A 91,985-nucleotide genomic window follows, 5' to 3' on the forward strand; every position below is an offset into this window, starting at 1 on the left:
AATAAATTAGCACGAATGGCATGGAGTATTCTAAGACACAAAACGGCGTTTGACGCGCCAAGAGACGAGGTTGCTATCGGCGTCTGATAGACCCGCAGCAATCCAAAGGAGTTCGCGATAGATAGCAAAGCATGGAACGGAAATATTACGCCCCCAGAATCTGACGGCCCAAATGGTCATAATCGACCTTGCAGCTAATGAGATCACGGCGCGTGCGTAACCCCAACAAGGCCACGACCCGCGTGTCGATAAACAGGCCGGATACATATGAGCGACTTCCGAGAACATGCCAGAAATCATTTGCGAACAGCAGCCGGTACATACAAATGGGCCGTTCACGACGTTTGACATGTCGGGCGAATACTGCCGTTGGATGCGCAAGTGTATTATCGTTCGATCTTAATCTCACTCAGGCTTTTGAAATAGTGTTCAAGCCGAGCTCTCCCAACCAATACTAATTCATACACTACAATGACATAGCGCCCTCGGGGCGCTTTTTTGCGTTATGGCGGTTTGAGACTGGTGCTACGACAGTGCTGCTTTTTAGTGCCGAATGAACAACGCCAATATGATAAACGCCCGTGGAGGCATTGTGGAAGCAAACGCAACGCTATCCCAAACCGAACCGACGCACAAAGAATAGCTTACGTTCAACCGACAGTGCTGCCAGTACTGTCAGACAAAATCCAAAAACATATCCATGAAATCGTAAATGAGACCAAAGTTCAGCTAACGATTACACGACAGCCGCAAACTTGAGGGTGTTGCCTTGGGCGAAGATGTTGTCTTTAATTGCCAAGCATAGCTGAGAGCGGTACGAAAATGCCATGATACTCATGGTTTGCTCTCTCATTGCTGTCGTAGATGGCGATAGCGTCAAGTGCGACGGTCAAAATATTCGCTTAATTGGCGATGGTGCCCCCTTCAAATCTGGATTTGATACGCCGAAAACCTATCGGCCAAAGTGTCAGCAAGAGTTAGAGTTGGGGCGTGCTGCGACTACGCGTACACGTGAGCTTGTTCGTGATGCTGTTGGCATTGAAGATACTGGTAAACATGACCATTACGGGCGCGCTCTTGGCCGTCTCATTCTAAAGAATGGGAAAACAGCTGGTGAAGTTCTCATAGAAGAGGGCTACGCGAAGCCGTGGAAGCCCAAATCCAAGATCGATTGGTGCAGGTAGGGGACTTTAGGGCCGGCTATAAGTCCTTTGCTTACCTTACGTCATAGGTTAACGTTTTCTTCGGTTAGTTATCCGTGTGATTTTAGGGGTGAGATTATGAGAAAACTTTATATTACGATTTTTATACTGCTGATTGGTGCAACGTCAGTATTTGCTGACTCCCCACGCACTATAACTCCGATTGCCACTATTGGAGACATTGGGCTAGCTGAAGCCAATGAAAGCGTTAGTGCTTTCTGGGAGCGGACATTCCACTCTACGCAGCAAGATGTAAAAGTTTGGTCTGCTGCGTGCTGCAAGGTTTGCAAAAAGGGCAAAGCCTGCGGCGACTCTTGTATTAGCCGATCCTATACGTGCCACAAAGGCGTTGGTTGTGCTTGTGACGGGGGGTAAAACGGGGAAAGAGACTTTCGCTGCGAGTGCATAGAGTTATGCATTGCGGACCAAAACGTCGTTTGCTGCGCGTTGCATCACCGTCCGCAGTGTCGGGCAGAATGGAAAAGCACAGTTATCGCCTTTGCCGATCGATCCACGGCCCTTTTGGTATCAGACGAGGCCGTGCTTTAAGGCGATGGCAACTGCCTCCGCGATGGTTCGCGCTCCCAGCTTTCTTCGTAGGTTCGCACTGTGCAAATCAATCGTCGGCATCGCCAGATTGAGGTCGTGGCCCAACTGATCGCGCCTGAGGCCCCGGATGAAACCATGCAGGACATCGCGCTCACGAAGCGTAAGCATTATTTTTTCTTGCGGAGAGTCAAAAAAATTCTGCATTCCATCGGCGCATTCGGTAGTCGCAATAACCAGCACCTTACGCCCGCCATCGGTTCGTGGCAGGAAATTGAGCCGCAGTTTCGGTATGATGCGCCCGTCAGTCGCGCGCGTCTGGGCAAGGTCCATAGCGCGGGCCTCGCTTTTGCGGGCCCCCGTGGCTTTTGCTGCCGCAAAGTGAAAGGCGTTTTTTCCGGCGCCACGAACCCTGAGCGTGCGCTTGGAATCGATGGCAAGAAGCGGATGCAGCCTGAAGAGACGTTCAGCTTTCCCATTCATCTGAAGAAGGCGGCCCTGCTGATCAAGTTCGAAGATCGGTGCATCATCAAGCAAGCTGCGATCCGCGGCTGCGATTTTACGGATGCTGGCACGGTGCAATTCGCGCCGGATCACGTGGAGACGTCCCAGATCTTCGACATGGCGATTTATCAAGCCGAGTTCTGTATCCGTGAAATCCCCGGCAGTCTTGCCTTTGTGAAAGGCCGTCGCGACCCGACCGTCGCGCGTGCTTTGCATCAGGCCCAGGCACCAATACCGATCAAGCCGGTTCTTCTTAATGAACTCGCTATACATCTCGCTTTTTTCGAGTTCTTGCGGGGTGACATAGTTCGACAGCCGAAACGCGCCCATTCCGATCTTGTCATCCGTGCCATGCGCTAACCAGGGATCATGCCCTTCAAATGAATTGTAATCGAGATTGGCTTCCGCCTGTGTTCCGGCGGAGATTTCGCGGTAATCCCCCGGATGGAGCCATATGAATATCGTCGAGGGCACGTCGATTTCGCGCGCCAATCGATTGGGCAGAGTGTTGAACAACTCGTCATCCAGAGCGGCTTCGTAAATGTCGTGATGTGATAGGGATTCAAGCACTGGATGAATCTACTCTGTTGCGCGGTTTCTGGCTGAGCGCGGGCTCGGGAAATCGCCTTGTTCCGATAGGAAGACCGTTTCGAAACCAAAGCCAAATCTTCTAGCCGGTCGATTAATACGTCCGACAGTGGATCGTCGGGGATGCGGTGAAACTGGACAAATGAAACTTGTTAAGTTGATGCCAAAATGCCCGATTCTTCTCAAAAATCAAGCTTTAGTGACAGAGCGCAATCGATGGAATTGGTTGTATAAAGCGCGATATTCGAGCGGGTGCGTCGCACGGTGCAACTGATTTTTGGCGATTGCCCCAATACTTTCATCTTTCGCAACGCCACACTCAAGCCGAAGCTCGCTGAACGTTCATGACGGAGTTCACCAACGATCGGGAATCGGTATCGTTGCATCGTTCTCCAGAGCTGAGAGTGACCCTTGCGGAGCCCTTCAAACAAAGGTCGCTCATATCCGATTCGAAATTCGGCACTGCTGTAAAGATAATAATCGAAGGCATTTCAGCCGCCTTCGACAAGCCGCGCGACAGCATTCATCTGATGCCTAGTGAGCGGAATATTCTGCATGGGCTGATACGTGTCCGCAGATGTGATCAACTGGCCTATATTCTTGGCATCACAGTGCCGACCGTTTATTTACAAAGTGGTAATCTGCGCCGCAAGAACGGCGCAAACACGATGTTAGAAGTGATTTCGACCGCCTACAGGGCTTGTCTGAAGTTTGCGTCTCTAGGTGGCGTAGCAGGACTTAACATTTGCTCGAGACGCGATCGATGACCCATTTGACGCTGTGGTCATAAGACCGCAGGGAGTTAGGCGTCTGGAAAAATTCGCAGCGTCCTATGCGCCCGACGTAATAAGGATCTCCGAGTGCGTCGGGCGTCACAAGATCTGCCACTCGTTCATCGGTGTCCTCCGCGACCTGCAGGCATTGAACTGGGCCGCAGCCCAGCCAGTTGCCGCTGCGTGCCTTATAAAGCACAACCACACCCTTGCTGTGGTCCAAAGTGAAAGCCGAGGCCTCAGTTGCCATTAAGCATGCCGAAAGAGAAATCATAATTAAAAATCGCATTGCGGTGCATCTCCTGAAAGTTTTGCCTCTATATCCTGATGAGGCGGGTGCGGGTCCGCAACCTATGATTTCCTATAGGTTCGCACGCCCGTGTAGTCAGTCAATCACCTATCAAAAAGTCCTTGTGACATGTAACATTCTTTGAAATGGGAATAAGGCGCTGTTTTCGAAGATTTGTAACTTCGAACCGCTACTACGCTAGACTTAAGTGCTAAAAAATTCTGGGAAAACCAACAATGTCTGCTTTCGGGAATCTGCATTGCAGCTTTAACTCGGCCAGCCAATGTCCGGAGTGGGCCGAGAACCGCGCGGTCCTCTCATCGACGCTTTATAACACGCGTTGTGAATGGGCATTTTGGGTGACATCCTCCACGCGCTTGATCAGCGGCTCCACACATCGCGCACTTCATCCGAGTGGAGATATGAAACGCGGCATGAGCATAAATCAGGTACATTTTAGCCCAACCGCAAAGCCGCCCTACAAAGTAGGACGACTTCGAGTTGAACTGACAATCAAATAGCCGAATAGCTTTAGATGTTGTCAGGGCCGTCCGTTTTTTTATTTTTTGCCCGCTTGTTGCGATACGTTGGTAAGAGAATGAGACAAACTGCGATGACCAAAAGTCCTAGGGTCATTGGGCGTTCCCAAATGAAAGCAACACCATCGTAAAGCTGCATGGAGCGTGCAAAGTTATCTTCAAGCATACCTCCCAAGATGAAGCCAATCAGCAGAGGCGCTAATGGGTAATTGGCAAAGCGTAATGCCGTTGCGCAAACCCCAAACCCTACGAGCATCAAGAGTTCAGTTGCGTTGTTCTGTCCAATGTATGCCCCCATCAACGTGAAGAATAAGATGAATGGGATCAGGTAATTGCGTGGCACCGAGAGGACTTTGGCGATGTAAGGAATGAGCGGAAGGTTTAAGACCAGAAGCACGAGGTTCCCGATGAACATGGACATGATCACAGCCCAGAAAACTTGTGGCTCATCGATCATCAAACGCGGTCCCGGCGTGACATTGAGCGCAAGCAGCGCACCAAGCAAAATCGCAGTGGTACCTGAACCTGGAATGCCCAGCGTGAGCAGCGGTACAAATGACCCCGTGCAGGCTGCATTGTTGGCTGTTTCAGGGGCAGCAAGGCCTTTGATGGAGCCTTTGCCGAAATCATCTTGCTCTTCTTTGGTAGCGATATTGCGCTCCACTGCGTAGCCTAAGAAGCTTGCGACTGTCGCGCCCGCACCGGGTAAGACGCCGATGAAGAACCCTTGCAAGGATTGACGCCCGATCACTGGTGCGATCGCTTTGGCTTCTTTTTTGGTGATGCGCAGATCTTTGATCTCACCGCCGCCGTCGGTCATTTCTTTGGGTTTAAGCACCAATAAAAGAGCCTCTGGCAAAGCGAACATGGCCATGGCAAGGGTAATGAAGCCAAAGCCTGTTTGAAGGTCCATGATGCCCATGGTGAAGCGCGGAAGACTAAACAATGTGCCTTCACCCACTGTGGCCATGATCAAGCCAAACACAGTCATGAGTAAGGCTTTGGCCACTTGGCCTGTGCCTGTAAAAGCTGCAATCGCGCAAAGGCCGACGACCATTAGGGCGAAATACTCTGAGGAATGGAAGAGCAATGCAACAGACGAAAGTGCAGGTGCGAAGATCATCAAAAGGAGCGCGCCGATTGTGCCGCCAGCGAAAGATGAGACGGCTGCAATCGTTAGGGCTTTGCCGGCTTTGCCTTGCTTGGCCATAGGATAGCCATCGAAAGCGCTGGCAACAGTGCCCGCAACACCCGGTGCGTTTAATAAGATTGACGACGTAGATCCGCCAAAAATCGCACCGTAGTAAACGCCAGCGAGCAAGATCAGTGCGCCAGATGGATCGCCCATCGAAATAGCGACGGGGATCATGATCGAGATGATCGACATCGGGCCAAGGCCCGGAAGCATGCCGATGAATGTTCCGATCAAACAGCCGCCAATGACCAAGAGAATGTTTTGGAATGAAAGGGCCGTTTGTAGGCCAATGAGAAGTCCTTCGAGCATATCAACCTCCCAACATGTTAGAAATGAATGCGGGCCAAGGGCGCATGTAGATGCCAAGCACCTCAGAGACCAGGTACCAAATCGTGAAGGCGGCAATGAATGCGACCAGAACCATGACGGGCCACTTTCGTTCGCCCAATAGGAAAGACCCTAAGATCAAGAAACCCATAGTAGAGCTGATGAACCCAATCGGTCTAAGGCTGAGCGCGTAGATCACCATTAAGCCTAAAAGCATCAAAGCTTGTCCTAGTTTGTACTCGTGCAAGCGGCGGTAATCGATGTCGCCGATAACCTCATCGCTCTTCTCAAAACTGAACAAAATGATGAAGGCTGAGATCAGTCCGAGAATGGACAAGATCTTCGGAAATGTGCTGGGCCAAATCGGATTTCGCTGCATGAACGGTGCTAAATTCGCGTCCATCGTAAACCAAGCCGTATATCCGTAGGCGAGACAAATCCCCGCCAAAATGAGTGCGATCCAACGATCGAGTGCCATGCGTCCATCCCCCGTCATAGGCAAAAAATGGCGGAGCAGTTTCCCACTCCGCCTTATATTGTGTTTAGAGTGATTTAGAGAAAGCCGAGTTTCTTCATGAGATCGCCGATGACCTGTTCTTGGCCTTCGAGGAACGCTTTGAAGTCGTCACCAGAGTTGTGGATGTTGACCCAACCGTTGCGTGCCCGCACAGCTTCCCACTCAGGCGTGTCATACATTTTTTCGATCACTTCTTGGTACGCGTGGACTTCTGCCTCTGGTAGGCCGGGAGCGCCGAAGAAACCGCGCCAGTTGACGAATGTCGTGTCGATGCCTTGCTCAATCATTGTCTTGGCATCGGCTGCTGCTTCAACCCGTTCAGGGGCCGTCGTACCGATGATTTTAATCTCGCCAGCATTCGCTAAATCTACGGCCTCGGAAAAGCCTGTGGACAAAGCAGATATCTCACCAGAGAGCAAAGCTGCCATCGCTTTGCCGCCAGCATCGTAAGGGATGTACTTCATCGCAAGCGCGTCTTTACCGGCCGCTTCCATCACCATGGCTGCCACGAGGTGGTCCATGCCGCCCGGAACAGATCCGCCGCCAATTGCTGTGCCGGATGCATTTGCATCGAAGGCTGCGAGCAAGTCATCCATGGAGTTGATTGGGCTATCTTTGCCCACAACTATGGCTGCGTAATCGCCGATTGTGCCTGCAACCAATGTAAGATCGCGGAAGTTATGTGGGAAAACGCCCGTGAGAGAACGGATCACGATAGGCGTCGAGTTCACCATCAATGTGCCATGACTGCTGTCTGCGTTTTCAATCATGTAACCGATGGCTTTGCCGCCACCGCCGCCAGACATGTTCTCATATGAAGCGGTGCCAACAAGGCCTGCGCCCGTCAGAGCTTCGCCCGTTCCGCGAGCCGTTCCGTCCCAACCGCCACCAGCTCCGCCGGGGATCAAGAAGTGAATGCTGTCGAGTTTTTCGTGGCCATCAGCCATAGCGGATGTTGCAAAACTTAGGGCTGCGGCAGCACCAAGCATCAGGGCGCGGCGGCCCAGTTTCAAAGATGTCATAATATTCCTCCCATTTGACAACCGGCCGCATTGCGGCTCAGTTAAGCAACCAAACCACGCCAAGCTGACACAAACCTGTCACGGACTTCAGAAAGTGTTAACCTCGATGAAATTCCTCTTGATTGAAGACAACATTCAACTGGCTCACGCGATTTGTTCGCGCATGGGGTTGGATGGTCATGTCATTGATCACGCTGAAACAATCACGGATGCTTGCGCCTACTCTGAGACCAATGATTACGACCTTATCTTGCTAGACATCATGCTGCCTGATGGGGATGGACGTGACTTTCTCACGGCTCACCGTGATGGGCATAAGAGCACGCCAGTCATCGTTTTGACCGCGCGATCGCAGGTCTCAGATAGAATCAGTATTTTGGATTTGGGGGCGGATGACTACATGACTAAGCCTTTTGATCACGCTGAGCTCGAAGCGCGCTGTCGTGCCGTTCTGCGGCGTAGAGGCGGACCGCTGCAGACGGTAAAGCGTATTGGAAATGTTGCTTTTGATCCTGTGGCTGGCACACTCATCGTTGCGGATGAAACTGTTCAATTGCGGAATCGGGAGTTGCGGCTTTTGGAGGTTTTGATCAACGCGCCGGGACAAATATTTGCAAAGCAAAAGCTTGTGGACCGCCTCTTTTCTTATGACGATAATGTGTCGGAAAACGCGGTGGAAGTCTACATAGCTCGCCTACGCAAACACCTCCTTGGTTCCACCGTTCAAATCACAACGTTACGCGGCCTTGGATATCGGTTGGATTATGACTGACACCACACGCATCTCAGGATCACTGCGCAACAGATTGGCTACGACCTTAATTGGCGGCGCGGCTGTTCTGGCCGTTTTGCTGTTTGTCGTTGTGCGTGGGTATGCGGCCCAGATTGCTCAGCAGGGACAAGACAGCATTCTAGCCGCATCGGCTTCCTCTATCTTGGATGCTGCAATTATCCGCGATGGCAGTGTCGAAGTCGACTTTCCTTATTCAGCGCTTTCCATTTTAAGCACACCTTCAGACGACCGCATTTTCTATGCGATCTACCGTGATGATACTTTGTTGTCCGGATATGAAAGTCTACCGCGTGCCCCTTTTGACGGAAGCGCCACGACCGCGTTTACCACCACAGATTTTCAAGACGACGCGGTTCGGTTCATATCAGCGCGCCGCATCTTGGTTGGGGAAAACCTACGCACTCACGTCTCCGTCGTGGTTGGTCAAACTCAAGATGGCCTCACGCTGACGCTGAATCGTATCTCGCGCAACGTGGCTGTTTTCGGCATTGGCTTCTTCATCCTCGCGGCTTTGCTATCTTATTGGGCCACGTCGATTACGATTGAGCGGTTAACGCGATTGACGATCTCTGTGACGCGGCGCGGACCTCAGGATCTATCGCCAGTGATTGCGCCTATGCCTGTTGAAATGGCGCCATTGGTCGCGTCCCTCAACACGCTCATGGACAGGCTTGATCAATCACTAAACCGTTCAGAAGAGTTCATTGCAGAGGCCGCGCATCGTGTTCGTACACCGCTAGCGACCGTGCGCTCGTATGCCGAGGCAACGCTACAACGGGTCAGCAAGGAAGAGAACCGCCAAGCCTTGCGTTCCATGGTGCGTGCAATCGATGAAAGCTCGCGCGCGGCTGGGCAGTTGCTAGATCACGCAATGATCACGTTTCGCGCCGACCATTTAGAATATCAAGACATTGATTTGGTCGAACTTGTCACAGAATTTGTCCGCAGTTTTAGTCCCTTGGCCGAGATGAAAGATATCGAATTTAGCCTGCATATGTCACCGCCGGTTCACATCGCTGGAGATCCGATTTTGATGCAAAATGCAGTGCGCAATGTGATCGACAATGCCTTGAAGTATTCACCGTGTGAAAGCATTATTTCAATTACCGTTTCAGCGCACCCAAATCCGCGTGTCATCATTACAGATCAAGGTCCAGGCTTTCCGCCCGAACAATTGAATACATTGACTGAGCGCTTCACCAGAGGCGACAACGCCGAAGGGACCGTTGGCTCGGGTCTGGGGTTGACCATCGCGCAAGACGTGGCATTGGCACATGAAGGCCATCTCGAACTTTCAAACCTTCCAAAGGGGGGCGCATGCGTTACTTTTATCTTATCGGCATGATGCTGTGCTTCGTGATGTCTGGGGCTGTTTTTGCCAAAGACTGGGAAGAACAACATCTTTTTCAAGCACCAAATCATACGCTAACTTTGCGAGTTCTCTCGAGCACGGATACGTCGCTTTTTGCACCGATCATCGATCAGTTCGTGCAGCAAAACCCGAATATTTCTGTTGAGTATCTGGTGACTGGTACGGTGGATCTCTACGACACTTTCCGTCAAAACGCCTCAGACTTTGACGTTGTGATTTCAAGTGCTATGGATTTGCAACTGAAACTGACCAATGATGGGCATGCCTTAAAGATAAGCGGCGTGTCGCATCCTGACTGGGCGCAGTGGGGTCAAGGCCTGTTTGCGTTCACAGCCGAACCTGCGGCGATTGTGATCAACCGTGCGGCCTTTGCGGGGCGGCGCAAGCCACAGACACGGCAGGATTTGATACTCGCTTTAAGAGCGCGGCCTGAGGTGTTTCGGGGTAAAATTGGTACCTATGATGTGCGCGCATCGGGACTTGGGTATTTGTTTGCGACACAAGACGCCCGCGCGTCAGAAACGTATTGGCGCCTGATGGAGGTGATGGGGAGCTTGGATGCACAGCTTTATTGTTGTTCGGGCGAAATGCTCGACGATGTGGCAAATGGCACATTGGCGATCGCATATAATGTCCTTGGTAGCTACGCGCACGCACGCCCAGATGCTCTCAAAAAAATCGAGGTCATTTTTCCGTCAGATTTCCCTACAACAATGATGCGCACAGTGTTCGTGCCTAAAGAAACATCACAACGCTCAGCCGCGGTCAGTTTTTTAAAACATCTCATATTGCCTTCAACAGATGTCAGCGATTTGGGTCTTTTTCGAGTTCCATTTCTCACGAGTGAACCAAATGATATGGGGCAATCCATGATTGCTCTGGAACCAGCACTGCTCACGTATCTCGATGTCTTGAAACGCCGAAAGTTCATACAAGCTTGGGAAGATGCCATTATTCAACCGAGTTTCTAGGCTCAGGACTCATAACCGAAATAGAACTGTTGCAGCGAGTGCAATTGCGGGCATGAATACGTTTGGGCAGCGATCATAGCGAGTTGAGACTCTCTTCCAATTTTTGAACTTTCCAAACATGGACCTGTCGCGGTTTGATGCCGCTTGTCTTATGAATATTCCAGCTTTTGTGCGAAACAAGAGCCAGAGCTCAACATTCAAAAATATTGAGCTCTGGTGGTGGTTGGATCGTCTGCCGCTTGGTCTTTGAGGACCGTAAAGGAGTAAGATCAACCATCACCTTCGCCAAAGGCCTGAACGGATACAGAGCGGCAAGAAGCCCTCTAGGACAAGCTACAGTAGCAACGTAAGTGTCCCGCGGGTCTGTCCAGATTACAGTGGTTACGATACTTTAATAGTTCTATAGGATATATAACGGTAGCCAGAGCAGGGCTCACTAAACTTATCAACTTACTGGAAAAAAATATAAATAAAATAAACCTCGATGAATTTCATCGAGGTTTATTTTGGTGCAAATTTTTAATCTTAAACTCAAGTGAGTTAATTTTGTTTTTGAAGTCGCTACGGCTGATCCCCATTAAAAATGGGCATTACACTAATACCGAAGATATAACCTCAAAAATAGTACCCTGATAATCCGCTCAGCCAATGGGGGAAATCCAAGTACAAAGAAATCCTCATGAAGGGCTAGGCCACTGATAAGCTGCCCCACACATCTTCGTGTAAGTGCTGGGTATGTAAACTTTAGTTGTTAAAATGCACCTAAACAACACACAAAATTCCACATAATTTAAATACAAAATTTCATTAAGAAGCCGCAGCCCAATCCCCTAAATTTTCCTGACGTTAACATGTTTACGGCCATGCTCGTACTTGGGATTGGGAATAATGATGCGCAGGTTTTGCCGTAGCAAAATTGTATCATAGCAGAGTGGTGATGCAGTTGGGTGTTTCTATATCGAGCAATAATGACTTTTCGGAAATTATTTCCGAGGATCTATTTGGTGGCAATTTTTTAGCTCACAAATATACAGATATCGACGCGCAAAACATAGGTGAGTTGGTACGTGACCTGGGTGTTACCTCTTTAAGATATCCTGGAGGCACAATTACTGAACTATATTTTGATATCAGTGATCCGGACAACGACGCGAATAATGAGATGCCTGAAAATTGGTTAGGTCTTTCAGATTTTCAAAATTTTGCAGCGGAGCAAGGTCTTTCAATTAACATAGTCCTTCCAACTATGAACTTTCTATCCAGCTCCACGGATTTTGAAGGAAATAGATATGAGGAAGTAGACGAAAACCTTCTTCGTGAGTTTGTCGAAGCCACCGTTGCGGGGTACTACGGTGATGCTCAAATTAATTCGTTTGAAATCGGGAATGAGTATTGGCTTGCGCCAGGAATGACCTCCATTGAATATGGGCGCGTTGCGTCTCGCATGGCAAAAGTTCTTGATGAAGAATTAGAAAGGCTCTCAGATCAATACCCAGATGCCAATAACATAGATATTGTTGCCCAAATTGGATACAATTTTGGAAGTGCTAACTTTAGCGACGACTATGATGATAGCTACAACGGGACTGATATCCTTGATGACCTAAATTCAAAATACAATTTGGAATTAGGTCAAGAAGCCTTATTTCAATCTGGTGAGGTGAACTGGACTTATGTTCAGAACCTCCTTGTATTAAGTGAATTCAATGCGCACGAGCTATCATCAATTGATGGAGCTTCTCTGCACATATATAATGCTGATACTGTAGATGAAGATAGTTCAGAATTTCTCTTGTCTACTTACGAAAGAACATGGCTGGAAACTACTCCAAATCTTGAAACTTATGTGACGGAATGGAATCAAGAAACATCAAGTGAGTTTTTAGATAAATTCAATGATTATGGTTTATTTCAAGCGCAGGAAATATTGGAAACAATTGATGAGTTTGCAGACCATGGCGTGGATTATGCCGAAATATGGCCACTTTTACACAATACTCCAAATGCATTATCTCAAACATTAACCTATGAAGGTGATTTGACTCCTTCTGGCTTATTATTTTCGTATCTATCAGATGAACTTCCCGGAAAAAGTGCCATAGAACTTGTAAATTCCGAAGACGATCAGTCTTCGGATATCTTTTTATTTTACGGCGATGGTTCCGCAACCGTATTTGTTTCTGCAACTACTGAGGGGCAAAGTCAGATCGAAATAGACTTATCGAATATATTTGAATCTGTAAGCGAAGTTGAGGCTAAAGTCTTAACTTCTGCCATCATGGATGAGGCTGGGTCTCGATATGCTACTGGCCAATTCGATCAAGTGGATACAGATTCCCTTTTATCTGCAGCAAATATTTCAACGACACTCGACCACGGCGAAATTCTAGTCATAGAATTCAACGGTTATCAGCCAACTGATGAATTTTCATCTGTAATGGCGGAAATCGATAGTGAAATACAAGATGTGGCTGAAGTCTCACCAAGTACTGACTTAGAGGACATCATTCCAATTATTGAATCAGAATATGATGTGAATGACAGCGACAATGGCGAGGAAGATGATGACGATACTGATTTTGATATTGGTTTGTTGCTGATGCCGCTTTTACTGTTGGCAACTCTTGCTGGTATATAGAAGGAATTTAACGTGCTTGGATTATTAGCAATCTGTGTTTTAGGCCTCTGCGTAAGTGCAGTCTTTGATGACGGATTTGATGAGGACGAAGGGGCTAGTGACGCACTAGAAGATTCACCAATTAGCACAGAGGCCGACGGTGATGTTGACGCTGTGACCGAGGGTGACGTTGACGCTGTGACCGAGGGTGACGTTGGCGCTGAGACCGATGATTTTTCTGATACTGGCGCAAGCGCTGAGGCGGATCAGTATTATTTTGATGAATCTACGTCAACACATATAGTAAATATCTCGGAAGTTGAACTGGAGGGAAAAGACGTCGACCCGATATTTATAAACTTAAATCAGTCTACTGATTTACTAGACCTGCATCTTCCAGATTCTGCAGAAGGTAGTGTTACATTGAATATTGATTGGGCCGAGAACAGTTTAAATGATTCATGGACAAAGCTAAATTTTAACATTTCATACGCAGAAAATGGTTCTGAAGCTACATTGATTCAATTCGCGCCGATACTTTTAGAAAATATTTCAATAGGAGATGATGAAGTTTCTTTTGAAGAGTTTTTATTAGACGCAAATGATCATATTCTTTCAATAATAGAAGCCAACGTTGCAATTTATTGACGGGTCTGATGTTAATTCTATCTGTGGTTTCTGAGGGCTTTCGCTCGCTTGTTTTGCCCATTCAAATGATGGTTTTTTAACTATTAAGTGACTCAATATATTCTCTCTTACGATGCTGACGGACAGCCAATAAATTTTTCCAATGAACAGTTTAGAACTTCCGCGTTATTCGAGACTAAGAGTGGAAACCATAGTATAGCTATGGAGTTTGCAAAAATCTGCAACGCGCTCGTTGGCAGCGTTTGTCACGAAAACCTGCTTCAACTGACCCAATGCAGATTCTGTCAAACGGCCTTCCACTCTCACTTCAAGGGTTGTGCTCTAAAACATGGTATTATTTTCAATTTTATCACGGCTGTTTTTACGATTTAACTTTGTAGCATGAAATCCTACCACAGGCCTATTTCGCAAGAGTGCGCAACGTAAAAGTAAAAGCGCAGATAAAAGTTTAATAACTCTGCCCTCCCCAAAGAAGTTTGCAGGAGGGCAGCAGATTTTCAGGCAGAAATTAGCTCCTGTTGTGCAAAGAGCGATGAGTTAGCCAGCGCAAGTTCACACTCATGTGGATCAAGTGACCCTCGTCGCATTTGGTCATTTAGCTTTCTCTGATTAAATTGCCAACGTCCTGCTAAAATAAGTGATCCTGCGTTACGTCCCTCACCTAAAACCTCGGGCATCACACCAGAGAGCCGATATTTACGCAGCATAAACTTATCGAAAACAGCGACGAGCGTAGTAATTTCAAACTCTTGCAACAAACGTGCCGCACTCGCAATGAGCATAGGAGCGGTCCGAGGGTTTGCCGAAGGCGACAAACAAAAGCGAGTACATTCCCATGTTGTGGAGCTAATGATAGGGCCTCCCTCTAGCGCATTGGAAAAGTATTCGTTGATCATTGTTCTCCCCGTCGTTGGAAGAAGCCTTAGTGATCCAGCATGTTGTCCTTCATCATTTTCGACGATCACATATATCGGGTTTAGCGTGTCATATTGATCTCGTTCGTAGCCTCTCTTGTCAACGGCCACATCCCACTTAAGACGTTCAGAAAACTGGCTCGCGCGGTCTCTAAACATGGATTGGGCGAGGGTTGGTTGGAGCCAAAGGTCCGTACCAGAAATATATCTTATCATAGAGGCTCTCTTCGGTTAATGAGAAATCAAGCCTACAAATTCATAGTTAATAATATTAAAATGGTGAGTTTTGTGCATTTAAGATTTTTTTACCAATTTGTGTATTTTCCCCTGAAGATTGAACTGTTTTACGTTAGAGACACCGACCACTTCTGTTTGATTTAACATGTTGCCGCCACTCTAAGAGCGGCGGCATTTTCGGTTAGTCGAACAGAGGAAGCGCGACTTCAGCTGACAAACAGATAGTCACGCGATGCGATAATTTTGTCGCGTAATACTGGGGTGTCCTGTCCGACCGGCGCGCCTTTCCACTTTTTTTATTTAGCCAACGACCAGAACCGATTCCACATTGGATCGATCCATCAACGTCACGACAGCACTGGCTACATTGTTGAGCGGTGCGACGTTCTACGCATTAGAATCTAGAAGGATGATGTCAGTGTCTTTGTCTGGTGTTAGTGAACGCGGCGACGGCTGGAAGAGGCTAGGGAGCGGAAGTTATTCAGCGATCACATGTGATGGTTTCTTGTCCCGACCAAGATTGAGTGTATCTCAATGTACTCATACCCTGACCAAGCCCTGTATAAAAAGCGAACGTGGAATGAACAAATGGGCTATCTCTGCCCTCCGAAGGCAATGCTTTATCGCCGTAACTCAATCACATCGGCGCTAGATGCGGTCACATGCGCGGCCCAGCGATCCATGACAATTCGGCGGCGGTCTAGTAGGTCAGAGCGTGCATAGGCTCGTTCAACCCGCCCTTTGATCTGGTGCCCGAGAACTGTTTCGGCAACGTCCCAAGGCTGGTCTGTATCTTCTGCCCATGTTCGAAACGATGTGCGAAATCCGTGAGGCCGCCCAGCTTCATTCAAGGCGGCCAATTCCTTGCGCAACGCGGCCTCAGTGATGTGCCCCCCGCGCTTGCGGTAGGACGGGAAGAGAAACGAGTCATCGACTGAACGTGCGACCTCGGCAATGCGCAGCGCTTCGTCGCAAAGAGGCACGCGAAAATCCTGCACCGCATTGCGCATTCCCTTGATTCGATCGGCTGGAACAGTCCATACACTACCCTCGATTTCATCAAATCGCGCACCAAGACAGCCTGCCGACCTCACGCACGTCAACATCATCCACCGCAAGCACAGCTTAGGTGACGATACGCCTGCGATCGATCGATATAGGGCAGGGATGGCTTGCCATGGTGTTGCGGTCACGTTCTCCGTTTTGTGATCCACCTTTCCAAGCATCACACGTGCCGCATCCGCTACGAACGGCTTGCAGTCGTAACCCATGTATTCGGCTTGCTGAATTATGAATCGCGTCCGTTGCCACGCCTTGTTCGCAGTCGGGTGCTTGGTTTTCCAGATCGGGCGCAGCGTGTCAGCAATGTCTGTCTGGTGTATCTCGGATATTCTGTGCTGCCCCAACTTGGGTATGACGTGGACCCGTAATGGGCTGAACCACTTCCCCCGATCGCCATCGCCCCTCAAGCTGGCCTTGTGCGATTCAAAGACGATTTCCGCAATATCGGAAAACGTGGGGGCTTCCTTATTCAGGGCTGCCTGTTCGGCCTCTCGCTGGCGCTCTCTTTCGCTTATGGGGTCTTTGCCCGTAGCAAGAACCGCAGCCCATCCGTCACGCGCTGCACGCGCCGCTGACAGGCTCACGGCATCGAACGGACCTAACCCCATTTCGCGCACCCGCTTTAGGTAGCTGTAGCGCCATATCCAGTTGCCCCCTGACTTCGTTTTAATTAGGAAAAGGCCTCCTCCATCAAAGTGGCGACCGGGCTTCGCGTTCCGCACGTTTAGGGAAGTGAGTTTATTTTTCATTCTAACCCCCGAATTGACCCCCGAAGTGACTTGCGCCGCATAGGTCATCACTAACACACACTGCGACAAGAAAGTGGAGTAATCTCTATATTTTTAAGGGACTTTGCATCAAGCTGTGCACCATTGCAACGACCTGCGACTGGGACGCGATTTCTCTCGACCGCACCATTTACTTTCCAGTAAACTCCCTTTGCCCTTATAAATTAGCGGTTTAACAAAGGTTTAGGCATAGCCTTACACCCCCATTTCCCCCTAAGTTGACCAAGCATTACGAATAAATTACGAATAAGCGTATTCGTTTTTTATTTAGGTAGTGTTTCGTGGCGACATTTCCGAAGCTCGCAAATGGCAAGCATCAAGCTCAGATTTATGTGAACGGCACGCGCAAGTCGAGAACCTTTCGCCTGAAATCCGACGCCAAGGCTTGGGCTGATGATGAAGAGCATGCGCTGCGCCATGGGGCGAAGGCTGTCAGTAACTTCAAACTCTACGATGTGTTCGACAAATATGCCCGTGAGCATTCGCACAAAAAGCGTGGGGCACGGTGGGAAATCGTGCGGCTGGAAAAGCTAAAACGCGATCCAATTGCGCAGATCAAGCTCTCCGATTTAAAGCCGGTCCACTTTGCCGATTGGCGAGACGCGCAATTGCGCACCTTGGCCGCTGGTAGCGTTATCCGCGAAATGCAAATCATGAGTGTGGCCCTGAGCGTGGCGCGGCGTGAATGGGGCTGGATCGATGCCAATCCTTTGTCAGAGGTGCGCAAACCACCAAAGGCCCCCGCACGCGATCGCTTGGTTTCTCGCGATGAGATCAGCAAGCTTTTGGAGGTTGGCGGCACAGATCTGAGCAAAACGGCTGGCCGCACCATTCATGCCTTCGTTTTTGCGATCGAGACAGGCATGCGGGCAGGGGAGATCATTGGGCTGCATTGGGATGACATCAACCTCGATGGCCGTTTTTTGACGCTGCAAATGACCAAGAACGGAACCCGTCGCGATGTGCCGCTGTCTTCACATGCGATCGCGCTTTTGGAAGCGCTTCCCAAAGCTGATCCCGTCTTCGATCTCAAAAGCAGCGTCCTAGACACAACCTTCCGCCGCATCCGCGATCGCGCCAAAATCACAAACCTCACGTTCCACGATAGTCGCCACGAAGCAATCACGCGCCTTGCGAAAAAGCTAGACGTCCTCGCCCTGGCGCGGACTGTGGGTCATACCGATATTCGACAATTGCAGACCTATTATAACGAAACAGCGTCTGATTTGGCTAAGTTGTTGGATTGAGGCTGTGCGTTGGCGTGTTCGGCGGGTTGCAGACATTAGCTGCATTGTGCGTAAATTGCTGCAATGCGGGATTTGCCGCAGATCGCCGCTCTTCGTAGTTGGGGCAAACTCTGCTTTGATAGAAACATAGTTAGATCCGCCCGGAAAAATTGGAGTATGGAGCATGGAACTCGAATGGACGAAATCTGATTCGGAAAAGTTAGCGCAGCACTATCAGTCATTTATCTCAGGTCTTGAAGCAGAAACGCTCAAGGCGTTTACGCTGAAAGGTCTGGAACAATTTGCAACTTTTTCGAGTGTTTGTCGTGAAGCAACTGACGCCGCTATAGGTGTTTCAGATGCGTTAATAGAGAAGTTTGGGAATCCCATACTGCAGGAGAAATTGCTTTCCTTGATCGATGGTGAATTGCGTGATGGTCCGGCAGACATGATAGCGTCCTTCGAGAAGACAATCGAGCTGCAGAAACGAGTTGATGAAATGACGGTCCAAAGGGACGAGTTTATCAAGCAATACATGAGCTTGTTTGATGGTGTGCTATACGAAACTATCCGTGCAGCAAAAGCGCTCAACGCTAAGATAGAAGGCGACGGGGTGTTAATCGGTTTGGCAGAGTCAGCATTATTGGATGCTGCCGGGGGATTGATGCCGGGGTTGGGGACCGTGGATTTCATTAGACGCCGAGTTCTTAACCGGGCAAAGCACCTTCACGCGCAGTTGCAGAAAAGCGCGACTGTGGCTGACAGTTTCATGATTTTTTCTGAGTTTATGGAGCAGATTACAGAGCAAATGAAGACCGCAGCGATCACTGTTGTTGAAGACGCCGCCATTTTAGGAAATTTTGTGGAATTTGAGCTGCCAGCAAAGATCGCAGAACTGGATGCACTTAATAAATAGTAGAGCTTACTTAGTCGCGGACATTCTTTCTTGCTGCGGCATCGAGGAAATGGGCTCAAAGTTGCCGTTCGCCGCGCTTAGCACGAATGACCGGAATGGGCCGTTGATGTCGATCGACACAACGGGCGGGAAAGAGACTTTCGCTGCGGTAGCGAAACAATCAATAGCAACGAAAAAGCAGTCATTCAGTCGAAATGTTAAAACGCCCTTCCTTCCAGCGGTTTTGGTGGGCGACACCTGAATATCCGGCGCTGACCCGCGCCGTGAAAACATTTCTATCGGTGACTAAGGCCAGCTTTATGAAATAAAGCACCAAATCGCGTCGTGATCGGACAGAGGCTTTCCGTCTTTTGCCACTGCAGGGATAAGCGCTTTGTCTACGAATGAAACCCCACGCAGAGCGAACCAATCGAGCTTCATTTGGCGTGTGGGATGAGGCGTGATCAAACTGGGGCGGGTGGTGATACCGGCGGGTGTCGCATCCCAATCATAATCGCGCGCCTCTGCATTGGCGAAAAGGGTTTCATTACGCCAGTCAAAATCCGGCGGCAGATGGTTGCCGGTGTTGAGATCGCCGCCAATGATGACCGGCAATCCCGGTGCAAAGGCATCGATCGCATCCATCAAGCGATCAAACTGGCCCGCGCGGTGATCTGCGTCAGCATTGCTTTCCAAATGGGTCGAGACCACACAGACCGCCCCCGTTTGACGCGGCACAATCGCTGCCAGCGCCATGCGTCCACCCACACGGGGTTGGCTTAGATCCGCGTCCAGCTCATCAGTCGAAAACCAGTGGCCATGATCATCAAGCCGGATCATTGTCACGGCATCGAACGCCACAGTGCTCAGAATGGCATTGCCATGCCAGCCACGGGCGTTGCAATCATCGGTGCAAAAGGCGCGCTCTGTCGCCCCGCCGAGATCAAGTTCCAGAAATTCAACACCAAAAGCATAGGTCATGTTGAGCGCCTCCGCCATGTCAGCGGTGGTGTGGTTTTGGCTGGTGCGCGCCATGCCGTGATCAACCTCGGACAGCAAAACAACATCCGGCGCAAACGGCGCCAGCAAGGCGGCGTTCTCATCAGGAAACAGCCCGCGTTCAACGTTCCACGCCACGACGGACAGTTCAGCAGGAAGCACTGATCCAGACGCCGCGCCGCCGGTTTGAACTGCATTCATTGCTGGCAACGACTCAAGCAAATCGCGGTGCGCAACTGCTGTGCGGGGCGCAGCAAGAATTCGAGCTTTGTCTGCCTTAGTGACGAGCGGAAGCTCGGACAGGGATGTCATGACAGTCGTGCCCCTGTGTCTTTTCCGAACAAAGACACAGCATTTTGCTTCAGCGACACATGCAACACACCGGGACGTACCTCATTGTCTTTGCTGACATAAACGCTCAACGGATGACCACCCAAAGTGCCGTGCAACAACCGATGCGCGCCGAGTTCTTCCACAAGGCTTACCTCGATTTTCATCTGCCCTGCGGCATCGGGAATGATGTCTTCGGGCCGAATGCCAACGGTGACAGGGCCTGCGGGATGATCAAGGTTTTGCGCCACGACCAAATCGCCGATACGCACTTGGCCATCCGTAATGGTGCCCTCCATCAGGTTCATCGGTGGCGCGCCCATGAAAGAGGCCACGAATGTGGTCGCAGGCCTGTTGTAGACCTCGAAAGGCGTGCCGATTTGTTCAATATTGCCCGCATTCATCACGATAATACGATCGGCCATGGTCATGGCTTCGACCTGATCGTGGGTCACGTACACTGCTGTTACGCCCAAGCGACGTTGCAGGGCTTTGATCTCGATCCGCATCTGATTGCGCAGTTTGGCGTCAAGGTTGGACAAAGGTTCGTCGAACAAAAACAGTTCAGGATCACGCACAATCGCGCGCCCCATAGCAACACGTTGACGTTGGCCGCCAGACAGTTGGCTGGGCTTGCGATCAAGATAGTCGTCAAGGTTCAATAAAGCGGATGCTTCGGCCACTTTGCGGTTGATTTCAGCCTTGGCAATCTTGCGGTTTTGCAAGCCGTAACCGATGTTTTTACGCACTGTCATATGAGGATAGAGCGCGTAGTTTTGAAACACCATCGCGATATCGCGATCGGCAGGATCAAGATCGTTCACCCTTCGCTCGCCGATGTGTAAATCACCGGTTGAGATGTCTTCCAAGCCTGCGATCATTCGCAGCATCGAAGATTTGCCGCAGCCAGAGGGGCCGACAAGCACCACAAATTCGCCATCGGGGATATCGAAACTTGCAGGTTTCACGGCCTTAGCGCCGTTTGGGTAGACCTTAGAGATCTGGGACAGAGTGACCTGAGCCATAAAAATTTCCTTATTTATCCGATTCCGTCAAACCTTTGACGAACCAGCTTTGGAAGAAGACAACGACGAGAACGGGGGGCAAAATCGCGATGAGCGCCAACATATTGGACCGCCCGTATTCCGGCAGTGTGGTGCCTTCTTGTGACTGAGCGATTTGTTTGATCCCACGCACAAGCGTGAACATATCTTCATCGGTGGTGATCATGGTGGGCCACAAATATTGGTTCCAGCCATAGACGAACATGATGATGAACATTGCGGCGATCATTGTCTGGGACAAAGGCACCAAAATATCGATGAAAAACTTGACCGGCCCTGCCCCGTCTATGCGCGCTGCTTCGACGAGCTCTTCAGGGATTGAGCGGAAAAACTGACGAAAAAAGAACGTCGCAGTAGCAGAGGCAATCAGCGGCACTATCAAGCCGTGAAAGGTGTTGAGCATGCCAAGCTTTTGCACGATCTCGTAAGACGGCAAGATCCGCACTTCGAGCGGCAAAAGCAGCGTGGTGAAAATGATCCAAAACGCCAAAGTGGCAAAGCGCATGCGAAAATACACGATCGCATAGGCGGCCATCATGCCCAGCACGATTTTACCTGCAGCAAAGCCAAGCCCAAGGATCAACGAGTTGATCAACATACGCAGGCCAGTGTTGTCACCCGCAAAACCATCGGCCTTGAACATGGCTTTCATAAAGTTGTCGTCAAGCTGATCACCGATCATCAGACTTGGGCCGGTTTTCATGTTGATCAGATCGGCCACGGTGGTCATTTGCAGTAACATCAAAACCGGCACGATCATAAAGGCGGCCCCAATGATCAAGACACTATGGTCAAGCACCACAGACAGCTTGAGGCGGCGACGGGGGGAAGTGTTGGTCGTCATAATCTGCCCTTACGTATAATGGATGCGGCGTTCAACGAGCCGGAATTGCACAACAGTCATCGCCAAAACGAGCACCATCAAAATGACCGATTGCGCAGACGATCCACCAAGGTCATTGCCACGGAACCCATCAACGTAGATTTTATAAACAAGGGTCATCGGGTTATTGCCCGGCTCGCCTTTAACCACGGTGTCGATAATGCCAAAGGTGTCGAACAGCGAATAGGTGATGTTGGTGATCAGCAAAAAGAACCCTGTTGGTGCCAGCAAAGGAAATGTCACATCCCAAAAGCGGCCAGAGGCGGATCTGTTGTCGATCATCGCAGCTTCGCGCACGGATTTGGGGATGGATTGCAGACCTGACAGGAAAAAGATGAAGTTGACCGGAATTTGCTTCCAAACCGCGATCAGAACCATCGCAAAGGCGGTGTCATAGTAGTTGACCCCCAACGCGAAGTCCCAGCCAAAAAACTTAAACAGATCCGTAAGCGGCCCCCAGCTTTGGTTGAACAAAATGATGCCGATCACACCGGCCACAGGCGGGGCCACGGCGTAGACCCACATCAAAAGCGTGCGGTATGTTTTGGCGCCGCGCAGCACTTTGTCCGCTTTCACAGCAAACAACAAAGCGATGCTGAGAGACAAAATTGTGACCAGCAACGTGAATGAAACGGTGAACATCGCAGCACGACCATAGGCCGGCAAATGGAACAACGATGTGTAGTTTTCGATCCCGACAAATGTTTCCCCAAAACCAAATGGGTCTTGCAGGAAAAACGATGACCTGAGCGCGTGAATGGCAGGCCAGTAAAAGAAAATACCGATGATGACGACCTGCGGCACAAGCAACAAAATCGGCAACCAACGATTGGCAAAAACGGCGCGTTTCATGGGGATCCTTCCGAAAACGCTGATGGCCGCGAAAGGCGGCCATCAGGTTGATATGTGCGATGTTTAGTTCGCTTGTGTTTTTGCAAAGCGTGCAAGCAAGGCGTTTGCTTCTGTTTCGATGGTTGCAAAACCGTCGTCTACAGAGGTTTCATCACCCAAGATGCGACCGAATTCACGGTTCATCACGTCACGGATTTGAACGTAGAAGCCCATGCGGTAGCCTTTGGTGTATTCGCCAGCAGGCAAAGACAACTGCTTGATGCCAACTTCGGCAGCAGGTTTACGGTCGTAGTAACCGTCTTCTTTTGCCATGTCGTAGGCTGCAACTGTGACTGGCACATAGCCTGTTTCACGGTGCCACATGTACTGAACTTCAGGCGATGTAAGGTATTGAAAGAACGCAGCTGTCGCTTTGTTTTCTTCAGCAGATTTACCAGACATCGCGAACAAAGCAGCGCCACCGATGAATGTTTGCTTAGGCTCCGTTGTGACAGATTTCCAGTAAGGCAGGTAGGTCGCAGAGAATTCAAATGGCAGGTCCAATTGGGACAGGCCGCCGAATGAGCCAGAAGAACCAAGCCAGATCGCGACTTTACCTTCTTCGAAAGGTTTTTGGTTGTCGTTCCAGCCAGCGCCGAACCATGCGTAATAGCCTTCGTCAAGCCATTCTTTCACATGTGTCCAGTGCATCTTGATCTCAGGGGCGTTGATTAAGATTTCGGTGTCTGTGCCAGTGTAGCCATTGTCGTTTGTGGCGTATGGCAGGTTGTGGCGAGACATGAAGTTCTCGGCAAAGATCCAAGGTGAGTGCGACTGTGCCAAAGGTGTGTAGCCGGCTTTAACAAGCGCAGGCGCTGTCACAGTTTCAAACTCTTCCCATGTTTTTGGCGCTTCAACACCAGCAGCTTCCATCGCTTGCATGTTGTAGTACATGATAGGGGAAGATGAATTGAACGGCATGCCGATCATTTTGTCATCGCTGTCCGCGTAAAAGTAACGCACACCAGAAATGTAGTCGTTGATGTCGAAATCAACGCCATTCTCAGTCAGCAAATCTTGCACAGGAACAGTCGCCCCTTTTGCGCCGATCACAGTGGCCGCACCAGCATCGAACACTTGCAAGATGTTTGGCTGTTCGCCTGCGCGGAAGGCTGCGATTCCCGCGGTCAGGGCTTCTTCATATGTGCCTTTGAAAGCAGGTGTGATTTTGTATTCAGATTGGCTGGCGTTAAAGTCAGTTGCGATCTGGTTTACAGTTTCACCCAGGGCGCCGCCCATAGCGTGCCACCAAGAAATTTCTGTTTGTGCGAATGCGCCATTTGCCACAACGGACAGGGCAGCAGCGCCAAGGATTGATAGGCGGGTCATAGAATAGCTCCAGTTTGATCGATACCCTGATGGGCATAGAAAATTAGCGGCACGGCCAAAAGAAAGGCACGCGCCTACAGCAGGCAGGACCAGTCGGCCCCGCCGTTTTGGTTCTCAACTAATGAAGCAGATTGCTTTCTGCTCGTGCGGCGATACGCATAAGCGGTGTTTATGGGGGCTATGTAACGGCGATATGAATGTTATGTAACGGTTGTGTTCTTTCGTGATTTTTGGATTAGATGACAATCCACCCCATGACAAAGAGTAGATCGTCAACACGATCGAGCGTGAGGCGGCATCAAATCAGAATGGGAAATTGCTCACCAAATACCAATACACTCTCGTCGCAAATCACCCAATTTGGATCCAGAGGCGCTGACGTCAGACACAGTCGCCAATCGAGCAGGTTTGCGCTCAAGAAGACCGATGGCCCATGGGTCGACCCGATCAGGGTTCACTTTCATTTGCCGCAATCGCGCTGTCATGCCGGTCACTAAAAGACGCCGAATGTAGCGGTCGCCCATTTTTGTAATCCGCCCTAATCTTTCCTTTCCGCCGCTGGACAAATTCAATGGTGTCAAACCTAACCATGCCGCGAATTGCCGACCATTCTTGAACTGCTTAGCGTCGCCAACTGTGGCAACAATGGCTGACGCGGTGACGGGCCCAACGCCTGGGATCGTGCGCAACAGCATAACGCGTTTGTCCAGTTTCGAATGAAGCCGCATGCGTATCTCGTACCAAGGGAACCTTAGATGCATCGCGATAAGTTGGTGGCTGAGTTGTCTCAGAACATCGACTGAGATCTGTGGTAGGGCGGGTTTCTCTCCTTCGAGAACACCTTTCGCGTATTTGACCGCTGCTCCAGTTCCTTGTGGAATGATGACACCAAACTCGGCCAGCAGGCTGCGAAGCATGTTGCTCAGTTGCGTTCGCTGCCTGACGATCAAATCGCGCGCGATGCGGGAATAATACGGCTTGCTGTTCCTCAGACTTGGGCGCAACAAGCCGCATCGTCGGGCGTGTTACCGCTTCACAGATAGCTTCAGCATCATTGGCGTCAGACTTGCCGCGTTTGACATAAGGCTTCACATAATTGGCCGGGATCAACCTAACATCGTGCCCAAGCTTGGTGAGTTCTCGCGCCCAATAGTGGCTGGACCCGCATGCCTCCATGCCGATCAGACAGGGTTCCAATTTGGTGAAGAACTGCATGAGTCGCGAACTCTGCTGCCGTTCGATTTCGTTGTGCGAATGTCTGGCTCGATGGTTGGTTTCTGGTTAAATATCCATGTTGCATCTGTATCATGCAGAAAGGCCGTCTTTGAAAACCTGTTAATGCTGTGAACAAGCTTAGTTTGGTTATTTATCCGATCCGTCCCAAAATAAGATCGGCACATCGATCTCCCAGCATCATAGCAGGTGCGTTCGTGTTGCCGGCGTTGATGTTTGGCACTGCTGACATGTCGCAAACCCGCAAACCGTCGATACCACGCACACGCATTTGCGCATCCAACACTGCCATCTTGTCGCCATCGGCACCCATTTTTGCTGTGCCGGCAGGGTGGTAGTTGGTTTTCACAAAGCGTTTGCAGTGGGCAGTCAGTGCCCTGTCTGAGGTGTCATTTGGGGTCGGCACAACAACCTTCTTTATGTGCTCCGCGAGTGGCTCAGCCTCCATTGCTCTCAAGAAAAAACGTTGCCCAGCAACCATCGCCGCCATATCAGTCGGATCTTTAAGTAAATTTGGAGAGACTAAGGGCATATCGTTTGGATGAGATGACGCCAGCCGCACTTCGCCACGTGACTTGGGTTTTACAACAACGGTCGTGATCGTAACGCCGTAACCGTCCTTCATTTCTACTTTCGCATCCCGGTCGAGATACACAATTGGCACGAAGAACGCTTGGATCGAGGGAGGTTCCTTTGGGTTGTCAGGGTTCACAAAAGCCCCTGCCTCGACACCCGCAGACGTGACAGGACCAGACCCAAACATTTTGAATTGCAGGCCGTTGCGGATCATCCGCCAACCAACACCCTGCTTGTAATAGCCGTAGCGCCCATTGGCATAAGCCGTGATCGGTACCTCCGGATGATCGATCAAATTCTGTCCTACGCCAGCAAGATCCGCCTTCACCTCAATGCCGTGTTCCGTAAGATGTGCCCCTGGACCAATCCCTGAAAGCATCAACAGCTTAGGCGTCACCAACGCACCCGCAGCCAAAACAATCTCACGCCTCGCGCGAACTTCGTGGGTGCCCGACACATCACGGTATGTCGCGCCAACCGCGCGGCCGTCCTCAATAATAATCTGGTCTACCTGTGCTCCCAACTTCAAAGTCAGTCGCGGGTTCTTTAGCTGCGGCGAGATAAACGCATATGCCGCCGAGCTGCGTTTCCCTTTGCGATTAGTGAACTGGTAAAAGCCAACACCACGCTGGGTCGACCCGTTAAAGTCAGGGTTAAGCGGCTCGCCCAAGGACTGCACAGCCTGCACAAACCAACGTGACGTATCATCAATATGACCAGGATCTGAAACCTGCAAAGGCCCATCAACACCGTGCAAGTCATTGGCCAACCGATTGTTGCTCTCCACGCGTATGAAATGTGGCAGTACATCTTTCCACCCCCAGCCGACCCCGTCGTTATTCCCACGCAAAATCTCGTTCCATTGGTCATAGTCATCAGGACGCCCACGCATATAAACCTGCGCATTCACCGACGACCCACCACCCAGAACATTGCCTTGGGGGATGTCATGTACGCGTCCGTCCAAATGCGCCTGCGGTGTTGTGCGATGATAGCGCATGAACTTAGAGCCATTGATCATCTTGAAAATACCCGGCGGCATGTCGAGCAACGGGTGACGGTTCGAGTGACCAGCCTCAAGCAACAACACCGTGCCGCCACTATCAGCAACCAATCGCGCAGCAGCCACACAGCCCGCAGAACCTCCACCTATGACGATATAATCGTACTCGGTCATCGCTCTTATCCTATGATGTAAATGTGGTGCGCACATGCTCCCATGCGGCATCAAGGTGGGACTTGAGCACCGCTTCTGCGGCATCGGGATCACGCTCCATAATGGCGCCTAAAATCGCTTCATGGGCGTGAAAATTCAGCTCATTACGCTCGGGCGATCGCAGCATTTTATCCCAATGCGGGGCGAGCCACGCGGTGTATCCCATATGTATCGCAGGAAAGATGGGGTTGTTGGGGATACGGTAAAGCACTCCGTGAAACGCAACATCAGTCTCGTAAAATGCCACAGAATTCGAGATCGCAGCTTCGTTGGCCGCGATCGCCGCTTTCAAATCAGCAATGTTATCCTTGGTTGCTGTAAGTGCGGCCTCGCGCACCAAACCCCGCTCAATAAACACGCGGCTGTCATATAGATTTTTGACATCGCCCGTTTCGGTCAACAGGTTCTGAACGATCTTGCCAGTGGCATTTAGCACCGTTTCATAGTCTGGCTTGCGTACAATCGGGCGATATCGCGGTTTACTCTCGATCAAGCCCCGGTTCGACAGCGCAATTATAGCTTCGCGGATAACCGTGCGACTCGCACCAAAGTCTTCCATCAAATCCCGCTCAGCTGGCAGAGGCGCACCATTCACCAACTTGCCAGAGAGAATTTGTTGCTCAAGTTGCGCGATCACTGGATCTGCAGCACGCGACTTGGCGCTATCGAGGTGAATATCAGTCAATTTCAAAACCCTTGGCGCTACTGCCCTTACATGGGCACTTAAATACAGTTTGAGCAGACCAAAAAAATCTGACGAACGCAAGATAAATCGAAATAGTGCCAAAAAATGGCTATTTTTTGCGATTTTAAGATTCTTGTTGACATGAAAATTGTCATGATCTTAGTTTGGTCCTACCAAAAATGGAGATTCTCATGTTCGACTTTCGCGCTATCAGTAAGAGCCATATCGATGGGCAGATGTTCATCGATGGGGCATGGCTGCCGAATGATCAGCGTGAAGTGATTGCCGTCGAAAACCCCGCAACCGAAGAAATCCTAGGCACTATTGTTGAGGGTACATCCCAAGACGCACTTGCCGCAGTCGCGGCTGCACATCGCGCACAACCTCGCTGGGCCGCACGTCCCGCCATTGAGCGAGCCGCTTTGATCACCAAACTCGCCGATGCTGTTATCGCCCAAAGCGAAGCTCTCGCGCGCCTCGTCACGCTCGAGCAGGGCAAGCCGTTGACTCAGGCACGCGGCGAAATCGGGGCTGTCGTGACCTTCCTCAAATACGCCGCGGGCAACGCCCGCCGTATCGAAGGCGACATCATTACCTCCGACAATGCCAATGAGGAAATCCACATTCGCAGGCATCCTTATGGTGTCGTAGTTGGGCTGACGTCCTGGAATTACCCCGCCGCATTGGCCGCTCGCAAGATGGGACCGGCATTGATCGCGGGCAACACGTTCGTCTTGCTCGCCCATGAAATCACTCCGTTTTCCGGCCTTGCACTTGCGCAATTGGCGTCAGAGGTCGGCTTCCCTGCTGGCGTTCTCAACGTCGTCACGGGACGCGGGCGCGTGGTCGGTCAAACTATGGTCGAAAGCCCGCTGACTGGGCTTGTCACAATGACAGGCAGCACCCGCGCAGGCCGTGAAATCTATCGCGCTGGTGCAGACGCGATCAAGGTTCTGCGGCTTGAACTTGGCGGTAAGGCACCCTTCATCGTAATGCAAGATGCCGATATTGATGCCGCAGTAAAGGCCGCTGTGACGGCACGTTTTACCAACAGTGGCCAGATTTGCACCTGCAATGAGCGCATGTATCTACACCGTGATATCGCGGATGAATTCCTTGCGAAATTTACCGCCTCCACCATGGCCCTCACAATTGGCGACCCACTCACGGATGTCGATATGGGACCAAAGGTCAGCGGACTTGAGGTCACCAAAGTTGCCGAGATCGTTGCGCGGGGCGTCGCTGACGGTGCAGAAATCTTGCTCGAAGGCGGTCCGCTTACGACTGGAAACTACGCCAAAGGTCACTGGTATGCGCCGACGGTTATCGAGGTGAAAAACAACACCTCGCCGTTGATGCATGAAGAGGTCTTTGGCCCCGTCGCAACAGCTTTGCGTGTGGACAGTCTCGACGAAGCCTTTGCCCATGCCAATGACACACAGCTTGGTCTGTCAGCATACCTTTTCACCAATTCGCTCAAAGACATTGCACGAGCGCCTTACGCGCTGAAGTGCGGCGAAATCTATATGAATCGCACGAATGGCGAAGCGATTCAGGGCTTTCACACTGGATGGGGTCAATCCGGCCTTGGCGGTGAGGACGGCAAATACGGGTTCGACGGATATTTGCGCAAGCAAACGACATATCTGAACTGGGGGTAACCCTATCAATCGCGCGAGGGGAGGAGCCCGAGTGCAACTTTGTGGAGGAACACAAACATGAAACGTAGAAATATCCTACTCGGTGCTACAGTGATTAGCCTTGGTCTATCATCCATGGCATTTGCCGAGGGTCTGCCCCCATTGGCGCAGCAAGACACCTATAAGGTCGGTTTTGCGCAGATGGAATCTAACAACCCTTGGCGCATCGCGGAATCCAAATCATTCGTTGATACCGCTGAAAGCTGTGGCTGGGAGCTCATTTCAACAGACGCTGCCGGCTCTGCCGCAAAGCAAGTTGCCGACGTTGAAAGTATGATCGCACAGGGCATCGACGTATTGTTCCTGCCTCCGCGCGAAGAAAAGCCACTGATCCCAGCCGTAAAACGCGCCCAAGCTGCGGGCATCCCAACATTCCTCGTGGATCGTTCGGTTGATCCAGCCGCGGCTGTGGCTGGTGTTGACTTCGTGGCCTTCCTTGGCTCCGATTTCATCAAGCAAGGACAGCAGGTCGCTGAATGGACTATCGCGAACTTCCAAGGCGAAAAAGGCGTGATCGTTGAGCTGGAAGGCACGACTGGCTCTTCACCAGCCAATGATCGCCGCACAGGTTTTGATGATGCAATCGCTGCTGATCCGCGTTTCGAAATTGTGGCCAGCCAAACTGGCGACTTTGCGCGCGATATGGGCCGTCAGGTCATGGAAACATTGTTGCAAGCGCACCCAAACGTGAACATCGTTTACGCCCACAATGACGAAATGGCGATCGGTGCGATCAAAGCACTTGAGCTTGCAGGTCGCAAGCCGGGCGAAGACGTTCTCGTCGTTTCTATCGACGGTACACGTGACGCGCTTCAGGCGATCCTCGACGGTAAAATGGGTGTGACAGTTGAAAGTTCGCCGTTCTTTGGTCCGCTCGCGTGTGACACCATGAAGCGTTACGCCGCCGGCGAAACGATTGAGCCTTGGGTTCAGGTCAGTGACCGAATTTTCACAATCGATAATGCAGCCGACAACATCGACGCAGCATATTAAGCACCTGTTTTCTGCCGAAAGGGCGCGCCGTCTCTGACGCGCTCTTTCACTATCCCTTTTCACCCAAAGGATCGACGACCATGACTGTCCTGCTAGAAATGAACGCGATTCAAAAAGCGTTTAACGGTGTACCCGCCCTTTCTGGGGCATCCGTAGAAATTGAACGCGGCGAAGTCCACGCATTGATCGGTCAAAATGGCGCTGGAAAATCAACCATGATCAAGGTGCTGACAGGCGTTTACCGCCGCGACGACGGCAAGATTACCTTTAACGGACACGACAGCGTTTTGACGAACCCGCGCGAGGCCCAAGCCGCGGGGATTGCGACGATCTATCAAGAACTCACGTTGGTTCCGCTTCGTTCTGTCACGGAAAACGTGATGATGGGATACGAGCCGAAACGGTTCGGCGCTTTCATTGATTGGCCCGCGGCTCACGCCCGCACCCGCGAAATTCTGACCCGCTTTGGCATTGATATTGATGTGAAAATGCCGCTCGGAAGCTATTCCACCGCCATCCAACAACTGGTCGCCATCGCCCGTGCAGTCTCGCTGGATGCCAAGTTGGTTATCATGGACGAGCCGACATCTTCGCTCGATTCCTCTGAAGTGAAAACACTGTTTGGCGTCGTACGCAGCCTTCGTGAGGCAGGCGTTTCCGTTCTTTACGTGTCGCACTTCCTTGATGAGCTCTTCGAGATTTGCGATCGCGTCACCACCATGCGCGACGGCAAAACCGTTGGTTGCGCAAGGCTCGCAGAAACCACAAAGCTTGATCTTATCGCAGGTATGTTAGGCCGCGACACCAGCGAAATCACCGAGGCTGGCATGACCGAATTTGGCGGCGGCACTGCGAAAAAAGGCGATATATTGCTTGAGGCGAAAGACGTTGCCACTGGCCCACGTCTGACGAAATTCAACATGACTTTACACCGTGGGGAAATCGTCGGGTTGGGCGGCCTGCTCGGCGCTGGACGGACAGAAGCCGCGCGCGCGCTCTTTGGCGTTGATCCTTTGCGGCGCGGAACCATTTCCCTCAAAGGAGCTCCCGCGCCCTCACAACCCGCCAATGCAATCACCGCAGGACTTGGGTATTTGACTGAAGACCGCAAGGCAGAGGGTATAATCCCCGACATGTCCGTGCGCGAAAATATGACGCTTGCGCTGCTCCCGCGCATGACCAAAGGCGGCCAGATCGACCGCGCCCGCGAACGTAAAATCGTCCAACATTATATTGACGCGCTAGGCATCAAAACCGCCGATATGGAACAACCCATCCGCGAACTCTCTGGCGGTAATCAGCAAAAGGTTTTGCTCGCGCGTTGGCTCGCGATTGAACCCGATATCCTGATCCTCGACGAGCCTACTCGCGGCGTCGACGTTGGTGCCAAACGTGAAATTCAGCTTATCATCCGCAACTTCGTGGATCGCGGCTATAGCGTGGTCCTGATCAGTTCGGAATTCGAAGAATTGGTCGAAGGCGCCGACCGTATCGTCGTCCTTAACGAAGGACGCTGCATAACTGAACTCACCAATCCAGGGGTTACAGAACATAAATTGGTACAGGCTTTGGCCCAAACAAGCGAGGCTTCCGCATGAGCACGACCATTACTGAAACGCGGCGCAAAAGCGTTCGACAGCTGGTGCATGGCCACGGCGGCATCGTTGCCCTTTTAGCGATCCTGCTGTTCAACATGGCCTTCACGCCAAATTTCTTGCAACTGCAAACACTCTTCGTAAACATCAGCCAGGTCGCGACCATCGCCATCGTCGCGATGGGTATGACGCTTGTCATCGCAACAGGAGGGATTGATCTCTCGGTCGGGGCGATCATGGCGCTTGCAGGAGCATTGGCGCCACTCATTTTCCTGTCAGAGTTTGGCGCGGCAAACCCTGCACTGGGCGTAACCTTGGCTATCGCATTGCCGATGCTCGTCGCCATTGCATGCGGGCTATTCAACGGCATCATGGTGGCGAAACTCAACGTGCAACCGATTATCGCCACGCTGATCCTCTTCATTTCGGGACGTGGCATCGCGCAGGTGTTGACCAACGGCAATCTACAAACCTTCACCAATCCGCACTTTAGCTATCTCGGCACAGGTAAAGTTCTTGGTCTACCATTCCAAGGCTGGCTCGCCATTGGTATCGCAATCTTCCTTTACTTCATCATTTCACGCACCACATTTGGCCGCTACGTACTTGCCATCGGCGGCAACGAACGCGCGGCACAACTTTCTGGTGGCCCCGTAGCCCTCGTGAAAATCGGTGTGTATATGATTTGCGGCGCACTTGCAGGCCTTGCAGGGTTGATCGTAGTGGCCATTAATTCGGCCTCGGATGCGGCCCGCAACGGCAGTTTGATGGAACTCGATGCCATCGCAGCAGCCGTGGTTGGTGGCGCTCTTTTGCAAGGCGGGCGTGCCCCGATTTTCGGCGCAATCCTTGGCGCGGTCATCATTCAATTAGTGAAATATACATTGCTCGCAAATGGCGTTCAAGACGAGGTCGCACTTATCGCCAAGGCAGGCATCATCCTTGTCGCCGTCTATGTGCAGCAAGCCCGGAAGGAATAACCATGTTGAATTCTGACGCCTTTGATCTGCGCAAATATGTACAGCGTAATTCTCAATCGGTCGCCGTTTGGATCGCCCTTCTTGCCCTCATCGTATTTGGCATTCTGCGCTATGACAACTTCGGTGGATCTTACAATTTCGGTTCCTTCCTGAACTACAATTCAATGTTCATCGTCATTGCACTTGGCATGTGCTTTGTCATTATCACTGGTGGCATTGACCTCTCGGTAGGCTCTGTCGCTGCGTTCTCATCGGTCATCGCCGCCTATCTTTCGCCCTATGGCTTAGAGGTCGCTTTACCGTTAGCGCTTCTTGTCGGTATGACTTTCGGGGCCTTCAACGCCTTTTGTATCATTGCCTTGCGCATCCCGCCCTTCATCGCGACCTTGGCAACAATGCTCGGCGCGAAAGGGGCTGCTCTGGTTATTTCTGGCGCATCCACAGTCGCGGTCGATTGGGGGTCAAACTTTACGAACATGGGCATGAACAAAGCCTTCGACCTCTTCCCTTGGTCCATTATCATCGTCACAATCGTCGGTATAGCGCTTTGGATTGTGCTCGAAATGACATCTCTTGGTCGCACCATTCTGGCCATCGGGGGCGGTGAAGATGCTTCCAAACTCATGGGCCTCAAGGTCAATCGCGCCAAGGCATTTGTCTATATAATCTCTGGCGGTTGTGCAGGACTCGCGGGTGTGATCCTTGCCTCTGGTTTCGGGGCAGGCCAACCCCTTGAAGGCGTGGCATGGGAACTCTCTGCCATCGCTGCCGTCGTCGTTGGCGGCACACTGTTGACGGGTGGTCTTGGCTCAATCCCTGCCACAGTCGCAGGCGCGCTTCTTCTTGGCCTCGTCTTCAATATCCTCAACTTCGAGAACGGTCGCGGCACAATCAGTTTTAGCGCTTATTGGCAAATGGTGATCCGGGGCGCGTTCCTCTTTGCAGTCATCCTATTTCAAACCCGTATGACCAAAGGCCGCAAATCCAAAGGAGCTTCAGCATGAGCCAGATCGTATCAATCGACGTGCGCCTGTTCCACATCCCTCTGGTAGAGGTTTTGGTCGACGCAAAACACGGCGACCACCATTTCTTCGAATTGATCACAGCGACTGTGCATCTTAAGGACGGCACGTCTGGCACTGGCTACACCTATACGGGCGGCAAAGGTGGGCATGCAATTGCAGCCATGATCACCCATGACCTAACCCCGTTCCTGATCGGTCAGTCAGCGGACGATATCGGCGCGCTTTACGACGGGATGCAATGGCATGTGCATTACGTCGCACGCGGTGGCATCGCCTCCTTTGCTATCTCTGCAATCGATATTGCGCTCTGGGATCTGCGCGGCAAACGTACGGGCCAACCGCTTTGGAAAATGGCGGGTGGGGCTGCTAAAACCTGTAAGGCTTACTGCGGCGGCATCGACCTTGGCTTTCCATTGCCCAAGCTTCTGGACAGTATCAAGTCCTACCTTGATCGCGGTTTTAACGGTGTAAAAATCAAGATCGGCCAACCGACGCTCGAAGAAGACATCGCGCGGATCAAAGCAGTGCGCGACCTTATCGGCCCTGACATCACATTCATGGTAGACGCGAACTATTCCATGAGCGTCGAGCAGGCAATTACAGCCGCAAATGCCTTTAAACCCTTTAACCTCACTTGGTTCGAAGAACCAACGATTCCAGATGAATACGCAGGATACGCAAAGATCAGCGCGGCCACAGGTATGCCCCTCGCAATGGGCGAAAACCTTCATACGATCCACGAATTTGAATACGCTTTCGCGCAGTCAAACCTCAGCTTCATCCAACCTGACGCTTCCAATTGCGGTGGCATAACAGGCTTCCTTCAGGTCGCCGAACGTGCGGAAAAGGCGGGAGTGCCAATCTGTAGCCATGGCATGCAAGAGTTACACGTCAGCCTCGTAGCAGGTCAGAAAAATGCAGGCTGGATCGAGGTTCATTCCTTCCCAATCGACGCATACACCACGCGGCCTTTATTGGTGGAAAACCACCTTGCCGTGGCCCCCGATGTGGCTGGCATTGGTGTCACATTCAACTGGCAGAAACTCGACGCTGCCAACATATTAGAATCCTAAAAGGACACGCCCATGACCACCCAAGCAGCCGTCTATCGCGGCAATAAAACATTCACAGTTGAACACGTGACGACGCCGCCCCCTGCCAAAGGTGAGGTCCAAATTGATGTTGCATATTGTGGTATCTGCGGCACCGACCTGCACATTTATTTGGGCCATATGGATGGTCGCGTGGGCTTAGAACGCACCATCGGGCATGAAATGTCGGGCGTAATTGCGGCTGTTGGCGGCGGCGTAACAGGTCTTAAGCCGGGCCAACATATCGTGGTCCGCCCTCTCGATCATTGCGGCGATTGCCCTGCTTGCAGGGCAGGTCACGAGCATATCTGCCACAAACTCAAGTTCATCGGCATTGATAGTACTGGTGCCTTCCAGCAAAAATGGAACGTCCCTGCCCATACGATCCACGTGTTGCCAGATGATCTCGACTTGTCACACGCCGCCCTCATCGAGCCACTCGCCGTTGCCTGTCACGATGTGTCGCGCGGCAAGGTCCAAACTGGCGAAGACATCCTTGTCATCGGCGGCGGCCCCATCGGTATGCTAGTCGCCATGGTCGCCCGTGACGCGGGTGCAAATGTTACGATCTCCGAGATCAACGAGAACCGTCTGAAATACGCACGCGGCATTGGCTTCAACGTGATGAACCCAAAAGAGCTCGATGTGGCCAAAGCCATACATGACGCGACAGGCGGCAAAGGCGCGGATGTTGTGTTTGAGGTTTCCGGAACCCAGCCAGGCGTCGATCTTATGACTGCCGCCGCGGCCACGCGCGGCCGCATCGTTATGGTCGCAATACACGCAAGCAAACCGACAATTGATATGTTCCAATTTTTCTGGCGCGAACTTGATCTGATCGGCGCGCGTGTCTACCGCCCCGAGGATTACGACGCGGCGATGGCCCTGCTCGCCAAAGGTGTCGTGGACTGCGATAGCTTCATCACCGACATTCAGGGCCTAGATGATATTCAAGCCGCGTTCGAGACATTGACCCAGAATCCCAACGCAATGAAATCAATGATCCGCATGTCGGAGGACGTTAAATGAACGTTATGGACCGCTTTAATCTTGCAGGCAAAACCGCCCTCGTGACGGGTGCCAAACGCGGTATCGGGCGCGGCATGGCCGAGGCCTTGGCGCAAGCTGGTGCAGATATCATCGGGGTCAGTGCTTCGCTTGATCCAGCTGGCTCAGATGTTGGAAGGGCTGTCGCGGCGCTGGGCCGCAAGTTCACTGGCTACGCTTGTGATTTCTCTGATCGTGCCGCCGTGAAGGCTTTCACCGCCAAGGTCCTCGCCGAGAACCCGCAGATCGACATTCTGATCAATAACGCTGGCACCATCCTGCGTGCCCCTGCCGCAGAACACCCCGATGAGATGTGGGACAAGGTGATCGAGGTCAACCTGAACGCGCAGTTCATCATCACACGCGACATCGGTAAAACCATGGTCGAACGTGGCTCGGGCAAGGTCATTTTTATAGCGTCATTGTTGACCTTCCAAGGAGGGATAACAGTGCCGGGATATGCGGCATCGAAGGGCGGGATTGGGCAGCTTACAATGGCTTTTGCCAACGAATGGGCGTCCAAGGGTGTGAACGTAAACGCTATCGCCCCGGGTTACATCGACACCGACAACACCGAGGCGCTTCGCAAAGATCCCGAGCGTGCGGCCGCCATTCTGTCGCGCATCCCCTCAGGGCGTTGGGGTAAACCGATCGACTTTGCGGGCCCCGCCGTTTTCCTCGCCTCCGAATCTGCATCTTATATGCACGGCCACATCATGCTCGTCGACGGCGGTTGGATGGGGCGTTAAATAAGATTAGCACGTGCGCCAGTCGGCGCGCGTGGCGCGTTAGTCGCGTTAGTCGCGTCCACATTGGACTGTGGGGACGGCTCCGAGGCCAACGCACCATCGACGTCGCCCAGAAGTGTATCTTGTTTGGTATACTTGTCAGAGGTGGAAGACATGGCAATACCCCTATGAAAGGGTTTTAAACACGTCCTATGTAAAAAAACAGTTTGATATAAAGTCCCTCACATCAACGGAGGAACCGATTTTAACGTCGTGATATTATTAGAACCAACTCACCACTGCGCATCAAGTGGCAATTTTCTATCAAAAAAATATGTGGGGCTAGCACAAGAGATAACCTTAAATGTTGTCTAGGAACAACCGATTAGCGCCAAATTGTGGCGGAGACGAAGGGACGCAGATGCAATATATTTAATATCAAGAACTTGCGTGGAACAACCTCCTATATGGTATGCAGTTTGTTATGCAGATTTAGACGCGGTACTTTGCATCATTGTAACTTCACAAAGCAAAGCCGCAATTTCTAATTTTTTCCTGCACTGCATGCGGATTGCAAATCCGTGTACAGGAGTTCGATTCTCCTACTCGCCTCCATTTGCCCAAGCAAAGAACGTCAGCCCTGTATATTTATTGAATATTGCTCAGGGTAGCTGCACGCATCTCGGCCTCTAGCCAAAGTTACTTAAACTAACGCTGCCTGAAGTGCGGCACTTGCCATTTGGGCTGGAAGCTACTGGCCGCCTCAATAGAAAGCGGCGCTTAGTGCGGCAACGCTCGGTGATCCTTGTTCATGAACATCTCCTTCTTCCCAAGTCTGGGAGGTTAACGGAAATGTCTCAGGAGTAACGGCATATCTACACCTTGCGTGCTGTCCTTCAAAGTCCGCTGGTGACAGCATCCCATTCTTAGCGTGTTTGCGCTTTGGGTTATAGAACATCTCGATATAATCGAACACGTCAGATATTGCATCTTCTCTGGTTTTGCGCGATCGGCAAGATCGTTTCTTCACTCGATTGATTGCGCAATACGGTATTCCAAGGGTCATCATTACCGATAAGCTACGCAGTTATGGCGCTGCTGCAAAACATGTCCTGCCCGATGTTGATCACAGAGCGCACAAAGGGTTGAATAATCTTATCGAGGGATCGCACAGGCCGACTAGGAAGCGCGAGAAAAAAAATGGGCCGTTTTAAATCACCTCGGCAAGCGCAACGCTTTTTGTTTGCGCATGATCAAATTAACGCCATCTTCTGCCCAGACGATACCGTCTATCTGCGCAATCATATCGCCACTCCCGAGCAGATGCCTTCAGCCTCTGGACGGACTATACTTTTGAGATGAAACCGTAATAATTTATGCTGAAGTAGCTGTCTCAAATAACCGAAATCAACTTGGCAATGCCTTTCGCAGGGCTGTTCACGGCCAAAACCCTTTGGACCCGAGCCAGAGCTTTCAAAATGCCGCACCATCGTGTCGTGCAAAGACAGATGCCTGAGACTGTCATTCGTCGTCGAAATACTCAGGCTGTTCTATGCAAAATTGCGAGAGGGTTTCGCGGACGCGGTGAAGGTGTTGGCGGACCAATCTGCGTGCGGCTGTTTTATCGCCGCTGCGAATGGCGTCAAAGATGTTTCTATGATCTTCGGCCAGCTCCGCGATATGCGCCATGTTGTTGACCGACAAAAAGCGTAGACGGTCCAAGTAGCTTTTTTCTCTTTGGATGATATCGGAAATGCGCGGATGCCCGACCGCATCGGCAAGGGCCAAGTGAAAGTTGTCATCCAAGGTGGTGAAACCCGCACCGATGCCCGAGGTCACCACCTCTTGCTGCAATGCGAGGTTGGCTTCGATTTCATGCAAGGTGTCAGGCGAAAACCCCTTTTCGCATAGGCGTTCTGCGACAGCCACCTCTAGCGATGCGCGGGCAAATTGTGCGCCCTCAATTTGGGAAATCGACAGCTTTGAAACGTAGTTTCCACGGCTGGGCAACGTCACGATCAGACCTTGGTCTCTGAGCCATGTGAACGCTTCTCGCACAGGTGTGCGTGACGCTCCGTAGAGATTTCCGACCTCTGTTTCAGAGATGATTTGCCCCGGTTTTAGGCTCATTTCCAAGATCGCAGATTTCAAAGACGCTGCTATTTGTTCTGCCGCCGGACGCTGTGGATCAATTTTTTGAACATGGCGCTGCGGCAACAAAACGACCTTTGCTCTTTTGTTCAGTTTCTTGTTCATTTTGTGCTCCAACGCGCCTGTTCTATGATCTGTATGGCGAATTACTTAGGTGTTGACAACCTGTATACCGGTATGCTCTCTGAGAGAAACGTTAACACATGGGTTGAAAATGACAAAGATGAAACGCTCAATAATCGCTCTCATCGGGGCGGGCATGGTCGCCAAAACCCATGTTGATGCCTGCATCGATGCGGCACCAAAATTGCGCCTCAAAGGTATCTCGTCACGCTCAAATGAACGCGCCGCAGCTTTGGCAAAAGATGCCTCTGCCAGACTTGGCGAAGACGTTATCACCTATAAATCTGTCGAGGCCATCGCCGATGATGCGGACATCGATTTTGTCATAATCGCAACCCCGCCCAATGTGCGTCTTGAATTGATCGCACCTCTGGCGAAAGCTGGCAAACATATTTTGTTGGAAAAGCCCATTGGCCGGACCGCCGAAGAAGCCCAACAGATCGTGGATCTGTGTGAACAGGCAGGCGTGACGCTTGGGATCGTCTTTCAACATCGGGCGCGGTCTGCCTCGATGATCGCAGCACAGATGGTTCGCTCGGGAGAGTTGGGTGAGCTTGGTCTGGTTGAGATGAATGTGCCATGGTGGCGCGAACAAGCCTATTACGACGAGCCCGGGCGCGGCACCTATGAACGCGACGGCGGCGGTGTTTTGATCAGCCAAGCGATCCACACGATCGATCTTGGGTTGAGCCTAACAGGGCCTGTCAACTCTGTCCGCGCGATGGCGAAAACCACCAAGTTTCACCAAATGGAGTCAGAAGATTTCGTCGTGGCAGGTTTGGACTTTGCCAACGGCGCTGTTGGATCACTTGTGGCGAGCACTGCAAGCTATCCGGGTGGCGCGGAATCGATCACGCTGCATTTTGAACATGCAACGTTGCATTTGGAATCGGGTCAGCTGCGCGTCAATAGACGCGATGGCGACCAAAGCACCCACGGGGACGCGGCCTCAACGGGCGGCGGCGCCGATCCGATGGCCTTTACCCACGCATGGCATCAATCCGTCATCGAAGATTTCCATGATGCCATCGCCAAGGCAGGACAGCCCCTTGCATCGGGCAAAGACGCCATGGCGGCCCACAACCTCATCAATGCAATAACGCGCTCGTCCACGCGCGGAACAATCGAGTATTTGAACACATGAACACCCCCCTCAAATTTGCCGCGATCGGAATCGACCATCGTCATATCTTTGGCATGGCTCAAAATATGATTGATGCTGGCGCAGAGTTCGTTGGCTGGTTTACCGAAGGCAATCCTGAACCAACCGAAGGCTTCATCAAACGATTTCCCGATGTGCCGAGGGTCAAAACCGCGCAGGAATTGTTGGACGATCCAAGTATCGAATTGGTCATGCTCTCGGGCATTCCGAGCGATCGGGCGGCTTGGGCCATTCAGGCGATGGATGCTGGCAAAGACGTCATGAGCGACAAACCGGGCTGCACGACCTTCGATCAGCTCAAGGACATTCAGGCCTGTGTCGCGCGCACCAAACGCATCTGGACAATCGACTTTTCCGAACGATTTGAGGTGCCTTCGGTCACCAAAGCCGCAGAACTTGTCGCCGATGGCGCCATTGGCAAGGTCATTCAAACTGTTGGTCTTGGCCCGCATCGGCTAAATCGTGCGACACGGCCGGACTGGTTCTTTGATCGAAACGCCTATGGTGGCATTCTCACCGATATCGGCAGTCACCAGATCGACCAGTTTTTGTTTTTCACCGGCTCAACGGATGCCGAGATCACGATGGCGACTGTTGGCAATTATGCGAACCCCGAGACCCCGGGGCTGAATGATTTTGGCGAGATCGCATTGCGCAGCGAAAACGGTCACGGATACATCCGCCTTGATTGGTATACGCCAGATGCCTTGCCGTCTTGGGGCGATGGCCGTTTGACGATTTTGGGCACCGAAGGCTACATCGAGTTGCGCAAATATGTCGATGTGGGCGGGGCCGATAGCAGCGACCATGTCATTTTGGTGAACGGCACACGTTGTGAAAAAATCTGCGCCGCTGACGCAGGTTTGCCCTATTTCCCACGTCTGATAGATGACATCCGCAACCGGACCGAAACCACCATGACGCAGGCCCATACCTTTAAGGTTTGCGAACTTGCCCTGCGGGCCCAGCACCTCGCTGAGGAGCGCCAATCATGATTAAAGTTGCAATTTTAGGCGCGGGCATCGGCCAACAACACCTCACAGGATATCGAGCACTGCCAGAGCGGTTCAGCGTCAAAACCATATGTGATTTAGATCCCTCCCGGGCTACCGCGGCGGCAGGACCGGAGAGTAACATCCAAATTGTCACTGACATGGCGGATGTTATGTCTGACCCGGATATCGATCTGATCGATGTCTGCCTGCCTCCGCATCTTCATGCCTCCGTCGTCATTCAGGCGTTGGAAGCGGGCAAAAATGTTATCTGCGAAAAGCCCATTAGCCGGTCACTCGCCGAGGTCGATCAGATCCAAGCCGCGATTGACAAAACCGGTGGTCAGGTCTTTCCTGTGTTCCAATACCGCTTTGGATTGGCCTTTGCTCAACTCACCGCTTTGTGTGACGCTGGCCTGGCCGGCAAGGCCCTTGTCGCCAGTGCCGAGACCCATTGGAACCGCGAAAGCGACTATTACACAGTGCCTTGGCGAGGCACTTGGAAAGGCGAATCCGGTGGCGTTTTGCTCGGTCATGCCATTCATTCTCATGACATTTTGTGCAAGGTCTTGGGCCCAGTGAAACAGGTCTTTGCCCTTACTGACACCCGCGTAAACGACATCGAAGTCGAGGATTGCGCCGCTCTCTCGTTGCGTATGCAAAGCGGTGCATTGGTAACGAGCTCGGTCACTTTGGGCGCAGCGCCCGATACATCGCGGTTGAAGTTCTGCTTTGAGGGTCTGACAGCCGAAAGCGGATCTGACCCCTACACACCTGCACAAGGCGCTTGGAACTTTACCGCGCGTGGGGCAACTCGCCAAGACGATGTGGACAAAGTTTTGGCCACAGTTCCAGCCGCACTGTCTGGGTTCACAGGATTTCTAGATGCGATCGCTGATGCGATCTCAGGCCAAGGAGGGACTGAAGTGACCTTCGAAGACGGTCGTCGCTCAATTGAGTTGGTGACGGCCATCTATGCATCTGCTCGGCGGGGCAAATTGGTGCAACTTCCGATCGAAAAAGAGGATCCGCTTTGCAGTGGTTGGCTGCCGAGTTGATCCAATAAAAAACGATCAAACCAACAGAAAATGGGGAGGAGACCCAAATGAACTATAAAGTAAAAACAGCCGTTTCTGCAGCTGCATTGATGCTGGCCGCAGGGGCCGCATCCGCGCAAGAGCTCAAATTTATGTGCTTTTCGGATGGCGATGATTGTGCCGTGATCGACGGCCTGCTTGACGGTTTCGAAGCCGAAAATGAGGGCATCACAGTGGTGATGGACAAAGTGCCCTATCAGGCCATTCTTGACAGCCTGCCGGTGCAGCTTGCTGCAGGCACGGGTCCTGACATCGCGGTTGTCACCGATCTTGGTGGTCTGAACGAATACTACCTTGACCTCTCACCCTATGTTGATCGCCCGTATTGGGAAAACAGCTTTGGCGATATCTTGAACTGGTATCGTGCAGGTGCACAGGATGACGGCATTTACGGATTGCATTGGCAGCTGACAGTGACCGGTCCCTACATCAACAAAACGCTCTTTGACCAAGCGGGTGTTGCTGTCCCTGCGGAAGACGCGTCTTGGGATGATTGGGCCGCTGCGGCGCGCGAAGTTGCCGAAAAGACAGGGACCACATTCCCGATGGCGATGGACCGGTCTGGTCACCGTATCGCGGGTCCCGCCATTTCATATGGCGCGAAATACTTTGACGATGCAGGGGAACCCATCCTAGTTGACGACGGCTTTAAAGGGTTTGTCGAAAAATTCGTTGGATGGCATGAAGATGGCACGATGGCGAAAGACGTTTGGGCTGGCCGTGGTGGCAATTCGTACCAAGACGCCTCTGCCGAGTTCATCAATGGTGAATTGGTTTATTACTTTGCAGGAAGCTGGAAAGTGTCACAATTTGACTCCGAAATCGGTGATCTTTTTGACTGGCAAGTTGTTGGTTCCCCATGTGGCGAGGGCGGTTGCACCGGCATGCCGGGCGGATCTGGCGTTGTTGGGTTCAAACAGACCAAACATCCCGAAGCCGTTGCGAAACTGATCGATTACCTCGCGCGTGAAGAGGTCTATGCGCAGATGTCTGCACGCACGAACAACATTCCGGCACACAAAGGCGTTGCTGCGGCTGGCGTTGACTATGCGGATGCATCCGCACCGGCGGCTGCTGCGCTGAATGCTTGGGGTGCTCAAGTTGCAAAACTCGAAGCTCCTGCGTTTCAGTACCAAGGTTACAAAGGCAACCGTGCAATGTTTAACATCACGGTGCAGCGTGTGACCCAAGCAATCGTTGGCGAATTGACTGTTGATGAAGCTATGGAAAGAGCGAAAGGCGATCTCGCCGAAGCCATCGCCGAAACCAAGTAAGCCGCACGACTAAATGATACGTTGCATGGCCATGCGGGGCCATGCAGCATTGACACCTGTACCGTAGGAGGACAGCGCAAATGCTTTCGGCACTCAATTTGATCATGCGCGGCATCGAAATTCCATTTTCTTTTGTGCAAAGAAAGCTTGGCACGCGGCGTCAGGCTTGGGCCTTTCTTTTGCCAAACCTTCTGCTTTTTGGTACCTTTTCCTTGTTCCCGATCTTGCTGAATTTTATCTACGCGCTGACCGGCGGTGACAATATTATCTTGTCTGATCGCCCCTTTGTCGGCACGGGAAATTTCGCAGGCTTCATGAACTGCGACAACTTTCTAGATGTGAACAGCTGCGAGAGAGATTTCTTTTGGCGGGCGGTGTGGAATACCACATGGTTTGTAACCCTTCAGGTCGGCATCATGGTCGGCTTCGCGTTGCTGACGGCTGTCATTTTGAACCGCGACATTCAAGCAAGGGGATTTTTCCGGGGCGTGTTTTTCTTTCCTGTGATGCTGTCACCCGTCGTTGTGGCGCTTGTTTGGAAATGGGTGTTGCAGCGCAACGGCATTCTCAATGCAGGGCTTGAGGCGATGGGATTTGAAAGTTTCAACTGGCTTTTAGACCGGACATGGGCCTTTGGTTGGTCCGTATTCTTGTCGGTTTGGGCCCATATGGGGTTCTACACGTTGATCCTTTTGGCCGGGTTGCAGGCCATTCCTCGCGATGTCTATGAAGCGGCCATGATGGATCGGGCGTCGCCTTGGCGGGCGTTTCGGCGCATCACTTTGCCATTGCTGGCCCCAACAATGTTGGTCGTATTGGTCTTGGCGCTAATCAAGGGCGTGCAAACCTTTGACGAGGTCTATGCCTTTACCGGCGGTGGGCCGGGGTCCGCGACGACGTTGATCATTCAATATATTTACGAGACGGGTTTTGCAGGGGCCCCCCGCCTGTTTGGGCTGGCATCCGCCGCATCGATCCTGCTCGCTCTCGTTCTCGTCGTTTTGACGTTACTGCAACTTTGGTTCAACAGGAGAAGTGTCGATGGCTAATCGGGCCCTTACATTCCTTACGCGGACACGCGCGGGCAACGGCAAAATGGATTGGACCGATTGGCTCAGCTATAGCTACCTGATTTTGGGCACGCTTTTGATGTTTGCGCCTGTCTTATGGCTGGCTGTGTCCTCTTTCAAAACCGAAGCTGACCTGAAACGATTTCCCCCGCGTTTGCTGCCATATGTTCAAGAAACCGTTGTGGTCGAAGGCTATGACGCGCCGCTTGCGCTTTACGATATTGTGTCTGGCGAATTTGAGGGGCGTCGTTTGGCGCAGATCCGACGCGTCGGATTGGTGGCACAAATGGTCGATCCCGCCGCGCCAAGCACCCGTCTCAAGGTGGACATTGCAGACCGCGAGTTGATTGAGCGCGTCGGTCTGGCGACGGAAAACTACACAGAGCTCTTTGAGCAGTTCGATTTTCTGAGGTTTTTCTGGAACTCGACTTTTATCACAGTCACGGCGACCGCCATCACCTTGCTGGTGAACGCGATGGCCGCATTTGGCCTATCCAAATATGAGTTTAGGGGCCGAACCTTTGTTTTGATGCTCGTGGTCGGCACGCTTATGGTGCCCCAAAGCGTCATCTTGGTGCCGCTGTTTCTTGTGACCAAGGAATTTGGCATCATGAACAGCCCGTGGGGTGTCATCATTCCAGGCGCCGCGTCGCCCACGGGGGTTTTCTTGCTGCGCCAATATATGCTGACCATCCCCGACGAGATATTGGAAGCCGCGCGGATGGACAAAGCCAGCGAGTGGAAAATCTTTTGGCGTATCATCGTTCCTCTTTCGATCCCGGCCATCGCCGTTCTTGGCATCCTCTCTGTGATGTGGCGCTGGAACGACTTTCTTTGGCCACTCATCGTTCTGTCTGACACGGATAAATTTACACTCCAGCTGGCCCTGAATTCGTTCCAAGGAGAGATGTCAACGCAATGGAGCAACCTGCTGGCAATGACGGTGCTCACATTGCTACCAATCGCTGCAGTGTTCATGTTCCTACAAAAATACATAACCACTGGCATTGCCTCAACAGGCGGCAAGTAATCGGTGCAAGGAAATAGAAAAATGGCAAAAGTCGAGCTAAAAGCGGTCCGCAAATCTTACGGAAAAGTGGAGGTCATCAAAGGCATTGACCTTCAGGTGAAACATGGAGAATTTTGTGTTTTCGTCGGCCCGTCGGGGTGCGGAAAATCCACCTTGCTGCGCATGATCTCGGGTCTAGAGCCGATCTCGGCAGGGGATGTTATCATCGGCGATGAGATCGTGAACGATGTTCCTGCGGCTGATCGGGGATTGGCGATGGTGTTCCAATCCTACGCGCTCTACCCCCATATGACTGTGCGTCAGAATCTGTCGTTTGGGTTGGAAAATATCCAAACCCCGAAAGCTGAAATCGCCACCAAGATTGAAGACGTCTCAAAGATGCTGCAAATCGACCAACTTTTGGAACGTCGGCCAAAAGACCTATCTGGCGGGCAGCGGCAACGTGTTGCGATCGGGCGCGCCGTCGTGCGCGAGCCACGGGTTTTCCTTTTCGATGAACCGCTGTCAAATCTAGACGCCGAACTGCGCGTCGATATGCGTGGTGAAATCGGCGCGCTGCACAAGCGGCTTGGCAACACCATGATTTATGTGACGCATGATCAAGTTGAAGCCATGACAATGGCCGATAAGATTGCGGTTCTACGACGGGGCGAGTTGGAGCAATTTGGCGCACCGCTTGATCTGTTCAACCGCCCCAACAACATTTTTGTCGCGGGCTTTATTGGCTCCCCAAAAATGAATTTTTTCCAAGGTGAAATCGATGCCAATGATCGACAGGTGCTTGTGCTAAAAACCGGTGAAAAGATGACGCTGCCGGCTGCGAAATTTACCCAACAGCCCGGCCAAGCGGTGACACTTGGTATTCGACCCAATAGCTTGAAACCCGATCAAACGGGCAGTTTGACCATGGAGGTCGGCAGTGTCGAGCAATTGGGCACGGAATCCTACCTCTACGGATCTCTTGCCGATGGCACTGGCATAACGATCCATAGTCCGGGCCAAACCCTTGTCACTCCAGGTGAAAAAATTCTCATCGACACCGACGAGGATGCCATACATCTTTTTGATACGCATAGCGAAAAGACCCTGCTCGCGGTTGTGAACTCAAGTTAGGTTGCGACATTTCTCTATCTCAGTTTTCTAAGTTCTTCTGCGAACGCTTCGGTTGGTGTTTTCCATCCAAGGCATTTCCTCGGCGTGCAGTTGAGGCGGTTGCAAATAGCCTTCATATCGCGACTTGAGAGCGCTGAAATCGGCGTATCGCGGGGAAGATATCTTCGCGCCACTTTTGCAGTATTCAAAGCCGCCGCGACCTGAGTGAAAACCAAACGGCATGCGCTAAGTTCCAAACCCTGCGCACAGAGTTCGACGCATGGCTTGGCAAAATTCCACGCCCGAATGAGGCCTGCCAATGACCCGACCTCAACCGAAAAACGACTGCGACGGGCAACATTGCGATGCATGGCGAGACGGCCATGGCGTTGGCTATAGTGCCGCGCGCGCACGATTTGAGCACCCAATTTATCCGATGGAACTAACGCTTATCTGCTTGAGTATTGGCGCAGGTATCGGCGCAGGTTGGTACGCAATGGCCATAACTTTCGAAGTGTTCTTTTAACGATGAACGCCCACAACCCCATCCAAACCCGCGACGCCTGTGCAGTGGCCCCCGCTACACAGGCCACCGCTAAAACTGGACACAACGGCGGTCCAAAAACGACGCCTTTCGGTCTGCATGCTGCATGGTTGAGGTTTGCGAATGAACTGGAATTGCGCCGCCTCGCCAAGCTGCACGTGCGGATCGAGCGAAAACAATCCGCCCTGCAATGCCTGATCAAAGAGCGCCAAGCCATCATGAACCGCAGCATCCGTCGCATGCGCCGAAATCAAGGCAAGACCTGAAATCATGTCAATCCAATCCCCCACAATCGAGGAGCTGCACGACGCTGCCCTAATGGTCGCGCAGCTCATGCAAAAAGAAGGCTGCGAAACCCTCGCAAAACAGCACCGCTTTGCCGATACGGCAAAGATTTTCAGGACGCAGCCGATCACATCAAGCGCACCACAACAGACGAAAAGAAAGGCATCTAGAATGACCCAAACGTCAGCGATGCAACAAGAAATTCAAGCGGCGATCGCGCCCATGATGAAAGACCTAGAAGCCCGCCTGCGCGCACACATGGAAGACGTGCTGGTCGACAAACCAGAATGGGTTTCAACAGTCGACGCCGCCAAGCAACTAGGTCTATGCGAAAAAAACAATCCGAAATCACGTTAAGGCGAAGAAACTGAAAGGGAAAATCGTCTCTAACAGGTATTTTGTGCATGCTTCGGAACTGTCGCGAGGGTGATTTGTAAGAGCTTGAATTTTCATTGGCGGGTGGCTCAACTAGTCCAGTTGAGAGCCCAAACTGCGACAGATAGGCATCATGCCCCCCCCCCCGAGACTAACTCGACATCGATTGATACACTAATTTAGGCAGACTCTTTTCAAATTGCTCCCCTTGCGCTTAACGCACAAAATTGATACAAAATTCCCGATTAGCGCAAATTACAACATCGGAGCCTACTTTGACTGAAGAAATTCGGTCCCGCTTCCCCGCCTCTGAATTCGGAGATTTAATCATCGACTTGGAAGATAGGCTAGCCGGAGAAACCCTTAAAGCATCTAGGATGATTTCTGAGCATGCAGGCTTGGACAAACGGCGTGCACGCGCGCTAGAAGTTCAGGCTAGGTTTCGCATGAACGAGCAAGCATTTGAACAAGTCTGCGAACTACACGACGGCTCATTTCTTCCAGGAAATTTGCTGCCAAATAGCGACCTTAAAGTTCACCAGCCATTTATGCGATTTGGAAAGCAAGGTTCGGGCATTATTCTGGGACTAGCGTCCATGCCCCAGCCAAGCATGTTACCTGTTAAAAATCGTTCACGACTGGCTGGCGTAAGCATGAACTGGCAGTTTTCGGAGGAGCTTGATCTAGAAGGGACACAGCCAAAGTCTGGGGATGTTTTCATTTTACTTTTAGTCGCACGCGATCCTGAGCGCTCCGGAAAACTAAAAGAATTGGCCGTCGGTTCAATCGATTCCAGCTACGATCACTTCCTTTTCTATGAACCTATCGACGAGTTCTTGTCCGGACGAATAGCGCTGCCAAATACAAATAAATCAGTCGAAATTTCAAGTGTCACGAAAAATGTCAGGTTGAAAACCTCTCCGAAAACATACATTGCACCAGAAGATCAGACTAAACCAACGAAAGACAGCGGCACCGCGTAGGCGGCTTCGATGCCGTAACAGGAAGTTATTATGAGAATTGGTACACCAGGCTTCGTGCCCGCACGCTTGACTGAAGCACGGGCAGCACGAAGGATTCCTAGCATGACAGAGCTTGCCCGTATGTTAGGTGTTACCTCCAGCAAAGTCTCGCGCTGGGAAAGCGGTGAACACTCTCCTGAACCAGACGCTTTAACTGATCTTGCTCGCGAACTTCGAGTTCGGCGCGAATTTTTTCTACGCCCCGTTTTTGATAGCACCAGGCCCTTTTTCCATAGAAAGTTGGCTAGCGCATCCAAGCGCGACCGGACATATCAGCATGCTCAAGTAAATTGGCTCAATGAAGTCAGCTCAATCGCACAGCACTACGTCGATTTACCTGAACTGGACATCCCCGACTTGATGACTTCCACCCACTTCAAACAACTTAGGGACAGTGACATAGAAGGCTTTGCGATGTCACTTCGTGAGCATTGGGGGCTCGGCGATGGTCCATGCATTGATGTTGTTGGCCTCCTTGAGAGAGTTGGATGTGTCGTCAGCTCCATCGAAATGGGGACCTCAAAATTGGACGGAGTTTGTAGTTGGTCAGAAATAGATCAACGCCCACACATCCTTCTTGCAAATGATAAAATGTCCTTACCTCGCAGGCAAATGGATGCCGCGCACGAATTAGGTCACGCGATTTTACATAAAAACGTCACAGAAAGTGAATTAAAAAGCGACCTCAAGGAGATTGAACGGCAAGCATTCCGCTTCGCCAGCGCGTTCCTTATGCCTGAAACTTCCTACATCCGCGATCTCCCCAACTTTTCCTTAGCTGGGATGCTAACAGTAAAAGAGCGATGGAGAGTTTCCATAAAGGCCCAAATTTCTCGCTTGCGCTCATTGGGTTTGATCGACAGTGATGATGCCACAAGAATGTACAAGACTTATTCAGCTAAAGGCTGGAGTAGAGTTGAACCGTTGGACCGCGAGTGGAAACTTCCGCAACCACAGTTGCTTAAGGATGCCTTTCAACTGATTGTAGACTCTGGCACGCGCACAAAAGAAGACTTGCTAGCGGTTGAGTTCACTTTACATCGCGGTGACATTGAAAACTTGGCGAACCTACCATCCGGTTGGTTTTTGAAGGACCCAAGTCCAGTAATTGAGCTTGCACTGCGAAAAACTCATGACAAGCCAGCCGCAGGCGGCATGACCGGACAGATAATCTCCTTTTCAAATCGCCCCGATAAAGATTGATTCATCTGCAGCAAGATATGTGCAGGTGCAGCTAAGGTCCGGTTTCCGCCCGAAGTGTCGATCAACACGAACGGCCCAGACCGGACCTTCAGTCGATGACCCAATGCTGCGTTGCTGCCCGTCGAAGCGGTCGTTCCTGTATCGTGCAGCATTTTCTTAGATCAGATGGCTGCATCGCGGGACGAAACGGTCTTTCACTGCGGCTGCGCCAATGGCCGGCTTCGATCGTCAGAAGATAAAATTTACCGTGCAAAAAGGGGGATGAGGTCTGGTTCAGTCAACACCCCGCTTCTCAATCTCAGTGTATCAAGCCAAATTGCGCTCAATCAAGCTTTGCGCTGTCGCAATGTAGCTGTCGGCAATGCGTATTGGTGCGCGGCCCAATAACGCGCGACCGGGTGCTTCGTCCAAGATCGGATTATAGCCCAGCTCTTTGACGCTGCCCCGCACATCTGCATCAACCAAAGCGTAAAGCCGGATAAACCAATCCGGTGCCTGAAACTTTGGCATCTTTTTACTGTAGTCTGGGTACCCCTTTTTTAAACATGTCGCCATCTGCATGATCGAATATACTCCAAAACTGGCGATCGTACGCGCGCCAGCTGCTGCAGGTGCGGTCAGTGCAGCAACATGCATATCCGCCAAGTCACGCACGTCGACCGAATGCATATAGAGGTGCGGCGCGACCGGGACTTCACCGCGTAAAAACCGTTGGAACAGGGCACCCGATGTTCCGGGGTCGGAATCCAGCAAGGGCCCCACGATAAAGGCCGGGTTGATCACCGCCAGTTCTGTCTTGGTTGTGCCCGGTTTGAGTATCTCCCAAGCCTTCATTTCGGCGCGGATTTTGCTTTCCACATAAGCATTCACTTCCCCGTCCGGATCAGCCCAATCAGAGGCATCCAAATGGCTTGGCCCAGATTTGCCCCGCCCCGGCACAATCGCCGCAATCGATGACGTCAACACAACCCGTGCGAGGCCTGCGTCGCGGGCCGCGGTCAGCGCGCGTTGCGTGCCTTCGACCGCTGGGGTGATCAACTCAGCCTTGTCCTTGGGCATGGACGTCACAAAGGGGGACGCCGCGTGCATCAGATAATCTACGCCATCGCAGGCCTCGGCCCAGCCCGCATCTTTGGTCAGGTCCAGCTCGACAAACTCAAGATGGCTGACATCGACACCCGCCGCTTTAATGGCCTTTTCGGTTTCGGCGCTGCGCGAAGGCGTTCGCAAGCTGCCGCGAACCTTATAGCCGGCGCGCAGCAAAGCCACCGCAAGATGACCGCCCAGAAAACCCGTGACGCCCGTAAGTAGTACCGTTTTCATTGCATTCTCCAATTTTACACTTATTACAATAATCGTTCAAATCGTAAAATCAGCCCGGCACTAATTTTTTTTCTGCAATTGACGCCAGCGCACCGAAAACCGATGTTAGCTTCATGGAAGATTCACGACAAAAACAAATAATCAGCGCCGCGAAGGCCCTGTTCTTTGAGCGCGGGTTACGTGCGACGACGATGGCCGCAATTTCGAAAGCCGCCGGGATTGCCAAACCAACCCTTTACAGTCGGTACAAAGATAAAAATGCCGTTTTCCAGGCGGTGGTCGCATCCATACTGGATGACTTGAGAGCATTGATGGACGAAGAGTTCTCAAAGACGGGTAGCGTTGAGGAACGCCTCACTGCTGCCTTAGTGGCCAAATACTGCGCCGTTTTCGATATGCTTCAATCGCCTCATGTTGCCCAAATGATGGAAGACAAGGTTCTTTACGCAGGCCGTGAGTTTGAAAAGCTTAACACAGATGTCGCCACGCGGATCGAGGGCATGATTGCAAAGGCGGGATACAATGAACCCAGCGAACTAACGCATCTCATCTTATCTTGTGCATTCGGCATTCACAGACGAGCAGACACCCGAGAAGAGGTAGCCCGCGACATCACAACCGTAGTGCGCGCACTTTTAACTGCACCAGAGTAGCATTATCGCTTGTCTATAACGCCGCATTTATGTCGGTTGCCGATGATCGATCTCTTTGTGAAAGCGACCATTGGTCGATGGCGTTGCATCGGTCAATTTGGGCTCACTGCCTCCATTAGATCCGTCGCAGCATTTTGCATGTGGGTGCCGCCACTTCCGGCCCTAAGCAGCCTTTGGTGTAGATATTCTCTTCTGCATTGCAGCTTCCCAACAGCGGACATCTAATCACGTTGCCGGAGGTATCGCCCCAACTGCCGCGCTATTTTGCAGAGCGAATGTTTGAGACACAGACTTCTGGATATTTCTTCGCGCTCAGAAAGGCTCAACGCATGCACACCGCGCGTCCTACCCGGAGTTCAGTAGCGTCGCGCTTCTGGCCTTCTACGATCCGTTGGGCCAAGGCGAGCGGGCTCAATTCCGGTTTCTGTCAAATCCGGAAGCAAATCATCCGCTGCCGGCGGAGTTCTTCACCGAGCAGGAAACCGACTTCAAGGATTGGGATGCTCAACGATAACTCACCTCAATTTCGATCGTGCGAGAGATGCGTTACCTGTGTTGGCCATTTGAACAAAAATGTTTCGTCAAAGTCGGACGGGATTGGTTGCGTCACATTGACTCTGCCAAACACGGTCGCGAACGATGATAACGCAACGTTGGCGCTCTCTTCCTCGGGGTTGTGGTCTTCAAATTTCGCTAACCCCGAAACAATCACGAGCCAAGATCGGTCGTAAACAGTATACTTCTTCAACCGGTCATTCTTGCTGTTCAGGATCGGCAAGAGAACGCTATCATCGAAGTTTGGCGTGATGCCGCCTCGACTGCCAGTGACTTTGATATCGTGTTTCCCGTCCATGTATAGACAGAGGTTCTGGATGAAGTCAGGCAACGGAGCGGACGGCTCGAGCCTCGCGCTTTTCATTCCAGCGTCTTCGCGGATACGTGCCCATTTTTCGGACCAGATCGTAACAGTGCCCGAGTTTGGCAGATTAGCCGAAGCATTAGAAATGGTGTCTGCCACATGCTCCAGAGCGGCTTTATCTTCGGAGCTAACGGGGACCCCGTCTTCAAAGCCAATACCTATGATCACCCCGTCTTCACTGTCCTTTGCCCTGTCTTCGACGCACTTCCGCAGCTCCTTCGCATATTCGCTTTGCGCGCGTTCGATCTGCAGCGCAGCAAATTTCTCCGTTGCGTGCCGAGCAGTCGTAAGTTCGATTCCAATAGTCTCTCCGTCAATGACTGCGATAAAGTCTGGGCACTCGGAAGGTTCGATCTTCTCAGGCACGACAGCCGCAGCTCGAAAGAAGTCGATGAGATAACGGATTTCTGTTTCCTTTGCTTTGTTCATGGCTTGGCCATTCGCCCTTCTGGAGTTGTTCTAAGTGAGCTTACGGTTGTCTTGACTGCTTGTTAAACCAATTCTTAGGCAACCAACAACGACCGCTTCCCGTCCTTGGTGTCGGCCGCAGCGAACGGCCCTAAGCCGCCATTCGTTAGAGATCGCGTCGCCGCAGTGCAGCTTTCCTCAAAGCTGGCATCCGTGTGAAACGTCGTTAGGTGACAAGACCAAGACCAAGAGAGTTATCTGGTGTAAATACTGTTCAAGACATCAAGGGAAAACAACTTCGTGGATAACAGCGACGTCAAGGATAAATCTGAGTGGGACGTTGAAGGCGTCGAAGATGGTAATGCACGTGATGAGCTGCCAAGCTATCCGCTTGAAGATGTAATGGTTCGCAGCGAAACGCGATCTGTTAGCGAGGCTGTAAAGCGGATCAAGGCCGGAAGATACGCAATGAGTCCTGATTTTCAGCGAGATTTTGTCTGGCCTTCTGATAAGCAGTCGAAGCTTATTGAAAGCTGTATCATGCGGTTTCCATTACCTGTTTTCTACGGTAGCAGAAGGGCAAGATGGTCGCGTTACCGTTGTTGATGGGGTGCAGCGTCTAAGTACTTTCCTCCGATTCTTAAAAGACGATCTGAAATTGACGAGTTTGGGAAAGGAGCACCCTCTTAATGGTAAGAGGTTCACTGATCTTCCGTTGCATTTTAAGGAACGTATTGAAGACATGCAGCTCACGCTTTACATTTTAGACAAAAGTGCTCCTGAAGCCGCGCGACTTGACATCTTAGAGCGCGTGAACAGTGGGATCCCACTCACACGACAGCAGATGCGCAATGCGCTCTACGACGCTCCGGCCACTCGTTGGCTCGGTGAGCAATCTAAGAGTGAATTATTCCAGTCGGTCACAGGTGGTTCGCTCGATCCCAAGATGATGAGAGATCGCGAAGCAATAAATAGATTCTGTGCCTTCAAGCTGTTGGTCAGTGCAGAATACGCAAGCAGCGATATGGATGCTTTTCTTGCAGCAGCGCTAAAGAAAATGAATGGCTTGAATACTCTTGATAACTTGTTAATTTCATTCACTAATGGATTGAAGAGAAATAAGAAGCTTTTCGGTAGACACGCGTTCCGCAAATCCTTAATTGACGCGGCTGTCTCAAAGGAGGCGCCTCGAAGCGTCATTAATATCTCACTCTTCGAGGTTATGATGGTCGGCTTGTCGGAACTAAGTAGTGAGGATTTTTCAGTTAACTCGAGAGATATTTAGACTGTGATAATTGAACTCGCGCACAACGAAGAATTCCTGAATTCAATTACTTACTCGACAAATAGCACACGTCAGGTTCACGATCGTTTTGCGATGGTTCACGATGTTTTGGAGGGATTTAAGAGCCGATGATAAAGCTTCTATCAATCCGCAATTTCAAATGTTTTGAACGAGCCGACGTCAACCTCGGATCATTGACGCTGCTTAGCGGCTTTAATGCTGCAGGCAAGTCGACTGTATTGCAATCACTTCTGCTGCTGTCGCAGGGGCTACGTTCCTCGCTGAGCAAACAACACCTTCCGCTTAATGGTGCATTGGTGAGACTTGGGGCAGCTGGGGATGTTATTCGTCGAGGAAGTGATGGGGAAATTGCGTTTCATGTTAGTGGTTTTGATGCGGACCTGGAGTGGAGCTTCACGGATGCGGATAGAGATCTTTTGGACGACCCCATTCACGGGGAGCGCTTAAAGATAATCAGCTCTCCAACGGAGAGTAGCTCTTTGTAAGACAATCAAAAATTTCTTCAAGAAGCCGTCCGAGATTTAGTATTTTTAGGCGCAACCAGACATGGACGTCAGGATGTGTTTCCTTCTTCTGATGATGCAGACCCAGTGAACGCGGATGTAGGAAGTGAAGGGCAATTTGCTCCTTGGCTGTACGTGAGGAACGCTGACAGCCCTGTTGAAGAGGAAAAGCGGTTCCCAAATGACGAGAGCGTAACATTTCGCGCACAGGTTGATGCGTGGCTTGGCCACATATTTCCTGGTGCATCTGCAAACGCTGCGTCTATAAGTGGAACGAGCTATTCTCGGCTTGAGTTCCGCCTCGGCCGGAGTAGTGCTTGGTCCAGGCCCGCAAATATCGGATACGGGCTCAGTTACGCATTCCCATTGGTAGTGGCTCTTTTATCTGCGCATAAAGGCCAAATAGTAGTCATCGACAGTCCTGAGGCGCACCTTCATCCGCGCGCTCAATCTCGAATGGGCGAGATGCTTGCTCAGTTTGCGAACGCTGGCGTACAGGTCTTGGTCGAAACACACAGTGATCACATTCTCTCTGATGCTCGATTAGCGGTACAAAAGAAGGCGTTAAAAGCTGAAGATCTTGCCCTTCATTTTTTTTCAGGTGCTCAAGAAGGGCATGGTAATGGAATTGTCTCACCCACAACACATTCAGATGGGCGACTCAGCGATTGGCCGGAGTTTTTTTTCGATCAAGCCGAAATTGACTTAATGGCCTTGGCGTCTCACTGAGATGCGGATTTTCTTGAACGAACTGTCGTTGATTGGAACTCCCGATCTGGATACACTCCGAGAAATGTTGAGGCGACTCATGGCGGCGAAGAGAAGTTCGAAAAACCTCTCTCTTCGCTTGTACTGCTCATGTCTCACTGCTGAAACGCAGGCGATCGATGGTGAACGTTTACTGGTTTCTGTATCGAAACTACCTCGAGATGAGAAAGCGGTTATCCTAAATTGGCTCGGAAAAAGCGGCCCCTTCTTGGACGATGATCGCACGGATTCCTATGACGACCTGTACCATCTCAACGGAGAGGACGTGACGAACCTTGGTGCTGCTGAGGCTGCAAGGCAATGTCAAAAACATAATGATGGCCGTCTTCTGAGCCTAAACAACGAAGCATTCAAAAATACACCTTTGGAAGTTGTGCATGGTTTGATTGAGGAGCCGCTTGAAAGTGTGCTGGTGCGGAACAGTTGGAGCTTAGAAGAAGTTAAGGAATGGGCTGACGGTGCTGATCCGGAGCCCACGAATTGGGTTGAGCTTCTTGATGTCTCACGGCGCCGGTATGGCCACCTTCTAATTGGGGATCACTGCGACGAAGTTCTCGGCGGTCAAACATTCTATCCCGTAGTCTCGAGGCGCGTGTTGGAATTACTTAGGGTGCTTAATACAATATCGGGAAGTGTAGACAAGAACGGAAAGTTGAGCGCGTCAGGTGAGGAGCTAAAGGAAACGCACTTCGTCGGAAAAAAGGCCTGACTCTCATGCGAGTCGGACGGAAACAAGAAAGAATTCGCGACTGATATGACTTTTCCTGATCCCGCAGATCCATTCAATGTTTCTGGCACGGCAAAATTAAAACACCACAGTTCCGAGTTCATTTTGAATGGCCGCTCTCGACAGGCACCGAAATTATCAAGGTTACCTACATAGGCCCCAAATTAAGTAAAAAATAACACTTTTTGTCAATGTGTTAACTCCTGTCCTCGCACAGTGTCAAATTTGCGACTGCAGTGAAGGTCTGCCTTTTATCCAACGCGCTACGCCTTTCGCGTTCGCAGCGAAGGTCCGGTCTTCGGCGAAAATTACGTTATTTTTACGAATTATTTTTTTATGTTTTGATTTTATTTAGTTCTCTATGCCTCCCGACCGCACCATTTAACAAGTTTATGCGCTTGTTATTGTTTATTTTTCCTTAGCGCAACTTAGTCCAGTCCCCAGATTAATCACGCGGAATTTTCCCCTTCAATATGTTTGATCATATCAGAAACGCGCAGAAATGACGCTGATCCACGCTTATGCATAGTGATCTCTGCGCGCTCAGCTTTGCGATAGATAGTGCTAGGGTGTAGCCCAAAGACTTCTTGCGACTTAGACACGCGCACAAATATTGGCAGAACTTCCCCCATTACGATCTACCTTTCATTGTATCAGCTTTCTGCCCAGAAATTTCGGCATCGATTGCTTGATCCAAATCTTCTTTGTTCAAAACGTAGTTTTGAGGCGTTTGGCCTGCAAAAATGCCGCCACTGTAAACGGTATCAACGTCTTTGTGGCGCAGGTGACGGTAGCGCATGGCATCTGTTTTCACATCTGCATCAACATTACTCGCGACGTCGCCTTGCGCGCTTGACGTTTTAAGGTCTCGAATTGCCCTAGAATGGCCTGTGGATACCGGCCAAAAACCAAACATTCGCCGCGATACAGAATATCAACATTTTGGGTTCGAAGCGAACGGCCAAAACTGTCATTGGAGGTTTGCTTGGCGAATGGCAGCTATCGCATTGAATTATTGAAGACGAAGACTGAGAAGCTCTCGAATTGGGCGCGATTTGGTTGGTGTGGTCGATTTGGCAGCCCGACGTCGCGTGAAATTTTACTGGCTTGCAATGTCGTTAGTACGATCCTCTTGCGGCGTATTTAGTGTTGACCAGGTGTCGTCTTGAGGCGGTGAAGGTGGTGTTTCACAGTCACCGCGATGGATATTTACTTTTGCGATGAAGTTCGCAGAGATGGGGGCCGTCACAAACAAGAACCCCATGATCAGCAACTCGTGCAACGACATCTGGCCTATGACGAAGGAGTGAATCATGGATGCCGCAAGCAGCATCCCGATTCCCACCGTCCCCACCTTTGTCGGAGCGTGCAAGCGCGACATTGGAGCGTTGAATTTCAACAGGCCGATAACGCCCACGAGTGTAAACACCGATCCGATGAGCAGGCACACTGCGACGGCGTAGGTTCCGATAATCTCGGCATTCATTCGATGATGTCCCCCCGTAATACAAAGCGCGCCAGAGCGACGGTCGACACGAAGCCCAGCATCGCGACCAACAGCGACACTTCAAAATAGATTTGCACGCCTTGGTAAATACCTAGCGCGATAATAATGCCTAAACCATTGATAACCATGGTATCCAGCGCAAGAATACGATCGCCGGGCGTTGGCCCAATAAGTAGGCGTACCATGGACAGAATTTGTGAAACCGCCAGCGTGATAAACGTAACAATCATCGCAATGTCAAAAAGCCAGAGTGCTGTCGTCATATGAAAATCTCCTTGAGGCGGCTTTGGTAGCGGTTCACAATATCGTCGCGCACGGCATCTGGGTCGTCTGTGTGCAGCACATGCACGAGTAGGCTATGGCCTTCGTCAGACAGGTCCGCAGATACCGTTCCTGGGGTTAGGGTGATCGTGCCTGCAAGAACCGTGATCGCCTCAGGCTGGCGTAATTCTAGTGGCACCACGATCCATGCAGGTTTCAGTTTTGCGTTTGGGACTGTCAAAACGACCCATGCCACTTGGATGTTGGCCACGAGAATGTCCCAAATGACCATGACGCTGTAGGTGATCATTTTGTCCAACCGGAAACTTTTGGGCGTATTGGGCCACCAGATTGATGTTCCCCGAGAGATGATAATGCCGAGGATGATCCCGAAAACGACCATGCCCGCCGAGACTTCGTTTTGCAAAAACGTCCAGACAATCGCCAGCAAAAGCGTGACGAATGGATGTGGGATGAGCCATACAAATGCGCGTTTCAAATCAATAACCCTCCTGCGGTGAGCTCAATTTACCCGACGTATCCAGCACGGTCGCGATATAGGGCTGCGGCGAAAAGAGCTGCGCGGCCATTTTGGTCGTATAGCTATGCACTTGCCCAGCAAAAATGGTATGCGCCACCAAAAGCGCAAGCAGTCCACCGACGGCCACATAGGACAAAGTGGCGGGCGGCGGGGATGTTTCGGCATTATGTTCTACGCTTTGCGCTTTCCAGAATAAAATGCTGCCAGCGCGTGAAAATCCGACGATGCTAATCAGGCTGGATCCCAGCACAACCGCCCAAACCCAAACGACCTGATCCGCACCGAACGCTGCATCAAGCACTAAAAGCTTGCCAAGAAAGCCCGACAATGGCGGAAGTCCTGCCACTGCGATCGCACCCGCGAAAAAGAATGCTGCCGTCAGCGCGCTGCCCGCGATGGGTGGTTGTGGCGTCAGGTCCAAATTGGCCCGCCCGCTGCGCACCAGATCAGCAATCAAGAACAACGCCGCCGCCGCCAAAGTCGAATGCACAATATAGTAAAGTGCCGCTGCAATACCTTCGGGGGTGAACAGTGAAATCGCGACCATCACCATGCCCATCGACCCGATGACAGAGAACGCCACCAAGCGGTCCAACCGTTTTGCCACCAGAACTCCAGCCATGCCAAGCGCCACTGACAGCAGGGCCGCAGGTAATAACCAGACACCGTGCAGGCCTGCTGTGATCTCTAAATCGGGGGGGAAAATCATCGTGTATACGCGGATAATCGAGTAGGCGCCGACCTTCGTCATGATCGCAAACAATGCTGCAACGGGTGCTGGTGCTTCCGCGTAGCTTGACGGTAGCCAGAAATGCAACGGCACAATTGCGGCTTTGATCGCAAAGACCAAGATCAACAGGACGGCCGCCACGCGGATACCCACGGTGTCATTCGCGCCGATCAAAGCTACTCGATTGGCGAGGTCCGCCATATTCAGCGTGCCCGTTTCGGCGTAGATTGACCCAAGTGCAAATAGGAACAGCGTTGATCCGATCAGATTAAACAGCACATATTGAACACCCGCGCGTAGCCGTGCGTCACCACCGGCATGGATCATCAACCCGTAAGACGCGATTAAAAGTACCTCGAAAAATACGAACAGGTTAAAGAGGTCACCTGTTAGAAATGCCCCCATGATCCCCATAAGTTGAAATTGGAACAGCGCATGAAAATGTGCGCCACGGTTATCCCAGCCTGATCCTATGGCATAGAGAAGCACGAAGAGGGCAAGCACTGCCGTCAAAAGCACCATAAAGATAGAGAGCCTGTCGCCAACCAAGACAATGCCAAATGGCGCCGCCCAGTCACCGAGTTGATAGAGGATGATAGACCCGTCAAAAACCTGCGTTGTCAGCCCAAGAGCGATGGCAATCAGCGCCACAACACCTGCGACCGAAAAGCTGCGTTGAATGACGATATGATAACGAGCAGCCAGCACAATGAAAGGTGCAAGCAACGCAGGAAGAACAACCGGTGCGATAAGCCAATGCATCATGATGGTGTCCCCGTTGTCTCGTCAGACTGATCGTCCACATGGTCATCATCGGACCCCAGAAATGCGCCGAGGCTGATCATAACCACAACAGCCGTCATGCCAAACGAGATTACGATGGCTGTCAGGACCAAGGCTTGCGGCACGGGGTCTGCGTAGGTTGTCACGCCGTCTTGCAAGATTGGCGGCGCACCAACGGTCAAGCGACCAGAGGCGAAGAGGAAGACGTTTACTGCGTATGTCAAAAGCGAGACTCCCAAGATGACGGGGAATGTACGCAGTCGCAGCACGAGGTAAAGCCCGCCCGCAGTCAAAATGCCAATGGCAGAAGCAACTAAGAGTTCCATATTACACGCCCTCCTTTGCGGTATCAGGCGTATCGAGCTGAGTGTCATCACGCGACGGGTCGATGTCCATTGGATGTTCGCTGTCCTCCATATGCGCACGGCGCGCCAGACGTGAAAAACTTTCGAGCGACAGCATGACCGCGCCCAGAACCGCAAGGAACACGCCGAGATCGAACAGCGCAGCGGTTGCGAGTTCAAACTTTTCAAAGGGTGGTATGCGTACATAGGTGAAATCAGACGTCAAGAACGGTTTACCGAAGAACCAAGATCCCATGCCGGTAAATCCTGCGATCAACACGCCGGCGCCGATCACGCCGTGATAGGGGTATCGCAAACGCGCCGAGGTCCAGACAAAACCGCTCGCCATATACTGCATCACCACGGCAATCGAAACGATAAGCCCAGCAATAAAGCCGCCACCCGGTTCATTATGACCGCGCAGGAAGATGTAGAAACCGACGATCAAAACGACGGGCATGATCACACGGGTCAGTACAACCATCATCATCGGATGAGTGTCACCAGCGCGGGGCTGGTCGGGCTTGCGGTTCAAAAGCCGCGCACGCACTGGCCCACTCAATAGAGCTTCGGTCAGTGCATAGATCAGCAAGGCCGCGATGCCCAAGACGATGATTTCACCATAGGTATCAAAGCCACGGAAATCGACGAGAATGACGTTCACCACGTTATTGCCGCCGCCGCCTTTATAGGCATTCGCCAGATGGAATTCCGAGATCGGCACACCTTTTGCGTCGCGCAAAAGATAGTAATAGGCCAACGCGAAGGTCGCCAATCCACCCATAACCGCAATGGCGCTGTCGCGGGTGCGGCGCAAAACCGTGCTTTCGATAGGCGTGGTGTTGGGTAGGAAATTCAATGCCAAAAGCATCAAAATGATCGTCACAACCTCGACGGTGAATTGCGTCATGGCAAGGTCTGGGGCGCTAAAGAACACAAAGCCGATCGAGACCATAAGCCCTACGATACCAATCAAGACCAGAGACAACAGGCGATTGCGGTGCAGCAATACCATGCCGGCGGTTGCGGCCACCAACATTAACCACCCTGCAATTTCCACAGGCCCCGCAGCTTGTGCTACGCGTGTCGGAGCCCCAACAGTACCCGTTGCCCAAGCGTAAAATCCTGCGACAAAAATCGTCATAGTGCCAATTGCAGTATAGCGTGAAAACGCGCCGTTGTGCAGCGGGAGCATCACCGCTTGCGTTAGCTTTACCGTCGATTCAACGATTTTATCAAATATTTCCTTGGCTTCGGGGCGCGGCATGCGGTCCCAGATGCGTAGGGCAGGGGTGAACACGACCAACATGATCAAGCCGCCAACGACCGCGATGATCGACATGTAAAGCGCGGGCACCAAACCGTGCCAAATTTTGAAGTGCGCATCGGGAATCGTGGCAGCATCGCCCAGTACTGAGGTCGTGACCAGCTTTACAAACGGTTCTGCGACAAAGGGGGCCAGGCCAATCACAACAACCAAGACCACAAGGATCGCAGGCGGCAACCAAAGACCTGGATTTGGGTCATGCGGCGTGGCGGGATAGTCGTCGCGCACGGGACCAAAGAAGACATGTCCGATCAGTCGGAAACAATACGCCGCCGAAAAGATCGACCCGAATGTCGCCAGCGCGGGCACCAACCAAGGCGTGCCAAACAGAACCGTGGCATAGGTTTCTTCCAGCATCATCTCTTTGGACAAGAACCCATTGAGCAATGGAATTCCCGCCATAGATAAGGCCGCAAGCGAGGCAATGACGAAGGTGACGGGCATCAGTTTGCGCAGTCCACCAAGGCGCCGGATGTCGCGGGTATGCGCTCCGTGATCAATGATCCCAGCCGACATGAACAGCGCCGCCTTAAACGTCGCGTGGTTTAAAATGTGAAACACGGCTGCCATTGCGCCAAATGCCGTCCCTGTCCCCAATAGCATGGTGATCAAGCCCAAATGGCTGACCGTCGAAAATGCGAGCAACGCTTTGAGGTCATGCTTGAAGAGCGCGATCACAGCGCCCAGTACCATCGTTATCAAACCCGCAGTGGTCACGATCACAAACCATTCAGGCGTGCCAGATAGCACCGGCCACATGCGCGCCATCAGGAAAATCCCAGCTTTCACCATCGTGGCGGAATGCAGATAGGCGGACACTGGCGTGGGCGCGGCCATCGCGTGGGGTAGCCAAAAATGAAACGGAAACTGTGCAGATTTCGCAAAACAGCCCAGCAAGATCAACACAAGCGCAGGCACATAAAGCGCATCAGCTTGGATCAAAGCACGGTTCTGCAAAATCACACTAAGGTCATAGCTGCCGACGATTTGCCCAAGGATCAGCATGCCTGCGATCATCGAAAGACCGCCCATGCCCGTCACCGTCAACGCCATACGCGCGCCTTGGCGACCTTCAGGTAAATGTTTCCAAAAGCCGATCAAAAGGAAAGATGACAGCGATGTAAGTTCCCAAAATACAAGCAAAAGCAATATGTTATCGCTGAGAACAATGCCAACCATAGCGCCTTGAAATAGCAGCAAATAGGTGAAAAATTCACCCATATTATCGGCGCGGCTCAGGTAATTTCGCGCATATGCAATAATCAACAAGCCAATACCCAAGATCAGCAGCGCAAAGAAAAACCCTAACGAGTCAAGCATCAACGTGAAGTTCAACCCCAGTGCAGGCATCCAGTCGACACGCGCGACGACAACCTCGCCGGCCAGAACTGACGGAAGGTTTGTAAGCAGCCCGACAAAAGCAGCCAAAGAAACCGTGAACGTCACGCCAGCACAAGCGGATCGCCCCGCTGAGTTCATGAGGCCAGGTAACAGCGCGCCTAAAAAAGGCAATGCGACGATAAGAAAAAGGGACACGCAAACTCCTATTCAATTAAAATCGAGCAATTCAAACAGAGAATGCGATCAATCAATATCAAAATAGTAGGTAATCGTCGCCAAGGCGAGTGCCTCGCGCCAAAATATCTAAGAAATTTCTAAAACGGTCATTGGATCTAGTTCAACGAGCGGCAGCTTTGGGCTTCGGACAGGCCTTTGCGCACCGTGATCCCTTGTTCGATCAGAAACGCGCAGATCTGGTTGATGGTTGCCGTCCGACGCGACACCAAGCGCGAGCGGACTCGCTGCAACGCCTGCAAATCGAGCTGGTCCTGTGTCTTCTCGGAAACCGTTTTCAAATTCAGTCTTCGCCATGCTACCTCTCCTTTGTGCAGGTAAATCTAAGCTCAGTCTAACCTGCTGGGGGAGGCAGCCGATACATTTTGACGCAGATTGCAGCGACACCGAGCAATGAGCCCTGCCTAACCGCGTTCTGAGGTGCAGAAAATGTCCGGTTTTGGTCTAGGGGTGCTGACCAATTTGGGCTTGTGATGCGCAAGCAATTCCTTACTTAGCGCACACGCCCTTGAGCACTTACAATGGGATGACAAGTTTTTGATCGTCTTCTGGCGCATCAAGAGAAAGGTGCTTTTCTTCGAGAACCAAGATGTTTTCAGCACTGATCACATTGCTTTTTGTCTTGTAACCGATAACGTCCTCGACAGGCATGTCGAGATTCCGCGCCAGCAGCATAGTTTCTTCGGACGAAAAGTTCGTTAGACCTCGGACAATTTCGTCACCATCTTCATTGTAAACATGCAATACGTCGCCCTTAGTGAAATCGCCCTGAATTGAAATCACGTCGCAAATGCCGATGCTGCTGACGCCTGCGGCCACAGAATCGGCAACTTCGTTTGACACGACGAGAGTTCCCGAGACCTGCAACCTGTTGCTAAGCCATATTTTCAGAGGGGATGCGGTCACGCCGGTTACAAGGCATCGGGTGTATCGCCGTTCATTGTTCAGAACAGATGACAATGGGCGCTCGATTATACCTTCTGCGATGATTGTCTCGCAGCCGGCATTCTGGGCCATATTCGCCGCCTGCATCTTTGTCAGCATACCGCCGGTGCCCAATGCACCAATGCTCGTCGTAGATTCAAGGTGCTCGCTAACGTCTTCCAGTTCTGGGATAAATACGGCTTCCGGATCTGCAGGGTCGCGATCAAAAAGTCCCTCTACACTGGTCAAAATTATCAACAAATCTGCCTGAACCATCTGCGCGACCTTGGCGGACAGACGGTCGTTATCGCCAACCCGAAGGTCACGCGTGGCTACGGAATCGTTTTCGTTAACAATGGGCAGAATGTCGTTTTCGAACAACCGCATCATGGTGTTCTTGATGTTCAAAAACCGTCGACGATCTTCCATGTCTTCGACTGTCACAAGCATCTGGGCGACTTCTAATTCATGTTCTGATGCAACCTGACGATAGGCATTCATCAACAGCGGTTGGCCACAGGCCGCCGCCGCTTGCTTATCCAAAATACCGGCATCTTCTGGCCGTTTGCCGATCATGTTCAACCCCAGAGCAACGGACCCAGACGAGGTAAGAATGATATCGTGACCTTCTTTTTGCAGCTGTGCAAGATCGCTCATCAGGCCATTCATGAAAGCATAGCGAAGCGTAAGCCGGTCGCTGTTTGCCAGAAGGCTGGATCCAATCTTGACAACAATTCTTTTTTTCTCAATCACAGACATCTCCGATATCATTTTGATTTTGCTAAATAATACAGCACAAATTTGCTTAATAAGGCGCAGGCCTGTAGTGCTGTACATTCAAACGATTCGCCGATGTATAACACGCAGCCTACGCGTGATTACAATGACGCTGACGTTGCACGCCCCAAAGCGGCCTATGCCATGTCATCTCGGCGACGAAAAAAATACTCGAACGATCTAGTACCTTTGTGGTGCGACGCAGCACTTTTTCTGCGTGAGACGTGATGGGATAATCGGAGACTAAAATGAACATACTTCTGATTGGCTGCGGTAAGATGGGTGGAGCAATGCTGCGCCAATGGGCCAGCAACGACAATAATCACTTCACCGTCGCGGACCCTGCCGCCAGAGACCTTCCGAAGGGTGTGAAGCATGTCTCAAAAATGGCAGAACTGAACGCTGCGGAATTTGACGTTATGTTGATAGCGATCAAGCCGCAAATGATTGCTGACGTGCTGCCGGACTATGCCTTTTCGCTGAAACCAGACGGATGTATTGTATCCATCGCTGCCGGTTGCGGCATTGATACAATCGTCGGAATTGCGGGAGAAAAGGCGATCATTCGTGTGATGCCGAATTTGGCGGCGATGGTCGGGCTTGGAGTGTCCGGCCTTTACGCGAACAACAAATGTACAGAGCAGCAAAAAGCCGATGTTACAGTACTAATCGCCGAAACAGGCACATGCATTCAGCTTTCCAGCGAGGATGAGATCGACCGTCTGACTGCCATCAGCGGCAGTGGGCCTGGCTATATCTTTGAAGTCATGCGCAGTTATATGGCGGCAGCAAAGTCAATGGGTTTTGATGACGAGACAGCTCGGACTTTGGTGATGGATACGATTGCAGGTACGGTCGAAACGGCGCGACAATCGCCTGACACATTGGAAGAATTACGCAATTCAGTGACCAGCAAGAACGGCACGACGCAAGCGGGGCTGGAGGAACTGATGCGCGATCACAAGCTTGAAGCATTGTTTCGCAATACCGTTCAAGCGGCCTACAGCCGTGCAATCGAACTAAAATAATCCAAGCGCATTCGTGCGACATTTAGGAGCAAATAGATGAATACCATGAGTACGCAAACAATAGCTAAAAACCTGAATGTCGGTGCCGTTATATTGGATCTGGGACGGCGCGCCAAGGCAGCAGCACCAATGCTTGCCATGGCGACCAGCGAGCAGCGCAACCTTGCCCTGTACGAGGCTGCAAAAGCCCTGCGAGACCAAGCGCCAGAAATCCTGACGGCCAATGCCCTAGATCTTGAAAGTGTTCGAAACAGCAACAAGGATGACGCGTTCATCGACCGGCTTAGCCTGACGCAAGATCGCATCACGGATATGGCTGATGCGCTTGATGCGATTGCCGGGCAGGACGATCCATTGGGTAAAGTCCTTGCGTCGTTTGAGCGTCCGAACGGGTTGCACATAGAACGGGTCAGCGTGCCGATTGGTGTTATTGCCATGATTTACGAGTCACGCCCGAATGTGGGTTCAGATGCAGGCGGGTTATGCATCAAGTCTGGTAACGCGGTGATTTTGCGCGGTGGTTCTGAGAGCTTGCAGTCTTCGCGCGTCATTGTGGCCTGTCTAGCGGCGGGTTTGCGGGCCGCTGGTCTTCCCGAAGATGCTGTGCAGCTTGTGGACACACGCGACAGAGAGGCGGTCAAGTTGCTATTGCACAGCACGGACAACGTCGATCTGGTCATCCCGCGTGGGGGCCGCGGACTGGTATCACTGGTGCAAAAAGAGGCGCGTGTGCCGACCCTGTTGCATCTGGATGGCAACAACCACACCTATGTTCACGACAGTGCGGATGTCGAAAAGGCCATCGGGATCATTCAGAACGCTAAGATGCGCCGAACTGGTATCTGCGGTGCAACGGAATGTGTCGTGATCGATTACAAAATAGCTGATCAGATCCTGCCACGAATTGTGGGCGCCCTTGAAGGGTGTGAACTTCGCGGCGATGCAGAGGCGCAAAAAATCGTACCGGGTATGATCGCGGCAGCTGATGCTGACTGGGACACAGAATATCTAAGCAACATTATGTCGGTTAAAATTGTCGAGGGATTGCAGCAGGGCATCGAGTTTGTACAGGCACACTCATCAGGTCACACAGATGCAATCATCGCCGAAGACAATGAAGCAGCAAGACTGTTCATGAGCGCGGTCGATTCAGCTGTGGTCATGCACAACGCATCCACCCAGTTTTCGGACGGAGGAGAATTTGGTATGGGGGCGGAAATAGGTATCGCGACAGGCAAGATGCATGCAAGAGGGCCAGTGGGAGCCGAGCAACTCACAAGCTATAAGTACTTCGTTCACGGAAACGGACAGCAGCGGCCTTGAATGGTAGAACTTTTGATAAGCGCATTAAGTTAACTGTAACGTGCCATTCAAACCATCAGAGTAAAGCAGGTTAAAAATCTTCACGTCATGTTTCGTGGTCAACATGCGTCGTTAGGGCGCGTGTTGACCACGAGATCTCCAACGATTTGAAAAGGCGGAATTGTCCGCGCGGGCCCTAACATTCGAGCCATTCACAAGAAACATGCTACGCAACCGAAAGACACGTCGATGACTGAAATATCTGAGTACGCCCAGCTCGACCATTTAGATCGAATGATAATAGAAGAGCTTTCTTTAGACGGTCGTATGAGTGTTATCCACTTGGCCAAAAAACTAGAAATTTCGACATCCACGTGCCGAGTCAGACTTAAGCGGCTTGTCAGTGAATCTTCATCCTTGGTTTCTGTGCCATCCTCGATCCCCAGAGGATCGATCAGAATCATGTGGCATTTGTAGAAATCACACTTGAAGACACGACGGATGCGGCACTTGGAGCATTCAATGCGGCCGCCGAAAATGTTCCCGAGTTAGAACAATGCCACATAATTACTGGATCGTTTGATTATCTACTAAAGGTGCGCACAAAAGACTCAATAGACTTCCGTCAAGTTCTGGTCGAAAGTCTATCTGAGTTACCACATGTCGCGCGCACATCCACATATTTGGCTATGGAGACGGTAAAGGAAGCTGAATTAAATCTGCTCCTTGATGCCGACTAACCTCTGTTAATTGGGTTGAACAATGGTTAAAACGGCTATCCTTTTGACCGAATATTGGTGGATGACTTGATAATCAGAGGTCGAAAGCTCACAAAGCCCGCACAGCCGACCTCTATGCAAAGCGCATCGAATGTCTTGTGTGAATGGCTCCTGCATAGCAAGACATTTTAGATCAGATTTGTGCATTTGTCAGAAGCAGTCATGTGTTCCCATTGCCGGCAGGGTATGGGGTCCGCAAACCAAGCCCCTTACAGCTTTGCGGGCTATAGTGCTGGGGGCATTCGACGGGGTGTCTTGGTTTTGCCGGTAGACTTACATCAAAGCTCTGACTGGCGATCCGCTCGTGGCTGAAGACAGCGATTTTGAGGCCTTCGTGCTTGCCCCTGTTGGCACTGGGCCTTACGCGTGGCACCGCTGCCACTCGATTACTAAATGCGCACGCACTCCAGATAGATCGATAATACCGTCGATGGTCCGCAAGACATGATCTGCACCATGGCGGCAACCCACTTTGCCCCAAATGCGCACAATGCCTGAGGCGTATCGCTCTTTGCGCCCATCAGGCGGCCCTGATCCGCTAGCAGGAACTGTTGTCGGACATCTTGGGTTTGGCAAATTGAAAACGACGTCCTTAGGATGAACACGTAAGGCACGCGCGACCACTTCTCAAATCCGACGCTATGAGCGCCGCAATCGACAATGTACAGCCTTGACACGAATCATGACTTACTTCTCAATTTTAAGAATTATTTTATTGGGGATTTGAGGTGATGAAGCTGGTATTTGCGACGGGCATGACTTTGTTGTACTTAGTCACTTTTTTCCTAGCAGGTGCCGCGGCTGCGCAAAGCTATGATCTTAAGGTAAAACCAGCAACTGGCTCAAAGATCGAAAAGGGTAAACAATATTGGATATCCATCACCTGTACGTCTGGAACCAGAAAAGTTATTTCAAGGTCAAATAATCAAACTTTCAGTAGTCCGAAGGCCTATCTACAGCGGATAAATGCCAAGGGTGAGTACAAGTCGACAAGCTATACACTGAATCCCGCAAACTCAGCTTCACTATGGATAAGCATTGGATCTGAAAACCTAGACATCACAAACGGAGTTCCTTCCATAACAGGGTGTTGGTCGCGGTTCTGGTAGCGGGCTAGACTCAGTTTTTATGCCCGTTTTTGTCTTTGGCCTCGGCGCAGGTGCAGATTTCATCAAGCAAAACGACGCAGATTGCTCGCGTGATTACATGGTTACAGGGAGAAGCTCCGAGGCTCTTGTTGTCAACGCAACCCTCACGACCAAGTCAGGGTGGGACTACGAAGAAGATGAAGACCTTGTAGGGGCAGTGCTCGAGTTCGCCGATGAGACCCTACAGCAAGCCGGAAAATTCATTGACGGAACGTCTTTGGTCAAGGAATTGCCCCGCTTCTTTTTCGAAGTTGATGACGATGAAGAAAGCGCAGAATTGATCGCAGAACGAGGGCAAGCCGCAAGCGGTTTTGCGTCGGCTTGGGCGAAGCTGGCAAAATCTCTAGGGGACGAAGGCTTTTTTAACGAAGACATGCAACTGCGCGTCGGAACCAACATGGTAGAAAATCGATATTCGCGTGTCTTTATCAAAGTCACTGAAGTCGACAGTTTCGTCTATTCGAAAGCACCATTTATCACCAACCTTGAAACAGACGGAAGCGCGTTCTGGCCGCTCAAAACTGAAGGAAAACCGAAGTTTGGCGAACTTTTCACCAACCGAAATAAAATAAACTTTCCTGAGAGACTAAGTCATTCTGACTTTTCAACATTGCAATCAGAATGCGAAAAATACATTCAAGATATTGAAAGAAAAGGATTAAGTTCAAAAGCCGATCAAACCTATGTTCTCGCTCGCTCGCATGCTTGCTTCAGACACGCTAACTCAAATTGCGGCTCAACGGTGCTTTCACACGCTTAGCGAACTACGAGAAGAATTGCCGGTATTGGCCAGCAAGGACTATGTGCGCAGGAAATTTATTCGGCCGAATGACATTCTGTTTTCACCCGCAAGTTACTCAATAGTAAGTGCCCAATTGAGAACTGAAGCCGACCCTTTGGCCATGGGGGGTGCCAAGACTGCTGCTCTGGCGAAGGAAGCTCAAACTGCCCTACCTGAGTTTTACCTGTCGTTCAACGCCGGCAAAACACCAAAGGGATTGGATCGGACAATTCAGGTTTTGGACGCCGCAGGGGTACTAGAACCTGAACAGGGCGAAATTGAAAGTCCTGAAAACTTAGCCAGTGCGTTTCGAAAAGCTGGGTTTAACCGCGCCAACTGTTTTTTTGTGAACAACACTACCAACAATTCAGAGCTTGGAACGAATTACTTTTCAGGGGACGTCGACGGTGTATTGCTACTTCACCGGCTACCTCCAGCAAATGAAGCTCAAGGTAGCATTTACAGGCCAGTACTTGCGGTCGTTGCGCAAGTCTCGATCAACCCCGCGACAAAAAAAATCTGGCGCATCATTACCACGGAACTGGATCCAAACCCGCTGTTTTCTGGTAATGTCTGCGAGTCCAAGGAAGCGAGCTCAAGGGGCTTGAACGAGAACTTCGCCGGTATGCTATCTACTGTCCGGGACCTCTTCGTCTTAAAAGGAGAACAGCCAGAAAAAGTCGCTAAGTTCCAAGTTTCAGTCGTTGAGAACATTCAAATCATAGACCATAGCGGGAGCGTTTTGGACAGTGCTAATGAAGGGGGCCGCAACGTCGTTATGCCAAGGGAAGACGTTTTTGCGGCAATTGCGGTAGCTGGATACAAGGGGTTTTCATGCGGGCTGGTAAAAGCGAAAGTGGGCTCTGAAGTACCTGACATCTACTTCGGTGGTAGGAAAGCACTTTTCGTGCTGCACAAGAACCGCTTTGCACCGAACGCAAGCGACTCCATTATCGTATTGGTTGACAGTAATTCAGCAGGTGAGGTCGAATTGTTGGAGTTAATCTCCAATGGCGAACTCGCTCCAACACGCATTTTCAAAAATTTGGGGGAATGTGGTGTCACAACTTCTGGATAAAGGCTGCTAATAACAACTCGGATATGGAACACGTCAGGTCAATGCGGCGCTGTCGGGAATGCGGAGAAAAACAGACAAGAAGGATACACGAGGCATCGCGCAGGTCCTGCGCTCTGGTTGGTTCAGCCCAGTTCATATGAAGAGCTGAGGGCCGTGCCCTCTCGGGCATGTAAACATGCCCTGTCTGGTAATAGAAGAAACCAAAAATGTCTGCTGCGCAACGTGAAGCGCACCCCAAAGCAAGGCTCTCCACGTCCGATCCGACATATGCGTGCAGCGGTGCCATCACGGCATCAACCAGACTGCGAAGAGAAACGTGACCCGGGTGAGTGACAATGATCCAACATAACAAGAAAAAAGAGCTTGACCTAAACACCCAATTAGAGAAGCAGACAATCGATGCCGCGCTTTATCCCAGTAGGACTTGTTTCGAGATGCGAAAGATAAACCCATCGAGAGCTCGACACCTTACATTGCGCATGCTCTTTTGAAGCTCGCTATTCACACTTTTAGCTGACGCAGTTCCCTAAGAATGTCACTTGCCATACCGTTTATCCCCATCATAAGAAATTACCTTAAGTGTTTCATCGACAGATTATCTGTAGCTTTGAAAAAGCGTGGTGAACGATCAAACAGTGCGCCATCCGGAAGTGGAAGAGGCAGAAGCGTCCCGTCAGGTTTGCTTGGTAGCCACCCGAGTGCTGGCTGAATGGTTGACACGAGTTCGGAAAGCTCGCGTACGATATTCACAGCTAGCGCTACAACGCTGCCTGCGAATTGCTAGAGGTTGGGGGTGATGATGATCTTATCGCTGCAGTAACTGGTCAAAGTTCTGAAACGGTGAGCCACTACACAAAGCAAGTGAGGCAGAAAGTCCGAGCGCAAACTGCACAGAGAATGCGAACATAACAAAAACAAAATGTTTAGACTTTCAATCACCAATAAGCTGAAAGCCATTTAAGCCATTGAGAGTAAATGGAGGCGAATATGAGAATCGAACTCCTGTACACGGATTTGCAAACCGATGAATGTTACTGTTTTTAATTATTTTTGTGGGTAGAAAATGCCATTATATATCAAGAACATATCATGAATGGGTAGCGAAAATGACGCCTTTAATTCCCTCCCCTTTCTTTGATTATTTGGCGGCAGCGGTTCTGATTTTGCAGACTTTGATGCTGAATGCAGCGATTATCTGGTTTGCATCCCTAGTGTCGATCCGCGCGAACGGCCCAAAGCGGGCTGTTAAACGTAAAGTCGAACACGATTACAATTGGCGGCTTGCCATCGTTTTTTCTATATCGTGTAACATTGTCTGTACCTCAGTCGCCAAATCTTGCGCCAACGTGCTTGCCACTCGGGGTAGAACTCGTTGGGCGCTGAGAGCAACGCTGATGTTTTGCGGTACGATTTTTTGCCCCACGACAGGAATTGCCACAAGTTGGTCAGCAAGGATTTCTGGCCCCACATCCAACACCGATGTTAGCGCTACGTGCCGACCAGCCATGACCAACTGCTTCAAAAGCTGTAATGAATTGGTCGCGACAGGAGGTAAATCTTCGGAAAATATCCAACTGTACCGTGCTTCCAACATGCGACGAATGGCAAGCACACGACTTTGTACCACAATTGCGTGTTTTGTCACTTGGCTCAGGTTCACTGAGCGCTCTTGGGCCAATGGGTGATGTGCTGCCGCAACGCAGTGCAGCGGTAATGGCGTGCTCCATACAACATGAATGTCGCGGCGTGGGCGTAGATTGAAAGCCAGCGCGATATCCGAACGCCCCTCGCTTAGTGCATCAGCGGCATCGTCGGGGGTCGCAACGTCAGCATCCACCCGAACACGCGGGTATTTATCGGCAATCCTACCAAGAAAATCTGGAACGATTCCATTCATGAGACTGTCCATTGCAACCAGTTTAAAATGGCCAACATCCAACCCCTGCATTTGCTTCACATCGGACCAGATACGGTTTTCATCGGCTTGCCACCGCTGGCCCAACAGGACCAACATCTCGCCAACTGGCGTCAAAGACATCCCTGTGGAAACTCGATCAAACAACTGGGCGCCGAGCCGGTCTTCGAGCTGTTTGATTTGGCGGTCGATCGCCGAAGCAGCGAGACCAATACCACGCGATGCCGCTTGGATAGACCCGTGTTCGGCAACAGCCATAACATATTGAAGGCTGCGTGGGACTAGGTGTAGTGCCATCTTCCATCCTAATAATTAGAATACTTTGTTGCTTATTATGTCATGGATTAGGTTGGAAGAAAATGCCTAGTGTAAGGAACAACCACTGAAGAGCTGACTATGACCTTGACTGTTTCCCACTGCCTATCCCAGCTAAATTCTGCACCCCGCGAAGAGGCTCTTGCCATGATTGCACCATTGGCTGAGCGCTCAACTTGGGTTGCTGAAGGGGCCGTTGATCGGCGTCCATTTGCAAGTGATGCCGATGTAGCAGCCGCTTTGGCAGAAGTCATTCTCACCGCCCCAGCGTCACGTAGGATCACTATGTTTCGCGCTCATCCCGAGTTGGCAGGACGCGAAGCGGTCGATGGTCAAATGACCGAAGAATCTACGGGGGAACAAGGACGTCTTGGATTGATGTCACTGGCAACCGCAACGCATACCCGCTTGGTGCAGCTCAACGCTGCCTATCAGGCGCGCTTTGGTTACCCCTTCATTATCGCGCTGCACCGCGTTCCTGATTTGGAAACGTTGCTGTTGCTTTTCGAGAAACGCTTAGCCGCGGATCCTGTTGAAGAGCATGTCACCACTTTAGCGGAAATTACGTCTGTCATTCGCGCACGTGCCGCACGCGCTTTCACCACACCATCAATTGAAATACAAACCACCTGAATTTAGGAACACCTCTCATGAAAAATTTCCTCCCTCTTATCGCTACGTCATTTTTGGCCATCTCTGCTGTCAGTGCGAGCGCCAAGGACACCATCCGAGTTGCGGGCAACTTTGCGGCCGAGCATTCTTCGTCTCTTGCCATGCTAAAATTCGAAGAAGAGCTTGAGCGTTTGTCGGATGGCGAAATCGATGTGAATATTTTTCCAGCACAGCAACTTGGCGGTGCTGCGGAAAACGTACAGGCTGTCAAAATTGGCGCTATCGAGTTGATGTGGGTGGGCACTGCTTACCTGACGCGCACGGTGCCTGAGTTGGAAGCAATCGGCCTGCCGTTTCAGTTCGGAAGTCGTGAAGAAGCCTTTGCAATCGCAGATGGTCCTGTCGGCGCGGCGCTTGATGTCAAGCTGGCTGAAGAAGGCATGACCTCAATGGGGTATATGGAACTAGGCTTTCGTCACCTAACCAACAACGTACGGGCCATCGAAACTGCCGAAGACATTGCGGGTCTGAAAATTCGCTTGCAGCCGAATGAAACTCACCTCGCAACCTTCCGTGCGCTCGAGGCCAATCCTGTCGCGATGGACGTGAAAGAATTGTATTCTGCACTGGAACAAGGTGTGATTGATGGACAGGAAAACCCGTTCGCGATTATTGACGTGGCAGGCTATGCCGAAGTGCAGAAATACGTTTCCAACACAGGCCATTTCTTTGACTTCATTTCTGTCATTGGAAACAAAGATTGGTTCGACGGGTTGGATGCAGACACGCAAACAATTGTGCAAGACGCAATGACAACAGCGATTGTCTATCAACGTGAATTGGCTGCCGAGCAGGATGCTGCCGGTCTTGCAAAACTAGAGGCCAAGGGCATGACCTATACTCCGGTATCCACTGAACTTGCCAAAGCGTTGCGCGAAAACACTGCAGGTGTTGCCGCCGACACTAAATCCCGTCTTGATGCGGAACTCGTCGAATTGCTTGACGCTGAAACCGCAAAGCTTGGCATGTAAGATCATGCTGGTGGATCGTATCCTGACCACGATTTTGACGCGCGCTGATAAGGGCGCGCGTCTTGTCGTGATTTTCGGCGCAGCCACCATGGTTGCTGTCGTCTCGGCGCAAGTGGTCATGCGCTACGGTTTCAACGGATCTTTTGATTGGGCCGACGAAGTGTCTCGCATTGCATTTGTCTGGACCACGTTTTTGGCTATTCCACTTGGTATCCGTGAGGGCTCACACGTTGGCATCACATTATTGGTGGACAAGTTGCCCGCAGGTTTACGCAGCGCCATCGCACGCATAATGAACCTGTTGGCGGGACTGATGTTGCTCGTCGTGTTTTGGACCGCGATAGGCGTTGCAGCCGCCACGTGGTCCGAACGCCTTGGTGCCATAAATATGACCTCGAGCGTCTTTTTCATTCCAGTAATCATTTCCGCTGCGCATGGGGCGCTACATTTAATCCATCTCGCCCTATGTCCCATCGTCGACCAAACAGCCGAGGTGGCATCATGAGCCTTTTTGTTATTGTCACTTTCCTTGTGCTCGCAATCCTTGGAATGCCTTTAGCATTTTCGCTGGGCGTGTCCGCGCTGGCGGGACTTTGGATGTCGGGTTTCGATCTGGCAGTTCTGTCGCCGCGCTTGATGAATTCGGTCAACTCTTTTCCACTGATGTCGATCCCGCTGTTCATGGTGGCGGGTGAATTGATGCTAAAAGGTGGAATTATGGATCGGCTAATCGGCTTTGCGAATGCCTTTGTTGGGCGAATGCGCGGCGGCTTAGCTCAGGTCGCGATCATTTCAGGGGCGGGGCTGGCGTCAGTTTCTGGCGCCGCCGTTGCGGATGCCTCAGCTCTGTCATCGACGCTCGTTCCGTCATTGAAAAAGCAGTACGGTCTGGGGTTTTCATCCGGCATCGTTGCTGCCGCTGCTAATCTTGGACCGATCATTCCCCCCTCTGGTGCAATGATTGTTTATGCTTTCATGGCGGGATCTAGTGTCTCTGTTGGCGGATTGTTCATGGCAGGTGTGGTGCCGGGCCTGATCCTATTTGTCGCTCTTATGGGGTTGTGTTGGCTTATCGCTTGGATGCGCGATTACCCTTTGGCTGGCGAGCCCTTTTCGTTCGCAAATATAATACGAGAATCCCGCCGTTCGTTTCTGGTTTTCTTGATGCCAGTCATCGTCATCGGCGGGATCGTTATTGGAGCTTTCACGCCAACCGAAGGGGCCGCCATCGGAGTGTGTTACGCGTTGTTTTTGGGATTTTTTGTCACCCGCCAACTCAAGCTTTCGGATTTGCCTGACGTTCTTTTGACTGCGGCCAAGACCTCGGCGTTGGTAGGGGCTATGATCGCCTTTGCCTCAACCGTGACGTTTCTTTTCACCATCGACATGCTGCCGATGCAGTTGGCCACTTTGATGAAAGGCGTCACTGACAGTCCGTTCCTTTTTCTTTGCCTGATCTCTCTCATGCTATTGGTCGTAGGAATGTTTCTTGAATCGAACGCCGCCTACATTATGCTCGTGCCGTTGTTTCACCCGATTGCACTGCAATATGGGATCGATCCGCTGCACTTTGGTTTCATCTTTGTGCTAAATCTCGTGATTGGTATGTTGACGCCCCCAGTCGGAGTTGTGCTGTTTGTTGTCACGGGCATCACGGGGGTTAAAATGGGCGAACTCGTTCGAGAAAGTTGGCCCTTTATAGCCGCTATGTATGCGGTTCTTTTACTGTGTATGCTGGTGCCTTCTGTCGTGACTTGGTTGCCAACGCAGTTGGGGTACTAATGTTTTATAATTAGGGCATCTCAGGCCGCACACTCGACATCGGTGCTATAAGCCTAAGCTAGTGCCCGCTTAATGATCGGACTGCTGCTGCAAACCAAAAGCCTCTAGTCATAGACACATATTGGCAAGACGCCGCTCCAATGCATATTCAAGAAAAGTTGCAATAGTTAGCCCAGCACCTGACAGGATGCCGATTAATGTTCTGAGTAACGAACCTCGTAATGTTGGTTTGGCGCTCCCTGCAGTATTTACATAGACATCGACCCGCAGCGAATGTCTGGGATCCGCCCTGAGTGTCGATCGACGCGAACGGCCCATACCCGCCATTCACCGACCGGTCGAAATGCTGCGGACGCAGCCCGCTTTGCGGTCATTCGCCGCAAGCGCAAACTCCGGGCTTCGTCGAACTCACACATCGCGGATGAAGCTGCCGTTCGAGGAGTCGCAATGGATGTGTCTGGAAGCGGATCACAAATGAAAAGAAGCTTGTCTAGGTTCTTTTACGATCAGAACGCCTGTTTATAATCGCGTCCCTCAGGCTCATCGAGTTAGCATCGCTGTTTCTCTCAACCAGATCCGATCTGACGGACAAACCCAGCCAAGGACGTCGGAGGTCAGTCCCGAATGACCGAAGGAGTGAAGGCGTGACAATGCGGTTCCGCCAATCACGTCCCGCGAACGAATGTCGGCACCATGATCGATCAATGCCTTTAGAAGCCAAGGGTTTCCAATTTCCGCCGCATACAAAAATGGGGTGAGCTGATCTTTACCAACCACCGCATTAACATCCGCGCCGGAGTCTAGCAGAAGACGCACAACTTGACGTGTTACAGGGCTGTCGCCTTTGAGAATGTGTTGTGCCAACTCAGACAGAATTGCCAATTCATCCGGCGAGCGGTCCGAAAGCGATTGTGCGCAGCCTTCTTCATCCGGAAATGGCGAAGTCGTTTTGCGCAAGAACGCAGGCAAATGAGCACCTGCTATTCCGGTTTGTATTGCCGTTTGGACAAGAGCGTTCGGATCTGCGAACCGTGCTACCGCTTCGAAAAGAGCTGTTTGATGCAACGGTCCCCTGATTTCAGTATCAGCCCCTCGCTCAACAATACCTTGAACAAGGTCTTTTTTGCCGACGGAGACCGCCACAAGAAGTGGGGACTTCCCGCCCTTGGTTCTTAAGTTAATGACCTTGAGGGACGTTACCTTCAGCAGGGCCCAAAAGCAGGCGTCATCACCACCCTGCAATGCGTTTAACAGCGCTGAACCACCGTTTAGGTCCAAGGCGTTGGGGTCTGCGCCTGCGTCTAACAATTGTTTGACTTTGTCGACCTGCCCGAGGTGAGCAAAAAGTGCAAGTTGCGGGGTAGGGGTGGGACCATACCCTTTGATAATTCGGTTTGGGTTTCGAAGGTCGACTGGGCGGTTTCCCCAACTTTGAAGATCAACGAGATAGTTTTCGACGGGATGCGATTTGAAAATTGGTGCGGCTTCTGGAAAAAGCTCAGGAAAGTCTTTTGCCACAGCCAGTTTCGGATCTGGAATATCTACGTTCAAACCAAGCCCGTCACAGAACCCTTCCCAATTCGCATAAATCCGCCGTCTCCCAAGCATCAGCGAAATGTTCAGAACGTAGTGAAGGCAACTCTTCAGCTGAACGGCGCTACGAAATTTAAACCAATTGGCAGCGTGATCAAAAGCTTCAAGGGCATCTTCGAGTTTTCCCAATTGCGCGAGATAGCGCCCCCTATAGAAGCCAATACCTGCCAGACGAGGTTGTCCATGCAGAGAGTTGTCCATGCTCTCGAAAAGCGCAGTGATCGTAGAGACTTCACCTTTCGCCTTTTTGCGGTATGGGTCTGTCAGTCGCGCAATTTCATTGACGGAGTTCTCTTGTGTTTCACTGAGGTGGTAGCTTTCTCGAAGGGCCGGTGTTCGCATCAGTTCTGCTATCGCCGACTGAATTGCGTCGCGAGTAAATGGGACTTCATACCCTAGAATGTGTTCTCGACAATCCACCAAACTGAGATTGCAGTACTTTTGGTATAACCTACATACCATCAGCGCACGAGCGAACCTGCGGTCCCAGTGCTTCATGAGCGCCAGGATCGTGTTTATCTGAACATCGTGATCGCCTTTAGACCATCGGCCAATCGACGCCACCCAGTTTTCAACCCCTCTATGTAATTTGGGCTTGCTCTCGATTTCTTCTGCAAGCCGTGTCAGCCCAAAGTCTTTCACCCGAGATTGCCACAAAAGCTGTGTAGCTTGCTCGGGATTGCCAAGTATTTCTCGTGGTGAGATCCCCGTAGAGGGCAAGACGTTTCGAAATAGGTCTTGGAAGCAGCCGAATGCGACCCTGTCAAAAACCTCCCGCACGACCTCGGAAGGTAAAGCGGCACAATCAAGGTGAAGGCATAATTGGGTGTATTCCTGAAGCATTGGCAGGAAGTCGGTTGCCCCCCAATCCTGATTACCATTCGCGTCGTGAAAATCACGAAGATGCTTTCTCAGAAGTCCATTCGATGCCTCGGGGGACAACGGCTTGCCTTTTCGAAGGCGCTGTAGCTCCTTCTTGAGACCCGCCTCATTTGCATCGTCGACATGGGACATCGCACGGATTAAAAAGGCGACAATCTCGGATGGTTGAGGGATGGGAGTAAGGTCGTAAACCACTATACCTGTGCCTGTTTCCGATGCAGTCGTGCTAACTCTGCTTTCACATTTCTAAAAGCCCTTCGATCACTTGGTGTGCGGGAAAACACCAGAAGGCCGCCGCCAGCGAGAAATAGCTTGGCATGTTTCTTTCCATGGGCGAAACGCGCCCCAGAAAAAACCTCGTCTGCAATTACTTTGTTCAATTCTTTGTCTTTTGAATAATACACTTATTTACCTCAATAGCGGGATGGTGGAGTGTCCACCATCCCGAACCGCTCACTTTTTAGCGCTGGAGCTGTTCGCGGTTTTCGCTGCCGCACTTTGGGCACGTGCGGCGAAACTTCCTTTGGCGGTTTGACCACCTGTCTTCGCCGCGCCTGCGGATTGAATGCGAGCGGAGGCCTTAGTGGTCATGTTTATCGATTTGGTCATCCTAGTTTCCTTTTATTTTGAGGATATCAGCAAGATGACGCAAGCACGGGGGGAGTGCAGCGGACAAGTTGGGGACAGGTTTCGGGAGTTTTGCTGGCGAAGGTCCGCGTCGCCGCCGTTCATGCCAATCGCACATCTGATAATATGGGCTCGTACCTCCCGATCGCTGCCATGGCACCGTTGTTGACTTTCGGCACGAGGCCTAGACTTTGCAAAGGTCACTACCTGCGCATAGCTGATCTTGATGGCTGGCGCAGCATGGTTGGTTTGGCTTTCGCGGCCTCGAATGACCGCTTTCACCGATCTGCAGAAAGATGTGTGCAGGTGTAGCTAAGGTCCGGTTTCCGCCCTTAGTATCAATCGACGTTTACGGCCCTAAGCCGACTTTGGCCGTCTTAACAAATGCCACGTCGCAACATCCCATTTGGTACATGTCCAAACTGTCCTGATTGACGCTGCTAAAAACGCCGTTCAAATCCTAAGAGGTTGTTGAAGGTTTTTAATAGCTCTCATGATAGCGGCCATTCGTGCAGATTTGAGCATCAAGTAGATTGGGCTCTAACCCGACCTCGGATGCTGCGCAGCATTTTGTGATTTGATGCAATGTCAACGTCGGGTTGTCGATGTGGGAGGGCGTGGCGAACAGGAGAAACTGTCATGCAAACATCAAACTTACTGGCCATTCGCGCACTTCGCCCTGCTTGGAGCAAGGGTCGCATTGTTGGTCAAAAGCGTCCGCATCACCCAAACATGTCTGGGCGATGCGTGTCAGGCTTGAACTGGCCGAAAACCATCGCGATCTGGCTATGTTCAATATGGCGATCGCTAGCAAATTGCGCGGCTGCGACCTTGGTCGGATAAAAGTAGTCGATGTCATGGCCTGCGGTCCGATCAAAGAACGGGCGTCGGTGCTGCAAAGTAAAACCCAAAAACCGGTGCGGTTTGAAAACCCCGGACGTACCCGCGCCTCGGTGGAGAAGTGGATGGAGGACCCGCTGATGGTCGGCTCCGCATATTTTTGACCTGGGCGTTGTCAAACTTGACCAGATAGCTCCTAAAGCCATCGTTTGTTGAACGGTTTCGCGCCTTTTTCCAACCAAAAGGATAAAGCAGAAAACTTTAGCTCAAAATGGTTCAGTTTTCAGGGGACAGAGCACCTCCCTAGTGCTCACTTATCAACTAAATAAACTGTATGACGGAATTGAATAAATTTTAGCCTTCTATAAGGCTCTTTTCTTCTAAAGCTATCAAGCAAGGCATCTAAAAACTTAGGGGTTATTCAATCCAATCGACGTGTTTTTTGCGTATGTTTGGGCTATGCCGAAAAAGGCTTCAATGATCGGGTTCTCGTTTTCTTTAAGGTTGAAAACTGTCTCGTGGGTGGTGAGACCGCGCATCTCTGTGATCGGCAAGCGGGCAACGCCATCGGTGCGGCTTGTGCTGGCGCGCCACAAAAATCCGATGCCCAATCCATTCACCACTGCCTCGTAAAGCCCATCACGCGCATCAAGGGTTAAGAACGGCTGGGGGGTCAATTGCGTGCGGGAAAACATGCGCTCAAGCGCGCGCTGGGTCGAAGAGCCAGATGTGCGGAAAATAAGTGGCTCGCGGGCAAGTTCAGCTGCGCTGACTTCTTTTGCTTGTGCCATCGGGTGATCGATCGGCGCAATCGCGATTACTTCGCAAGGGGCCAGATGTTCGCGACGAAAACGCGGATCTTTAGGCACATCGGGTAGGATCCCAATATCGCATTCATGGCTCATCAACGCGCGAATGATTTTTTGATGCGAGCCCGTTTCCACCTCAAGCGTTACACTGGGATAGGCGCGATGAAACGCTGAAACCAAGGCCATACCGGGCATCGCATTGCCCAAACCAATGGTGATTTTTCCTTCGCGCAGAGACGATCGGCTTAACAACAGGCGCTCGGCTTCGTTTTGAGCCTCGGCGGCGCGTTCGGCCAGATCGCAAAGTTTGAGGCACAGCGAGGTGGGCTGTAAACGCCCCGATTCGCGTATAAACAGCCGCACGCCGAATTGTTTTTCAAGGGCACGGACTTGCCCAGAAACATTTGGCTGCGTTACGCCCATATGGCGTGCAGCACTGGCATAAGAACCCGCTTCAGCAACGGCGCGAACAGAATCTAGGCGTGAGGGGCTTATAGTCATTTTTGGATTTCCATAGTTGGGCTTTGATTTCCCCATAGCTTAACTTTGCTTTGTTACAGCAAAGTCACAAAGCATCGTCATTGATCACGGCAGAAGCGGGGCCGATGCCCTGCACCGATCAGGAGACGCCCAATTGGATGCCACCACGACCATTATTTCGCTAACGAATCGATTCCCAAAACTTGATCCTCACGCCGTCGAAAACGCGCGGATTGTGTTGTGTGATCTTGACGGGTGCTTGATCTCAGAGGGGCGCGCGTACAGTGAAACTGCGGGTTTTGTCGCTGCCTGCGGCGCGCGGTTGTGGATCGTCTCCAACAGTTCAGACACAACAGCTGAAATCATGGCCAAACGCCTTGTCGAGATGGACATTGCCGTGCCAGCCGCGCGCATTCTGCTGGCCGGAGAGATCGCGCTTAATCATTTGGCCGAGGTCCAAAACATTCGCCATTTGCGCCTCTTTGCCTGTGCAGAATTGAAAGCGCGTGCTCGGGCCATGGGGCTTGATCCTGAGGCGCGCGATCCTGATGCGATCCTGCTGTGCCGCGACCCTGGTGTAACGGTTGATACGCTTGGGGAAATCCTTGCGCTGGTGGCGCGTGGTGTGCCGCTTTGGGTCGCAAATGAAGACCTGTCGCATCCAGGCCATGACAATCAGCCTGTGGCCGAAACGGGCGCTTTGCTTGCGGCCTTGTGTGCCATCGCGCCTGATCTGCGCTGGAAGTCCCTCGGCAAACCCGACCCGAAAATGCTGTCGATGGCGCTGGCGCAAACGGGCCTTCGGGCGCAGGACGCGGTCTTTGTTGGGGATAACGCCCTAACAGACGGGCGCGCAGCGGCGGACCTTGGCATGCCTTTCATTCACATCCAAAGGAGTGCGGCCCAATGATCCCGTATCTTGCTCGTGTCGTGGTAAAATCTGTCGTGACCTTGTTTGCGATTTTTACCGTCACATTCATCGCCACACGCCTTTCGGGCAATCCGATCGATACCTTTCTTGGGGAAGGCCTTACAACTGAAGGGCGTGAGGAGCTGATCCGTTACTTTCAGCTCGATGCATCGCTTTGGCAGCAATATCTGGCTTTTTTGCGCGGCGCGATGTCGGGCGAATTTGGACTTAGCTTTATTGATCGCCGTCCTGTTACGCAGGTTGTTGGCGATAGGCTTTGGGCTTCGGGGCAGCTCTTGCTCGCCTCTGTCGGGCTTACGGTTCTTGTGGCGATCCCACTTGGCGTGCTGGGGGCGATTTATCGCAAAAGTTGGGTTGGGTCGGCAGTGATGATGATTGCCTTTGCTGGTTATGCCATGCCCTCGTTTATCCTTTCGATCCTTATGGTCCTGACCTTTTCATACTGGCTGAATTGGCTGCCAGTGGTGGGCAATAGCACGCTGCTGCATTTCATCATGCCGACGATTGCGATGTCTGGTGTCCTTGTTGCCGCGTTGACCCGTTTTACCCGCAACGCCATGCTTGATGCGCTAGGTCAGGATTTCATCCGCACAGCTCGCGCCAAAGGCCTGCGCGAGTCCCGCGTGGTTTTGCGCCATGGGCTTGGCAATGCGGGGGTCACGGTGATTTCTGTGATCGGATTGCAGGTTGCTGGGCTGGCAGCTGCGGGAAGCGTGGTTGTTGAGAACATCTTTTCTTGGCCCGGCATTGGACAACTGTTGGTGAACTCGGCGCTAGAACGCGATTATCCCGTGCTTCAGTTCGGGGTGATCACAGTGGCCATTGCCGTTGTTGTCATCAATGCCATCACCGACATCGCCTACGCGTTTGCCGATCCGCGCATCCGCCTAGCGCATAGTTAAGGAATAAGATCATGGTTCAACTCGCAGATCCCATCATGCGCCTAAGCAAGCGCAAAGCCAACCAAACCAACTTTATCCAAAAAACGGCAATTGCCATTGCGATCCTTTTGTTTGCTTCGGCCTTTTTTGCACCGCTGATTGTACCGTTTGATCCTTTGGACCAAAGCCTACTCAGTCGTCTGCGTCCGCCGCTTGGGTTTGAACGTTTTGCTGTGGGGCATTGGGCCGGGACAGATGAACTGGGCCGTGATGTTCTTTCGCGCGCTTTGCACGGGATGCGGCTGACGCTTTCACTGGCTTTTGCGGGCGCTGTGATTGGTCTGTTGATCGGCGGTACGCTGGGCTTGATCGCGGGTCTACGCCAAGGTTGGGCTGAAGACGCGATCATGTCCTTGGTGGATATGCAAATCGCCATTCCGTTTACGCTTGTGGCCTTGTTAATCCTGTCGCTGATGGGGTCAAGCCTGACCGTGCTTGTCATGGTGCTTGGTATCGCAGGGTGGGAACAATACGCGCGGATCGTGCGCGCCGAAGTGCGCCGCCTTAGCGCGCTGCCGTTCATAGAGGCCGCTTGGACCGCAGGGGCAGGGCCGATCTACATCGCTTGGCGCCATGTGCTGCCCAATTTGATTTCACCGCTTGTGGTGCAGTTCACCCTAGCGCTTTCCAACATCGTGATCCTTGAAAGTACGCTCAGCTTTCTTGGGCTTGGCGTGCAACCCCCACAGCCCTCGCTTGGCTCAATGGTTGGGCTTGGCCGCGATTACATGCCAACGGCGCCTTGGATCGTGCTTGTTCCTGCGGCGCTGATCATGGCGCTGACCTTTAGCGTGCAGATATTAGGCGATTGGCTGCGTGATCGTGCCGATGTGCGTCTGCGCGACAGATAACCCCGAAATAACCTCTCAAAGAGCCGCACCAAACGGCCTTAATTCATGACTGAAAACAAAACCGGAGAACTTCATGTTCCGACTAATGTTAGCAACTGCTCTCGCCGCGCTGCCGCTTGCTGCCAGCGCCCAAGAAATCACTGTTGGGGCTGCCAATATGGCCGCCTATCTTGACCCTGGCCGCGATCATTCCAACGTGGGATCGCAGTTCTATTACAATAGCTTTGATACGCTGATTGATCGCGATCATACCAAACTTGCGCCTGAGTGGGAGCCGGCGCTGGCGACCTCTTGGGAACTCATCGAACCGACCATCATGGAGCTGAAACTGCGCGAGAATGTGAAATTTCACAACGGCGATGCCATGACAGCCGATGATGTGATTTTCTCGCTTAACCGCATGATGCAAGCGACATTCCCCCCCTATGTTGTGCGCGCCAAGGATCGACTGGCCAACTTCCCGATGGCTGAAAAAGTCGATGAACACACCATCCGCATTCGCGCCAACCGCGAAGAGCCGCTTTGGGAAACACTCATCTCGCTTCAGCAAGTGATGATCATCCCCGAAGCCTATACAAAAGCTCTGACTGGTGACCCACTTGTGGCTGAAGACAGCGATTTTGAGGCCTTCGCGCTTGCCCCTGTTGGCACTGGGCCTTATCGCATCGAAACATTCCAACCTGGCGAAAGTCTGGTGTGGGAACGCTTTGATAATTTCTGGGGTGATAAAGCTCCGCTGGAACGCGTCAATGTTGTGCAAATTTCTGAAACGGCCAGTCGCCTGACCGCGCTTAAAACGGGTGAGGCGGACATCATCACCAATATCGCGCCTGATCAGCTATCCCTGATCGACAAAGATAAAAACCTTAAAACAGCAGGCTCAGCGACGGCACTGTTTCATGTGATGATCATGAACCAAAACCACCCTAAGCTGGAAGATCCGCGCATTCGCCAAGCGATGAGCCTTGCCATTGATCGCGATGCTCTGAACGAAGCGCTGTGGCTTGGCAAAGGGGTCGTTCCCTCAACCCATACTATGGCAGAAATGGGTGCGCTGCATCAGCCTGATCTTGTAACGTTCGAATACGATCCAGAACGCGCCAAAGCCCTTTTGAAAGAGGCCGGCTATGACGGGTTTGAAATCACGTTCGATACCGCCCCAAGCTATTACACCAATGGTCTGTTGGCCGCGCAAGCGATCATGGAAATGTGGGCGGCTGTGGGTCTTAACGGCAAGGTTGTTGTTGGCGATAAATGGACAGGAAATTCGCCTGATCTGATGGCGCGCAACTGGTCTAACCCGATGTATTTCGCTGATCCCTTCGGCTCATTCGGAGTGATGTGGGCCCCTGATGGTCCATCGCAAAGCGAAGGCCGTTTTAACACCGATGCAGACTATGCTCAGAAATGGGAACGCTTCCGGTATTCCACTGATCTTGAAGAGCGCAAAGTGGCCTATGCCGAGCTGATGGAACGGGTGAAAGAAAACCCCGCAGTTCTGCCGCTTTATCGTCCGTTTGAAAGCTGGGGCATGAAAAATGCGATCAACTGGGCACCGATGCCTGGCCATATCCCCTATGTTCTCGATTTTCGCGCGGGCAGCATTACGCTGACCGATAGCTAACCCGAACTTGTGCCGGGTGCATAGCGCCCGGTACTCCCTCCAAAGGAGCCATATCCATGACCCGGATAGCCATTGTAACCGATATTCACCACGGCGCGCCTTCGCATACCAAACGCGGCGACACCGCCCTTGATTTGCTTGGTCAATTTACGGATTGGGCCAATGCTGAAAAGCCTGATCTTGTGCTTGATTTGGGGGATCGCATCTCTGATGTCGACACGCCAACTGATAAGCGGCTGGAGCGCGAAGTTGCCGATGTTTTCGCACGCCTCGAAATGCCCGTACACCACATCTGCGGCAACCATGACCGCGATCATTTGTGCGTTATAGACAACGTTGAAATTCTTGGTGCAGACCTCGGAAATCAAATCATTGATCTCGGCGATTGGCAGCTTGTTTTGTGGCGCGCCGATGCGAAAATTCATCGCCAGACCCAGCGCCACGCCTTTGATCTGCCCGAGGCAGATTTGCTCTGGCTGTCCCAGACAGCACAGCGTGCGGAAAAGCCAACATTGGTTGCCAGCCATGTTCCCTTTTCTGGCCACAGTCAGATCGGAAATTATTACTTTCAGCGCAATGCATCTGTCTCAACCTATCCCCAAGCGGATCGCGCCCGCGCGGCCCTTGCTCAAGCTCGTGTTCCGGTTGCGTGTATCGCAGGTCACGTGCATTGGAATACAGTGACAACGGTAGATGGCATTTCCCATCTTACCCAACAAAGCCTCACCGAAAGCTTCACAACATCGGGCGAACCGGCACGGGCTTGGGGCATGGTCACGCTTGGTAAAACGCTGCATTGGCAAGTCTATGGCGATGATCCGTTTGAAGCACGCATCACCCCGTCGCATCAACGCTGGACGCCGCCCTTGGCCCCTTTCTTATCAGAGGTTGCAGGCAAATGAACCTAAGCCCCCTCAACTCGCCCGTTTTGTCTGTTCGTGATCTGCATGTTGCTTTTGGCGATACCGAGGCCGTTCACGGGCTCTCCTTTGATATCCACCGCGGCGAAACGCTTGCATTGGTTGGAGAAAGCGGATCAGGCAAAAGCGCAACTGCGCTTTCGATCCTACGCTTGATTGAGCGGGAGGGGGGGCGCATCGCCAGCGGCGAAATCCGCATAAACGGCACGCAACCAGCTGAGATTACCACTCTTGGCGCATCCCAACTGCGGGCCTTGCGAGGTGATCGGATCGCGATGATTTTTCAAGAGCCTATGACATCGCTCAATCCAGTAATGACAATCGGCGCACAGATTTGTGAAACCCTTTCGCTGCATCTTGGCCTGAGGGGGCGCGCTGCGCACGATGCGGCCCTTACGGCCTTAGAACGGGTGAAAATTCCGGACCCAGAACGGCGTTTAAACCAATACCCGCATGAGCTTTCTGGCGGCTTGCGCCAGCGGGTGATGATCGCCATGGCGCTGACGTGCGAACCCGAAGTGTTGATCGCGGACGAGCCAACAACCGCGCTTGATGTCACCACCCAAGCAGAAATCCTCAAACTGATCGCGTCTTTGCAAAAAGACATGGGCATGGCCGTTTTGTTCATTACGCACGATCTTGGCGTTGTGGATGAAATCGCAGATCGGGTCGTGGTGCTTAAAGATGGGTGCAAGGTTGAAGAGGGCTTTACGTCCACTCTTTTTGCGGCCCCAAATGCGCCTTATACAAAAGAGCTGATGGCTGCGTCGCCGCGTCTGGGCGAGGGCGCACCTGTCCCGCTCAACGTGACCGAAACCGTGCTGCGGGTGCGCAATTTAACGACAGCCTATGGCGGCGGGTTGTTTTCGCGCCAAAGCGCGGTCGCGGCCGTAAGCGATGTGTCTATCGAATTGGGGCGCGGCGAGACGCTTGGCTTGGTTGGGGAATCTGGCTGCGGGAAATCGACCCTTGCGCGGTCAATCATGCGGTTGGTCGAGCCATCCGCCGGTGAGATTGAGCTGCGTGGGCACCGCATAGATGGGCTTTCAAGGGCCGCGCTCAAGCCGCATCGCGCTGATATTCAGATGGTCTTTCAAGATCCCTATGCCTCGCTAAATCCACGGATGTCGATCCGTGATGTAGTAACCGAACCGGCCTTTTTGCACGGACTGGTTGATTACCAGGGGCGGCGCGATTTAGCGCTTGATCTGTTGTCTCGGGTGGGGCTTACATCTGATGCTGTAGACCGCTTCGCGCATCAGTTCTCTGGTGGCCAGCGCCAGCGCATCTGCATCGCGCGTGCCCTTTCTGTTAAGCCTAAGATCATTGTCGCAGACGAGGCCGTCTCGGCACTCGATGTGTCCAACGCTCGACGCATCACAGAGCTTTTGGCCGATATTCAACAGCGTGATGGCGTGTCTATGCTGTTTATCAGTCATGATATCGCGGTTGTTGAACGGGTCAGTCACCGGATCGCGGTTATGCTGAAAGGGGAAATCGTTGAAACAGGTCCAACGGGCCAAGTTCTAAATAATCCTCAACATGCCTATACCAAACGCCTTTTATCGGCTGTGCCTCGGCTTGATCGTGCTCAGGCTGTCAGTGGCACATCGGGCATAAGGTCTTTGGCCCCCGCATTATCCGCGGTCATCGCGCTAAACGGGGGCGCGTCCTATGACAGGACATTAGATGAGTACAAGTTCGATGGATATTGAAAAATAGACGGAGTACTTAGTGTACTTGACTGATCTGTGGTGGAAATACCAATATTCATAGCTTCAAAATGTTGCGCTATTTGTGTTTAGAACAGAACAAGCACAGAACGGGAATGAGTAGCACTGTGGGTAGAATATACTATCTACTCATAACTAAGGTCAGCTAAGCTATTGAAAGTAAATGGAGGCGAGTAGGAGAATCGAACTCCTGTACACGGATTTGCAAGACTAAGCATCTAATTGATTTTAATCATTAAAGTGATTAGATGCTCTCTGTAATTGGACGGAACATAGCGTGAAGGTTTAGACTTCATATAGGCTAAAAGCGGTTGACTTTAAGTCGATCAGAGGTGCCACACTTCAGTCTTACCGTCACAAGTTTTGACGTGAAAATTTTTCTCGCTATAGTTCTCAGATTGCATAATTTCAAAATAGAGTTTCAACTTGTTTAGATTTCCATCCTTCAGCTCACTTCTTAGGTCATTTTTTCGCGAAAAACCCAAAGTCCCTAAGGAGCCTCAAAGACAGTACTCGCCTAAGCCAGTAATACGATTGGCAACCCCTAGTGTGGTTCGGACACCACCTACCAGACCATTGTCTCCAGAGGCGAAAGCATCTCCAAAGGTTGGGCTGAGCTACGATAAAACCCTTTCTGGAAAGTGTTATGTCGTCGATGGGGATACAATTCGCATTGGCAAGATCAACATCCGCTTGGCTGGCATAGACGCCCCCGAACTGGAGCACCCTTGGGGCCAAAAATCCAAATGGGAATTGGTCAGGCTATGCAAAGGGCAGGTTATTACAGCCGAATTAGAGCCCGACATTTCATATGACCGCGTCGTTGCGACTTGCTTATTGCCTGACGGACGCGATCTTAGCGCGGAAATGGTCAAAGCTGGCCTTGCAATTGACTGGCCAAAGTTCTCGGGCGGCAAATATGCAGAATTCGAACCGGATGGCGTTCGTAAAAAACACTGGAAAGCCGCTGCAAGGCAGCGCGGTCATATGCATGTTTTTAACAAGTAAGCGCCGCAGCTCTGGATCGGCCATTCGCTGGCTAAGATATAGTTGCATTTGGGGAATGTCGCCGCGTACCTTAAATTGTATTTAGCCATTTGGATGTCTTATCCATACGGCAGCTCAAAGGGGATTTTCGGAATGGACGGCGCAGCAAGTCTAGTTGGAATAGTACTGTTTTTATGGCTCATCGTGTATGTTTGTGTCCTTCTTCCAATGTCGATGGCGGCAGCGCGCGGCAGGTCAAGGTTAGGGTGGCTTCTTCTGACGCTCTTATTTTCACCGTTTATTTCAATCATCGCCCTTATGGTTTTAGGCCCGACCGCCGAACTTGTAATTGCCGAAATGAACGAAGACGGTTCGAATTGAAATCGGTTCTCTTATTCTAGAAAACGCATGGCAGATACCGTTGCGTTTTAGAAATTTCCAGAAGTTTTTTGCGTATTCGGCCCTAATGTATGTACCGGCTGCTGTTCGCAAATGATTTCTGGCATGTTCTCGGAAGTCGCTCATATGTATCCGGCCTGTTTATCGACACGCGGGTCGTGGCCTTGTTGGGGTTACGCACGCGCCGTGATCTCATTAGCTGCAAGGTCGATTATGACCATTTGGGCCGTCAGATTCTGGGGGCGTAATATTTCCGTTCCATGCTTTGCTATCTATCGCGAACTCCTTTGGATTGCTGCGGGTCTATCAGACGCCGATAGCAACCTCGTCTCTTGGCGCGTCAAACGCCGTTTTGTGTCTTAGAATACTCCATGCCATTCGTGCTAATTTATTGGCTAGAGCGATAGCAGC

83 protein-coding genes and 8 pseudogenes are annotated in these 91,985 nt (G+C 51.6%); 55 read left to right on the forward strand and 36 right to left on the reverse strand.

Annotated features, from left to right (window positions below; translation table 11 throughout):
• Positions 1 to 827: 827 nt before the first annotated feature.
• Entirely contained in the window at positions 828 to 1,184 is a 357-nt protein-coding gene (locus BM025_RS16495) for a thermonuclease family protein (RefSeq protein WP_085850634.1), read from the forward strand.
• Between the two features lie 546 nt (positions 1,185 to 1,730).
• Here BM025_RS16495 and BM025_RS16500 read toward each other — a convergent pair.
• Positions 1,731 to 2,822, reverse strand: a complete 1,092-nt coding sequence (locus tag BM025_RS16500; RefSeq protein ID WP_085850633.1) for a LuxR C-terminal-related transcriptional regulator — start codon at positions 2,820 to 2,822, stop codon at positions 1,731 to 1,733.
• A 362-nt stretch (positions 2,823 to 3,184) separates the two neighbouring features.
• On the opposite strand from BM025_RS16500, the gene BM025_RS19235 reads away from it, so the two are divergent.
• Positions 3,185 to 3,607, forward strand: coding sequence for a response regulator transcription factor (locus tag BM025_RS19235; RefSeq protein ID WP_170842217.1), 423 nt, complete (start codon positions 3,185 to 3,187; stop codon positions 3,605 to 3,607).
• 826 nt (positions 3,608 to 4,433) lie between these two features.
• Here the strand turns inward: BM025_RS19235 and BM025_RS16510 are convergent.
• From BM025_RS16510 to BM025_RS16520, 3 genes are all read right to left on the reverse strand, one after another.
• Positions 4,434 to 5,945, reverse strand: a complete 1,512-nt coding sequence (locus BM025_RS16510; RefSeq protein WP_085850631.1) for a tripartite tricarboxylate transporter permease — start codon at positions 5,943 to 5,945, stop codon at positions 4,434 to 4,436.
• Position 5,946: 1 nt separating this feature from the next.
• On the reverse strand, positions 5,947 to 6,441 hold the full coding sequence (locus BM025_RS16515) for a tripartite tricarboxylate transporter TctB family protein (protein ID WP_085850641.1): 495 nt from the start codon (positions 6,439 to 6,441) through the stop codon (positions 5,947 to 5,949).
• A 74-nt stretch (positions 6,442 to 6,515) separates the two neighbouring features.
• Positions 6,516 to 7,502 carry a tripartite tricarboxylate transporter substrate binding protein gene (locus BM025_RS16520; protein WP_085850630.1) on the reverse strand — a complete coding sequence of 329 codons (987 nt, stop codon included), beginning with the start codon at positions 7,500 to 7,502 and terminating at the stop codon, positions 6,516 to 6,518.
• Between the two features lie 106 nt (positions 7,503 to 7,608).
• Between BM025_RS16520 and BM025_RS16525 the strand changes: the two genes are divergently transcribed.
• The 3 genes from BM025_RS16525 to BM025_RS16535 are packed head-to-tail and all read left to right on the forward strand — an operon-like array spanning position 7,609 to position 10,638.
• Complete coding sequence (locus BM025_RS16525; protein WP_085850629.1) at positions 7,609 to 8,274, forward strand: response regulator transcription factor; 666 nt, start codon at positions 7,609 to 7,611, stop codon at positions 8,272 to 8,274.
• Entirely contained in the window at positions 8,267 to 9,640 is a 1,374-nt protein-coding gene (locus BM025_RS16530) for a sensor histidine kinase (RefSeq protein WP_085850628.1), read from the forward strand. Before BM025_RS16525 ends, BM025_RS16530 begins: the two co-directional genes overlap by 8 nt.
• The gene (locus BM025_RS16535; protein WP_085850627.1) at positions 9,613 to 10,638 is read left to right on the forward strand and encodes an ABC transporter substrate-binding protein; all 1,026 of its coding nucleotides are present in this window, start codon (positions 9,613 to 9,615) and stop codon (positions 10,636 to 10,638) included. The genes BM025_RS16530 and BM025_RS16535 overlap by 28 nt, the downstream gene beginning before the upstream one ends.
• Before the next feature lie 9 nt (positions 10,639 to 10,647).
• On the opposite strand, the pseudogene BM025_RS18985 reads toward BM025_RS16535, so the two are convergent.
• Positions 10,648 to 10,788, reverse strand: a pseudogene (locus BM025_RS18985) (IS5/IS1182 family transposase); the annotation flags it as partial.
• 787 nt (positions 10,789 to 11,575) lie between these two features.
• On the opposite strand from BM025_RS18985, the gene BM025_RS16540 reads away from it, so the two are divergent.
• Both BM025_RS16540 and BM025_RS16545 read left to right on the forward strand, forming a co-directional pair.
• Entirely contained in the window at positions 11,576 to 13,276 is a 1,701-nt protein-coding gene (locus BM025_RS16540; RefSeq protein WP_085850626.1) for a hypothetical protein, read from the forward strand.
• A 12-nt stretch (positions 13,277 to 13,288) separates the two neighbouring features.
• Positions 13,289 to 13,903 carry a hypothetical protein gene (locus tag BM025_RS16545; protein WP_085850625.1) on the forward strand — a complete coding sequence of 205 codons (615 nt, stop codon included), beginning with the start codon at positions 13,289 to 13,291 and terminating at the stop codon, positions 13,901 to 13,903.
• 497 nt (positions 13,904 to 14,400) lie between these two features.
• On the opposite strand, the gene BM025_RS16550 is transcribed toward BM025_RS16545, so the two are convergent.
• Positions 14,401 to 15,033 carry an acyl-homoserine-lactone synthase gene (locus tag BM025_RS16550; protein WP_085850624.1) on the reverse strand — a complete coding sequence of 211 codons (633 nt, stop codon included), beginning with the start codon at positions 15,031 to 15,033 and terminating at the stop codon, positions 14,401 to 14,403.
• A 641-nt stretch (positions 15,034 to 15,674) separates the two neighbouring features.
• Positions 15,675 to 16,913 carry a tyrosine-type recombinase/integrase gene (locus BM025_RS16560; RefSeq protein ID WP_342027567.1) on the reverse strand — a complete coding sequence of 413 codons (1,239 nt, stop codon included), beginning with the start codon at positions 16,911 to 16,913 and terminating at the stop codon, positions 15,675 to 15,677.
• A gap of 272 nt (positions 16,914 to 17,185) precedes the next feature.
• Between BM025_RS16560 and BM025_RS16565 the strand changes: the two genes are divergently transcribed.
• Positions 17,186 to 18,151 carry a tyrosine-type recombinase/integrase gene (locus BM025_RS16565; RefSeq protein ID WP_085850622.1) on the forward strand — a complete coding sequence of 322 codons (966 nt, stop codon included), beginning with the start codon at positions 17,186 to 17,188 and terminating at the stop codon, positions 18,149 to 18,151.
• Between the two features lie 163 nt (positions 18,152 to 18,314).
• Entirely contained in the window at positions 18,315 to 19,046 is a 732-nt protein-coding gene (locus BM025_RS16570; RefSeq protein ID WP_085850621.1) for a hypothetical protein, read from the forward strand.
• Positions 19,047 to 19,343: 297 nt separating this feature from the next.
• On the opposite strand, the gene BM025_RS16580 is transcribed toward BM025_RS16570, so the two are convergent.
• The 8 genes and pseudogenes from BM025_RS16580 to BM025_RS16615 all read right to left on the reverse strand — a co-directional run bounded on the left by BM025_RS16580 (position 19,344) and on the right by BM025_RS16615 (position 28,231).
• Entirely contained in the window at positions 19,344 to 20,336 is a 993-nt protein-coding gene (locus tag BM025_RS16580) for an endonuclease/exonuclease/phosphatase family protein (RefSeq protein WP_085850619.1), read from the reverse strand.
• Positions 20,333 to 21,379: an ABC transporter ATP-binding protein gene (locus BM025_RS16585; protein WP_085850618.1), complete on the reverse strand. Its 1,047-nt coding sequence runs from the start codon at positions 21,377 to 21,379 to the stop codon at positions 20,333 to 20,335. The genes BM025_RS16580 and BM025_RS16585 overlap by 4 nt, the downstream gene beginning before the upstream one ends.
• A gap of 10 nt (positions 21,380 to 21,389) precedes the next feature.
• Positions 21,390 to 22,262 (reverse strand): ABC transporter permease subunit, encoded by an 873-nt coding sequence (locus tag BM025_RS16590; RefSeq protein ID WP_085850617.1) that lies wholly within the window; start codon positions 22,260 to 22,262, stop codon positions 21,390 to 21,392.
• Positions 22,263 to 22,271: 9 nt separating this feature from the next.
• The gene (locus tag BM025_RS16595; RefSeq protein WP_085850616.1) at positions 22,272 to 23,153 is read right to left on the reverse strand and encodes an ABC transporter permease subunit; all 882 of its coding nucleotides are present in this window, start codon (positions 23,151 to 23,153) and stop codon (positions 22,272 to 22,274) included.
• 63 nt (positions 23,154 to 23,216) lie between these two features.
• Entirely contained in the window at positions 23,217 to 24,521 is a 1,305-nt protein-coding gene (locus tag BM025_RS16600; protein WP_085850615.1) for an extracellular solute-binding protein, read from the reverse strand.
• 383 nt (positions 24,522 to 24,904) lie between these two features.
• Positions 24,905 to 25,730: pseudogene (locus tag BM025_RS19770) on the reverse strand (IS110 family RNA-guided transposase); the annotation flags it as partial.
• 157 nt (positions 25,731 to 25,887) lie between these two features.
• The gene (locus BM025_RS16610) at positions 25,888 to 27,507 is read right to left on the reverse strand and encodes a GMC family oxidoreductase (protein WP_085850614.1); all 1,620 of its coding nucleotides are present in this window, start codon (positions 27,505 to 27,507) and stop codon (positions 25,888 to 25,890) included.
• 10 nt (positions 27,508 to 27,517) lie between these two features.
• Entirely contained in the window at positions 27,518 to 28,231 is a 714-nt protein-coding gene (locus tag BM025_RS16615; RefSeq protein WP_244515887.1) for an FCD domain-containing protein, read from the reverse strand.
• 191 nt (positions 28,232 to 28,422) lie between these two features.
• Here BM025_RS16615 and BM025_RS16620 point away from each other — a divergent pair, with 191 nt between their 5' ends.
• From BM025_RS16620 to BM025_RS16655, 8 genes are all read left to right on the forward strand, one after another.
• Positions 28,423 to 29,892 carry an aldehyde dehydrogenase family protein gene (locus BM025_RS16620; protein ID WP_211753583.1) on the forward strand — a complete coding sequence of 490 codons (1,470 nt, stop codon included), beginning with the start codon at positions 28,423 to 28,425 and terminating at the stop codon, positions 29,890 to 29,892.
• 57 nt (positions 29,893 to 29,949) lie between these two features.
• On the forward strand, positions 29,950 to 30,924 hold the full coding sequence (locus tag BM025_RS16625) for an ABC transporter substrate-binding protein (RefSeq protein WP_085850613.1): 975 nt from the start codon (positions 29,950 to 29,952) through the stop codon (positions 30,922 to 30,924).
• An 80-nt stretch (positions 30,925 to 31,004) separates the two neighbouring features.
• Entirely contained in the window at positions 31,005 to 32,522 is a 1,518-nt protein-coding gene (locus BM025_RS16630; RefSeq protein ID WP_244515888.1) for a sugar ABC transporter ATP-binding protein, read from the forward strand.
• Complete coding sequence (locus BM025_RS16635) at positions 32,519 to 33,499, forward strand: ABC transporter permease (protein ID WP_085850612.1); 981 nt, start codon at positions 32,519 to 32,521, stop codon at positions 33,497 to 33,499. Before BM025_RS16630 ends, BM025_RS16635 begins: the two co-directional genes overlap by 4 nt.
• A 2-nt stretch (positions 33,500 to 33,501) precedes the next feature.
• Positions 33,502 to 34,503, forward strand: coding sequence for an ABC transporter permease (locus tag BM025_RS16640; protein ID WP_085850611.1), 1,002 nt, complete (start codon positions 33,502 to 33,504; stop codon positions 34,501 to 34,503).
• Positions 34,500 to 35,597 (forward strand): mandelate racemase/muconate lactonizing enzyme family protein, encoded by a 1,098-nt coding sequence (locus BM025_RS16645; protein WP_085850610.1) that lies wholly within the window; start codon positions 34,500 to 34,502, stop codon positions 35,595 to 35,597. Before BM025_RS16640 ends, BM025_RS16645 begins: the two co-directional genes overlap by 4 nt.
• Positions 35,598 to 35,609: 12 nt before the next feature.
• A complete protein-coding gene (locus BM025_RS16650; protein WP_085850609.1) occupies positions 35,610 to 36,644 on the forward strand; it encodes a zinc-dependent alcohol dehydrogenase in 1,035 nt (344 codons plus the stop codon).
• A gap of 5 nt (positions 36,645 to 36,649) precedes the next feature.
• Complete coding sequence (locus BM025_RS16655; protein ID WP_211753586.1) at positions 36,650 to 37,411, forward strand: SDR family NAD(P)-dependent oxidoreductase; 762 nt, start codon at positions 36,650 to 36,652, stop codon at positions 37,409 to 37,411.
• On the opposite strand, the gene BM025_RS19240 is transcribed toward BM025_RS16655, so the two are convergent.
• Positions 37,408 to 37,566 (reverse strand): hypothetical protein, encoded by a 159-nt coding sequence (locus BM025_RS19240; protein ID WP_170842218.1) that lies wholly within the window; start codon positions 37,564 to 37,566, stop codon positions 37,408 to 37,410. The two genes, BM025_RS16655 and BM025_RS19240, sit on opposite strands and share 4 nt — an antisense overlap.
• A gap of 713 nt (positions 37,567 to 38,279) precedes the next feature.
• A pseudogene (locus tag BM025_RS18990) lies at positions 38,280 to 38,396 on the reverse strand (IS3 family transposase); the annotation flags it as partial.
• A 13-nt stretch (positions 38,397 to 38,409) separates the two neighbouring features.
• Between BM025_RS18990 and BM025_RS16660 the strand changes: the two are divergent.
• Positions 38,410 to 38,760 (forward strand): annotated as a pseudogene (locus BM025_RS16660) (DDE-type integrase/transposase/recombinase); the annotation flags it as partial.
• Positions 38,761 to 38,911: 151 nt separating this feature from the next.
• Here the strand turns inward: BM025_RS16660 and BM025_RS16665 are convergent.
• Positions 38,912 to 39,646, reverse strand: a complete 735-nt coding sequence (locus tag BM025_RS16665) for a GntR family transcriptional regulator (protein WP_085850607.1) — start codon at positions 39,644 to 39,646, stop codon at positions 38,912 to 38,914.
• Positions 39,647 to 39,755: 109 nt separating this feature from the next.
• On the opposite strand from BM025_RS16665, the gene BM025_RS16670 reads away from it, so the two are divergent.
• The 7 genes from BM025_RS16670 (at position 39,756) to BM025_RS16700 (ending at position 47,402) form a co-directional block, all read left to right on the forward strand.
• Positions 39,756 to 40,808: a Gfo/Idh/MocA family protein gene (locus BM025_RS16670; RefSeq protein WP_085850606.1), complete on the forward strand. Its 1,053-nt coding sequence runs from the start codon at positions 39,756 to 39,758 to the stop codon at positions 40,806 to 40,808.
• Entirely contained in the window at positions 40,805 to 41,821 is a 1,017-nt protein-coding gene (locus BM025_RS16675; protein WP_085850605.1) for a Gfo/Idh/MocA family protein, read from the forward strand. The genes BM025_RS16670 and BM025_RS16675 overlap by 4 nt, the downstream gene beginning before the upstream one ends.
• A complete protein-coding gene (locus BM025_RS16680) occupies positions 41,818 to 42,876 on the forward strand; it encodes a Gfo/Idh/MocA family protein (protein ID WP_085850604.1) in 1,059 nt (352 codons plus the stop codon). The genes BM025_RS16675 and BM025_RS16680 overlap by 4 nt, the downstream gene beginning before the upstream one ends.
• A 47-nt stretch (positions 42,877 to 42,923) precedes the next feature.
• Positions 42,924 to 44,189: an ABC transporter substrate-binding protein gene (locus BM025_RS16685; protein ID WP_085850603.1), complete on the forward strand. Its 1,266-nt coding sequence runs from the start codon at positions 42,924 to 42,926 to the stop codon at positions 44,187 to 44,189.
• 80 nt (positions 44,190 to 44,269) lie between these two features.
• Positions 44,270 to 45,238, forward strand: coding sequence for a carbohydrate ABC transporter permease (locus BM025_RS16690; RefSeq protein WP_085850602.1), 969 nt, complete (start codon positions 44,270 to 44,272; stop codon positions 45,236 to 45,238).
• Positions 45,231 to 46,289, forward strand: a complete 1,059-nt coding sequence (locus BM025_RS16695; RefSeq protein WP_085850601.1) for a carbohydrate ABC transporter permease — start codon at positions 45,231 to 45,233, stop codon at positions 46,287 to 46,289. The genes BM025_RS16690 and BM025_RS16695 overlap by 8 nt, the downstream gene beginning before the upstream one ends.
• Before the next feature lie 21 nt (positions 46,290 to 46,310).
• Positions 46,311 to 47,402, forward strand: a complete 1,092-nt coding sequence (locus tag BM025_RS16700; protein WP_085850600.1) for an ABC transporter ATP-binding protein — start codon at positions 46,311 to 46,313, stop codon at positions 47,400 to 47,402.
• Between the two features lie 14 nt (positions 47,403 to 47,416).
• On the opposite strand, the pseudogene BM025_RS19775 reads toward BM025_RS16700, so the two are convergent.
• Positions 47,417 to 47,581: pseudogene (locus BM025_RS19775) on the reverse strand (IS30 family transposase); the annotation flags it as partial.
• A 119-nt stretch (positions 47,582 to 47,700) separates the two neighbouring features.
• Between BM025_RS19775 and BM025_RS16710 the strand changes: the two are divergent.
• A complete protein-coding gene (locus tag BM025_RS16710; RefSeq protein ID WP_085850598.1) occupies positions 47,701 to 47,907 on the forward strand; it encodes a hypothetical protein in 207 nt (68 codons plus the stop codon).
• On the opposite strand, the gene BM025_RS16715 is transcribed toward BM025_RS16710, so the two are convergent.
• Positions 47,904 to 48,197, reverse strand: a complete 294-nt coding sequence (locus BM025_RS16715) for a hypothetical protein (protein WP_085850597.1) — start codon at positions 48,195 to 48,197, stop codon at positions 47,904 to 47,906. The two genes, BM025_RS16710 and BM025_RS16715, sit on opposite strands and share 4 nt — an antisense overlap.
• Before the next feature lie 61 nt (positions 48,198 to 48,258).
• On the opposite strand from BM025_RS16715, the gene BM025_RS16720 reads away from it, so the two are divergent.
• The 3 genes from BM025_RS16720 to BM025_RS16730 all read left to right on the forward strand — a co-directional run bounded on the left by BM025_RS16720 (position 48,259) and on the right by BM025_RS16730 (position 50,810).
• Positions 48,259 to 48,567 (forward strand): hypothetical protein, encoded by a 309-nt coding sequence (locus BM025_RS16720; protein WP_139204588.1) that lies wholly within the window; start codon positions 48,259 to 48,261, stop codon positions 48,565 to 48,567.
• 293 nt (positions 48,568 to 48,860) lie between these two features.
• Complete coding sequence (locus BM025_RS16725; RefSeq protein ID WP_085850595.1) at positions 48,861 to 49,568, forward strand: hypothetical protein; 708 nt, start codon at positions 48,861 to 48,863, stop codon at positions 49,566 to 49,568.
• 102 nt (positions 49,569 to 49,670) lie between these two features.
• Complete coding sequence (locus BM025_RS16730) at positions 49,671 to 50,810, forward strand: XRE family transcriptional regulator (protein ID WP_244515889.1); 1,140 nt, start codon at positions 49,671 to 49,673, stop codon at positions 50,808 to 50,810.
• Between the two features lie 306 nt (positions 50,811 to 51,116).
• Here the strand turns inward: BM025_RS16730 and BM025_RS16735 are convergent, their stop codons facing one another.
• Positions 51,117 to 52,133 (reverse strand): NAD-dependent epimerase/dehydratase family protein, encoded by a 1,017-nt coding sequence (locus tag BM025_RS16735; protein WP_085850593.1) that lies wholly within the window; start codon positions 52,131 to 52,133, stop codon positions 51,117 to 51,119.
• A gap of 113 nt (positions 52,134 to 52,246) precedes the next feature.
• Here BM025_RS16735 and BM025_RS16740 point away from each other — a divergent pair, with 113 nt between their 5' ends.
• Entirely contained in the window at positions 52,247 to 52,786 is a 540-nt protein-coding gene (locus BM025_RS16740; RefSeq protein WP_085850592.1) for a TetR/AcrR family transcriptional regulator, read from the forward strand.
• A gap of 221 nt (positions 52,787 to 53,007) precedes the next feature.
• Here BM025_RS16740 and BM025_RS19780 read toward each other — a convergent pair whose 3' ends face one another.
• Together BM025_RS19780 and BM025_RS16750 are read right to left on the reverse strand one after the other, a co-directional pair.
• Positions 53,008 to 53,121: a helix-turn-helix domain-containing protein gene (locus BM025_RS19780; protein ID WP_085850591.1), complete on the reverse strand. Its 114-nt coding sequence runs from the start codon at positions 53,119 to 53,121 to the stop codon at positions 53,008 to 53,010.
• Positions 53,122 to 53,306: 185 nt separating this feature from the next.
• Positions 53,307 to 54,134, reverse strand: a complete 828-nt coding sequence (locus BM025_RS16750; protein WP_085850590.1) for a hypothetical protein — start codon at positions 54,132 to 54,134, stop codon at positions 53,307 to 53,309.
• A 381-nt stretch (positions 54,135 to 54,515) separates the two neighbouring features.
• Between BM025_RS16750 and BM025_RS19800 the strand changes: the two genes are divergently transcribed.
• The 5 genes from BM025_RS19800 to BM025_RS16770 all read left to right on the forward strand — a co-directional run bounded on the left by BM025_RS19800 (position 54,516) and on the right by BM025_RS16770 (position 57,399).
• Complete coding sequence (locus tag BM025_RS19800) at positions 54,516 to 54,719, forward strand: DUF262 domain-containing protein (RefSeq protein ID WP_483143671.1); 204 nt, start codon at positions 54,516 to 54,518, stop codon at positions 54,717 to 54,719.
• A complete protein-coding gene (locus BM025_RS16755) occupies positions 54,640 to 55,398 on the forward strand; it encodes a DUF262 domain-containing protein (protein ID WP_211753584.1) in 759 nt (252 codons plus the stop codon). The genes BM025_RS19800 and BM025_RS16755 overlap by 80 nt, the downstream gene beginning before the upstream one ends.
• A gap of 128 nt (positions 55,399 to 55,526) precedes the next feature.
• Complete coding sequence (locus tag BM025_RS16760) at positions 55,527 to 55,904, forward strand: AAA family ATPase (protein ID WP_085850589.1); 378 nt, start codon at positions 55,527 to 55,529, stop codon at positions 55,902 to 55,904.
• 75 nt (positions 55,905 to 55,979) lie between these two features.
• Entirely contained in the window at positions 55,980 to 56,651 is a 672-nt protein-coding gene (locus tag BM025_RS16765) for an AAA family ATPase (protein ID WP_085850588.1), read from the forward strand.
• Between the two features lie 13 nt (positions 56,652 to 56,664).
• Positions 56,665 to 57,399: a hypothetical protein gene (locus tag BM025_RS16770; RefSeq protein ID WP_139204589.1), complete on the forward strand. Its 735-nt coding sequence runs from the start codon at positions 56,665 to 56,667 to the stop codon at positions 57,397 to 57,399.
• Between the two features lie 649 nt (positions 57,400 to 58,048).
• Here the strand turns inward: BM025_RS16770 and BM025_RS19245 are convergent.
• From BM025_RS19245 to proB, 9 genes and pseudogenes are all read right to left on the reverse strand, one after another.
• On the reverse strand, positions 58,049 to 58,216 hold the full coding sequence (locus BM025_RS19245; protein WP_170842219.1) for a hypothetical protein: 168 nt from the start codon (positions 58,214 to 58,216) through the stop codon (positions 58,049 to 58,051).
• Between the two features lie 300 nt (positions 58,217 to 58,516).
• Entirely contained in the window at positions 58,517 to 58,903 is a 387-nt protein-coding gene (mnhG, locus tag BM025_RS16785) for a monovalent cation/H(+) antiporter subunit G (RefSeq protein ID WP_085850584.1), read from the reverse strand.
• Positions 58,900 to 59,187: a K+/H+ antiporter subunit F gene (locus BM025_RS16790; protein WP_085850583.1), complete on the reverse strand. Its 288-nt coding sequence runs from the start codon at positions 59,185 to 59,187 to the stop codon at positions 58,900 to 58,902. Before BM025_RS16790 ends, mnhG begins: the two co-directional genes overlap by 4 nt.
• A complete protein-coding gene (locus BM025_RS16795; protein ID WP_085850582.1) occupies positions 59,184 to 59,684 on the reverse strand; it encodes a Na+/H+ antiporter subunit E in 501 nt (166 codons plus the stop codon). The genes BM025_RS16790 and BM025_RS16795 overlap by 4 nt, the downstream gene beginning before the upstream one ends.
• Position 59,685: 1 nt before the next feature.
• A complete protein-coding gene (locus BM025_RS16800; RefSeq protein ID WP_085850581.1) occupies positions 59,686 to 61,221 on the reverse strand; it encodes a monovalent cation/H+ antiporter subunit D in 1,536 nt (511 codons plus the stop codon).
• Positions 61,218 to 61,565 carry a Na+/H+ antiporter subunit C gene (locus BM025_RS16805; protein ID WP_085850580.1) on the reverse strand — a complete coding sequence of 116 codons (348 nt, stop codon included), beginning with the start codon at positions 61,563 to 61,565 and terminating at the stop codon, positions 61,218 to 61,220. The genes BM025_RS16800 and BM025_RS16805 overlap by 4 nt, the downstream gene beginning before the upstream one ends.
• 1 nt (position 61,566) lies before the next feature.
• Positions 61,567 to 64,446 carry a monovalent cation/H+ antiporter subunit A gene (locus BM025_RS16810; RefSeq protein ID WP_085850579.1) on the reverse strand — a complete coding sequence of 960 codons (2,880 nt, stop codon included), beginning with the start codon at positions 64,444 to 64,446 and terminating at the stop codon, positions 61,567 to 61,569.
• A gap of 155 nt (positions 64,447 to 64,601) precedes the next feature.
• Positions 64,602 to 64,775: pseudogene (locus BM025_RS16815) on the reverse strand (IS110 family transposase); the annotation flags it as partial.
• A 226-nt stretch (positions 64,776 to 65,001) separates the two neighbouring features.
• Positions 65,002 to 66,246 carry a glutamate 5-kinase gene (gene proB / locus BM025_RS16820; protein ID WP_244515890.1) on the reverse strand — a complete coding sequence of 415 codons (1,245 nt, stop codon included), beginning with the start codon at positions 66,244 to 66,246 and terminating at the stop codon, positions 65,002 to 65,004.
• Between the two features lie 188 nt (positions 66,247 to 66,434).
• Here proB and proC point away from each other — a divergent pair, with 188 nt between their 5' ends.
• The 7 genes and pseudogenes from proC to BM025_RS19555 form a co-directional block, all read left to right on the forward strand.
• Positions 66,435 to 67,214, forward strand: coding sequence for a pyrroline-5-carboxylate reductase (gene proC / locus BM025_RS16825; protein WP_085850577.1), 780 nt, complete (start codon positions 66,435 to 66,437; stop codon positions 67,212 to 67,214).
• A gap of 36 nt (positions 67,215 to 67,250) precedes the next feature.
• Positions 67,251 to 68,537, forward strand: a complete 1,287-nt coding sequence (locus tag BM025_RS16830; RefSeq protein ID WP_211753585.1) for a glutamate-5-semialdehyde dehydrogenase — start codon at positions 67,251 to 67,253, stop codon at positions 68,535 to 68,537.
• A 306-nt stretch (positions 68,538 to 68,843) separates the two neighbouring features.
• Positions 68,844 to 68,993 carry a winged helix-turn-helix transcriptional regulator gene (locus BM025_RS19675; protein WP_342027568.1) on the forward strand — a complete coding sequence of 50 codons (150 nt, stop codon included), beginning with the start codon at positions 68,844 to 68,846 and terminating at the stop codon, positions 68,991 to 68,993.
• Complete coding sequence (locus BM025_RS19680; RefSeq protein WP_306455997.1) at positions 68,981 to 69,256, forward strand: Lrp/AsnC ligand binding domain-containing protein; 276 nt, start codon at positions 68,981 to 68,983, stop codon at positions 69,254 to 69,256. Before BM025_RS19675 ends, BM025_RS19680 begins: the two co-directional genes overlap by 13 nt.
• Before the next feature lie 1,167 nt (positions 69,257 to 70,423).
• Positions 70,424 to 71,203: a hypothetical protein gene (locus BM025_RS16840; protein WP_085850576.1), complete on the forward strand. Its 780-nt coding sequence runs from the start codon at positions 70,424 to 70,426 to the stop codon at positions 71,201 to 71,203.
• The gene (locus tag BM025_RS16845; RefSeq protein WP_139204590.1) at positions 71,127 to 72,302 is read left to right on the forward strand and encodes a hypothetical protein; all 1,176 of its coding nucleotides are present in this window, start codon (positions 71,127 to 71,129) and stop codon (positions 72,300 to 72,302) included. The genes BM025_RS16840 and BM025_RS16845 overlap by 77 nt, the downstream gene beginning before the upstream one ends.
• 28 nt (positions 72,303 to 72,330) lie before the next feature.
• Positions 72,331 to 72,447, forward strand: a pseudogene (locus tag BM025_RS19555) (IS110 family RNA-guided transposase); the annotation flags it as partial.
• 1,122 nt (positions 72,448 to 73,569) lie between these two features.
• Here the strand turns inward: BM025_RS19555 and BM025_RS16850 are convergent.
• On the reverse strand, positions 73,570 to 74,514 hold the full coding sequence (locus BM025_RS16850; RefSeq protein WP_085850574.1) for a LysR family transcriptional regulator: 945 nt from the start codon (positions 74,512 to 74,514) through the stop codon (positions 73,570 to 73,572).
• Positions 74,515 to 74,613: 99 nt separating this feature from the next.
• Here BM025_RS16850 and uraD point away from each other — a divergent pair, with 99 nt between their 5' ends.
• From uraD to BM025_RS16870, 4 genes are read left to right on the forward strand one after another with little or no spacing between them, the layout of a single operon-like run.
• Complete coding sequence (gene uraD / locus BM025_RS16855) at positions 74,614 to 75,165, forward strand: 2-oxo-4-hydroxy-4-carboxy-5-ureidoimidazoline decarboxylase (protein ID WP_085850573.1); 552 nt, start codon at positions 74,614 to 74,616, stop codon at positions 75,163 to 75,165.
• 17 nt (positions 75,166 to 75,182) lie between these two features.
• Positions 75,183 to 76,175: a DctP family TRAP transporter solute-binding subunit gene (locus BM025_RS16860; protein WP_085850572.1), complete on the forward strand. Its 993-nt coding sequence runs from the start codon at positions 75,183 to 75,185 to the stop codon at positions 76,173 to 76,175.
• 10 nt (positions 76,176 to 76,185) lie between these two features.
• Positions 76,186 to 76,680 (forward strand): TRAP transporter small permease, encoded by a 495-nt coding sequence (locus BM025_RS16865; RefSeq protein WP_170842220.1) that lies wholly within the window; start codon positions 76,186 to 76,188, stop codon positions 76,678 to 76,680.
• Positions 76,677 to 77,957: a TRAP transporter large permease gene (locus BM025_RS16870; protein ID WP_085850570.1), complete on the forward strand. Its 1,281-nt coding sequence runs from the start codon at positions 76,677 to 76,679 to the stop codon at positions 77,955 to 77,957. Before BM025_RS16865 ends, BM025_RS16870 begins: the two co-directional genes overlap by 4 nt.
• Before the next feature lie 540 nt (positions 77,958 to 78,497).
• On the opposite strand, the gene BM025_RS16875 is transcribed toward BM025_RS16870, so the two are convergent.
• Positions 78,498 to 80,627, reverse strand: coding sequence for an ankyrin repeat domain-containing protein (locus BM025_RS16875; protein WP_085850569.1), 2,130 nt, complete (start codon positions 80,625 to 80,627; stop codon positions 78,498 to 78,500).
• A gap of 258 nt (positions 80,628 to 80,885) precedes the next feature.
• A complete protein-coding gene (locus BM025_RS19250; RefSeq protein ID WP_090875444.1) occupies positions 80,886 to 81,041 on the reverse strand; it encodes a hypothetical protein in 156 nt (51 codons plus the stop codon).
• Between the two features lie 657 nt (positions 81,042 to 81,698).
• Between BM025_RS19250 and BM025_RS16890 the strand changes: the two are divergent.
• Positions 81,699 to 82,057: pseudogene (locus BM025_RS16890) on the forward strand (site-specific integrase); the annotation flags it as partial.
• A gap of 252 nt (positions 82,058 to 82,309) precedes the next feature.
• Here BM025_RS16890 and BM025_RS16895 read toward each other — a convergent pair.
• On the reverse strand, positions 82,310 to 83,209 hold the full coding sequence (locus BM025_RS16895) for a LysR family transcriptional regulator (protein ID WP_085850567.1): 900 nt from the start codon (positions 83,207 to 83,209) through the stop codon (positions 82,310 to 82,312).
• Positions 83,210 to 83,342: 133 nt separating this feature from the next.
• Here BM025_RS16895 and BM025_RS16900 point away from each other — a divergent pair, with 133 nt between their 5' ends.
• The 8 genes from BM025_RS16900 to BM025_RS16935 all read left to right on the forward strand — a co-directional run bounded on the left by BM025_RS16900 (position 83,343) and on the right by BM025_RS16935 (position 91,556).
• Positions 83,343 to 84,098 carry an HAD family hydrolase gene (locus tag BM025_RS16900; RefSeq protein WP_090875446.1) on the forward strand — a complete coding sequence of 252 codons (756 nt, stop codon included), beginning with the start codon at positions 83,343 to 83,345 and terminating at the stop codon, positions 84,096 to 84,098.
• The gene (locus tag BM025_RS16905) at positions 84,095 to 85,021 is read left to right on the forward strand and encodes an ABC transporter permease (protein ID WP_085850566.1); all 927 of its coding nucleotides are present in this window, start codon (positions 84,095 to 84,097) and stop codon (positions 85,019 to 85,021) included. The genes BM025_RS16900 and BM025_RS16905 overlap by 4 nt, the downstream gene beginning before the upstream one ends.
• An 11-nt stretch (positions 85,022 to 85,032) precedes the next feature.
• Complete coding sequence (locus tag BM025_RS16910; protein WP_085850565.1) at positions 85,033 to 85,911, forward strand: ABC transporter permease; 879 nt, start codon at positions 85,033 to 85,035, stop codon at positions 85,909 to 85,911.
• Positions 85,912 to 85,984: 73 nt separating this feature from the next.
• The gene (locus tag BM025_RS16915) at positions 85,985 to 87,535 is read left to right on the forward strand and encodes an ABC transporter substrate-binding protein (RefSeq protein ID WP_085850564.1); all 1,551 of its coding nucleotides are present in this window, start codon (positions 85,985 to 85,987) and stop codon (positions 87,533 to 87,535) included.
• A 56-nt stretch (positions 87,536 to 87,591) separates the two neighbouring features.
• Positions 87,592 to 88,437, forward strand: a complete 846-nt coding sequence (locus BM025_RS16920; RefSeq protein ID WP_085850563.1) for a metallophosphoesterase family protein — start codon at positions 87,592 to 87,594, stop codon at positions 88,435 to 88,437.
• A complete protein-coding gene (locus BM025_RS16925; RefSeq protein ID WP_085850562.1) occupies positions 88,434 to 90,170 on the forward strand; it encodes an ABC transporter ATP-binding protein in 1,737 nt (578 codons plus the stop codon). Before BM025_RS16920 ends, BM025_RS16925 begins: the two co-directional genes overlap by 4 nt.
• 567 nt (positions 90,171 to 90,737) lie before the next feature.
• Entirely contained in the window at positions 90,738 to 91,196 is a 459-nt protein-coding gene (locus BM025_RS16930; RefSeq protein WP_244515891.1) for a thermonuclease family protein, read from the forward strand.
• Positions 91,197 to 91,328: 132 nt separating this feature from the next.
• Positions 91,329 to 91,556, forward strand: coding sequence for a hypothetical protein (locus BM025_RS16935; protein ID WP_085850560.1), 228 nt, complete (start codon positions 91,329 to 91,331; stop codon positions 91,554 to 91,556).
• Positions 91,557 to 91,985 lie beyond the last annotated feature (429 nt).

It is taken from the genome of Pacificibacter marinus (assembly GCF_900109555.1).
GTDB lineage: Bacteria > Pseudomonadota > Alphaproteobacteria > Rhodobacterales > Rhodobacteraceae > Celeribacter > Celeribacter marinus_C.

Excerpts from the sequence above, each read along its gene's own strand:
- BM025_RS16495 (WP_085850634.1), top strand. The coding sequence starts at position 828 with ATGATACTCATGGTTTGCTCTCTCATTGCTGTCGTAGATGGCGATAGC.
- BM025_RS19235 (WP_170842217.1), top strand. The coding sequence starts at position 3,185 with ATGACGGAGTTCACCAACGATCGGGAATCGGTATCGTTGCATCGTTCT.
- BM025_RS16510 (WP_085850631.1), bottom strand. The coding sequence starts at position 5,945 with ATGCTCGAAGGACTTCTCATTGGCCTACAAACGGCCCTTTCATTCCAA.
- BM025_RS16515 (WP_085850641.1), bottom strand. The coding sequence starts at position 6,441 with ATGGCACTCGATCGTTGGATCGCACTCATTTTGGCGGGGATTTGTCTC.
- BM025_RS16520 (WP_085850630.1), bottom strand. The coding sequence starts at position 7,502 with ATGACATCTTTGAAACTGGGCCGCCGCGCCCTGATGCTTGGTGCTGCC.
- BM025_RS16525 (WP_085850629.1), top strand. The coding sequence starts at position 7,609 with ATGAAATTCCTCTTGATTGAAGACAACATTCAACTGGCTCACGCGATT.
- BM025_RS16530 (WP_085850628.1), top strand. The coding sequence starts at position 8,267 with ATGACTGACACCACACGCATCTCAGGATCACTGCGCAACAGATTGGCT.
- BM025_RS16535 (WP_085850627.1), top strand. The coding sequence starts at position 9,613 with ATGCGTTACTTTTATCTTATCGGCATGATGCTGTGCTTCGTGATGTCT.
- BM025_RS16540 (WP_085850626.1), top strand. The coding sequence starts at position 11,576 with ATGCAGTTGGGTGTTTCTATATCGAGCAATAATGACTTTTCGGAAATT.
- BM025_RS16550 (WP_085850624.1), bottom strand. The coding sequence starts at position 15,033 with ATGATAAGATATATTTCTGGTACGGACCTTTGGCTCCAACCAACCCTC.
- BM025_RS16560 (WP_342027567.1), bottom strand. The coding sequence starts at position 16,913 with ATGACCTATGCGGCGCAAGTCACTTCGGGGGTCAATTCGGGGGTTAGA.
- BM025_RS16570 (WP_085850621.1), top strand. The coding sequence starts at position 18,315 with ATGGAACTCGAATGGACGAAATCTGATTCGGAAAAGTTAGCGCAGCAC.
- BM025_RS16580 (WP_085850619.1), bottom strand. The coding sequence starts at position 20,336 with ATGACATCCCTGTCCGAGCTTCCGCTCGTCACTAAGGCAGACAAAGCT.
- BM025_RS16585 (WP_085850618.1), bottom strand. The coding sequence starts at position 21,379 with ATGGCTCAGGTCACTCTGTCCCAGATCTCTAAGGTCTACCCAAACGGC.
- BM025_RS16590 (WP_085850617.1), bottom strand. The coding sequence starts at position 22,262 with ATGACGACCAACACTTCCCCCCGTCGCCGCCTCAAGCTGTCTGTGGTG.
- BM025_RS16595 (WP_085850616.1), bottom strand. The coding sequence starts at position 23,153 with ATGAAACGCGCCGTTTTTGCCAATCGTTGGTTGCCGATTTTGTTGCTT.
- BM025_RS16600 (WP_085850615.1), bottom strand. The coding sequence starts at position 24,521 with ATGACCCGCCTATCAATCCTTGGCGCTGCTGCCCTGTCCGTTGTGGCA.
- BM025_RS16610 (WP_085850614.1), bottom strand. The coding sequence starts at position 27,507 with ATGACCGAGTACGATTATATCGTCATAGGTGGAGGTTCTGCGGGCTGT.
- BM025_RS16620 (WP_211753583.1), top strand. The coding sequence starts at position 28,423 with ATGTTCGACTTTCGCGCTATCAGTAAGAGCCATATCGATGGGCAGATG.
- BM025_RS16625 (WP_085850613.1), top strand. The coding sequence starts at position 29,950 with ATGAAACGTAGAAATATCCTACTCGGTGCTACAGTGATTAGCCTTGGT.
- BM025_RS16630 (WP_244515888.1), top strand. The coding sequence starts at position 31,005 with ATGACTGTCCTGCTAGAAATGAACGCGATTCAAAAAGCGTTTAACGGT.
- BM025_RS16635 (WP_085850612.1), top strand. The coding sequence starts at position 32,519 with ATGAGCACGACCATTACTGAAACGCGGCGCAAAAGCGTTCGACAGCTG.
- BM025_RS16640 (WP_085850611.1), top strand. The coding sequence starts at position 33,502 with ATGTTGAATTCTGACGCCTTTGATCTGCGCAAATATGTACAGCGTAAT.
- BM025_RS16645 (WP_085850610.1), top strand. The coding sequence starts at position 34,500 with ATGAGCCAGATCGTATCAATCGACGTGCGCCTGTTCCACATCCCTCTG.
- BM025_RS16650 (WP_085850609.1), top strand. The coding sequence starts at position 35,610 with ATGACCACCCAAGCAGCCGTCTATCGCGGCAATAAAACATTCACAGTT.
- BM025_RS16655 (WP_211753586.1), top strand. The coding sequence starts at position 36,650 with ATGGACCGCTTTAATCTTGCAGGCAAAACCGCCCTCGTGACGGGTGCC.
- BM025_RS19240 (WP_170842218.1), bottom strand. The coding sequence starts at position 37,566 with ATGTCTTCCACCTCTGACAAGTATACCAAACAAGATACACTTCTGGGC.
- BM025_RS16665 (WP_085850607.1), bottom strand. The coding sequence starts at position 39,646 with ATGAACAAGAAACTGAACAAAAGAGCAAAGGTCGTTTTGTTGCCGCAG.
- BM025_RS16670 (WP_085850606.1), top strand. The coding sequence starts at position 39,756 with ATGACAAAGATGAAACGCTCAATAATCGCTCTCATCGGGGCGGGCATG.
- BM025_RS16675 (WP_085850605.1), top strand. The coding sequence starts at position 40,805 with ATGAACACCCCCCTCAAATTTGCCGCGATCGGAATCGACCATCGTCAT.
- BM025_RS16680 (WP_085850604.1), top strand. The coding sequence starts at position 41,818 with ATGATTAAAGTTGCAATTTTAGGCGCGGGCATCGGCCAACAACACCTC.
- BM025_RS16685 (WP_085850603.1), top strand. The coding sequence starts at position 42,924 with ATGAACTATAAAGTAAAAACAGCCGTTTCTGCAGCTGCATTGATGCTG.
- BM025_RS16690 (WP_085850602.1), top strand. The coding sequence starts at position 44,270 with ATGCTTTCGGCACTCAATTTGATCATGCGCGGCATCGAAATTCCATTT.
- BM025_RS16695 (WP_085850601.1), top strand. The coding sequence starts at position 45,231 with ATGGCTAATCGGGCCCTTACATTCCTTACGCGGACACGCGCGGGCAAC.
- BM025_RS16700 (WP_085850600.1), top strand. The coding sequence starts at position 46,311 with ATGGCAAAAGTCGAGCTAAAAGCGGTCCGCAAATCTTACGGAAAAGTG.
- BM025_RS16710 (WP_085850598.1), top strand. The coding sequence starts at position 47,701 with ATGACCCGACCTCAACCGAAAAACGACTGCGACGGGCAACATTGCGAT.
- BM025_RS16715 (WP_085850597.1), bottom strand. The coding sequence starts at position 48,197 with ATGATTTCAGGTCTTGCCTTGATTTCGGCGCATGCGACGGATGCTGCG.
- BM025_RS16720 (WP_139204588.1), top strand. The coding sequence starts at position 48,259 with ATGCAAAAAGAAGGCTGCGAAACCCTCGCAAAACAGCACCGCTTTGCC.
- BM025_RS16730 (WP_244515889.1), top strand. The coding sequence starts at position 49,671 with ATGACAGAGCTTGCCCGTATGTTAGGTGTTACCTCCAGCAAAGTCTCG.
- BM025_RS16735 (WP_085850593.1), bottom strand. The coding sequence starts at position 52,133 with ATGAAAACGGTACTACTTACGGGCGTCACGGGTTTTCTGGGCGGTCAT.
- BM025_RS16740 (WP_085850592.1), top strand. The coding sequence starts at position 52,247 with ATGGAAGATTCACGACAAAAACAAATAATCAGCGCCGCGAAGGCCCTG.
- BM025_RS16750 (WP_085850590.1), bottom strand. The coding sequence starts at position 54,134 with ATGAACAAAGCAAAGGAAACAGAAATCCGTTATCTCATCGACTTCTTT.
- BM025_RS19800 (WP_483143671.1), top strand. The coding sequence starts at position 54,516 with ATGGTTCGCAGCGAAACGCGATCTGTTAGCGAGGCTGTAAAGCGGATC.
- BM025_RS16760 (WP_085850589.1), top strand. The coding sequence starts at position 55,527 with ATGATAAAGCTTCTATCAATCCGCAATTTCAAATGTTTTGAACGAGCC.
- BM025_RS19245 (WP_170842219.1), bottom strand. The coding sequence starts at position 58,216 with ATGCGCTACCGTCACCTGCGCCACAAAGACGTTGATACCGTTTACAGT.
- mnhG (WP_085850584.1), bottom strand. The coding sequence starts at position 58,903 with ATGAATGCCGAGATTATCGGAACCTACGCCGTCGCAGTGTGCCTGCTC.
- BM025_RS16790 (WP_085850583.1), bottom strand. The coding sequence starts at position 59,187 with ATGACGACAGCACTCTGGCTTTTTGACATTGCGATGATTGTTACGTTT.
- BM025_RS16800 (WP_085850581.1), bottom strand. The coding sequence starts at position 61,221 with ATGATGCATTGGCTTATCGCACCGGTTGTTCTTCCTGCGTTGCTTGCA.
- BM025_RS16805 (WP_085850580.1), bottom strand. The coding sequence starts at position 61,565 with ATGGAACTCTTAGTTGCTTCTGCCATTGGCATTTTGACTGCGGGCGGG.
- proB (WP_244515890.1), bottom strand. The coding sequence starts at position 66,246 with ATGTACAGCACTACAGGCCTGCGCCTTATTAAGCAAATTTGTGCTGTA.
- proC (WP_085850577.1), top strand. The coding sequence starts at position 66,435 with ATGAACATACTTCTGATTGGCTGCGGTAAGATGGGTGGAGCAATGCTG.
- BM025_RS16830 (WP_211753585.1), top strand. The coding sequence starts at position 67,251 with ATGAATACCATGAGTACGCAAACAATAGCTAAAAACCTGAATGTCGGT.
- BM025_RS19675 (WP_342027568.1), top strand. The coding sequence starts at position 68,844 with ATGAGTGTTATCCACTTGGCCAAAAAACTAGAAATTTCGACATCCACG.
- BM025_RS16840 (WP_085850576.1), top strand. The coding sequence starts at position 70,424 with ATGCCCGTTTTTGTCTTTGGCCTCGGCGCAGGTGCAGATTTCATCAAG.
- BM025_RS16845 (WP_139204590.1), top strand. The coding sequence starts at position 71,127 with ATGTTCTCGCTCGCTCGCATGCTTGCTTCAGACACGCTAACTCAAATT.
- BM025_RS16850 (WP_085850574.1), bottom strand. The coding sequence starts at position 74,514 with ATGGCACTACACCTAGTCCCACGCAGCCTTCAATATGTTATGGCTGTT.
- uraD (WP_085850573.1), top strand. The coding sequence starts at position 74,614 with ATGACCTTGACTGTTTCCCACTGCCTATCCCAGCTAAATTCTGCACCC.
- BM025_RS16860 (WP_085850572.1), top strand. The coding sequence starts at position 75,183 with ATGAAAAATTTCCTCCCTCTTATCGCTACGTCATTTTTGGCCATCTCT.
- BM025_RS16870 (WP_085850570.1), top strand. The coding sequence starts at position 76,677 with ATGAGCCTTTTTGTTATTGTCACTTTCCTTGTGCTCGCAATCCTTGGA.
- BM025_RS19250 (WP_090875444.1), bottom strand. The coding sequence starts at position 81,041 with ATGACCAAATCGATAAACATGACCACTAAGGCCTCCGCTCGCATTCAA.
- BM025_RS16895 (WP_085850567.1), bottom strand. The coding sequence starts at position 83,209 with ATGACTATAAGCCCCTCACGCCTAGATTCTGTTCGCGCCGTTGCTGAA.
- BM025_RS16905 (WP_085850566.1), top strand. The coding sequence starts at position 84,095 with ATGATCCCGTATCTTGCTCGTGTCGTGGTAAAATCTGTCGTGACCTTG.
- BM025_RS16910 (WP_085850565.1), top strand. The coding sequence starts at position 85,033 with ATGGTTCAACTCGCAGATCCCATCATGCGCCTAAGCAAGCGCAAAGCC.
- BM025_RS16915 (WP_085850564.1), top strand. The coding sequence starts at position 85,985 with ATGTTCCGACTAATGTTAGCAACTGCTCTCGCCGCGCTGCCGCTTGCT.
- BM025_RS16920 (WP_085850563.1), top strand. The coding sequence starts at position 87,592 with ATGACCCGGATAGCCATTGTAACCGATATTCACCACGGCGCGCCTTCG.
- BM025_RS16925 (WP_085850562.1), top strand. The coding sequence starts at position 88,434 with ATGAACCTAAGCCCCCTCAACTCGCCCGTTTTGTCTGTTCGTGATCTG.
- BM025_RS16935 (WP_085850560.1), top strand. The coding sequence starts at position 91,329 with ATGGACGGCGCAGCAAGTCTAGTTGGAATAGTACTGTTTTTATGGCTC.